84 protein-coding genes and 7 pseudogenes are annotated in these 105774 nt (G+C 53.6%); 48 read left to right on the top strand and 43 right to left on the bottom strand.

The genetic code is table 11. The annotated features are described in order from the left end of the window. Window positions 1-321: 321 nt before the first annotated feature. Window positions 322-690 carry a response regulator gene (locus AC2FLE_RS17590; protein ID WP_496698648.1) on the top strand — a complete coding sequence of 123 codons (369 nt, stop codon included), beginning with the start codon at window positions 322-324 and terminating at the stop codon, window positions 688-690. Window positions 691-703: 13 nt separating this feature from the next. Here the strand turns inward: AC2FLE_RS17590 and AC2FLE_RS17585 are convergent, their stop codons facing one another. From AC2FLE_RS17585 to AC2FLE_RS17570, 4 genes and pseudogenes are all read right to left on the bottom strand, one after another. Continuing rightward, complete coding sequence (locus tag AC2FLE_RS17585) at window positions 704-2314, bottom strand: adenylate/guanylate cyclase domain-containing protein (protein ID WP_496698647.1); 1611 nt, start codon at window positions 2312-2314, stop codon at window positions 704-706. Between the two features lie 3 nt (window positions 2315-2317). Continuing rightward, window positions 2318-4801, bottom strand: coding sequence for a response regulator (locus AC2FLE_RS17580; protein WP_496698645.1), 2484 nt, complete (start codon window positions 4799-4801; stop codon window positions 2318-2320). A 127-nt stretch (window positions 4802-4928) separates the two neighbouring features. Continuing rightward, window positions 4929-5048: pseudogene (locus tag AC2FLE_RS17575) on the bottom strand (IS6 family transposase); the annotation flags it as partial. Window positions 5049-5134: 86 nt separating this feature from the next. Next, window positions 5135-5251, bottom strand: a pseudogene (locus AC2FLE_RS17570) (IS5/IS1182 family transposase); the annotation flags it as partial. Between the two features lie 157 nt (window positions 5252-5408). Between AC2FLE_RS17570 and AC2FLE_RS17565 the strand changes: the two are divergent. The 3 genes from AC2FLE_RS17565 to AC2FLE_RS17555 all read left to right on the top strand — a co-directional run bounded on the left by AC2FLE_RS17565 (window position 5409) and on the right by AC2FLE_RS17555 (window position 10466). Beyond that, entirely contained in the window at window positions 5409-6320 is a 912-nt protein-coding gene (locus tag AC2FLE_RS17565) for an alpha/beta fold hydrolase (protein ID WP_496698643.1), read from the top strand. 575 nt (window positions 6321-6895) lie between these two features. Further along, window positions 6896-8092 carry a trypsin-like serine peptidase gene (locus AC2FLE_RS17560; protein WP_496698642.1) on the top strand — a complete coding sequence of 399 codons (1197 nt, stop codon included), beginning with the start codon at window positions 6896-6898 and terminating at the stop codon, window positions 8090-8092. A 745-nt stretch (window positions 8093-8837) separates the two neighbouring features. Beyond that, window positions 8838-10466 (top strand): pentapeptide repeat-containing protein, encoded by a 1629-nt coding sequence (locus AC2FLE_RS17555; RefSeq protein ID WP_496698641.1) that lies wholly within the window; start codon window positions 8838-8840, stop codon window positions 10464-10466. A 318-nt stretch (window positions 10467-10784) separates the two neighbouring features. Here AC2FLE_RS17555 and AC2FLE_RS17550 read toward each other — a convergent pair whose 3' ends face one another. From AC2FLE_RS17550 to AC2FLE_RS17530, 5 genes and pseudogenes are all read right to left on the bottom strand, one after another. After that, window positions 10785-11348, bottom strand: coding sequence for a hypothetical protein (locus tag AC2FLE_RS17550; RefSeq protein ID WP_496698639.1), 564 nt, complete (start codon window positions 11346-11348; stop codon window positions 10785-10787). Next, window positions 11335-11640 carry a hypothetical protein gene (locus tag AC2FLE_RS17545; protein ID WP_496698637.1) on the bottom strand — a complete coding sequence of 102 codons (306 nt, stop codon included), beginning with the start codon at window positions 11638-11640 and terminating at the stop codon, window positions 11335-11337. The genes AC2FLE_RS17550 and AC2FLE_RS17545 overlap by 14 nt, the downstream gene beginning before the upstream one ends. 170 nt (window positions 11641-11810) lie before the next feature. Beyond that, the gene (locus AC2FLE_RS17540) at window positions 11811-14873 is read right to left on the bottom strand and encodes a hypothetical protein (protein WP_496698636.1); all 3063 of its coding nucleotides are present in this window, start codon (window positions 14871-14873) and stop codon (window positions 11811-11813) included. Between the two features lie 324 nt (window positions 14874-15197). Then, the gene (locus AC2FLE_RS17535) at window positions 15198-20477 is read right to left on the bottom strand and encodes a hypothetical protein (RefSeq protein WP_496698634.1); all 5280 of its coding nucleotides are present in this window, start codon (window positions 20475-20477) and stop codon (window positions 15198-15200) included. 277 nt (window positions 20478-20754) lie between these two features. Further along, window positions 20755-21018 (bottom strand): annotated as a pseudogene (locus tag AC2FLE_RS17530) (tyrosine-type recombinase/integrase); the annotation flags it as partial. 397 nt (window positions 21019-21415) lie between these two features. On the opposite strand from AC2FLE_RS17530, the gene AC2FLE_RS17525 reads away from it, so the two are divergent. From AC2FLE_RS17525 to AC2FLE_RS17515, 3 genes are all read left to right on the top strand, one after another. Then, the gene (locus tag AC2FLE_RS17525; protein WP_496698632.1) at window positions 21416-23338 is read left to right on the top strand and encodes a DUF3604 domain-containing protein; all 1923 of its coding nucleotides are present in this window, start codon (window positions 21416-21418) and stop codon (window positions 23336-23338) included. 160 nt (window positions 23339-23498) lie between these two features. Then, window positions 23499-24329 (top strand): peptidyl-prolyl cis-trans isomerase, encoded by an 831-nt coding sequence (locus AC2FLE_RS17520; RefSeq protein WP_496698630.1) that lies wholly within the window; start codon window positions 23499-23501, stop codon window positions 24327-24329. Then, complete coding sequence (locus tag AC2FLE_RS17515; protein ID WP_496698628.1) at window positions 24326-25315, top strand: HupE/UreJ family protein; 990 nt, start codon at window positions 24326-24328, stop codon at window positions 25313-25315. The genes AC2FLE_RS17520 and AC2FLE_RS17515 overlap by 4 nt, the downstream gene beginning before the upstream one ends. A gap of 637 nt (window positions 25316-25952) precedes the next feature. On the opposite strand, the gene AC2FLE_RS17510 is transcribed toward AC2FLE_RS17515, so the two are convergent. From AC2FLE_RS17510 to AC2FLE_RS17460, 11 genes are all read right to left on the bottom strand, one after another. After that, window positions 25953-27353: a TRAP transporter large permease gene (locus tag AC2FLE_RS17510; RefSeq protein WP_496698626.1), complete on the bottom strand. Its 1401-nt coding sequence runs from the start codon at window positions 27351-27353 to the stop codon at window positions 25953-25955. Between the two features lie 11 nt (window positions 27354-27364). Continuing rightward, the gene (locus AC2FLE_RS17505) at window positions 27365-27997 is read right to left on the bottom strand and encodes a TRAP transporter small permease subunit (RefSeq protein ID WP_496698624.1); all 633 of its coding nucleotides are present in this window, start codon (window positions 27995-27997) and stop codon (window positions 27365-27367) included. 68 nt (window positions 27998-28065) lie between these two features. After that, on the bottom strand, window positions 28066-29076 hold the full coding sequence (dctP, locus tag AC2FLE_RS17500) for a TRAP transporter substrate-binding protein DctP (RefSeq protein ID WP_496698622.1): 1011 nt from the start codon (window positions 29074-29076) through the stop codon (window positions 28066-28068). 126 nt (window positions 29077-29202) lie between these two features. After that, window positions 29203-30543 carry a sigma-54-dependent transcriptional regulator gene (locus tag AC2FLE_RS17495; RefSeq protein ID WP_142637615.1) on the bottom strand — a complete coding sequence of 447 codons (1341 nt, stop codon included), beginning with the start codon at window positions 30541-30543 and terminating at the stop codon, window positions 29203-29205. Further along, entirely contained in the window at window positions 30540-32270 is a 1731-nt protein-coding gene (locus tag AC2FLE_RS17490; RefSeq protein ID WP_496698620.1) for a sensor histidine kinase, read from the bottom strand. The genes AC2FLE_RS17495 and AC2FLE_RS17490 overlap by 4 nt, the downstream gene beginning before the upstream one ends. Before the next feature lie 324 nt (window positions 32271-32594). Next, complete coding sequence (locus AC2FLE_RS17485; RefSeq protein ID WP_496698618.1) at window positions 32595-33215, bottom strand: cysteine hydrolase family protein; 621 nt, start codon at window positions 33213-33215, stop codon at window positions 32595-32597. Further along, on the bottom strand, window positions 33212-33625 hold the full coding sequence (locus AC2FLE_RS17480; RefSeq protein WP_496698617.1) for a MarR family winged helix-turn-helix transcriptional regulator: 414 nt from the start codon (window positions 33623-33625) through the stop codon (window positions 33212-33214). The genes AC2FLE_RS17485 and AC2FLE_RS17480 overlap by 4 nt, the downstream gene beginning before the upstream one ends. Before the next feature lie 798 nt (window positions 33626-34423). Next, entirely contained in the window at window positions 34424-35446 is a 1023-nt protein-coding gene (locus AC2FLE_RS17475) for an adenylate/guanylate cyclase domain-containing protein (RefSeq protein WP_496698615.1), read from the bottom strand. Window positions 35447-35449: 3 nt separating this feature from the next. Beyond that, window positions 35450-35809 carry a group I truncated hemoglobin gene (locus AC2FLE_RS17470; protein ID WP_496698614.1) on the bottom strand — a complete coding sequence of 120 codons (360 nt, stop codon included), beginning with the start codon at window positions 35807-35809 and terminating at the stop codon, window positions 35450-35452. Between the two features lie 99 nt (window positions 35810-35908). After that, on the bottom strand, window positions 35909-36739 hold the full coding sequence (locus AC2FLE_RS17465; RefSeq protein WP_496698612.1) for a class I SAM-dependent methyltransferase: 831 nt from the start codon (window positions 36737-36739) through the stop codon (window positions 35909-35911). Between the two features lie 75 nt (window positions 36740-36814). After that, the gene (locus tag AC2FLE_RS17460) at window positions 36815-37654 is read right to left on the bottom strand and encodes an alpha/beta fold hydrolase (RefSeq protein ID WP_496698610.1); all 840 of its coding nucleotides are present in this window, start codon (window positions 37652-37654) and stop codon (window positions 36815-36817) included. 253 nt (window positions 37655-37907) lie between these two features. Here AC2FLE_RS17460 and AC2FLE_RS17455 point away from each other — a divergent pair, with 253 nt between their 5' ends. From AC2FLE_RS17455 to AC2FLE_RS17445, 3 genes are all read left to right on the top strand, one after another. Continuing rightward, a complete protein-coding gene (locus AC2FLE_RS17455; protein ID WP_496698609.1) occupies window positions 37908-40145 on the top strand; it encodes an ATP-binding protein in 2238 nt (745 codons plus the stop codon). Continuing rightward, window positions 40138-40851, top strand: coding sequence for a response regulator (locus AC2FLE_RS17450; RefSeq protein ID WP_496698608.1), 714 nt, complete (start codon window positions 40138-40140; stop codon window positions 40849-40851). The genes AC2FLE_RS17455 and AC2FLE_RS17450 overlap by 8 nt, the downstream gene beginning before the upstream one ends. A gap of 484 nt (window positions 40852-41335) precedes the next feature. Then, on the top strand, window positions 41336-43282 hold the full coding sequence (locus AC2FLE_RS17445) for a hypothetical protein (RefSeq protein WP_496698607.1): 1947 nt from the start codon (window positions 41336-41338) through the stop codon (window positions 43280-43282). A 367-nt stretch (window positions 43283-43649) separates the two neighbouring features. On the opposite strand, the gene AC2FLE_RS17440 is transcribed toward AC2FLE_RS17445, so the two are convergent. Further along, a complete protein-coding gene (locus AC2FLE_RS17440; protein ID WP_496698606.1) occupies window positions 43650-46298 on the bottom strand; it encodes an AsmA family protein in 2649 nt (882 codons plus the stop codon). A gap of 423 nt (window positions 46299-46721) precedes the next feature. Here AC2FLE_RS17440 and AC2FLE_RS17435 point away from each other — a divergent pair, with 423 nt between their 5' ends. The 4 genes from AC2FLE_RS17435 (at window position 46722) to AC2FLE_RS17420 (ending at window position 50310) form a co-directional block, all read left to right on the top strand. Then, on the top strand, window positions 46722-46988 hold the full coding sequence (locus AC2FLE_RS17435; RefSeq protein WP_246097203.1) for a potassium channel family protein: 267 nt from the start codon (window positions 46722-46724) through the stop codon (window positions 46986-46988). A 103-nt stretch (window positions 46989-47091) separates the two neighbouring features. Continuing rightward, complete coding sequence (locus AC2FLE_RS17430; protein ID WP_496698605.1) at window positions 47092-48249, top strand: AI-2E family transporter; 1158 nt, start codon at window positions 47092-47094, stop codon at window positions 48247-48249. Then, window positions 48246-49310, top strand: coding sequence for an HlyD family secretion protein (locus tag AC2FLE_RS17425; RefSeq protein ID WP_496698604.1), 1065 nt, complete (start codon window positions 48246-48248; stop codon window positions 49308-49310). The genes AC2FLE_RS17430 and AC2FLE_RS17425 overlap by 4 nt, the downstream gene beginning before the upstream one ends. Further along, on the top strand, window positions 49300-50310 hold the full coding sequence (locus AC2FLE_RS17420) for a DUF2955 domain-containing protein (RefSeq protein WP_496698602.1): 1011 nt from the start codon (window positions 49300-49302) through the stop codon (window positions 50308-50310). The genes AC2FLE_RS17425 and AC2FLE_RS17420 overlap by 11 nt, the downstream gene beginning before the upstream one ends. Window positions 50311-50384: 74 nt before the next feature. Here AC2FLE_RS17420 and AC2FLE_RS17415 read toward each other — a convergent pair. Both AC2FLE_RS17415 and AC2FLE_RS17410 read right to left on the bottom strand, forming a co-directional pair. Beyond that, window positions 50385-51141: pseudogene (locus AC2FLE_RS17415) on the bottom strand (IS5 family transposase). 466 nt (window positions 51142-51607) lie between these two features. Next, window positions 51608-52189 carry a TetR-like C-terminal domain-containing protein gene (locus tag AC2FLE_RS17410; protein ID WP_496698601.1) on the bottom strand — a complete coding sequence of 194 codons (582 nt, stop codon included), beginning with the start codon at window positions 52187-52189 and terminating at the stop codon, window positions 51608-51610. 124 nt (window positions 52190-52313) lie between these two features. Here AC2FLE_RS17410 and AC2FLE_RS17405 point away from each other — a divergent pair, with 124 nt between their 5' ends. Beyond that, a complete protein-coding gene (locus AC2FLE_RS17405; RefSeq protein ID WP_496698600.1) occupies window positions 52314-52904 on the top strand; it encodes a YceI family protein in 591 nt (196 codons plus the stop codon). Between the two features lie 53 nt (window positions 52905-52957). Continuing rightward, window positions 52958-53509, top strand: coding sequence for a luciferase domain-containing protein (locus AC2FLE_RS17400; protein WP_496698598.1), 552 nt, complete (start codon window positions 52958-52960; stop codon window positions 53507-53509). 306 nt (window positions 53510-53815) lie between these two features. Here the strand turns inward: AC2FLE_RS17400 and AC2FLE_RS17395 are convergent, their stop codons facing one another. From AC2FLE_RS17395 to AC2FLE_RS17380, 4 genes are all read right to left on the bottom strand, one after another. Next, window positions 53816-54763 carry an ornithine cyclodeaminase family protein gene (locus AC2FLE_RS17395; protein WP_496698596.1) on the bottom strand — a complete coding sequence of 316 codons (948 nt, stop codon included), beginning with the start codon at window positions 54761-54763 and terminating at the stop codon, window positions 53816-53818. A 313-nt stretch (window positions 54764-55076) separates the two neighbouring features. Further along, window positions 55077-56348, bottom strand: a complete 1272-nt coding sequence (locus tag AC2FLE_RS17390; RefSeq protein ID WP_496698594.1) for a sensor histidine kinase — start codon at window positions 56346-56348, stop codon at window positions 55077-55079. A 56-nt stretch (window positions 56349-56404) separates the two neighbouring features. Next, entirely contained in the window at window positions 56405-57064 is a 660-nt protein-coding gene (locus tag AC2FLE_RS17385) for a response regulator transcription factor (protein ID WP_142636050.1), read from the bottom strand. Between the two features lie 38 nt (window positions 57065-57102). Beyond that, complete coding sequence (locus AC2FLE_RS17380) at window positions 57103-57642, bottom strand: PepSY domain-containing protein (RefSeq protein WP_496698592.1); 540 nt, start codon at window positions 57640-57642, stop codon at window positions 57103-57105. Window positions 57643-57847: 205 nt separating this feature from the next. Here AC2FLE_RS17380 and AC2FLE_RS17375 point away from each other — a divergent pair, with 205 nt between their 5' ends. From AC2FLE_RS17375 to AC2FLE_RS17335, 9 genes and pseudogenes are all read left to right on the top strand, one after another. Continuing rightward, entirely contained in the window at window positions 57848-58852 is a 1005-nt protein-coding gene (locus AC2FLE_RS17375; RefSeq protein ID WP_496698590.1) for a hypothetical protein, read from the top strand. Between the two features lie 981 nt (window positions 58853-59833). After that, a pseudogene (locus AC2FLE_RS17370) lies at window positions 59834-60072 on the top strand (transposase); the annotation flags it as partial. 996 nt (window positions 60073-61068) lie between these two features. Then, the gene (locus AC2FLE_RS17365; RefSeq protein WP_496691984.1) at window positions 61069-61515 is read left to right on the top strand and encodes a universal stress protein; all 447 of its coding nucleotides are present in this window, start codon (window positions 61069-61071) and stop codon (window positions 61513-61515) included. 255 nt (window positions 61516-61770) lie between these two features. Beyond that, window positions 61771-62556, top strand: coding sequence for a formate/nitrite transporter family protein (locus AC2FLE_RS17360; RefSeq protein WP_496698589.1), 786 nt, complete (start codon window positions 61771-61773; stop codon window positions 62554-62556). 245 nt (window positions 62557-62801) lie between these two features. Further along, window positions 62802-63179 (top strand): nuclear transport factor 2 family protein, encoded by a 378-nt coding sequence (locus AC2FLE_RS17355; RefSeq protein WP_142636034.1) that lies wholly within the window; start codon window positions 62802-62804, stop codon window positions 63177-63179. 346 nt (window positions 63180-63525) lie between these two features. After that, window positions 63526-64521, top strand: coding sequence for an HlyD family secretion protein (locus AC2FLE_RS17350; RefSeq protein WP_496698587.1), 996 nt, complete (start codon window positions 63526-63528; stop codon window positions 64519-64521). Next, on the top strand, window positions 64518-67214 hold the full coding sequence (gene rbbA, locus AC2FLE_RS17345) for a ribosome-associated ATPase/putative transporter RbbA (RefSeq protein WP_496698585.1): 2697 nt from the start codon (window positions 64518-64520) through the stop codon (window positions 67212-67214). Before AC2FLE_RS17350 ends, rbbA begins: the two co-directional genes overlap by 4 nt. After that, the gene (locus tag AC2FLE_RS17340; protein ID WP_496698584.1) at window positions 67215-68339 is read left to right on the top strand and encodes an ABC transporter permease; all 1125 of its coding nucleotides are present in this window, start codon (window positions 67215-67217) and stop codon (window positions 68337-68339) included. 424 nt (window positions 68340-68763) lie between these two features. After that, window positions 68764-70338: a trypsin-like peptidase domain-containing protein gene (locus tag AC2FLE_RS17335; protein WP_496698582.1), complete on the top strand. Its 1575-nt coding sequence runs from the start codon at window positions 68764-68766 to the stop codon at window positions 70336-70338. Window positions 70339-70347: 9 nt separating this feature from the next. On the opposite strand, the gene AC2FLE_RS17330 is transcribed toward AC2FLE_RS17335, so the two are convergent. After that, a complete protein-coding gene (locus AC2FLE_RS17330; RefSeq protein ID WP_496698581.1) occupies window positions 70348-71964 on the bottom strand; it encodes an MFS transporter in 1617 nt (538 codons plus the stop codon). Between the two features lie 48 nt (window positions 71965-72012). Beyond that, window positions 72013-73233 (bottom strand): APC family permease, encoded by a 1221-nt coding sequence (locus AC2FLE_RS17325; protein WP_496698579.1) that lies wholly within the window; start codon window positions 73231-73233, stop codon window positions 72013-72015. Window positions 73234-73398: 165 nt separating this feature from the next. Between AC2FLE_RS17325 and AC2FLE_RS17320 the strand changes: the two genes are divergently transcribed. From AC2FLE_RS17320 to AC2FLE_RS17300, 5 genes are all read left to right on the top strand, one after another. Beyond that, window positions 73399-73605: a hypothetical protein gene (locus AC2FLE_RS17320; RefSeq protein WP_282021709.1), complete on the top strand. Its 207-nt coding sequence runs from the start codon at window positions 73399-73401 to the stop codon at window positions 73603-73605. A gap of 31 nt (window positions 73606-73636) precedes the next feature. Next, window positions 73637-74044 (top strand): c-type cytochrome, encoded by a 408-nt coding sequence (locus tag AC2FLE_RS17315; protein WP_496698578.1) that lies wholly within the window; start codon window positions 73637-73639, stop codon window positions 74042-74044. Window positions 74045-74177: 133 nt separating this feature from the next. Then, on the top strand, window positions 74178-74627 hold the full coding sequence (locus AC2FLE_RS17310; RefSeq protein WP_271952496.1) for a phasin family protein: 450 nt from the start codon (window positions 74178-74180) through the stop codon (window positions 74625-74627). A gap of 60 nt (window positions 74628-74687) precedes the next feature. Next, window positions 74688-75095: a universal stress protein gene (locus tag AC2FLE_RS17305; RefSeq protein ID WP_085824819.1), complete on the top strand. Its 408-nt coding sequence runs from the start codon at window positions 74688-74690 to the stop codon at window positions 75093-75095. Window positions 75096-75124: 29 nt separating this feature from the next. Next, window positions 75125-75352, top strand: a complete 228-nt coding sequence (locus tag AC2FLE_RS17300) for a hypothetical protein (RefSeq protein WP_496698574.1) — start codon at window positions 75125-75127, stop codon at window positions 75350-75352. Between the two features lie 86 nt (window positions 75353-75438). On the opposite strand, the gene AC2FLE_RS17295 is transcribed toward AC2FLE_RS17300, so the two are convergent. Further along, window positions 75439-76461, bottom strand: coding sequence for a permease (locus AC2FLE_RS17295; RefSeq protein WP_496698573.1), 1023 nt, complete (start codon window positions 76459-76461; stop codon window positions 75439-75441). Between the two features lie 85 nt (window positions 76462-76546). Here AC2FLE_RS17295 and AC2FLE_RS17290 point away from each other — a divergent pair, with 85 nt between their 5' ends. Then, the gene (locus AC2FLE_RS17290) at window positions 76547-77404 is read left to right on the top strand and encodes a LysR substrate-binding domain-containing protein (RefSeq protein WP_496698572.1); all 858 of its coding nucleotides are present in this window, start codon (window positions 76547-76549) and stop codon (window positions 77402-77404) included. A 304-nt stretch (window positions 77405-77708) separates the two neighbouring features. After that, window positions 77709-78184 (top strand): annotated as a pseudogene (locus tag AC2FLE_RS17285) (tyrosine-type recombinase/integrase). A 102-nt stretch (window positions 78185-78286) separates the two neighbouring features. Here AC2FLE_RS17285 and AC2FLE_RS17280 read toward each other — a convergent pair. The 4 genes from AC2FLE_RS17280 to AC2FLE_RS17265 all read right to left on the bottom strand — a co-directional run bounded on the left by AC2FLE_RS17280 (window position 78287) and on the right by AC2FLE_RS17265 (window position 82484). Further along, window positions 78287-79897 (bottom strand): FAD-dependent monooxygenase, encoded by a 1611-nt coding sequence (locus AC2FLE_RS17280; RefSeq protein WP_496698570.1) that lies wholly within the window; start codon window positions 79895-79897, stop codon window positions 78287-78289. Window positions 79898-80063: 166 nt separating this feature from the next. After that, window positions 80064-80954 (bottom strand): hypothetical protein, encoded by an 891-nt coding sequence (locus AC2FLE_RS17275; protein WP_496698568.1) that lies wholly within the window; start codon window positions 80952-80954, stop codon window positions 80064-80066. A 116-nt stretch (window positions 80955-81070) separates the two neighbouring features. After that, on the bottom strand, window positions 81071-81988 hold the full coding sequence (locus tag AC2FLE_RS17270; protein WP_496698566.1) for an alpha/beta hydrolase: 918 nt from the start codon (window positions 81986-81988) through the stop codon (window positions 81071-81073). A 205-nt stretch (window positions 81989-82193) separates the two neighbouring features. After that, a complete protein-coding gene (locus AC2FLE_RS17265; RefSeq protein WP_496698565.1) occupies window positions 82194-82484 on the bottom strand; it encodes an EF-hand domain-containing protein in 291 nt (96 codons plus the stop codon). Window positions 82485-82570: 86 nt separating this feature from the next. Between AC2FLE_RS17265 and AC2FLE_RS17260 the strand changes: the two genes are divergently transcribed. Further along, window positions 82571-83506 (top strand): LysR family transcriptional regulator, encoded by a 936-nt coding sequence (locus AC2FLE_RS17260; RefSeq protein ID WP_496698563.1) that lies wholly within the window; start codon window positions 82571-82573, stop codon window positions 83504-83506. Window positions 83507-83833: 327 nt separating this feature from the next. Further along, complete coding sequence (locus AC2FLE_RS17255) at window positions 83834-84652, top strand: DUF2189 domain-containing protein (RefSeq protein WP_496698561.1); 819 nt, start codon at window positions 83834-83836, stop codon at window positions 84650-84652. A gap of 162 nt (window positions 84653-84814) precedes the next feature. On the opposite strand, the gene AC2FLE_RS17250 is transcribed toward AC2FLE_RS17255, so the two are convergent. Beyond that, window positions 84815-85732 (bottom strand): LysR substrate-binding domain-containing protein, encoded by a 918-nt coding sequence (locus AC2FLE_RS17250; protein WP_496698559.1) that lies wholly within the window; start codon window positions 85730-85732, stop codon window positions 84815-84817. A gap of 51 nt (window positions 85733-85783) precedes the next feature. Between AC2FLE_RS17250 and AC2FLE_RS17245 the strand changes: the two genes are divergently transcribed. Beyond that, on the top strand, window positions 85784-86698 hold the full coding sequence (locus AC2FLE_RS17245; RefSeq protein ID WP_496698557.1) for an NAD(P)-dependent oxidoreductase: 915 nt from the start codon (window positions 85784-85786) through the stop codon (window positions 86696-86698). A gap of 140 nt (window positions 86699-86838) precedes the next feature. Here the strand turns inward: AC2FLE_RS17245 and AC2FLE_RS17240 are convergent, their stop codons facing one another. Continuing rightward, entirely contained in the window at window positions 86839-87168 is a 330-nt protein-coding gene (locus AC2FLE_RS17240; protein ID WP_496698556.1) for an arsenate reductase family protein, read from the bottom strand. A gap of 310 nt (window positions 87169-87478) precedes the next feature. On the opposite strand from AC2FLE_RS17240, the gene AC2FLE_RS17235 reads away from it, so the two are divergent. Next, window positions 87479-87781 (top strand): SH3 domain-containing protein, encoded by a 303-nt coding sequence (locus tag AC2FLE_RS17235; RefSeq protein WP_142637291.1) that lies wholly within the window; start codon window positions 87479-87481, stop codon window positions 87779-87781. A gap of 380 nt (window positions 87782-88161) precedes the next feature. Beyond that, on the top strand, window positions 88162-88452 hold the full coding sequence (locus tag AC2FLE_RS17230) for a hypothetical protein (protein ID WP_496698554.1): 291 nt from the start codon (window positions 88162-88164) through the stop codon (window positions 88450-88452). 174 nt (window positions 88453-88626) lie between these two features. On the opposite strand, the pseudogene AC2FLE_RS17225 reads toward AC2FLE_RS17230, so the two are convergent. Continuing rightward, window positions 88627-88889 (bottom strand): annotated as a pseudogene (locus tag AC2FLE_RS17225) (IS110 family transposase); the annotation flags it as partial. A 407-nt stretch (window positions 88890-89296) separates the two neighbouring features. On the opposite strand from AC2FLE_RS17225, the gene napF reads away from it, so the two are divergent. The 10 genes from napF to AC2FLE_RS17175 all read left to right on the top strand — a co-directional run bounded on the left by napF (window position 89297) and on the right by AC2FLE_RS17175 (window position 98140). Continuing rightward, window positions 89297-89812 carry a ferredoxin-type protein NapF gene (gene napF, locus AC2FLE_RS17220; RefSeq protein WP_496698552.1) on the top strand — a complete coding sequence of 172 codons (516 nt, stop codon included), beginning with the start codon at window positions 89297-89299 and terminating at the stop codon, window positions 89810-89812. Next, window positions 89809-90102: a chaperone NapD gene (locus AC2FLE_RS17215; RefSeq protein WP_496698551.1), complete on the top strand. Its 294-nt coding sequence runs from the start codon at window positions 89809-89811 to the stop codon at window positions 90100-90102. Before napF ends, AC2FLE_RS17215 begins: the two co-directional genes overlap by 4 nt. After that, window positions 90099-92591: a nitrate reductase catalytic subunit NapA gene (napA, locus tag AC2FLE_RS17210; RefSeq protein ID WP_496698549.1), complete on the top strand. Its 2493-nt coding sequence runs from the start codon at window positions 90099-90101 to the stop codon at window positions 92589-92591. The genes AC2FLE_RS17215 and napA overlap by 4 nt, the downstream gene beginning before the upstream one ends. 27 nt (window positions 92592-92618) lie before the next feature. After that, on the top strand, window positions 92619-93437 hold the full coding sequence (gene napG, locus AC2FLE_RS17205) for a ferredoxin-type protein NapG (RefSeq protein ID WP_496691459.1): 819 nt from the start codon (window positions 92619-92621) through the stop codon (window positions 93435-93437). After that, the gene (gene napH, locus AC2FLE_RS17200) at window positions 93434-94351 is read left to right on the top strand and encodes a quinol dehydrogenase ferredoxin subunit NapH (RefSeq protein WP_496698547.1); all 918 of its coding nucleotides are present in this window, start codon (window positions 93434-93436) and stop codon (window positions 94349-94351) included. Before napG ends, napH begins: the two co-directional genes overlap by 4 nt. A gap of 12 nt (window positions 94352-94363) precedes the next feature. Then, on the top strand, window positions 94364-94801 hold the full coding sequence (locus AC2FLE_RS17195) for a nitrate reductase cytochrome c-type subunit (RefSeq protein WP_200818550.1): 438 nt from the start codon (window positions 94364-94366) through the stop codon (window positions 94799-94801). Between the two features lie 29 nt (window positions 94802-94830). Beyond that, complete coding sequence (locus AC2FLE_RS17190; protein WP_496698545.1) at window positions 94831-95532, top strand: NapC/NirT family cytochrome c; 702 nt, start codon at window positions 94831-94833, stop codon at window positions 95530-95532. A 13-nt stretch (window positions 95533-95545) separates the two neighbouring features. Further along, window positions 95546-95803 carry a hypothetical protein gene (locus AC2FLE_RS17185; protein ID WP_496698543.1) on the top strand — a complete coding sequence of 86 codons (258 nt, stop codon included), beginning with the start codon at window positions 95546-95548 and terminating at the stop codon, window positions 95801-95803. 1108 nt (window positions 95804-96911) lie between these two features. Then, entirely contained in the window at window positions 96912-97616 is a 705-nt protein-coding gene (locus AC2FLE_RS17180) for an ArsR/SmtB family transcription factor (protein WP_496698541.1), read from the top strand. A gap of 80 nt (window positions 97617-97696) precedes the next feature. Then, the gene (locus AC2FLE_RS17175; RefSeq protein ID WP_496698540.1) at window positions 97697-98140 is read left to right on the top strand and encodes a YqfO family protein; all 444 of its coding nucleotides are present in this window, start codon (window positions 97697-97699) and stop codon (window positions 98138-98140) included. 188 nt (window positions 98141-98328) lie between these two features. On the opposite strand, the gene AC2FLE_RS17170 is transcribed toward AC2FLE_RS17175, so the two are convergent. From AC2FLE_RS17170 to AC2FLE_RS17145, 6 genes are all read right to left on the bottom strand, one after another. Further along, a complete protein-coding gene (locus AC2FLE_RS17170) occupies window positions 98329-98616 on the bottom strand; it encodes a DNA polymerase beta superfamily protein (protein WP_496698539.1) in 288 nt (95 codons plus the stop codon). Between the two features lie 297 nt (window positions 98617-98913). After that, window positions 98914-100197: an amidohydrolase family protein gene (locus AC2FLE_RS17165; RefSeq protein WP_496698537.1), complete on the bottom strand. Its 1284-nt coding sequence runs from the start codon at window positions 100195-100197 to the stop codon at window positions 98914-98916. Further along, entirely contained in the window at window positions 100197-101141 is a 945-nt protein-coding gene (locus tag AC2FLE_RS17160; RefSeq protein ID WP_496698536.1) for an ABC transporter permease, read from the bottom strand. Before AC2FLE_RS17160 ends, AC2FLE_RS17165 begins: the two co-directional genes overlap by 1 nt. A gap of 2 nt (window positions 101142-101143) precedes the next feature. Further along, entirely contained in the window at window positions 101144-102193 is a 1050-nt protein-coding gene (locus AC2FLE_RS17155) for an ABC transporter permease (RefSeq protein WP_496698535.1), read from the bottom strand. Continuing rightward, window positions 102183-103724 (bottom strand): ABC transporter ATP-binding protein, encoded by a 1542-nt coding sequence (locus tag AC2FLE_RS17150; protein ID WP_496698534.1) that lies wholly within the window; start codon window positions 103722-103724, stop codon window positions 102183-102185. Before AC2FLE_RS17150 ends, AC2FLE_RS17155 begins: the two co-directional genes overlap by 11 nt. Window positions 103725-103730: 6 nt before the next feature. Beyond that, on the bottom strand, window positions 103731-104738 hold the full coding sequence (locus tag AC2FLE_RS17145; RefSeq protein ID WP_496698532.1) for a BMP family protein: 1008 nt from the start codon (window positions 104736-104738) through the stop codon (window positions 103731-103733). Between the two features lie 303 nt (window positions 104739-105041). On the opposite strand from AC2FLE_RS17145, the gene AC2FLE_RS17140 reads away from it, so the two are divergent. After that, window positions 105042-105674, top strand: coding sequence for a tyrosine-type recombinase/integrase (locus AC2FLE_RS17140; RefSeq protein ID WP_113789758.1), 633 nt, complete (start codon window positions 105042-105044; stop codon window positions 105672-105674). The last annotated feature ends 100 nt before the right edge of the window (window positions 105675-105774 follow it).

The raw sequence follows: 105774 nt of genomic DNA, 5'->3' as shown, positions 1-105774 counted from the left end.
CGATGAAATTCGCTGAGAGGCAAAGTTCCGATAGTCGAACGAGCCTGCCCTGACCTTGACCATTTGCACGAGCATTCGCAGCGACCGCGCAAGTCGGTATAATTGCTGAATGTCAGATCTGGTCCGACCCGGCTTTCAAAAAATGAACCTTCGGTGGCTATTGGCGATCAAAATACACTTTGTGTAATACTGAATTGATGAAAGACTGCAGCAGTCGAGATGGTTTGCACAATCTTGCGACTTAGCTGGCGTCTTGAACGTTGATCTGGAACCGCTCAATATTGTGTGCAGTCAAAACGCGCTAAGGCGCAAGGGGGGATTTTGACTAAAGTTCTGTTGGTGGAAGATAACGAAATGAACCGCGATATGCTTTCGCGCAGATTGGCACGTAAGGGGTTCCTCGTCGTTGCCGCTAAAGATGGGTTGGAGGGCGTATCCATGGCCGGCAGCGAATCTCCGGACATCATTTTGATGGATATGAGCTTGCCGGAAATTGATGGGTGGGAGGCTACGCGGCGTATCAAGGCAGAGCCCGAGACCGCCTCGATCCCAGTGGTTGCCCTGACCGCGCACGCAATGGCCAGCGACCGGGAAAAGGCGCTTGAGGCAGGTTGCGATGACTTCGATACCAAGCCTGTCGAACTCGACCGCTTGCTAGAGAAAATGGAAAAGCTTCTGCCTGCCTCTTGACGACGCCGGTCTACTATAGGTTGGACCTGCGTCCGAGGACATAGAAGGTTTTGGCCTGCCCTTTGCCCTTTATCCTTACGTCCATGGGATCAGATAGCTCAAAGCGATGCGCAACCCGCCTCGCGGTTTCCTCTGAGATCTGGATGCGGCCCGGCGAGCCTGTTGATTCAAGACGACTGGCGAAGTTCACTGTATCTCCCCAAACATCGTAGAGGAATCGATGCGACCCGATTATTCCGGCAACTACGGGTCCACTGTGAACGCCAATCCTGAGGTGCATGGGGTAATCCAAATCATGGTTCAGCGCTTCGATTTGAGATTGCATCCGACGTGCCATCTCAACGATCACCTCAGCATGGTCGCCCCGGTGATCAGGCACTCCGGCGGCGACCATATACGCGTCTCCGATTGTCTTGATCTTTTCGACACCAAGTTCCGATGCGGTTTTGTCGAAGCCTGAAAAAACCCGATTAAGGTATTGAACCACCTGCGCGGGTGGCAATTTTGCCGACATCTCCGTAAAGCCAACGATGTCCGAAAACAGGACAGTCGCATCGTCATGACGATCGGCAATCGTAGTCTCTCCGTCGTTTAAGCGCGTCACGATCTTTTGCGGCAGGATACTGTGCAACAGGTCTTTGTATTTCTGCTTCTCTGCCTCCATCTGCGATAGATACAGGCGCTCTCGCTCGCGCCACTGCCCTTTCTCAAGCGCGGCGCTGATCCGGGCTTGCAACAAGATTGGGTTGAATGGTTTAGGAAGGTAATCCTCTGCACCGACCTCAATGCAGCGGGCGACGCTTTCAATCTCATCGAGGGCGGAAATCATAATGACCGGGATGTCGCGCCAGTCATCGTTTTCTTTTAACTGTTTCAACACATCATAGCCGTTGATGTCCGGCATCATGAGATCAAGCAGAACCAGATCGAAGGCTTGTTGAGACAGCTTTTCCAGGGCTGGATACCCCCCGTCGGCGGTCCAGACCTGATGACCATCCCGTTCGAGCCGTCGGGCCAAGAGCGTCCGGTTGGCTTCCACATCATCCACGACCAAGATGGATCCGGCCAACGAAGCAGTCTTCGTAATCGGATCAACCAAGCGCATGCTTTGAGCGAGACTCGCGAACATCGCGGCCGTGCCGTGCGACGCCTCAGGAATTTTCAAGCCATCGCCGGATGAGTTGTCGGTCAAAGAGGCGAGGACATCAATTTGCCGCAAAAGAGCCTCCGTGTGCTCCAGCAACCCGCGCAGATCTGCCTCCAGATGTCCTGCGTTCAGGTCATCCAGATCTTCAAGCAGCATTTCGCTGTAGCCTTTGATCGCATTCATAGGCGTGCGCAAATCGTGACGAAGTCGTTTCACGCCTTCATCGCCATTGATCGTGAGTTTCGAGACCATACCCTGATGCAGAAGCTGGTCCACAAACACACTCAGCTCGGTCGCGGCTTGGGAAATCCGACCTAGATCAGTTGCGGCGTCCTTCAGGGCAAGGCGGTTGGCTTCAGATTCGAGAAACTCACATAGCCCGACGATCGCGCTAACCGGCGAGATCAGGTTCTGGCGCAAGTTTGCCAGCCACATGGCCCGATCTTGCTGAGCCTCGGGATCAAGAAAGTCGTTCACAACCTATGTGTCCCCGGATCGCGAAGTTGGCAGGATTTCGTTCAACCGGCTCAGAATGGTTTCGATTTCATCCCCATCCTTGCGGATCAAGGTCTGGACCGAGCCATTCAGGCGCGCGCGGTCTTCGCGGGACAGGGTTTTTGCAGTTACGATGATAACAGGAATGTCTTTCCAGTCCGGATTCTTCCTCACCCTTGCCAAAAATTCAAAACCATCCATCTCGGGCATCATGAGATCCAGCAAAATCACGTCCGACACAGCTTCAGAGAGACGTTGAAGCGCGTCCAATCCGTTGACCGCCTCGTCAATTTGCCAGGCTTCCCTTCCAAGAACACGGCAGATCATTTCACGCGTAGCGGCTTCGTCCTCGACAACCAGCACGCGTGGGGTCGACACGATGGGGCAATGCTCTTTGAGAGCACTCAGCAGCTCGACAGTGTCGATCGGCTTACCCAAGTATTCGCTTGCGCCCAGCGACAATCCGCGGGTGCGATCTTCAGCGAAGGTCAGCATGATGACAGGTATGTCGGCCAGTTCCGGGTCGTCTTTCAGTTTAGACAACACGGCCCAGCCATCAATCTCGGGCATGAACACATCCAACGTAATGGCGTCAGGCTTGGTCTTTCGTGCCAGCTCCAACGCTTCCTCGCCTTTAGTCGAGGCAAGAGTACGATATCCTTCCCTGCGCATCCGTCGTCCCAAGAGGTCATGCACTGTCGGATCGTCGTCAATAAGCAGAACCAGTGGAGCGTTTGGGTCGCTGTTTGGATCGTCCTCTGAGTGCCCTGTGTCCCGCAGAATGTCTGTTGAAGGATCACGGCAGACACTCGGAAGGCGAATGGTGAAAGTTGACCCTTTGCCGAGAGTACTGGCGCAATGAATGTCGCCACCCAGCTGCTCGCAGAAGACCTTGGTGATCGACAGTCCCAAACCCGTGCCTCCATAGTTGCGTGTAGTGGAGGAGTCCGCCTGAGTGAAAGCTTCAAATACCTTGTCGACTTGTTCGGGTGACATGCCGATGCCTTGGTCGGCTACTGAAAATTCCAGTTGATCTGTCTCCTTCGACCGAACAACCGACAAGTTGATCTTCGCGTTTTCGGTGAATTTGCAAGCGTTGGACAGAAGGTTGAGTAATGCCTGGCGCACCTTGGTCAAATCACAGACCATTTCCCCGACATCTTCGGAGCACAAGACTTCCAAGGTGTTGTCGTTCTTCTGGGCCAACGGGTGCACTGTCGCGCTGACATCTTTGATCATCTGGTAGACGTCGAAAGTTTCCAGATCGAACTCCATCTTGCCAGCTTCGATCTTGGACAGGTCCAATACGTCGTTGATCAGGGCAAGCAAATGTTTTCCGGCGGATTGTATCTTCTTCAAGTCGCTCAGGTTTGCGTCATCCTTCTGGTCGAAGGCTTCTTCCAGCATTAGTTCGCTGTATCCAATAATCGCATTCAGCGGTGTGCGCAGTTCGTGGCTCATATTAGCAAGGAAAGTGCTTTTGGTCTTGTTAGCGGTTTCTGCTATATCGCGGGCCACCCGCAACTCGCTCTCCACCCGTTTTTGCCGCGTAATATCCCGACCGTAGATATTCGCGTATCCTCCTTCCGGAACCGGCCACAGCAAAAGAGAATAGGTCTGACCACCAGCTTTATACTGGAAATCTGCCCGTTGATCTTCCTGTAAACCCTTGGCAACACGTTTGCGCCAACCCGTTCCCACTCGATCACCAACTTTTAGCTGCAGCGCTTCGATTAACGGAGCGCTTGCCTTGTTTGCATAAGTCAGTTCGCCCTGATCGGTGATACGCAACACCGGGTTCGGGTTCTCTTCCGGGATGCGCGCCAATTCACGTATCCGGTTTTCGGCCTTAAGCTGATCGTTCAGCGCCTTAGTATTGGCCAGCGTCAACTTGATGCCGTTGATCGCACTTTTTCTGGTTAATAGCGTTAACTGAGTAATGACCAGAATCGTGCCCAATATAGTAAGCGTATTAAAATACCATTCCAGGGGGCCCCATAGAAGCATGGACAGCCAAGTTAGAAAAAGAACTGGGCTTGAGAAGCCCCAAGATACCCTGAGTGAAAATGTTGTGGAGCCGCCAAATGCTCCGATAAATGCAAATAGATATAGAACCATCTGCTCATGCGGCGCCAAAACCGGCATCATAAAAAAGTTGAAGCTACCCCAGCCCGTTCCAAGGATCAGTGAGGTGATGAGAATAACCTTCAATCGCCTCTTCGAGATTGATTTGGGTCTTGGTTTGTTACGCAGGGCGTAATAGCTTTTCATCCCCATCACATTCATGATCAGCAACATGACTAGAGATGCGATAGCGGCCAGTGTCAGGTTCGAGGGACCGATCTGCAATATCATCACAGCAAATGCCATCAAGAAAGACAGTGCAAATACAGGCGTCGTCGATGCAACATCCAGTGCTTCGTGAATGCGTAATTCGCCTTCGTAGTCCTGTTCTTGTTCGTCCGGCACGCGCTTCTCCCCAAAAGCCGTTCAATTTCAGGTCACACAATCAGGTGCCACCTCAATCTGGCAAGGATTATCTACGTTGCACTGTTGATTGTGTTCATTGCACATGACCACGTCCCAAGGCTTCGGGTACACCTCGCTCCGCCATGATCTCTTCCAGTTCGCGGTAGGAAACACCGTATCGAACGTAGAAGAATACTGCGAATAGGATCACATCTTTCGGATACTGTGCGCCTTTCAAGGAAATCATGAGCTGGCTTTCGACTTGGTATGACCGACAGTCATTCATTCGTTAATTCCGAAAGCGTCAATGGCCAAAAGTTTGCAACGGAACCTGAAGATAATCCCGCTCAGAACCCGTTTGTCATCAACCCGAGGCTTGCCGTGCGACTTCGGGAAGAAAGGGGAAAGCTTGGCCATCTGCTCGTCGGTCAGCCAGAAAAGGTCGCTCATATCACCGCTCCGTTTTCCAAGCCGTGAATCACGCAGCGCATCGAAAATCAATGCATCCTGACCCTAACTCGTTCAGTGTTCGCCCGTGATTTGCGAAATCGGGTAATTGTGCCACTCTACATACTATAAGTTCGTAGACTTTTATTGGGGTGGTTTGATGTCCTTGTTTTTTTCGCGCCGGCGCTACAACAGCTCGACTCGCAAGTTCACGCGCGCGAGGTCCAAAGACACACGATACGTTGATTGGGCCGCGGCCAGTGGATTAAATGAAATCGTCAGCCAGGCCGAGTGGTTGAAGCGGGTGGTTGCCGCTGGAGGTGACAAAGGTGTTGTGATCTTTGTTCACGGCTTCAATACGTTGCAATCGGATATGCTGGCTCGTTTGGTCAAGATTGAGAACGGTTTGGCGCAAAACAATTTTCCGGGCGTCGTTGTCGGGTTCGACTGGCCAAGTGAAGGTCGACCGACAGCCTACAATCCTGACCTGGAGGATGCCGAAGCGGTTGCTCATTCCCTCGTAGAGGATGCCATTTTTCCCTTGCTCGGTTTGTCACCACCACCGAAAGTACATATCTTTGCGCACTCCATGGGTGCGCATCTGACATCATTTGGATTTGGGCAGTTCGGAGATGGGGTTGGGCCCGGCAGCAAATGGATGTTGGAACAAGTGTGCTTTGCATCCGCTGACTTAGCGGCAGAGGCCATGGACAAAGGAAATCAGACGGCGTTGGTGATGGAATATCGATCTCGACGATTGACCAACTATCACAACGGTGCCGATGATATTTTGAAGTGGTCACGTCGTATCAATGGCTTCAAAGACCGGTTGGGGCGCGCGGGCTTGCCACCCCAAATCTCGCAAGAACATTTCGATGTCGACTGTGAGCCACGTTACAAAACTTTCGCCAAGCCAATTGATGATGGAGACGTTTACTCGCACCGGTGGTGGTTTGATGATGAGAGTATGTTTTACAAAGACTTGGCCTTGACCCTAAAGGGGAGAGCCCCCCATCAGATGTCTACTAGAGAAGGAACTCCTGCCAAACCAAGGCAAGTGATGAAAGCTTAAATTACTTCCTGTCAGGCTTCGACTTCTCGGATTTGAGGTCAAAAAGCCCAAGTGGCGTGAAAGCAGTACGGAACCTTAGAAAGGTTGAACTTCCGCATAGAAGCCAGCCAATTGAGTTTGGCTCCATTGCGCATAGTGTCGGTTTGAGCAACCCCCGGTTTGCTCACTCAGCGAATATCCGCATTGCGGATTGCGGGCGCAGCAATTTCGCATCTTCTCGAACGACGGGAGTGGGCCGCGAGTTTCTGGAACGCATTACGGAAAGGATCAGATGCTGCACTACCTCCGAAGTCGACTACGAGCCCAAATTGTTCAATGCTGGACCATGCACGAATGTCCGCTCCTCGGGCTGCGGCCAAAAGCGTGACAAAATCAAACCGAGTTTTGCCCTGGGGTTTGTGGTACAAGGTTTCTCAATGCTTGCGGGTGGATCGACGCAAGAAACAAAAACGACCGTTTTTGAGCAAATGGTTTTAACCAGGGGTTTTTGATATTTTCACCTGAAAGTTGTCCAGAGCGCGCGCCTGCCGTAAGCTTATGCAATGCCCTTAGCCTCTCAGTGCAAGGAGAAAACATTGAATTCAGACGATATTGATATTCTGTCGAACCAAGAAATTCCTGAAAGCATACGCGCGAAAATTGCGGAACATATACTTGGTGCGGATGACCGTGAGGCCCAAAGAACGCTTGAAACTGAGCGGCTCGCATCAGAAAGAACAAAATTTCTTTGGAATACTCCAGTTGTCGCGGCAGTAGCGGGCATTCTAACCCTTACAGCAACTTTTGTTTTTGAACGCCTTACTGCCAAAGACGAAACCGTTAACACGATTACCTTGGAGGGAGTTCGAAACGAACTAGGAAAAAGTGAAGCCCGTTTGAAGCAAGAATTGGAGCTTGCTGCGAGCGAAAACCTTGCGAAGCTCGAAGCTGAAGCCAGAGAAAGAGAGTTTCAGTATGAAATCGTACGTTCCGAGCTTACAAATTCTGAAAAATCTAATGCTGAGCGAGCTGCTGTCTTACTTTTTCTTGTGCGAGCTGGAGTTCTAAGCACGCTCAACGAAGATGAACTTAGAGAGATGGCCGAACAGCAAATAAAACGGCCGGATGCAACCATTATCCCTCAACTCAGTCCTTCGCAGCAGTATCTAGGCGGTATCGTTGGCCCCGACGATTCTGGTCTCGTGTCGGGGTTTGACGTTGATCATCCCGTCCGTCAGTTAGCTCGATCTGTAGGTCGGTTGAAAATAATGGATGCAAATCAGCCAGTTAGAATTTGCACCGCATTTATTGTATCTCAGGATCAGATCGCAACGGCTCGGCATTGCGTTGATCAAGAATACCAACGTATACGTTTCGAGCTCTTCCCTGACGGTCTGGAAACTTCAATCTCGGAAGGAGAGTTCGAAGTCTACGATGTTTCAGATGAGGACCCAAAAATCTACCGAGATGATGGAACGGGTGGATACGCAACCTTGCGTCTTGAGCAACCAATTAGTGATGCGTTCCGACCCCTCAACACTGACCCGAGCACCGGCGCAGAAGGCGTTCAATTGGGTGTTATCTACATTCGTGGGGGCAATGAAAAAAGGGCTGTTTGGGGCGCAACAGATTGCAAGGCTCTCAAGTGGGAGAATGACCTCCTCTACCACCTTTGTGACACCGGTCCAGGGACCTCAGGTAGCCCAATAATTGATCTTGAAACGAACGCCGTGGTTGGAGTTCACACACGGCGTAGTGAGTTCGGAGGTGTTGCTTACCGAATTGTGGAGTAAAGCTATGTTCAGGCGAGCCAGCGACAAGTCCCTTTAGTTTATGTCATTGGCGTAAAAGACCATTTTTGATCCGGCCCATCATCCAAAGCCGATATATGCACAGCAGAAGCAAAAGCCGGCAAAGTCCCGCGTCTGGCTCATTGCTTAACGAAATTTCGCTGCGCACAGCACGAATGGCCGCTCCTTGCGCCGCATTGCAGTGTTCAAGATGATGCGCTCGCCGCAAAATCTATGCTGCGTGCGCAGGCAGCATGAATTTCGAACTCACGGGTTGGGCTCGCTGCTGACCTCGGTGCCGTTGCAGCAAAGCCCCCTGCCCCGCCAATTGCTGATCACGAGGACGGCCCATTCCGGACACTGAGCACCCAGGCAAGATTCTGCGGTCGCAGCCCGCTTTGCGGTCATTTGCTGCAAGTGCGAACTCCCGGCTCTGTCGAACTCACACATCGCAGGACAAAGCGGTTGCTTATGCTTTCAATATGAACGACCGGTCTTGTACACTTCGCAACACCTACGAGAAATGGCATAGGGGTGAGCAGCCCTTTACTACGACAGCAAACCGTTCAGACCTGAGAGTCCCCATGTCTTTAGCTTCAAAATCGTATAATGTCCTGCAGTCATTACTGGATCGGAGCAAAAGGTCACTTCGTACGGTCTTGTGCTCTGATTCGTGTAAAATTTGATGGCCGAATGCCTTGCTGGCTTAGGTTTAGATGGCCGTAAACACAACCGATAAGGGCTTGATATGGTGGCAAAAGAATCAGGGCTTCCTTCAGAACACTTATTGAAGATGGTCGAAGCATTATCAAAGTCAGCAAGAAACACGTGGCTGGCAATACTTACTGGTTGTGCAATTGGCGCTATAGCACTTGCTTCCACAAGCGATGCAGAAATTCTCACCAATGCCGAGACTCTGAAACTTCCGTTTGTAGGCAGCACAGTCGCGCCACAGAACTTCTTTCTTTTTCTATCAATACTGATTGTTTTAGTTAGTGTTTACTTCTTCTCAGTTTTGTCGAGGCTGTGGTGGTTCTATTCAGAAATAACCAAAGGACATTCCAAGGGCGGAGTTGGAGACGTTGTTACACCATGGTTTGGGTCCTTGACCCTCGCAACGCACTCCTCAGACCCATACACGTTTGTGGTCAAGATCGTATTTGCAATTTCGATCTTTGGGGTGCCACTCGCCACAGTCGTCGCGCTCGGTGGTAGCTATGTCGATCCAACCATTTTCACAACGCTGATACACTCCCTAATAATTTCTATTATGGTGGCGTCCTCTTTTCTTACCGCACTACATATTTCTGGAAAAACCTCGGGAAAGTTGAGAGGATTACTTACCGGATGCGCTTTTTTAATAGTATTGATTGGTGCAGTTGCAATATCATTTTTGAGCTATAGTCGAGCTGGCCATATCAATACTTTTATGAATCAGATTTTAGAACTCAATAGGTATGACTTTTCCGGAATTTCTGATCAAGTCCCTGATTACTCAATACATCGCGAGGAATACTCTCGAGAATACTGCGGCGAGCAGGCCCTTCCAAACGAATGCGATGTCCATATTTTCGAGCAAATAGGTAGCTTCGTCCCGGCATTCCGTAAAGAAAGAAGAACGTTATTTGCCAACCTTCATCCCAAAGAGTTTCCTCGAATTCTATTGCAAGGCGCGCGCCTTTCAGAATCGAATATGCTTGGTTCCTTTATGGCCTTTTCAAGACTCGAAGATTCGACCTTAGTTTCTGCTAGTCTTCAGGGCGCAAATTTCTTTGGATCCAAAATCTATTCGGTTGACTTTGCAGGCGCAGATATTCGAATGGCAGATTTTGCAACGTCTGAGATTGTAGATTCCGACTTTTCAGAACTCGAAAATGCAGAGGGCGTTATTTTTATGGGAGCAAAATTGAGAAACGTATCGTTTGAGGAATCTAGGCTGTGGGGCGCCGATTTTCGGTTTGCTTATGCCAAGAACGTGGATTTCACGCTTGCCAATTTGCGTGGTGCTATCCTTAGCTATAGTTTCATCGCTGGAAGCGAGGCCGAGAAAGTTCAATTTGGCGGTGCAACACTGTTCCACCTCAAAAACACCGGCGGGGCATTTCGAAACGTTGACTTCTCAGAAGCAGTCCTTGGAGATGACGCGGATTTTCGAGACACTTTTGGAGATGGTTCAGTTTTGATGCCCTTGCAATTTGCGAGGCCATGCCAATGGGCTGAGCCCGACGTGGTTCTTGATGACGCTGAATTCTTCGGACGCTGGAAGGGTTGGATCCGCGCCCGTCCCTTTCCCGGCCCAACATTTGAGGAATTGGCTCCAGAACAATACAAGGACGTGGTTGCCATCGACCCGCCCGAGGGTTGCATTTGGTCCTGAGGTACATCTCAGTTTCGGTGTTTAGACTTATGTCACGGCGTTGATTGGGAGAAACATCTCCGCCTTTGACTTGAAGCAAGAACCGCTTTCGCGTCAGTTAATGTCCGGCTTATGACGCCTTGTGATTGTTCGTTCGCTCTGCAGAATTTGTGACTTTGGGCTCGCTGCCGACTTCGGTGCCGTTGCAGCAAAGCCCCCTGCCCCAATAGTAGCTGATCACGAGGGCGGCCCATACCCGACACTTGCCTTGGCGACCAGTGCCGCATTGCAGCTTCCTCAAAGCTGACCTTGGTGACTACGAAACTACCTATATTTTAGTCAGTCCCAACCAAACTCTTGGACAATGCGAGTTCTATACGCAGTGGCAATCTGGATTGGTGCTCTACGAACATACTCTTCGGCCCTATTAACGGAATGTCCCGTGAGGCCGCTGAGGTGCGTGATGACTTCCTCGATAGACGGATGATCGTTGTTCTGATCCGTGACTGGTGATTTTGGGGGAAGACCAGTCCATACGATGCCCGCGAAATCATGTTTTTTCGCCCAAGCCTCAACAAGTTCCGCACCATGGTGACCAGATGCTCCCGAACTCGTCCAGAATGCAGCATTCCTGTTGCTCGGGAGGCCTTCGCGCTTGGCAAGTGCGTCGCGCGCTTCCTCCAACGAAGTAGATGACAGAGTGTTCCAAAGTGTCGGGCAGAGTGTTCCCTGTTTGCACACAACAGGTGTCATGCGGCCATCGTTCGATTTTCGGGCGAACTCAAGCTGCATCTCTGGCCCATCTTCGCGCCATTCATGCGAAATAGGCAAGTCGCCGGGCTCCCAAATCAACGATCCCCAGCCAATGCAAGCAAACCTACCCAAATCCTCATTTCCATTCATTCTCGTGCCATTCGCGGATGGCTCTGGTCAGGTTTGACAATGCAAACCCACGGCTGGTCCGGACGTCGAGCATCGCAAAATCCTCAGCGAACTTCACAACACCATCTCCATTCAAGATGAACTCGAACCGCCCACTCGAATATTCGTCTTTGTGGTCGTAATCCACGACCCGCCAGCTTCCGAGAACTTCACTGTCGCGAGTAATGACGTCGCCATGTGCCAGTTTGGGTTCGTATCCACCGTCCATCCACTTATCGTGGCCGACGAAGTTTATCGGGTAAATCAAATCCATACATAGCAGGTTAGATCAAACAAAATGCAGCGCAAGTAGCAGCAAGGTGCCAACCCTTGATGTCGCATCGGCCCAATGCTGCCGTTGGAAGATGGGCTAAATTTGTCAAAAGTTCGTTAGTCGTCGAGATAGATGTTCTTCGGATCGTTTCGCACCGGGTGGGCTGCAATCTAATACTTGCTCGAAGGAACGGACGCCTTGGGGAACTGATTGCGCAGTTGTTTGGCTGTCTCGCGGATCACGCCGGGCCGCTCGATGGCAGCGGCAACTAGAGCTGCTGCCGCTCGGCGAGATTTCCCACCGGTGCGTAAGGCGTTTGCCCACGCAACCCTTGCTTTCTCCGGATTCAGCGCATCGAGCCCTTCAGCCATGACTTCGGGAGCGTACTCTCGAAGCGTATCTATGTAGAGATTGACGTCTGCGTATGTGTTAGCTTGGTCGCGCTCAAATCCTTCAATCATCTTTGGGAGACTTTTGCGAGCAACGTCAATTGCGGCTTCGGTTCGCAGCTGCGCGATCTTGTGCAGCGCAAATGCTGCTAATACCCAATCGAAAGTCATTGATCGGCCGATAGCGATGTCGGCTCCTGCATCGTAGGCTGCAAGTGCGGCCTCAGGAAATAAAGCGGCTACACGCGTGTCGACCACATTCATTTTTGCCGCGTGCCTCAGAAGCAATTCATTTATTACACTATGTGTGGCTTTCCGTTGCGAGGCGATGCACAGAATGTTGAGTTCTTTGTGGTCCAAATCCCGCCAGCCCTCACCTATCGTTCGCTCTATCTTGGGCCACGCTAGCTCGGCAGTTATTTTTTCGAATCGTTTTGAGTGAATTCGGCGCATCACCGACAAAATCGCAGCTACCTCCCCGAGGTCACGCCGTTTTGTCGAGGAGAATTGCTCCGCAATTGTCAACGGGTTCGCATTGCCCATGATCATCCTAGCAATGCGCGCTTCGCGGCTATTCCGTTTTGCCTGTTTCGACGTCGGCCCTAACGGTATCCAAACCTTTAGCACATGCCAAAATATATCGTGAAATTCGGAGAAGGCAGTCGTCGGGGCTTGCTCAAAACGTGCTGAAAGTTGGGACATGCCGGTGTCAAGTAAATCGAGCGCGTATGCGTGATCAAAGTGGTCAAAAACAGAGACAACTTCGACAAAGACCCAAATACGATCGAGTGGCCATGTGCGCGAAAGTGTAAGGAAGTGCTTTTTGTCCAGCGCTTGAAAAAAAGCATCTCTCCATCGGTCGGATACTCCGAGGCACAAACGCCCTAAAAGTTGCGTAAAACTGTATGCGTCTTGAGGAGTCGCAGCCGAGATCGCAGAGGAAAACGCCTCTGGATCGCAAAGGGCAATCAGTTCACGTGCGAATGTCTCGTCCTTGTTCCATACGTTGTTGATGAGGCTTGCCAATCCGATTCCGGACGGGTCCCTTGGATTCGAAAGCCAAGAACCTAGTTGGGATCGGTGTGGCTCCAAAGTCGAACGCGGCCAATTCAGCTCATAGGCCTCAAGACCCGTTAATAGGTTCGCTGCAAACGAAATCTCTTCGGCGGACTTGGAAATCCACGCCCGATCTTTCAACGCCTCGATTGTTTCATTCTCCAGCAACGTGGCCCTGCGCCAGCGAAAGACATCCAGACGGCCCAATTCAGTGAGAAGGAAAGCCACGCCATTGAGCGAAAAATCCTTATTCGCAACCACAGCTCGGCAATTTTTGATGATTTGCTGCAGTCGCTCATTTGTCTGACCCGAGATAATCTCTTTCAGCACCTCGACGGCGAACCACTGGTGCGGGCAGCGAATATCCGATTTGGAGATGATTAATCGATTGGTGGTCAGCCAATCAATTGCCTCGTCTAATTCGGCGTCAGAGATGGCCCCGGAAGCGCACAATTGGCGTACGTCTTGATAAGACGCGCGAGCGTCGCGGCTGGCTAATTGTCGCGTTGCGACTAGTGCTAACACGATATCTGCTCGAGCGAAGCGAGCGCTCGCCGCGATTTCCCTCGCCCTGCGCCAACCGCCCCCGAGAATAAAGCAGAACTGCCACGGTAGCTCCGAAGCATCCTCAGCGGAGAGAATACGTCGATCAAGGTCTGCATCCGCGAACCGGTCGCCGATATGATCATCCGCGCGACGCACCGCTACCAAAGTCTCTTCCCGTCTTTCGAGCAAAGTACGGGCGATCGTCTTAACCGCCCGCTTGGAGTCTAAGAAAATCGAACCGATTGGGAGGGCGGATCCTTCAACTACGTTGTGTGTAGAGAGTACACGCAACTCCTTGGTCGCTCTCTCTTCGAGGCGGCGTAGTGTCGCCGCAGGCATGAGATGAGCATCATCTATCAGAATGAGTGTTCTTTTGTTATCGTCCTCAAAGAGTGCGGAGGTAATGGGCAATTGCGGATCGTCTAGTCGCCATATCCGCCAACCTTGTTTGGCTAATTCGTAGGCGGTCTGAAAGGCGGTCACCGATTTGCCTGCTCCTGGAGTTCCCACCAATCGCGCCCAATAGCCGATTTCTAAGCGCTTCCGCGCTTGATCAGCTTCAATAAGACGGGGGCAAGCGACCGCATCGGCCGGTCCCAGCCCCTGGCCGAGCAATGCTGGACCGAGGTCGCGACTGGAATCAAAGGTTATCTCGCTCCATCCGCCAAGATTGGGAGGGTTTGCAGCATCTGCTCTAAGGCGGGACATGAGCAAGTCGACGTCCTTGGCCTTGGGTAGTGCGTGTATTGCGTCAACAAGGCCTCTCAGATCAAATGCATGCTCTGGAAAAAATTCTTCAATGACCTTGGGTGAGTTGGCCATTAATTCCTGAAGGTCCTCCCAAGCGAGCACCTGAACGGTAAATTGGCCTGCCTTTTCGCGCTCATCTGAAATGCGGCGAGCTTCAGCCTGCAACCTGGCATCGCGGGATGCTGTAGTTGCTAGAATCCAATGAGCCAGTGAAGGCGTGAACCTCTCAGCCTTTGCAATCTCAATTTCAAGCTCTTTTGTTTCCACAGCATGGCCGTAGCCAATATCCTTACCCTTGCATTGCACCCCATGTCGTGCTCGCAATGAGCTAGTTGCGGACGAATAAATGTCAACGCCATGCTGAGCCTGCCCGCGGCGACCATGCATCTCCGCGAGCGGATCGGACCAAACACCCTTAAAGATATGAAGGCATAGCCTTTCGAACGTTTCCCAATATTTTGGTGGCACAATCTGTTTGGCCTGAAATTCCACACGAATACCCGATCTATAAACACCTTTTCGAATGTGATATTGCGCAAATTTCTGAGGCTTAGTCCATGCCTACACGATCGTTGTTGGCATAGGTACGATTGCTTATTCATTCAGAAAATATTAGGAACGTGCGCTTTGCGATACGAACGTGTCACGACAAGTTGGCGCGAGTTAATTGTGTTTGAACAATCCAGCCAGCAGCGGTGTTAAGACCATCTTCCGTGCGTCAGTCGGATCACAGCGCAGGATTTAGATATTGGAACTGGTAATCCCGGGCTCAGTCGGCGTCGAGCATTGACGCAAATTTGAGCGGTTGCCACCTTATTACTTCAATGCAGCGATTCTCGCCTGAAGACCCATTGCAGTTTGCACCTGCGCCGCTACGAGCTTCGAGACAACAGAAATGACGGCATCGCGCACTTCGGCCTGCCTGAGAAGCTCGTCGGCATTCTGTGTGAGAATGGTGTCGACGGCCTCAACAATGTCGTTGCCTGTTCTGGACCTGTAAAACTTGTCAAGATGCGCAAGGGCTTCATTGATCCAACAAATGCCCTCTAGCCTTATGAAGCTCCCCGCGTCGGTCGTCAGAAAGTGGCTGAAGGTTGTCAGGTCATCTTCGTCGCGAAGTGCACCACTCTGCGCCCAGCGCCGGTGATAGTCTGCTAAATCCGGCAACCGCGCCAAGACGTCAGCCGCTTGGCTCAACTGGCTGTGTGCATAAAAACCGAGCAGATTCATGAGCATTCGGCGCCCACGAAACCAACGCCGACCCGAAGACCAGTTTGCCGCGAATGCATAGTCGAGCATGTCTTTCCAGGCCGCTACGAAACGGTCGGGATTCGGACGTTTATACAGGAGAAGGAACCAGCTACTGGCGAAGTGCTCAATTGCGTGGTGGCCATTGGGACCAATACTGAGGATTGCCCGCCATAATGGCTCGGAATCGTCCGGCGTGGTGGCCATAACATAGTTTGGAGCCACATTTAGGATCGCGTACCCCAATCCGCTGGGTAGATCATACTCCTCGTCATTTTCACCATCGTCGGCGTCACCGTCGCGCTCACCCTCCATACGCCATGCTTCAAAAGCCCAGAGATTTGCTAGCAACGAGTGGTTTTCAACTACTTTGGAGACGGATTCGACGCTTTCGATGTCGAGTAGCCAGGCATAGCCAGCCTCTAACGTATGGCTACTGAGCCCAGCGACTCTCCGCCCCTTGCCGCTCAGACGCGCTACTTGGTCTGGGTATAGTCGTGCACGCCGACGCTCCAACAAACGCTCTGCCCGGCGCGCGACGTTGGCGGGATCGACATTCGCGAGCGTTGCTTCAATTCTGAAAGTTGGCTGCGACCGAAGACGTGCGAGCCAGCGCTGCCAAATGACTGCACGATCCTCCTCATCAAAGCGAGGCGAAAGACGATCCAGAGCAGCAGCGAGCAACATTATAAAGTTCAGCCGATACCAGGCGGGTCCGAGACTAAGCTTGTGTTGATAGGCTTCGGTCATCAGCGTACCAATTGCACCGCGGTCTCCGCTGGTAATCACGCGGACCAATTCCGCATCCCAGGTTTGGGGGTCTTCTGCCGTTAATGCGGCATCCAAGGCTCCCATTGCTGCGAAAGAAAGCGCTTCGTCGCTTGTGGTGCGATCCCGCTCTTCGTCACCGGTAGCCTGATTGATTATTTGCCGGATGAGCGCTTCCGCACGTTGTTTAGCCTCCCGGTTTTGTTCTATCCAAGCTCTGCCACGCGCAATCAACGTGGTTGCGGCCGCCGCAAACATGACCCGTCTATCCTGCCCCTCTACTTCTGGCTCATCATCCTCGCTCGCTAGAAGGCCAGCGAGATAGTCGCAGTCAGCCTCGTCAAGCGGCCCAGTTTGCGCCAAAACCTGTCGGCACTGATGTGGTAAGGTGATCGGTTTCAACGTAACGTTGGCCTCGGATTGATAGGCAATGACATCAGCCTGCAAATCGTCGGGATAGACGAGTCTCGAAACCAACTCGCCGGTCTCTTCGTCCGGAACCTGATGGCGATTGGCGGGATCGAACTCGCTGAGCAACATGCGCTGCTCCAAGTGTTCTTTCTCATCTTCAGGGACCGCCCAGGCAGCGGTTTTGTTAAGAAGGTTTCGGGTGAAGTCGGCGTCCTGCGCCGTGAGGTCGCCGATGACTGTCCGGAATTCCAGCCGCCGATGCGGGGCGAGTATCCAATCTCGCGCTGTGTTGAAGATCACTTCACCCTGGCGGGACCAAGAGTAGGTGTCGAAGTTCAATTCAACGTGTTTGACCCGTCCATGGTCCCACCAATAGAGTTCCTCAATCCCAGCGAGGGGACGGAGCGGTCCGAGAAACAGAGAGGGCTGATATTTACCGGCATTGACCAGCACGCCGAGGATTGCGGTAGACCCGCCCAGCTCCAGTAGCTGCTCGCACAAGGGACCGATGTCTTCGCCGGCGTCGATCTTGAGGACCAGCCAGCGCTCAAGAGCGTCAAGCGCACAATTTAGCTGCCCATTGGACGTCGAATTCTTTTGGGACCAGCCAAAGTGCGACCAAGTACCAGAGAATCTATGGGGGGTTGCGTCGGAAACCCGTACTAACAGACCTGGTATCGTTGCTCCGGGCGGCGCTGCTGAAACGAAGCGTTCAACCACAAAACCTAGCAGTTGTGTGAGGGCATCAAGAGCCGCATCAGGCTGGGTGTTCAGGAAGGTGAAGAATGGGCTCTTCCAAAAAGCCGTCGGATAACTTTCGTGGTCGAATTCGAGCCCGAGGTCTTCATCCAAGCTAGTGGTGCGGCCATACTCTCGGACTGGCTGATCCTCGATGATACATGAGAGGAGCACCTCCGATGCAGCGGCAGGATCGGTTCTCATGAGCGGAGCTAGAGCATTTGAATGAAGTACGGCATCGCGGAACGCGTCAATTAGGCGCGCTTTTGGCCCTAGGGGCCAGGGTGGCAGCTCTTCGCGGCCGGATATGAAGATCGAACTGGGGGAACTCCGTTGTGGTGGGCTATCCTTCAAGCGGGCGAGGCGGGCCGCGTGATCGGCAGCACGCAGTGCGTCGAGGTGTGCCTGCGTTGCCACCGCCATTGGTCGACGTTGCGCCATTTCAAGGGCAAATGTGGCCACCTCCTCAGGCAAGTCGGGCGCTCCAGCCAATGCGGTTCCATAGATCAACTTATCTGTATCGCCGCCGCCGTGAAAACGGCGCGCAGTACTCATGACCTGTTCGGTGCGGGCCGTCTCGAGCGCCACTTTTGCCATGATATCACGAAGCGGCATCGGCTGTTCGCCAAGCATGTGCGGCAAATTTAACCAGACTTTGCAGACACGCGCTACAACCGGTGCGCCGAGGTTCCCAATCCTCGTCGCGTGCCGACTTAGGAAGCGGCCCATCGAACCCCAGCGCTCCAAGAGCGGGAAGCGCATTTCTGCTTCGAGATAAATGCGCAGCCCATTGTCGATGTCTGCATCGCTCGAGATGCTAGGAATTGTGGCTACATGGAGGAAGCGATGAAACAACCGTTTCAGCAGCGCGCCGTCATCCGCAAAAAAAAGTTCGATCCTGTCATCGAGACGTTGATCAAGACGCGCATCGAGACAAAGTGCGTCGAGCAAAACGTCGCTCGCCTCGATATTGCTCGCAGCAGTCGTCTGCTCAAACGCACGGTCCCAACCTTCACGCGCCTGATCGGGGAGATCGAGAAGATACTGCCCGAGCAACCGAAGAGCGGGAATCCACATCGGCTGTGGCGCTAGTGCGGACCATTGCTCGACGTCAAAGGCAATTTCCTTTAGCCGCTGATAGCGTGCCCAATCTGATGCAAGATCATGTTGAAACTCGATTCGATTGAGTGTGTTAATAACTAGCGGCAATTCAATCGACCTCTGATCGAATGCTGCGAGATCACCGCTATCGAGATCGCTGATCGCAAAGCTTCGTTCGAATGCAGCGTCGCGGACAGCAAGTCTAACGAGCAAACGTTGAAGCTGGGTTGCCGCTGATCCGATTGTCCATCGTTTCCAAAGTCGATCCGCAATCTCGGCGCTCGAAGTGGGTACTATGCTATTTTCCTCGCTAAACGAGGTTTCGGCGGCGACTACCCAGCCAAGTGTCCTGAGGTTGGAAAACAAGGGTAGTACCGTAGAATCTTTGGCGATCCAGGCAAGTGAAGGAACACTGCAAAGGGCAGCCTGGACTGCGACGTCCGAAAGTGCTGGGACCCGCAATACTGGAAAACCAGAAAGCACTTCAGCTGCGCGAATTCGTGTCTCAAAGCCTAGCTGTGTAACTAAGATGATCTGCCACGAATTGTTGGTCGCAAGCGCTGATACTAGGCCGACAAGCTGCCGGGTTTTGGTAGAGTCGAGTCGTTCGAGCGAGTCGAGGATTAGCACTTTGTGCTCGCCCGGGCTGCGATCGAGTATGAATTCGAGGTCGTGGTTGAGGCCCAATGAGTTTCGTTCCACTGAGCTCAACGCAGCAGCAAGGGCATCTGAGCCTAGCCATAGCTGGGATTCGCCGCTGAATTCATGATCCAGCACATCAGCAATCAACGCTGATTTTCCCACGCCGGATTCTCCTACAACGATGCAGGCCTTGGCCGCATCAAGCATTTGAAGCATTTGAGAAGACTCTTGACTGCGCTCGACAAGATAACCGTTAGGGAGCGCTGTCTCTACATGGGCACGTTGATCAAGCGAAAGGTTCAGGAGAGCTCTCCATGACGTGGCGATGCTGGGATGCGCTTTGAGTTCAAATTGAGTAGTTAATTCTCGGAGGAGATCGCTCAAACGATTAACACCGTTGCCCAATCGTGCGGTCTCGGCACACTTTACCAAGGCGTCCCACAACCTGCTGGCCTCTTCGTGGGATTCGGAACTGAGTGCCGATCGACACCGTTGCTTGGCTTGCTCAAGGCTGAATGACGGGCTGAGCTGAAAGTCGAGTGGGTAAACTTCAAGCTTCGCAATCAGCGCGATCGTTTCAATATCTGTCGGTAGCTCACCATTCGATTTGCCTGGTTGCTGGACAGAATCGAACATTTTTCGGTGTTTCTGGCTGGCGTTAACTCTGCCCAATGCCAACGTCGGGTCAGGATCTTCACACCAAAGTTTGAGATCGGACCAGACTGCGTCAAACTTTGAATTACGCCCGCGCGTCACTAATCCTATGCTGTCGGTCCTCCTATTGAAAGGAGAGCCTGCGCGCCAAAGATCCCAGGCTGCCACAATGAACTCGGGCGGCCAGCCGGTCGCAGTAACTTGGACATTGCTCTTGCAGGAAATCGCAAGCCTGCGCGGCTCGCCTTCAGCATCGGCCCCAACGCAGACGAGATCATCGATCCGCCAGCCCGCAGCTCCTGCTTGCGCGAGGATTTCGACCCCGGGCACCGCAATTGTCGGGATTGGCATGTCTAGCAAAAACCGGCTCAGAAGATCAGCCGCGACAAGGTCTTCGAATGCGAACCCCGAGCCTGAAGTGGAGCGGGTTGTCGCCGAATTTGCCCGCCTTTTTGCTTTCGAACCCTTTGTCATAGCCAACATATAATACTTCTTTAGGTCATCGCAGAAGCAGATATGTTTCAGATCAAGCAAACCTTGCCGGTCGTTGACAGAAATGCCAGCGGAGGCCCGGTTTCTTGGCGGCCTGTCCTAACTAGTTCGAAGATCGAGTTGGTTGCATTGAATGTCCGCTCTGTCCAAGAGCGCTCTGTGATTTCGCACTTGCAGAGAAAGTCCGGTTTCCGCCCTTACTACCCAAATATACAAGCCGCAGCATCGGTCAATACGGGCTTGAATCGAACAACTGCTGCGGCGCGAATGTGAGTCCGGTCCGGATTGGCGAACGGCAAGTGCCGCCCGCTAACGTGGTTCAAATGTCGATCTGCTCGGCGATGCTCAGCGCATCTTCAAGTTCGACACCAAGGTATCTGACAGTGCTGTCTACCATTGTGTGTCCAAGCAGGAGTTGAACTGCTCTGAGATTTCCGGTTTTGCGGTATATCTCCGCTGCTTTGGTCCGGCGCAGCAAATGGGCGCCGTATCCACTGGGCTCCAGCCTGATCGCCGCCACCCAATCTCGCACAAGTCGACCATATTGGCGTGTTGAGATATGCGAGCGGTCGTGAAACCGGCTCTCGGAAGTCAGCCGAGAACACCATTTCTGCCGATGCATTCGGCTGCTACCAGTCCAAAATGATCCATGCCACGATAGCCAAGAATGTCATCTAAGCGCAGCTATGCCGACTTTGCTAAAGTGCATACATGGCTCACGATGGACATTCGCCAATTCAAACCGCAAGTTCTCCAAAGCTTCCGTTCTCAATGTTGAGCCCAACAATCGAGGCTATGACTTATCGAGTCATTTTCAGACCAACTTCGGCAGCCACACTCCTACTTGCATCATCGTGACAAAGCCGAGAGCTGAGTATTCCCACAAATGGAAAATTGATGTTATATAGAGAAATAGGAATATTAATTCTTGAGATGTAAGTCACCGGCACCACCGGGCGATCTTGAGTTGGGAGGTCAATATGCTTCGAGCTTTTGTTTATTCTATCTCACTGGGGCTGGCATCATCGACGGTCTTTGCCGACGCTGTTCCTAGCGAAGAAGCGGCGGAAGGCTTGTTCTCAAAGCAGCCGTATTCTCCATATGCGAACCGGACTTTCCCTGAGCGCCCGCTGTGGGGAGACTCGCATCTTCACACCGGGCTTTCGCTGGATGCAGGTGCTTTCGGGAACACTCTGTTACCTGATGAAGCTTGGCGCTTTGCAAAAGGTGAACAGGTCATTTCGTCTACGGGTCAACCAGTGAGACTGGCCCGGCCTCTGGACTGGATGGTTCTCACGGATCACACTGACCTAATGGGATTTGCCCCGGACCTTCAGGCTGGCAAGCCGGGCGTTCTTGCCGATCCAAAAGGTTTGGAATGGTACGAAGGTTACAAGGCAGGCGGCGAAGAGGCCGGCAAAGCGGCGTTCGACATCATCACCAACTTCTCGCAAATGACCCTGCCAGAAGTTCTTCTGGAATCTTACAGCCCGGGTGCAGACGCTTTTGCTTTTACTTGGGAGCAAATCGTTCTGGCTGCGGAAGAACATAACGACCCCGGCAATTTCACAGCCTTCATCGGATTCGAATGGACCTCTGTACCCAAGGGTTTCAATCTGCATCGAAACGTCATGCTGCGTGATGGGCCGATCAGGGCGCTTCAGATGGTGCCGCCGGTCACGCAACCACCCTTTGGTGATACCGACCCAAAGGCGCTATATGCATGGCTGGAAGACTATCAAGAAAAAACGGGTGGTCGGGCGGTAGCTTTCGCCCATAACGGCAACCTTTCGAACGGATGGATGTTCCCGACCGAAGACACCTATCACGGTGGCAAGGTAGACGAGGAATATGTGGCCGCCCGCGCGAAATGGGAACCCCACTATGAAGTCACGCAGATCAAGGGCGACGGTGAAGCGCACCCCCTCCTGAGTCCGGATGATGAATTCGCGGATTACGAAAACTGGGACGTCGGCAACCTCGACATAACCGAGCTGAAAACCGATGACATGCTGGCTGGAGAATACGCCCGAGAAGCTTTGAAGCGCGGTTTGTTGTTAGAAGAAAAGTTCGGCGTTAACCCATATAAGTTCGGCATGGGCGGCGCGACGGACAGCCATACGTCTCTGGCGACTGCCGAAGAAGACAACTTCTTTGGAAAATCCGTCAGTGTTGAACCTTCGGCCACGAGAATAAAGCATCCTTTCATCGCCAATGACCTTGGCGAAATTCCTGGCGACCTTCTTGTCGCATCGGGATACACGGCAGTCTGGGCGACCGATAATACTCGCGCTGCAATCTTCGATGCGTTCAAGCGACGCGAAACCTATGCAACCACCGGACCTCGGATCGGTCTGCGGTTCTTTGGCGGTTGGGGTTTCAGTGACGCGGATGTTGAAACACGCTTCCTTGCTGATGTGGGCTACACCAAAGGTGTTCCGATGGGCTCGGATCTGCGACCTCGCGAGGGTGAAGGTGCGCCCGCATTCCTGATCGCTGCACTACGCGACCCGGTTGGTGCCAATCTGGATCGCGTGCAGGTGGTAAAGGGTTGGCTGGATTCTGAAGGGGCCTTGCAGGAAAAGGTTTACGATGTGGCGTGGTCGGACAACCGTGTTGCTGACCAAAACGGCAAGATCCCTGCGGTTGGAAACACAGTAGATGTTGAAACCGCCAGTTGGACCAACACGATTGGAACTGCCGAACTTGTAACCGTTTGGTCTGATCCTGAATTCGATCCAAATGCACGCGCATTTTATTACGTACGTGCGATCGAAATTCCAACACCGCGTTGGATTCTTTACGATAAGCTGAGATTTGGCGCCGAATTGCCCGAAGACGCGGTGCTCACACATCAGGAACGCGCTTACTCTTCCCCGATTTGGTATACACCGGCAGAATAACACTGCTGATCACGGCGTTGGCAACCGAGGTAGAAGCCTTTACCTCGGCCCATCCACCAGACGATCGATTTGTGCGTCGCGTTGATTTTCTTGCAATGCTCAATCGACTGATGTCAGCATCGATACGTAAAACCGGAGCGCGTTTCATGCAGGAGCTTTCATGCGAATATTGAAAGAACCCCTGTTCCATTTCTTCCTGATTGGAGCAGCTATTTTCATTTGGTTCCAAATGGTTGCGCCGGAAAACGAGACTGTCGAAGATTTTGGGACAATAACAATCGACGAAAACGATATCGCGCTTTTGTCTGATCAGTTTGAAGCACGGTGGAAACGGCGCCCAAGCGATGCCGAGCTGCAAGCTTTGACTGATGCAACAATTCGCGAAGAGGTACTGGTCAGAGAAGCAAGAAAGCTTGGCCTTGATCGCGGAGACTCTGTGATCCGGTCTCGTCTCAGTCAAAAAATGGATTTCCTGACCGAAGCGATCGCCACGTCTGTTGTTCCGGAACACGAAGATTTAGAGGCCTTTTTGCAAAACAACTCGAAGCGCTATGCGACGCCCAGCAAGCTGGCCTTCATTCAGGTCTTTATTGGTGAGGAGCCAAACAAAGCTGAAGTCGAGGGGGTATTGGCCGCCCTGCGCGCGGGAGATGAGGTTTCCGACCTGGGCGGCTCGACACTGCTGCCCGCATCTATGCCCTTGACCGCGACCAGAGTGATAGACTCGGTCTTTGGATCTGGCTTTTCCAAGGGTCTTACAACATTGGATAAAGGTCAGTGGGCTGGCCCGATCCAGTCGGGTTACGGGGTCCATCTGGTTCAGGTGCAAGACATCGAACCTAGCCAAATACCCCCATTGTCAGAAATTCACGATGCCGTGCTGCGGGATTGGCGTCGCGTGATGAGCGAAGATCTGGCGCAGGCGCAATATGAGATTCTTGCTGCCAACTATGAGATCATAGTGCCGGCTCTCTCAGGTCAAACCAAATGAAAGCTGTATTTGGCCTACTGATTGCGTTGCTGATTGCGTGGGTCGCAGGAAATGCCTCGGCGCATGCGCTTGATCCGGGGTACTTGGAAATTCGCCAAATCACATCGGGCACCTGGAGCGTTCATTGGCGAAAACCCGATGTGAATGGTCAACCCATGGCGATCGATGTCATGGCGCCGGATGGTTGCACCCCGGCGCGCGGCCCTACCCCAATTTCCGATGGCAGAGCATGGGTTTCTTCCTGGGTTATCGAGTGCCGCGGGGATATTGCGGGCCAACCCTTCCAGATAGAAGGTCTGGAGGTTCAAAAGAACGACGTATTGGTCCGTGTGCAGCCCCTGCAGGCTGAGCCCACGACGCTTCGGTTCACACCAGAGACGGCCGTTCAGAACATACCTTCTGAACAGACCACATGGTCTGTTTTCACCGCGTATTTCCAGTTGGGTTTTGAACACATACTGGAAGGTTGGGATCATCTGCTGTTTGTCTTCGCGTTGTTTATTCTGGTCCGTGATCCGTGGAGACTGGTAGGAGCAGTCACAGCATTCACACTGGCGCATTCAATAACACTGGCACTGGCAACGCTAGGTTTTCTGAATGTCCCTGGTCCGCCGGTCGAGGCCATCATAGCGCTTTCTATTGTTTTTCTGGCGATGGAAATTGTTAAGGGTGGCGACGGGCGTTTCCGACTTTCAAAGCAGAAGCCCTGGATCGTTTGTTTCGGGTTTGGGCTTTTGCATGGCCTTGGTTTTGCAGGCGCTTTGGCCGATATCGGACTACCCTCAAACGATATTCCTGCGGCCTTGCTTGCCTTCAACCTGGGCGTCGAGGCCGGCCAGTTGAGTTTTGTCGGGGCCTTGGCACTTCTTGTCGCGATCTGGCGATTGATGGCACGTCCAGTTAGCCAAAGGGCGATTGTGATTACAGCCTATGGCATCGGTTCGGTATCGATGTACTGGCTCATAGAACGCATAAGTGGATTCTGAAGCGCTTTGCCTCGGTGTCGGTTCAGGTGCAACCGCGCAGAATGCGCCTGCGCACAAAAACCCACTTCGTCGCATGCCCAACGTTTGTTTGCCTGGGCAGCCATAGTTGCTTCCTGTCCAATCTGCGGATCGGACATGTCCGCGTTTGGTTGCGAGGGATCATTGAAACCAAACAAGTGAAGGGCAGATTTGTCCGCAACCTGTAAATCTGGGAAGTAAATCTCGCAGCGGCATGCTTGAATGGGCGGTTTTCACACCGCGCAGCGGCGCTGAGAATGATGCGGCTGTGACGACTTTCGTGCTGCGAGCGCACGCAGCGAGAAAACCAAATTCACGCTTTGGGCTCACAACAGACTCCGGTGCCACTGCAGAAAGGGCCCCCGCCCCACCAATAACTGATCATGCGGACGGCTCAAATCTGCCGTTCATGGGTACTATCCACGCACGCATGCGGCTCCGTCAAACCAGACATTGAAAAGCGGTCCAAATCAGTCGACACGCCTTTACAAGACTGAACAGATAGTGACGCCAGCTATCTATGCTTTTGGTTGCCGTTGCTTATTCATGAATGGCACGCATCTTGCATCTTTGTCTAAGCCGCACCGGCAAACCGCGCTCCAAAATCATCCCATGTAATTCAAACCTGTCCAGGAAGCCACAGAACGATAGCAGGGAACGCAACGAGCATTGCGATCGTCGCTGCATCCGCCAGAAAGAAAGGCGTTACACCTTTAAAAACATCCTGAACGCTTAGGTCATCACGCACGCCAGCCACTACAAAGCAATTCAGCCCGATAGGTGGGGTGATCAGGCAAAACTCGGCCATTTTGACTACCAGAATGCCAAACCAGATGGCACACATCGGGCCGGACATTCCAAAGGTACTATCGGCCGCACTTACCGCTTCACCACCGTTCAACGCCATGACGGCTGGGTAAACTACGGGCAACGTCAGCAGCAGCATACCTATCGCATCCATGAACATGCCCAGTACAGCATAAGCCAGCAGGATACAGATCAGAATGAGCATTGGTGACATCTCAAGCGAGGTGATCCAGTCGGAGAACGCGCTGGGTAGTTCGGCAAAACCCAGAAAACGAACATAGACCAGCACGCCCCAGATGATGGTAAAGATCATGACGCTCAGCTTGGCTGTCTCCAGCAACGCGTCTTTAAGTTCGGACCAGCGCATGCCCTGAAATAGCGCCATCAGAAAGACAACGAAGGCACCGATTGCGCCACCCTCGGTTGGCGTGCCCCAAGCATCGCCTCCGAATGGGTTGTAGACAAAGAAGATGATGGTAACGACGACAAACAAGATAGGCAGTGCGGGCGGAAGAGACATGAAACGCTCTTTCCATGTAAAGCCTGAGACTGCAGGACCAAAGTCTTTGATCACAACAGCCATGCCAATGATCAGCAAGCCATAGATCAAAGCTGAGAACATGCCCGGAATGAAACCGGCTAACAGCAGTTTGCCCACGTCCTGTTCCACGATAATCGCGTAAATAACCAAAATGGCCGAGGGAGGGATGAGCGACGCCAACGTGCCGCCTGCAGCGACGACACCTGCAGCAAAGCGCTTGTCGTAGCCGATCTTCAGCATCTCGGGGATGGCGATGCGGGCAAAAACGGCGGATGTGGCAACCGAGGCTCCGGAAACCGCAGCGAACCCGGCGGTGGCAAAGACGGTCGACACCGCCAGCCCGCCTGGAACCCAGGCGAGCCATCGCTTGGCGGCTTCGAACAGCGCTTTAGTCAGGCCCGCGTAATAGGCGAGGTAGCCAATAAGGATGAAGGTCGGGATAAGGCTCAGCGCTTGGCTCGAAATCTTAGAATGAGGTACCTGCCCGGCGGTTTTGACCGCCACAGTTACTGCTTTGCCGAACCGCGCTGGATCGTATCCAAATTTGGCCCAGAAGATCCAGATTAGACCAACCATGCCGGCAGTCGCGGCGGCAAAAGCCACACGCATTCCAAGCACCACAAGAACAAGCATTCCGCCCGAGACGATCAGGCCAATATCAATGGGTTCCATCAGAATTTACCTCAGTTGTCGTGGCCCGAGACATGCTCGGCTTCCATCGCAGCCTGGGTGGCGGCATCGGGAATCAACGGGACGGCGATAGGCGGCTGGTCAGGATGGCGAATCGCACGACCGTAGGCACAGAGCTGCAGAAAGAGCCTTAGGCAAAGCACGCTGAAGGCGACGGGTGCCAACAGTTTGGCGGGCCACAGCGGGATACTGATGTCAATGGAACTGTCGCGGCTCCACAGTGGGGCACCAAAGTCGAAACTGCGCGCGAAGTGCGCCCAGCTCCCCCAGATCAGCAAGACGATCAGCGCCAGAATGACGGCGGTTGTTACGAATTCGACGATATAGAGCGTCCGGCCTTTAAGTGCACCAACGAACATGTCCATTCGGATGTGGCCGCCATCGCGCTGCGCATAAGATATCCCCATGAAGGCAATCAACGGCATGGCCTGTTCAATCCAGTCGACATACCCGGGAAGCGGCGCATTGGCGATGTTCCGACCACCGACGGAGACAACGGCCATGACCATCAGAGAGAAAACCGCAAGACCGCTGATCAAAGCCAGAAAGCTCTCCAGTTTGTAGAGATGTTGATCGAGAATGCTGAGACGGCTGTCGTCGGACAGCACCAGGGATGACCCGGCCATCGTTGTGCTCCGCTATCAGGGGAATAGGCACCCGACGCCAGCTTGGCCGACGTCGGGTGGTGAGTGGATTAGCTACCGTTGGCGATCTTGCCGGTCACGAGGTCATAGAGCTCCTGCGCCGGAAGGCCGCGTTCGGTGTTTTCCGTAATCCAGGCTTCTGCTGCGGGTGCGGCGGCGGCCTCTTTGAATGCCGCGATTTCTTCATCGCTGAACGTGACCCGTTCGATGCCGCGTTGATCCAGCTCGGGGCCCCAAGCTTCCATCGTTTTGGTCTGGTATTGGGAAACGTAGTGATCCAGCGCTTCGTCTATCGACCCCAGCAGAGCTTTACGATGTTCATCGGACAGATCTTCCAGTGCCAGAGTATTCACGACGACCGGGCAGTTGACTGTTCCGGGGTTCAGGTTCGTCGTCCACCACGTACCGTTCTCAATAGTGCCAAAGGACATATGGGCGTGTGGTGCAAAGCTGACGGCTTTGACGATGCCGCTGTCCATTGCCTGACGTACTTCGGATGCGGACATCGAAGTCGGAACCGCGCCGACCGTCTCCATCGCTTTACCGATGCCGCCAGTCGCCCGTACGCTCAGACCTTCAAAATCGGTCAGAGATTTCGGCGCGTCACCTACCCCGACAAGGTTGTACTGCGGTAGCGGAGACGGCATCAGCAGAGTCGCGTCCCAGCGGGCCAGATCCTCGACAACGGCTGGATGTTGATAAACGGCCATCGACAGGTCAATTTCCTGTTCCAGCGATGTCACGCCCAGAAACGGCAGTTCCAAGACAGTGATCGAGGGGTTCTTGTCGCGGTGATAGCCAGCGCAGAACTGGGCCATTTCAAACGCACCAATCGAAATACCATCGAGGTTTTCTTTGTTCTTCGACAGGCCACCATAGCTGATGTTGAGTGTAAACTCACCGTTGGTCTTTTCGTTCACCAGTTCGGCCAGCTTTTCGACATGCTCTGTGAAAGCACGACGCTTGCCCCACAGGGATACGTTCCATTCGACGGCCAGTGCTTCGGATGCAACGGTCAGCGACAAGGCGGCAATGGCCGCCCGGTTAAGGTGTTTGCGCATAGTGGCTCCTCCCAGATCATGCAATTCGTTTGGGCGGAGTATTCAGAATGCGCGGCGTCCTGACTATGAAGGAAAATGCGCGCGTTTTCCCGGGCGCCCTGCGGATTTCCGCAGAGCTGTTTTCGCCTACAACAGAGCCTCTTTATCGAGACCAAGTTTGACGATCTTTTCGTTGAGCGTCCGGCGGCCAATCCCAAGCGCTTCGGCGGCGGCATCCATGCGGCCTTTATGCGCCTTGATGGCTTTGCCTATGAGCTCGCGTTCAAATGCGGCAACGGCATCGCGCAGGGTATCCGGCACTTCGTCGAAGTGCTGATCGCTTTGGATAGCCTGCGCCACCGAACCGCCTCCGCGTCGGGCCGCCAAAATGCGCCGTTCGCAGACATGGCGCAATTCACGCACATTGCCGGGCCAGTCATGTGCAAGCAGAGCCGCCAAATCGTCCTGATCAAGTTCTGGTACGTCTATCTCATAAACCTGCGCGTATTCGTTTAAGAAATGCGTTGCCAACAGAACCAGATCATCCCGTCTTTGTCTAAGCGGGGGTAACGACAGGACGACAGTATTCAATCGAAACAAAAGGTCCTGACGCAGGCGGCCTTCCTCGGCCGCCAGTACAACGTCTTCGTTGGTTGCTGACACGACCCTGAAGCTTACCGGCACCGGCGACACCGCCCCCACCGGCAGCACTTGTTGATCTTCGATGACCCTTAACAGCTTGGCTTGCGCCGCTGGTGGGCACGAGCAGATTTCATCCAGAAACAAGGTCCCACCCGATGCCGCCCCAAGCCTTCCGTCGGATTCACCCGCGACGCCGAACATTTCCGCTTCAAATGTATCGGCCGACAATGCGGCGCAATTCAGCGCCAGAAACGGTGCCTCCGGCGAGCGGCCCAAATCATGTAAAGCATGAGCAACCAGCTCTTTCCCGGTGCCCGTATCTCCCTGCAACAAAACCGCAACCGACGTATCAGCAAGATCAAGTACTTCTTGTCGCAAGTCTGTAATGGCGTCCGTTTGGCCCAGCAGGATGCGGTCAAGGCCTGACAGTTTGAACAGCCGGTCTTTGAGGCGGGCATTACTTCTTCGCATTCGGTATTGTTCGGCCGCGTGCCTCAGCACCGTAAGCAATCGCCGTGGTTCATATGGCTTTTCGATGAACCCATATGCCCCGTCCTGTATGGCCTGAACGGCCATCGGGATGTCACCATGCGCCGAAATCAGTACGACCGGAGGCGCCACATGCCTGTCCAGGCTGGCCAGCAATTCAAGTCCCGACATGCCGGGCATACGCACATCGGATAAAATGACATCGGGCGAGGCGTTAGCCAGATGCTCCGTCACCTGGGTCGCGCGTGGCAAGGCGTTGACAGACCAGTCGGCGGCTTCAAGCAACTCAACAAGAGACTGTCGCATTGATTTGTCATCATCAACGACCAGAACTTTGAAGGGTTGCTGCAGGTTCATTCGTCCGTTTCTTCAGTATTTGAGGCTATCGGGAAGGTGACACGGAAAATTGTTCCGCCGCCATTTCGATTTCGGGCCGTCATTGTGCCATCGTGATCTTTGACAATGCTAGTGGAAATGGCCAGTCCCAAGCCCATGCCTCTCCCGCTCTCTCTTGTGGTTACAAATGGCTCTTGCAACTCTGCCAGCGTTGCCTCGCCCAACCCGTGACCGTTGTCCTGAATTTCCAACACGACCTCATCACCAGAAGCCATGACAGCGATATGGATTTCAGGCGCATCCGCTTCATCCGTAGCATCTATGGCATTGCGCAAAAGATTTGTGATGACCTGTTCGATCCGCAGGGCACTGCCCCGGATAAACGCCGGACCAGTCGACGCATCAATTGAGATTTTCACCTTACCCTGTTCGATGTTTGGGGCAACCAGAGCCAACGCGGCATTAACCGAAGTGCGTAAGTCTACGTCGTCGAACGCCTCACTCTCCGACCGTGCAAAAAACCGTAACTGGCGTGTGATCCCTTCCATCCTGTCAACCAGGTTGCCGATTTTTTGTGGCAGCTTGGTTTCACCGGAAGATGAAATCTCTGCAGCCACCAGATGATTGCGCATCGCCGCGATGGGCTGGCCCAGCTCATGCGTCACCGACGCGGATAGTTGCCCCAGAGCGGCCAGTCGGCTTGCGCGCTCCAACTCGCCCTGGGTGCGTCTGAGGCTCCGCTCGGCTGTCTTGCGGTCGTCGATTTCGATGGCAAGCCTTTCATTTGCTTCGCGCAGCATTGCTTCTTCCTCTTCGGACCGCGCCAAGGCAGCGCTTACACGTCTCGCACGTTGTATCTGGAAGAAGATAAATGTGAGCCCCGCCAAGAGGACAAAAACTGCAGTTACAAGCCAACTGCGCGCTACAGCCTGATCGTCACTTGCAAAATAGTGAAGCGACCAGCCATGAGGCAAATCCGTTGCTGCAAGATGCAAGCGCTTCGTCCCCGCAATTCTGGCCTGATCTCCCGGCAACTCAACCCAATCCAACGCATCTAAGGCTTGCCCCGGAAACTGCCGGGCGTTTCGAATTCGCTCTCGCTGTGGTTCTGACAATGGCGTCAACGCGCGATATTGCCAATCCGAGTTCGAAGAAAGCAGAATGACACCGTCTTCATTGGCCAAAAGAACCTGTTCGCCCGAGTTTTTCCAACTATCCTGAAGATTAGAGAAATCGATCTTAATCGCTATGACACCAGTTGAATCACCCTGGTCGTCAAGCACTGCGTTGGCGATGAAGTATCCTGGCAGACCAGTCGTCGCCCCGATGGCATAGAAGCGGCCCTGTTTACCAGAAATGGCACTTTGGAAATATGGGCGGAAAGCGTAGTTCTGGCCAACAAAGCTCCCTGTGTCGCGGTAGTTCGATGCGGAAATCGTGATCCCGTCTTCGTCCATCAGGTAGATAGCATCCAGCTCCGCCCGCTCCGCAAAATCCTCAAGGCGTCGGTTTAAAGCTCCGGTGCCGTCTCCTTCGGCTGTTCCAATTACAAAGGAATCTTGTGACAGCACATATGTGAGGTGGGAAAATCGTTCGAGTTCGCTGTTTACCGAGCTTTGGTAGAGAGAGAGCCGGCCCTGAGCTTTCGAAAGCTCCTCCGAAACGAAGTACTGGTAAGAAACCAAATAAAGGCCAATGCTGGCGACAATGGCTACCAAAATACCTACAATATACGAAGCTGATCGCATTGAATGCCCATGAACTGCGACAGCATAGGATCACAGTAGGTATTAGCCGTCCATCCCAAGAGTTCTAATCCGATATTTGGATGTTCAGGCCAAACAAGAATGACCGAGTAGTTTGAGAACGCAAAGCAATGAACGAACCCGCCGAAACAACTATGTGCATTGCGCAAGCAGACTCGGCCCTTAGCAGACATCCATCGGCTTGTCTCGATGCTGCAGTCGCAGCCCGCATAGCTGCCGTTCGTTGCGCGTGCAAAATCCTGTAGAACGGAAACTCACAGTCTGCGGGACTTTGCTGCCGTTTGCGCTTGAAAGATCAATGTCCGCTCAGCAAATGGCCACACCTGCTGACGACATCTTCTTTTCAGCGCTTTCCGTCGGTGCGGCTGCGAGCGCCCCCTCTTTCACGACGGTGACGTCATAGCCTCGTTTTCTGGCCGCCAGCGCCGTCTTTTGCACACAGTAATTCAAGTCCAAACCAACAAGGCGCAGCCTGCCGACGTCGTAACTCTTTAAAAGAGCACCCAGTTCGCCCATTTCGAATGCGTCCTGCACGCGCTTAACAAGCACATGGTCGGGTAGAGATGTAAAAACCTCGGCAATTTCGGTCCCGTCGCTGCCCTCTATCGCCTGCCCTTTCATCAAGAGTTTTGCCACTGCCTTGGTTGAAGGGATCGACCATTCCTGACGCACGGCGATGACGGGATGGCCTTGCGCTTTCGCAGCTTCTACTTCCGAAAGAATGACACCTGCGGCGGCTTCTTTTGCGGCGTTCGAGTACGGACCGCACTCCCAGAATACCGACTGTAGATCAATCAGCAGTAGTGCTGATCCATTCCGGTCCGATATCGTTTCTCCAACACTGACCGCGCCAATGCGTCTTATACCGTTGGCGAGCCAGAGAATTAGGAGCAAGACCGCGGTGGCCAAGATAACACCGAAAGTCATTCGCTCTCTCCCGCTTGGGTTTTTAGTCTGTCCGTCACTGTGAGCACGACCTCAAGCGCCGTGGAAATGCTCTCACTGCGTAGGTTCGCACCAACCCTCTCCATAAGCTTCATTTCGTTCGAAATGATCTCTTCGATGAGGGTGCGACCGTGATCGGTCAACGCCAGGACAGGAGACCGCTTGTGGCGAGGATTTGGGCGTTGCTCGACCAGACCTGAGGCCAGCGTCTCATTGCACATGATCTGAACGTATTGCCGTTTGATTTCGAGTCTTGCCGCAATCTCTGGGACGGTCTGCTCTCCGTATTTGTCCAGCATCTCCAGAACGGCGCGCATCCGGACTGTTAGGTTGGTTCCGACCAAGCCCGCTTCTACGCAGGCTTCTGCGGCCTGCATCAAAGTGCGTGACATCCAAATCAGTTGGTGAAGTTGTCCTGCTTTCATATCGACATTATACATGTCATTTTGACAAGTGCAATGTCATCTCTAAAAAAGCTGACATTAGTACATCGTGCAGCATCCGGTAGGTCTGGGCTCAGCGCTGCCGTCGGAGAAAACGCAGTATCTAGCTGGCGGACATGCTAGCCAAATATGAAGACGGCCCAGAGCTGCCGACCGTCGAGAGCGCTGATGCCGCATTGCAGCTTCCCAGAAGCAGACATTGACGAGTGGTGGCTCGACCGGTGAACGAGATGCTGCGTTGCGCCCGCCGAACCTGCCGTTCGCCGCATTCGCGAAATTAGGGTCTGTAGAACTTACAATCTGCGGACAAAGCCGCCACCTGAAGTCGTTGATTTTAGGTCTGTTTTGAGATCAACGTGCCTGCTCACGGTCGAATTGCATGCGAAATTGTCTGACTCCGTCCATCTGTTAACACGACCAAAATACAAATGGCTTAAGCATATCCAACAAATTGCGGCCCAAATAGCGAAATGTGATTACTAAATTTGAGCCTCGGATAGTCGTGGCAGAAGGCAACTTTGTCTTCGTCGCCTGAGATGCCACCATCGGCGAGAAGTCTTGGGCTTTCTTCGACCTATGGCTGGTTGAGGACGAAATGGTCGTCGAGCATTGGGATGTCGTTTCACCCACCCCGGCGGAAATGGCGAACGGGAAAGGTAAGTTCTGATTTTTGGGGAGTATCGGTGGACCGGAATGGGCTGGCTCGCCAAGAAACTCGCCCGGCTCAGTACTTTGCGACAAAGCCGATTAATTTTTATCGGAAAGGCGCCAAACTGGTTGTTCACCAAAGCCTCGGATCGTCTTCGCGCCCAAATCTTCCATGTCGAACTCATCGTTGAGGATCTGCGCAACGTTGCCTTGCACCGTAATTTGCATGGGTTCGGAAAACTCCTGAAGTCTGGAAGCCAGATTAACCGCCGGTCCGAAAATGTCGTAGACGTACTTTTGAATGCCTACGACAGACCCCACAACGGAACCCGAAGCCAACCCGATCCTGCACCGCCACTGATGGGGGTGGCTCAGGTTTCGGCGGTTCAGATATCGCACGAACCTTATTGCAGTATTGGCAATCGCCTTGGCGTGATCAGGGGTTGGGTCCGGCAAACCGGCGACGGTTATGTAGGCATCACCGATCGTCTTGATACGTTCGCAACCAAACTGTTCACCGATGCGATCAAACGCGCTGTAGATATCGTTCAGTTCGGTTACAGTGACGCTTGGATCTTGCGCGGCGACCATCTCCGTGAACCCGACAAAATCGAGCATCAGCACCGACACCGGATCATAAAGCTGAGGTGTCACGACGCCAAATGTTTTGTATTCTTCATAAACAGATCGCGGCATCAGGTTCAGCAGTAGTTTTTCCACCTGTTCCTTTTCCCGCTTCAACTCGCGCGTGTTGCGTTCGACCATCATCGAGTATGAATCGATCATCGACTCCAACTCTTTGATGCGGGTGATATTCTGACAAACGAGAACAAGCACATCCTCATCCGCGACCGTAAAATCGAGCGCGATGACCAACGTTCTGCGCTTTTTCTTGAAACTGATCTCCGACGTGTATCGCCGTGTCTCAAACAGGCTTTTTTGAACCGTAGTCAGATCCAGATCGGGAAAAAGCTGCTGCAGATGATCCGAATGATTATCGCCAATGAACCACTCGTCAAATGTGTCATTGCGGAAACCGAACTTCAGCGTTTCACGATCCAAAAGTGCAACGCCCACGCCAATCGCGCGCAGCAGTTGTTCATTGATGGCTTCTATAGTCATGGCTTACCTAACAATCAGGGAACGGCGTTTGCCGAATTCCGTGACAACCGCGTCAATGTCTTCTGCGGCCACGTTGTGTTTTTCCAGAGCACCTTGCAACACAGCTTCGAGCTCATCGAAATGGGCGTTTGTGATGTCCAGATGAGAATGCATGCGACGCAACTGTTCATCCGTGTACGAAGCCGGGCCGCCAAGAAGTGACGCAATAAATTTGGTCTGGTGGTCGACCATCCGGCTCATGTCGACATTGTCGAAGAAGGGTCCGACCTCATCGTTATCCAGAAGAATGTCATAGAAAGAGATCACGATTTTGCTGATCCTCGAAAAACCACCGTATTTCTCATAAAGTGTAGGTGCAGCCATACTAAAACCTTTCCAAAACTGACTAATCGGACATGCCTGTCGCAAATCGTCACTGCTCTTTCGCATAAAGCCAAAGAGCAGTGAGTGCGGGTAATGTGACTAGTGCCGCTGTGCGATAATCTCGGCATATTCCGATGAAATGCACAGCGTTTCATTGGTCGAGATGTCGAATTTCTCGATCAGCGCCATGATATCGTTGCGCAGCGCGGCTTGCCCTTCGGTATCCAGAGCGTCAAAGGCCTTTTGCATGGGGCCGTAGAACGTCCGGAAGTACTCCAGAAAGTGTTCCGCTGATCTGTAACGGAACATGAAGTTCTTGCGTCTGAACGACGTAATATCACAATTGGCGCCGAAGGTGTCCTCGACCCAGTCCTGGCTTCCCCACAAAGCGGGTGATTGTACGCCAGCGGGTGGCGGCACATGCTTGCCAATTGTTTTGAACAACTGGCCGATAAAGCTCTCGAGTGTCCAGTTCGCCATACCGATCTTGCCGCCCTGTTTCACGACGCGCTGCAGCTCCGCGGCGGATTGCTGTTGATTTGGCGTGAACATTACCCCGAACGTCGACACGACGGCATCAAATGACTGATCATTAAAGGGCAGGTTTTCCGCATCAGCGACCTTGTAGGTGACAAATAGATCTTCCGCCTTGGCGCGCTGGCTGCTGGCCTCCAGCAGGGCTTCGACATAATCCGTCGAGGTGACATTGCAAAAGCGCCGCGCAAAGGCCAGTGTGGCGTTACCATTCCCGGCTGCAACATCAAGCACTTTGGCATCCGGCATCATATCCATGGCCTCGGCAAGTTCTTCGCCGGTGATCTGGAGCGTCACCCCAACTTTGCTGTAATCACCTGACCCCCATGCAACGTTTTGCTTGGCTTTGATTGCAGTGAAATCCGTTGTGGAGTTGATTGCAGTTTGAATACTCATTTCTTGTTCCTCCTGGCGATTACTGGCTTGACACCAGCGGTTGAAATCCGAGCTGCGACACAGAGCGCAGACGGCTTATGCAGCTTCCCGTTCCGGCCAGCTGATGTTTACGACGGGCCGTTCTGCACTGGCCACGTGCTCAAGAATTCTCGAATTGGTCCACTCGGGCTGAAAAACCGGCGCCATGTGGCCAAGCTCTGGTAGCAATGCGATCCGTGCGTTCGGCAAAGCCTTAGCAATAGCGACCGACACATGCTGGGTGATCTCTGGTGACTCCAAGCCAGTCATGACCAACGTGGGAACTTCGAGACTGGACAGATCCTTCAGCGTCCAGTTTTCGGCAAACCCGTTAGCAAAATCGGTCATGATTGAAACGATCTGCTGAGCAAAGCGGTTTTGAGCGGGAACGGGCAGCGCATCCCAGAACCCCTTTTCGTTCCAGAAGTCCAGAAAATGACGCATCCCAGCTTCGGCGTCGCCATCGGCAGCCGCAGCCGTCACTACGCCAGATAGCAATTGGATCTGACTGAACAGTTGCCGGCTGACCGTGTCCCCATGCTTGAGAAAATGAAAGGTCGCAGGTTCGTAGACAGTCAGGCTTTTCACAAGATCGGGACGCATCAGCGCGATCTTGATGGCGACACCTCCCCCATTGGAATGACCAACCAGATGCACGGCTCGCCCCATGGCCTCAATTTCCCGGATCACGGGGATTGCCGAAACCGCCGCTCCTTTCTGTGCGAAGTCTCCGACCAGAGGGGCGTTGCCATAGCCGGGCAGATCGAAGGCATGAACTTCAAAGCGGCCTTCCAGATCCGCTGCCAACTGGCACCATTGTCCTCCATTCGATGCTGAAGAATGTAAGGCAACAACAGGTGTGTTTATCGTTTCAGTATGTTTAAATGAAATGGTCATCGTACTCACCCAATTACATTAGCGATGGGAATTAACTGACCTTCCAATGTTTCAATGTGATTTCTGAAAGCAGCGCAAAATGTTTCATTTGTAGCTATGTGACCCAAGTCACTCAACGCGCTATCCACCTAGAACAAAGACAGATTTTAGGCAGACACTAGAACGGAGTCACACACTCTGAAACAATTGAAACACAAGGCTCTGATTTTGAAATGGCACTGAAACAATGGTATCTTAGAAATTTGGGATGACGATGGGTAAGGCAAACGATCTGGCAGAAGTCGAGAAGGCAAGAGATCTTCTTCGTGACGCCATTGAAGCGCTCAAGGAAGGGTTTGCCCTTTACGATGACGATCGTCGACTTGTTATGTTCAATCAAAGATATGCCGAGATGAACAAAGGGGTCGCGGACCTGCTGGAGCCCGGTCTAGACTGGGAAATACTGATGCGGGAAACCGCGCGCCGGGGGATCTATGCCGGCGCCATAGGCAACGAACGGCAATGGGTTTCAGATCGGCTGGCCAACGGTATCGAGTTTATTCAAGACTATGAGTTGACCGAAACTGACGGGCGAACTTATCTGGTTTCCGTGCATCCGACGGAACTCGGTGGTTTTGTTGTCACGCGCGAAGACATTACCGCCCGAAAGCAGGCCGAAGTCGAAGAACGCGACGGTGATATTCTGATCCGTAAGGTTCTGGATGCCAGCTCGGCGATTGTTACAATGGCGCGGATTGGTGACGGTCAGATTTTGTACCGCACACCCGCCGCTCTTCAGATGTTTGGCCCGGCGCGGTCAGCAAGAGAACATTATCTCAGGCCAGAAGAGCGCGCGGATTTTATCACTTTGCTTTTGGCTGATGGGCAGGTGAAGGACTACAAACTTGATCTGGTTAACGCGGAAGGGAAAACCTTTCCCGCCTCGATTTCTTCTCAGTTGATTGACTACAAAGGCGAAGAAGTCATCGTTACCAGCATTATCGATCTGACTGTTCAAAAAGAGGCGGACGCCCTCATCCGTCAGGTCATGGAGGCCTATCCTGCCGCCATCAACATGACACATGCCGAAACCGGTGAAGTGCTTTTTGCAACGCCGGAAATCAGAGCGTTGTTTGGGGACTCCAAAAACTCAAGATCGTATTATGCAGATCCCAACGAGCGCCAACGCTATCTGCAGGATCTGCGACAGGCGGGCTGGCTGAAAGACTGCCGCATGGAATTTGTCGACGTCAATGGGCGGGCGTTCTGGGCTGCGGATTCATCCCGCCTTATCGAGTTTAATGGCGAAGAAGTCATCGTTTCAAACACGCGCGACCTGACCGACGAGCTGGCGATCGAAGCAGAACTTGAAAAACAACGAGAGCTGGTCTTTCAGAACGAGAAGATGTCCGCCCTTGGCGAGCTGCTTGCCGGGGTTGCGCATGAGCTGAACAACCCGCTCTCTGTTGTTGTGGGCCATTCGCTCATGCTGAGAGAAGAAATTTCGGATCCCGATTTGACTCACAGAATCGAAAAGATCGGCAACGCCGCCGAACGCTGTGCAAAGATCGTAAAAACCTTCCTTGCAATGGCGCGTCAACAACCCAGCAAGATCGAACATGTCGACGTAGCCGGAATGATCGAGACCGCAGCGGATGTCGCGGGTTACGGCAGCACGTCGGATGAAATTCGAATTCTGCGAAGCATACCTGCGGATTTGCCACCTATTGCCGGAGATGCTGATCAGCTGACGCAGGTCATCCTCAACCTGATAATCAACGCAGAACAAGCGATGACGTCGGCCGGCATCGGTGACGAAATCATATTGTCTGCCGAAATCAATCCGGGCAAAGGGATTGTGGAAATTACAGTTCGGGACAACGGACCCGGAATTCCCAAAGCCATTCGTCAACGCATTTTTGAGCCATTTTTCACCACAAAAGAAGTAGGCGACGGAACCGGAATTGGATTGGCATTCTGCCACCGGATCGTCCTGTCTCATGGTGGTCAGATCGGGTTGGAAAAAACTAACGAATCTGGAACTTGTTTTCGGATCACCCTGCCTGTCGCGGTGTCTGACGCCAGCAATATTGACGAGCCGCCTGAAATCTCACCGAACGTTGTCAGACACCGGGCCCTAATCGTAGATGATGAAGTCGAAGTAGGTGAACTGAACGCCGGAATTCTTAGAAAAGAAGGACTTTATGTTGATTTTGTCACGTCGGGTGAAGAGGCGCTCAGCCGTCTGCAATCTGCCAAATACGATATCTTTCTAAGTGATTTGAACATGCCGGGCATTGACGGTCGCAAGATCTATGAAGCTCTGCTGATACATTTCCCTCATATGCTAAGCAGAACAGCATATATTACCGGCGACACAATGGGGGAAAGCTCATTGGGATTGCTGCGCGAATCCGGTCTTCCATACCTGGAAAAACCTGTCTCTCCGTCAGAGCTCAGAATGCTTGTCGGAACACTACTCGCCGACCAGAAGGACCGCTCCGATGGATAATCAAGACGCTCACATACTGGTTTGCGATGACGAAATCGATGTGCGCGAGATGCTTCAGGAATACCTGAGCAAACGTGGCTACAGGGTTTCCGCCGCGTCTGGGGGGGAAGAACTTCGGGCGATAGTTTCAGCGGAGGTCGTAGATGTCATGATTATGGACATCAACATGCCCAAGGAAGACGGTCTATCAATACTGCGATCCCTTCGCCCAGAAAACACAACACCAGTGATCATGCTCACTGCGGCGGGTGATGTTGTAGATCGCATCATCGGTTTGGAAATGGGTGCCGACGACTATCTGGGCAAACCCGTCGATCTTCGAGAGCTTGAGGCCAGGATCAAGGCGATCCTGCGTCGCGGGGCCATCACTGAACCGGCGTCAGTCACGAACGACAGTCATGGAGCACGTTTTGGTGACTACACGTTGAACAACGAAGCGGCAAAACTTCTGGCCCCTGATGGATCCGAAGTTCAGTTGACCGCAATGGAATACAGGTTGCTAAAGGTTTTCGCGGATAACAAAGGACGCGTCTTAAACCGAGATCAGCTATTGGAACAGGCTCACGATCGATCCTGGGATCCTTTCGACCGCAGCATCGACATCAGAATTTCCAGATTGCGCCGCAAGCTCGAATCCAACCCCGAAAAGCCGGAGATAATCAGAACCGTACGCGGAATCGGATATCTGTATGATCCAAAGCAATAACACCCATGAGTAACTTGTGCTCGCTGTAGACCTCGGAGCAAACACAGCATCTCTATGGCAATACCGCCTACCTCGGCAAACGGCCCATTCCGAACATTGAACACCCAAGCAAGATTCTGCGGTCGCAGCCTGCTTTGCGGTCATTCGCTGCAAGCGCATAATTTAACTGCTAACGAATTCACACATCGCGGGACATTCCTACCGTTCGAGAGATTTCGTTGGAGGTCTGCTTTATTCTGCCTAATAGTGTCAACTCCATCGCCAAAGTAAGATGTTAATGGCTTCGGACCCTACGACGTGTCAGCACACAGCTTTGTTTGGATCAACAGCGCAACCTTCTATACACTGCTGGCGGATTGCCCAAGTAAACATGGTTTACATCACGATTTCTCGTGCTGCCGTTTTTTTGCTATACTTGACTTTGTATACGCAAGCGCCGCGAATTTTGAGCGCCCTGCGGAATATTGAAGCCAAGGGTATTTAGATGACTGATGTTATTTCATCCATAAGCGGAAATCTTCATATTGTCAGACGTTTGGTTGCGGGCTTTGTGGTGATCACCTTTGCCGCATTCGCACATGTCGAAGTGATAGAAACCGCCACCCAGGAGGTCTACAAAGAACTGATGAAATCTAACGCCGTTCTTTTCGCGACGGTGTTCCTGCTCACGGCTTATTTAGTTGGCTCATTGGCCGAATTTGCAGGCAATAGTCTCCTTCTGCATTTTTCCAGTGTTCTGGCTGAAACCTTTGGCTACCCGCTAAAGCGCTTTTTTTGGCTTCCGATTCCGTATCGCTTTGTTGCGGTTCTCTTTTGGTGGATCATCGGTGGATATTTTGTCGCCACTTATCTTCTCATCCGTCGGATCTTTGGCGTACCCAGCTACAAGATTCGTCTCGAGGAGCATTTGGATCAGCGAGGCAAAGACCTGTTTGCAGGTCTCAGCCCTGCGGTGAAATTTGGACTTCTGCACCCTACCAGCATACATTACGAACATGCAGCCGAAGAAATTCTGCAACGAGCTGGCGAAAGACGTGCTTCAGTAACCAGCTTTTTGGACCGACAGGCGGACGCATCGACTGCGATAGCCGCGGTTTTGATGGGGTCGCTGGTCTATTTGGCGCTGGTGGTCCCAAACTTACAAACCGTGTTTCAATATCCAGAACGCTCCGAGGTAATCTACTTGGTACCGGAGGAGCTCGAAGTAATCCCGCAAGATCCTTTCGTAGACGGCGAGGGCCACCTTCCCCCTTCAGGAGAAGACCGGACCAGTGACACTCCGGTTGTTGAGCCTTCGGTCGCCAACGACCCCATCGAAATTCCAGTTATCGTCGAAGAACACGCCGACTTTGATAGCTATCGCACGGTCGCAGTGATCATCTCGATCCTTCCATTTCTGATGGCGTTGTCATTCTTCTTCCTCCAGTTCCGGCGTGACGCGGTGATCACGATGATACAATCGGCAGCGTCCGAATGCCGCGAAACCGGCACCCTTGATGATGGCCCTGTGACGGTGATGTACAGGACTGCGCGCCAAAGCAAAGCCAGCCGGTATGTGTTTGGTGTTCTTTGGATGGCAGTGCTGGTGTGCATCCCTTTGGCGGCAATTCGATGGGTTGTCGCAGAAGACCCGTTTTTCCTGTTCGGCGGCGGCCAAGACACTGTGGTGCAAGAGGTCGGCCGGTTCGTTTTGCACCGCCTTTATTGGAGCGCACTTCTCGCCATTTTGGTATTCAACGCGCTCAACGTATTCAGTTGGCGCACGACACGGTCAAGAACAGCGAATCTCGTGGCCTCCACCCTTTTGGGGATCGGCTACTTTATCGTGTGGGCAGCGTTCAGCCTGATCGTCATGGGCGTCGAATATGTAACCGAAACAGAACTTCGGGCTTGGCAATACGATGTGGTGGTCTCGGTTCGGCACGCCGCCGGGTTTGTTCTGGGCGGGTCACTGACCTACGCCTATCTCAACGACAAACTCTCTTTTGCCAAATGGACGCGTCAGGAAATCATCTTTGCGCTTCGCCTCTTCGTCGTCGCAGCACTTGCCGAATTAGCACTACAGCTAATCGCAACACTAACTTACGGCATCAGTATGTTAAACTATAGCATCATAGATTTCGGAGGGATCATCTATGATGTCGCGTTTTTCTTTGGCGTCGCATTCGCAATTATGTTTGTGGGCCGACCAGCAGCGGCAAGATCATGGCGATCCTTTCGCTGGCTTTGGAACCAGTCGCTTTGGTTCGCCGCCGCCTCCCTTGTTTTTACGTCAGTCTATATCGACATGCCATTGATCTTGTTTAGGGGTTTTGACATTTCTATAGAAGGCTTTGATTTGGATTTTGGAACCTTCTTTATCTACGCCCTGGGCGGTCTTCTTGTGTCTAGAATCCTACAATTCCGCACATCCGCTAAGACTGCGATCTAACTGAGATTTGCAACTCCCATATAGCGAAAGGCGCATGCGGCCCGAATGCCTACAGTAACTGGTGCGTGCCGTAGGTGCCGAGATTGCTCTAGTCGCGTGCAAGTTTCATGCGGCGTGGGAACAGCCTTCTTACAAATGGCGGCATCTATCTCTCTAGGCTTGGAGCCGACATCCGATCCTTTCACTCTGGCAGTTGACGAACAACTTGGCGACAAATGTCGGTAAAGTGTTGTAAGCGGCCCAATGCGCTCGCAGCTGCCAATTCACTCAGCGACGGCGGCTCTGGGCTCAAAGCGGAATTCCCTTTTCGGGAGCATTATCATCTTTCTTTAATTCTAGATTGTTCCTGAACCAACTGCCTCCACCACTACTGCAGTTGCAAAATATCCGGTACGCAGAGTTTTCTTTTGGCAGGCATTTTGTCTGCACCATCTGATCGTTTCAGTCGCTTCGGGCCGTCCTTGACCTTGATTTTCGGCTTAGCTAGCGGGCCTTTTAGAGTCACTGGCCAGGGGCTTTTCGAAAGAGGTTCGCCAATCTTACGGGGCTGTAGATCTAAATCCAAGACCTTGCCAGCCACATCGACGCCGCCAAAGACCACAACTTGGACATGATCCGTTTCCAAGGTGGTTTGTTTCGTCGAAATACTTCCATTGGAGATACTAATCGGCGCGCGCAAGCACACGATCGGAGCAACCTTTTGTTTTTCTTTGGTAAACACCCAAGGTAGCACACCCAGCCCCGCCAAATCCAAAAGCTGGGTCTCGATCGAGCCATCACGTAATGAAACTGTGGCGTTGCCGTTCATGCTGTTGGCAAAGTGCTTGGGTGAATCGGTTCCTCCTGACACCGAAAAATCTGCATAGATCGTACCGCTTGCACCTTTTTTGAAGTTCAGACCGTGAAGAATATCATCCAGCTGCCAGCCGCCTGCCTTGCCGGTCAACGTGAGCAGGTGCGCGTCGTTCGATAGATCCATTTGCCCGCTGACGTCGAAATGAGCGCCACCGTATTCAAATTTCAAAGGCCCGGCCTTAAGCTCATTTTTGTTAAGCGTCAGTTCGCTCTGCAAACTGCTGATGCTTTTGGCGCCCTCTATGTGCCGAAGGTCAATGTCGACATCCATATCCATACCGGACAAGAGAACTGAACGCCCAATTGGTTTGAGCGTCACATCTCTCAAAGGGCCAGTGTCATCTGCTTCTTGATTGACGTCTTCCTCGTCGGGCTCCGTACCGCCTAGCTTCCGCAACTGTGCGGCGGTCTGAATGATAGCTCGAATATGATCTATCTTTATCAGGTCACTCTCTATGGAACCCTTCAGCACAGGATCACTTGTTGCATCATCAAGATCGGCGACAATTTCCAGGACAGATTCAGCGACCTCGACATTGGCACTCGCGTTCCAATCGGTGCCTTCGCTAGCGAGGTCAATCTCAAGGCGAGCCTGTCCGGATTCCACGCGTTCAAGCGATAGTGCCTCCAAAAGGTCCGCTCCTGACGGGACTTCGACATCAATTGCTAAATCCAGGTCCTCGAATTTGAGTACATTCTTCACAGTGCCATGTACCTCGAGGTTCCAGACTTCCGTTTCGCTTGTCCTGCCATCCAAATTCGTCAGCGATAGCTGATTGATATCGCCATTCAAATGAAAGTCGCCGGAAAACCTGCCGAGTTGGTCGTCCGTTCCTAACAGTTCTGGTGAGATCAAACTGCTTGCCGGAATGTCCATTAGACCTTCTGCTGATATTCCTTGTAACTGCAGCGCGTCATCGACCGAACCGTCCAAAATGATAAACGGATCAGCCGGGTTCCCAATTCTCAAGTTGATGCTTCCGACCCTTAAGGTGCCTTCTGGTGTTCTGGAAAGTTCGGAGAACTTGATCGGAGGCGGACCCTCGCCAGACGTGTCCAATGTGAATCCGTTGGTCTTAATGACCATTTGCCGCTGCGGAATCTGCCCGGGGACGCTGTCGATAACCATGTCGACCGCGATAAGTTTAAGATCATACCGCGATGCGGCTGTGCCCGGTTCAGCATCTTCAGGGTACAACCGAATGCGGGTTGTCAGCGATACGTCTTCCGGGTTCCCCAATTCTCCGATTTGTCCTGTCAGCGAGAGGCTTTGCCCGCCATCCAACTCCGTCAAAACACTTAGATCATCAATCCGGGCAACGCCGTCGACCGATTTGAATGTTGCACCAATACTCCCTGAACCTTCCAGGACACGGTCAAGCTTCAGGATATCGAGAAGCTGGCCAAGTTCTACAACCTCTAGGGTCGTCTTCACTTGCAGCCCGTCTTCTATGGGGGTTTCCTCTGCGGTAATCGAAATCTGTTCGAAGTTCACCGCTACCTGAAACGGGTCTTCCGCAGGGAATGTCGCGTTCAGATCAAACCTCTCTCCATTTAGCGAACCGGCCCCAACTGCGGTCGCAACGTCGGTTTCCGTATCGCGTTTTAGAAGCAGCTCAGAAAGCTGCAGATCCAGCTCAAGCCCATTTAGATCGTTTTGGTAAAAAACGGCGAATTCGGTCAGGTCAATTTTATGGTCCGTTAGAACTCCAGCCAAAGGCATTTTCGGAGACTTAGCAGCTTGCCCGGCTTCTACATCTGATTGGGAAAGGGACTGCCAGTTTCCGACGCCGTCTTTGCCTGTGATCAGGTTCAGGTGAACGCCCGAGAGAGAAAGGTTGCTCAGCGATAGATTACTGTTCCAGAGGTCGCGCGTGGAAATTTCGAACTCTATTTCGTCGATTGCTGCCAGATTCTCGTTCGCTCTCCGCGAACCAGGCAGTACCAGCCCCGCCGCTGACACCTGCAAGTGCCGGCCAAGGCCTAGACGCACTTCATCCTCTATGATGACGTCCTGACCAAGTTTCTTGGAGATCAGGTTTTCAACGAAGGTGGTCCTTACAGAAGAAAACAACGTAGAAGACAGGAAAAGCCAAGCTGCTAACACAGCCACAAACGCGACAGCGCAACAAACAAATACACCTTTTGCAACGTACCGCACGCTTTTCTCCTAATGTTCCGATTCATACCTTGGGCAACCTAAACCATTTATTTGTTAGGTTAATGGATTATATGGTCGGCAAATTTCCCGACCTCTGAATGATCTTGACCGTACAGCTGATAACTCTCGCTGATTTGGACGGACAGCTAAATCACGGGTAGATGACAAAATAACTTTTGTACCGCTGACCCAGCTTCCAATCAGCCGGCTTGAAGCGAGTCTGACCGACCAGAACTGGACACGTTGCAGGGGTTGCGACTTCAGCGGCTCGACGCATCCCCCAAGCTATTGGCAGCCAGATTTCTTCGATTTCCTACATTTATCCAATTACTGTTATATGTGAATTTTTCAAACGACGAGGACAGGATGAACTCACTAACCAGAATAACACGTGGGATAGGCGTCGCTTTCAAGGACAGTAGAGTGAAAGGTATTCTTGCCTTCACGGTTGGAATGATCTTATGGGCCTCGGTCTTTTACCACTTTGTCGAAGGTTGGAGTTGGCTCGACTCAATCTACTTTTCTGTAGTGACAATTTCGACCGTAGGGTTTGGTGACTTCTCACCTGAAACCGCGGCAGGGAAGATCTTCACAATGATTTACATCATCGTGGGCCTCGGTGTCTTCGTTACCGCGGCGACCACAGTGGCAGATACAATCTTGTCCCAAGACGACAAAAAAGCGGACTAATAGATTGCACTCAAATGAGCCAAACCGAGTTCCTGCACAGGCATTGGCCCGTCTCTGCATCTCAAGCCGCGGCCTGGATTCATTTGCGCCTTCAAGCTGATAGATGATCACTAAAACTCAAAAAAATATACATATTATGTTTTTTGAGTATAACATTCAAAAAAATATATGGAGGGATGGAATGGAAAAGACACAGGACGCAAAGATTGTCGATCTAGCGATACGATTGCTCTTTCTCGGACTTTTCCTCTACAGCGCTCTGGTCATGGTGGCCCCGCTTGCAAGCGTGGTTATCTGGGCAACTATCCTCTGTGTGGCGCTTTACCCGGCATTTGATTGGCTGCAGTCCAAGCTGGGAGGTCGGAAAAAGCTTGCCACGACGATCTTGGTTTTGCTGGGCCTTGTTCTGACCCTCGGGCCAGTCGCAACTGCGGTGTCTGGTGCTGCAGAACTAGGGGCTGAATTCGCGGAACAAGCTGACAAGGGTGAGCTGAAAGTCCCCCCTGCGCCCGAGGGCCTCAAGGAATTACCATTGGTTGGAGACAAAATTTCCGATGTCTGGGGGATGTTTGAGCGCAATCTTGACGGCGCGCTTACGAAATATGGCGCGCAAATCCTTGAGATCACCAAGTCGCTGTTTGGAAAGGTGTTGGGCATCGGCATCGGGCTTCTTGGCTTAGCTCTGTCCGTATTGATTATGGGGGCGTTGTTCAGCCCCGGGCCAAATATGGTCCAGGGTCTTCAGCGCTTTGCCAACCGTGTTTTCGCTCCGCGCGGTGGAGAATTCGTAACACTGGCAGGCGCAACAATTCGGAACGTTACAAAAGGCGTGATTGGCGTAGCTGCCATTCAAGCGGTCTGCGTTTGGATACTGTTGGCTTTGTTTGGGATTTCTTCGGCCGCCACGTTGGCATTCATCTGCCTGATACTCTCGATTATCCAAATCGGGCCCGGATTGGTTCTTATACCGGTAATTATCTACGCATGGAGTTCCATGTCCGGCGGAACCGCTTTGATCTTCACCATACTGGCTGTTCCCGTCACTATAATGGACAGTTTCCTAAGACCCGTGTTCATCTCAAAAGGCCTCGAGACTCCTATGTTGGTCATCCTCATCGGTGTTCTCGGAGGTATGATGGCGTACGGTTTGATCGGCGTCTTTATGGGACCGGTTCTCTTCGCTGTCTTCTATGAGCTGTTCAAGGTTTGGATTGATACCTCGCCCGAAGCTGAGGGCGCTGCAGAAAGTGCGGCGAAATGAGGAAGACGATATGGACAACCCTGGCTGTCATTCTGATTTTTCTTGTCTGGTACCTGATCGCTGATCGGAAAACGCCATTTACCGGGAACGCAAGAGTAAAAGCCGTGGCGACCCAGATCGTCCCGCAGGTGACTGGCACCGTGACTGAAGTATTGGTCGAAAATGGTCAGATTGTATCGGCCGGAGATGTCCTTGTCCGGATCGACTCGCGACCCTATGAGATTCAGCGCGACAAAGCGGAAGCTGACCTTGAAGCAGCCACTCAAGAAGTGGGCGCATCTTCGGCAGAGGTAAGAGCCGCACAGGCCAAACTAGCAAGGGCGCAGAGCGATCTGGATACGATGCGCATTCAAACAGAACGCGTATTTGCGCTCGAAAAGAAAGGGTTGATTGCCGTCTCAAAGGCCGATGATGCGCGAGGGCAACTGGGGGAGTCCGAGGCAAACTATGAGAACGCAAAAGCAGATCTGGAAAAAGCAAAACAGAGACTTGGTGACGACGGGATTGAAAACCCGAAAATCCAGCGCGCGTTGGCGGCCTTGGCTGATGCGGAACTGAACCTTGAATGGACTGAACTGCGTGCTCCGGCGACAGGTGTCATCTCTAATTTGCTGATAGCCCCCGGAACATATGCGCGATCCGGCCAGGATCTGTTGACGTTTCTGGACGCAACTGACGTCTGGATTGAGGCGTATTTTTCCGAGAACAACCTAGGAAGAGCCTCGATAGGGTCTCCGGTTGATGTCGTGTTGGACATGCATCCAGGTCAGGTTATTCCCGGCGTCATTGAGAGCTTTAGTGCGGCTGTTTCCCTAAGTGGCGGTGATGTGCCCGGGCAATTGGCGAGCCCTCCAAGCACTAAAGGTTTTTTGCGCGAGCCTGAGAGATTCCCAGTCAGGATCGTTTTACCTGGCTATGAAGCTGGAAGCGCCGAAGATGACCTTCGCTTTCAACTGAATGGGCAAGCCGATGTGATCATGTACCTAAGCGACAACTCGTTGCTGAACCTCGTAGGTCGCACCTACATCCGCGTGGTTTCAATTCTGTCCTATGCGTACTGAGGACCAACGCTCTGTCACCCGGCTTGCGCTGGGTGTTACCGGCGTCTTTTCATTGGGCCTATTTCTTGGGTGGCCGCTTGCCGTCGTTGGGGCGGTGTTCGCCGCCCTTTTTCTGCAAGCACCTGCCGCATTGCCTTTGACAGCATTTGCGAAGCTCTTTGTCTTCTCTATTGGGTTGATGTTCATTTCGTTTCTGGTGTCGTCAATCTTCTCACCATATCCGCTTGTATTTCTGATGCTGGTGGCGATTGGAATAATCCTGTCTTTCATGTGGTCAGTTTCCGGCGCCGGAGTATTACCCGGTGTCATAGCTCTCATGGGAGCATTGATGATCCCGAACCTGGTTCTGCAATCACAGGACCTGGCTTTGGTGCTCGTGTATTGGATACCGTTGAACCTGCTGTTCGCAGGCTTCGTATCGACACTGATGTTCGCGCTGATCCCCGCCGAACCTCAAACAGCGGCCCAGAAGAAGGCCGCATCGTCGCTGAACTTCGACCCACATCGCCGTATAGTCAGGATGTCGCTTGTAACAGTGCCGTTTGCCTTGGCGTTTTTTGTTTCCGGCGCATCTGCACTACTTGTTTTGTTTTTTGTCGCCCTGCTGAGCCAGCAACTTGCGGCAATGCCCGCTGCAGGCAAAACAGTTGCAAAAGCAATGCTGACGGCAAACCTTCTTGGGGCGGCAGTATCCATCATTTGCTATGAGATAAACGTAATAGCTCCGGTTATTCTAACGCCCATTCTGCTGTGTTTTTTCTTTTGCCTGACACTCGGAGCACTCGGTAAATCTCAAGCCCCACTCGCCGCCGCTGCCGGCTCTGCTATTACAACGGCTCTGATTGTATACGGCGGGTCGGTTGCACCGTTTTCAGACGAGGCTGACGTCAAGAGCATCACTCGAGTTTTACAAGTTGCCAGCGCCGCCTTCTTTGTAATCATCGCATATGTCGTGGTAGATGAATTCTGGCCGGAAAAAGAGCGCCAGGCGGCTCAATGACGTTTGTTGCAACAAGGCTTGGCGCTGAAACCGACAGAGTTCTCAACTTGACCAATTCTACTTAGGGTCAAGATTCATAACCAGTACATAACGGTTGCCTCGAGTGCGAAGGCTAAGAGGAAGACCTTGGGACAACGGTCGTAGCGTGTCGCCACGCGCCTCCAATCCTTGAGCCTGCCGAACATGATCTCGATCCGGTTGCGGCGTTTGTATTTGCGCTTATCGTATTTGACCGGTGTCTTGCGTTGCTTACGGCCTGGGATGCAGGCGCGTATCCTTTTGTCTTTTAACGCTTCACGGAACCAGTCGGCGTCATAGCCGCGATCCCCGAGCAGCCAATCCACGTTTAGTATGCTGCTGAGCAGAGCCCGAGCACCGATGTAATCGCTGACCTGCCCGGCGGTAACGAACAGGTTGAGCGGGCGACCTTGGCTATCACAGATAGCTTGCAGCTTGGTATTCATGCCGCCTTTGATTCTGCCAATCAGGCGGCCACGCCCCCCTTTTTGACGCCCAAGCTGGACGCCGTGCGATGGGCTTTTAGATATGTGGCGTCGATCATGACCATCTTCCTTTCACCGTGCTCGGCGGCCAGACCAGCCATCATCCGTGCGAAGATGCCCTTCTCGCTCCAACGCTTCCACCGGCTGTAGAGCGTCTTGTGAGGTCCGTATTCCCTGGGGGCACCTCGCCAACGCACCCATTCCGATTGATGAAGATAATCCCGCTCAGCACCCTTCTATCATCGACCCGTTGCCTGCCGTGCGACTTCGGGAAGAAAGGGGAAAGCTTGGCCATCTGCTCGTCTGTCAGCCAATAAAGGTCGCTCATGTCATCGCTCCATATTTGGAGCTGTGAATCACGCAGCGCAGCGAAAATCAATGCATCCTGAGCCTAACATAGATCCAAGCGAAAGCTTCCTTCGCACCAAAAGTCAACTCATGGCAAGCGTTGTTGAATGGCCGCTAACCGAGACTGTGAATGCTTTTTATGCGAGAGTAGCGAACGGCGCGTAGGTTCGCATCAACGAAACTGCAAATTCCTGTCTTGAAGGTTCGCTTTGGGCTGCTTGCGGCCTATCGTGCTTGCTGCAGACAATGGCAACACTGAACCCAAGGTGTTCATGTTGCAATAGGAAAGAGCAGCAGCGACAAATCAGAGTACAGACATCAACGTTGTGAGTAGCAGTTCGTTTTGACCATGCGACGTGCTGATGTCACGCAGCGAACGTGGCCCCACCGCGATCTTGGAAATCGTTAGGCTTCTTGGTCGCTTTGTCTGCAAATTCAGGCGATGTTCAATGTCCCGTATTGGTTTTCGCTATATTGCAAAGCAGATCAACATGTTGATCCAACCAATCCTCGTCCAGTGCCTCGTGACGTATGAGTTTGCGGAAATAAGGTGCAGCGACTGCTAGTTCTATGAGTTGGTCAACCGGGATGTCGGCGGTGATCTCACCGCGGCCTATTGCGGCTGCAAATACTGCTTCAACACTTGCGAACCTGTCTTTCATAAATTCAGTGATCACCAACCTCGCTTCTGCATCGTTGGACGCAGCAGCGACCACCTGAGGCGCGATTTGGCCCCATGGCGTGTCATTCAAGGCTCCCATCAGTACACCGAGTAGCCAGCGCAGGTCAGATCGTAGCGGGCCATCGGTTTTGGGCGGTATGTTCTGCGGTGTTGCGATGCGCCTGAACGCTGCATCACGCAGACTACGCGCATCTGGCCAGTGTCTGTAAAGTGTGCTGCGCGAAATGCCCGTTGCCTTCGATACTGAGCCATGAGTTACATGCAGCACGCCCTCATCCATTAGTATCTCTTGCGCAGCATCAAGCGCGGTCAGTCGTGTGGCGATCAGCCTAGGATCTTCTTTCAATCACCCCTCCTATAGAACATTTTGTTGCATAGTAGAACATTTTGTCCTAAAAGTATGGCAAGCTAAAAACTAAATCCCAAAATTCAATTTCGCAAACACGTCTTGTCAAAATGGGAGCGTATCAATGTTTAAAGTGGCAGCAACCCCGCTGGCGGTAATCTTATCGATGGGCGCGACAACCGCATTGTCCGAGAGTGGCACTTACGAGCTGGATCCTGGACACAGCCAGGTATTGTTTAGCTACGCCCACATCGGGTTCTCAGAAACATTTGGAATGTTCTCAGGTTTTAGCGGTGAGATAGAGTTCAACGAAGATGATCCGTCGGCCTCATCTGTCACAGTGTCTATGCCTGTAAAATCCATGATCACGGGCTGGGATGCCCGTTTGCAACACTTCATGTCCGATGACTTTTTTAGCGCGAGTGACGGTGACGTGGTCACATTCGCCTCAACCAGCATTGAAGTGACCGGGGACAACACCGCGAATATTTCTGGCGACCTGACCATGAATGGCGTCACCAAACCTGTTGTTCTGGAAACAACGCTTAACAAGTCAGCGCCATACCCGTTTGGCCCAAAAGAGGGCACGCCAACCTTGGGGCTGGCTGCCACGGCGACTATCGTGCGGTCTGAATTCGGACTTGGGGCATTTGCGCCAGCAGTGAGCGACGAAATAGAGCTCTTGATCAATATCGAAGCGTTAAAGGCTGAATGATGTGTGCAAGGGCGCCGATACTGCGCTCAACACTCAATCTTTTTGATTGGCAGATGGTCAACACGATGAATGTGCACCTGAGAACATTGGCGGTTGCTGTGACGGTAGTGGTATTGATGTGCTCAATGGCGTCCGCGCAAGAGCGCTCCTTGCCGGATCGCACCTCGCCCCGTCCCGAAACGACAAGCGGCGTACCGCATACTCAGATCGGTGTCGAAATTGATGCCGATTTGGCCCGGCTATTGCTGGAGCGAGTTGCGCAATTCCCAGGGGTCACACTTGGCCCCACACGCATATCACTACCTGGCGCGATTGGCTTTCAGCTTGATCCCGACATGTTGTTGTCTCGACCGAGCTCTATCGTCGGTGGGTTTGAGTTTGCGCATTTGCATCCTGACGGCAGTTTGCACGCTTCGCTCGACTCAGCATTGGCGCGAAAAGCTATTGAGGCTGGCTGGGCCGTAGCTCACCCTTGGGCCGATCAACGCCCCGGATGGAGCGGCTTTGTCATGATATACACACCGACCACACCAGAAGAGCTGGATGTCGTCATCGATCTGGTCGAAAGTTCGTACACCTTCATCACCGGCAACACCTTGGGTTAAACCTGTTTTGCCCGAAAGTGTGCGGTGGCGCCTGCTTCCTTAAAGAGTGCTGTTTCAGCCGCCTTGCTTTTCACGGTCAATTTCTTTCTTACATTCTTGCCGTGGCGAAGCGCTCGGAGCGCGCGTTCAAACCTTCAGCACCAATAGTAACTCCCGTCCCGCGCAGTTGAATTTGCAAAGCTCAGTAGCAAATGCCCGCTTTGGGCTGCGACCAACTAATTGAACTGATCGCAGAGAATGGCATATCTGCGCCCAAAGCGACCATTCCGGTATCTAATTACAAAGTGGTTGTTCATGTCTTTGGCCTCACTCCACGGGTTTTTCGGTGAACCGGCGAACTGCGAGGACCGAAGCAGCATAATCCCCCAATGAAATCCCTCTGAAAGCAAAAGCCGCCGGTTTATTGCGTGCTCGGACATCGACTTTGCCAGCGACCAATTCCGTCAAGTCGGCAGCAATTTGCTCGTATGGCAACATCGGCTTGTCGCTTTCCAGCTCCTGCAAACGGTCGTCGACAATTACCGTTTTAAAAGCAGTCATATGCGCCGGCACCCACGGGATGCACGCATCAGTTATGGTGGCGAAGGCAGTCGGCTTCAGCCATCGGGCATCCAAGAAGGGTTCAATGGAGTAGTCCAACGTTATCGATGTCACTATCAGATCGGCATCACTCAAAGCGTCCTTGGCATTGGCGCATGTTTCAGCTTCGAGACCCATGCCCCTAGCATAACGACAAAGCTTGTCGGCATTCTCTTTACCACGCCCGAACACGCAGATTCGTTTCAAGGGAAACTGTTCTGAAAACGCAGCTAGATGGGAGTGAGCCTGCACGCCCGCGCCCACAAAAGCCACTGTCTCGGCATGAGGGTCAGCAAGCCGACGCGCTGCCACCACTGACAGAGCCGCAGTTCTGATTGCCGTAATCCAATTCGCTCCCAAGACCGCGCGAAGCAGTCCGGTTTGCGCATCCATAACCATGATGGCACCGTTTATCGCGGGAAGACCCCTCGCCGGATTTTCCGGACACACTGTAACCTGCTTGGTCACGATGAATCCATCATCTCCCATAGCCAAAGTAGACATTGCGTAGCGCCCATCGCCGGGCAAGATGACTGTCTTGGGAGAAGTGTGAAGCCTTCCGTCTGCCTTGGCTATTAAAGCAGCCTCGATGGCATCGGCAACTTCCGAAGGTTGGATGCCTAAACCCCCGAGGTCGTCGTCAGACAGGTAAATTAAGGCGTTCTCAGAAGTCACAGAGTCCCTCACTTAAGCAATTTGGCTTTTTGACTGAATACATTGTCTTCGGCAGTTCTTCCTATCGGTTTACCTTCACAGAAGTATTTTGGCTGTAACTTTTGATCGCCCGATCCAACGCGAAAAAAATGCGCCATCATTTTCTGCAAAAGTGAACCTAGCCGAACGCCTGATTTGTCCATTAGGCCGACTTTGTGCGGTCTGAACCAACCCGATGACCTACTGAGATCGTCAGACGACAGGTTCGGGCCCATTGGTAGTTAAAGTTGCGAATTGTTCAAACGACACTTTGCAGATCAGATTCCGGGCGACTTCAGGTCGGGACCACAATCCGACACACCAACCCACCCAGCGATTCAGAACGGTCCAGATCTAGTCTGGCATCGTAGGCTTTCAGTAAGTCGACCGCGATCGCCAGCCCAAGCCCGCTACCAACGACCGAGGTGTCCAATCGTCCGCCAGATCGCAAGGCTTCGCGGTGGGCGTCTTCTGGAATTCCGGGACCGTCATCCTCGATACTGATTTCGATACATTTCTGCTTACGTTTCGCGGTCAGCCGTACCGCGCTTCGACACCATTTGACCGCATTGTCCAGAAGGTTGCCCAAAATCTCTTCGATGTCCTGCGTATCCATGCGCACCCAAAGACCCGGATCGCCATCGATCTGCAGCGATTTGCCTTCGCGGTCCGCCATGGCCGAGAACAGCCGCGCCAGGCGCTCGATGGAGTTAGACAGATCGGTCCGCGAATGGGTCAGGTCAGCAGCGTTCAAAGCCCGCAGCCTGGCCAGAGATCGACCAAGTTGAGCATCGATCCTGTCCAGCGCCTCTTGTGCGGTATCTGTCACCGCTCCGGCGTCGGACAATGTCACAAGTTCATTGCGCAATATGGCTGTAGGAGTTTTCAATGCGTGTGCCAGATCTGCGGCCTGGCGGCGCGAACCCGAGACGATCTCGCGGTTCCGACGCAGCAGCAGGTTCAGGTCTTCGACCAATGGCGAAACCTCTTCGGGGTAATCTGTTGGCCTAAGGTCTTCGTCCTGATCCCAGCGATGGGCCACATCCGTACGCAGCTTTCGCAATGGTCCCAGAACAACTGAAATCAGAAACAACGAGCCGGCTAAACCGATCAGGCCAACTAGGCCAAACACCGGCAGCAGGCTTTTCTGCGCCGCGCGCCGCTCGGCCACGAGCTGAGCCTGACTTTCGGCGACGCTGACGCCCCATACCGTGCCATCTTCATAAGTGATCTTCTGAAAAGCGCTGCGCAGCACTTCATTCTCCGGACCGCTTGTGTCCCAGAGTGTGGGGATGTCAGGAATACCGGGGGGTTCCGCGATGACCTCATCAAACAGCGAGCGAGAGGTGAAGACCACACCGTCGGCGCTTCTGACCTGCCAGTATCGTCCGGAATATGGGGTGCCATAAGCCGGGTCAAATATCAGATCTCGTAGTGCCTCCGGGTTTTCGGTTGTGACATTCAGCCCGACAACCAGCTGTGTGTGACGATCCAGCAGCGCAGAGTCGAACCGGTTGGACACCCGTGCATCAATGTATGAGAAAACCGCCAGTGTGCCTACGCCCACAGACACTGCCCCAGATGCAATTCCCCCCAGCAATGCCCGTTGTCGCAGCGATAACATCAGGCCGAATCGATCATATATCCACGACCCCGAACCGTTGTGATCAGGTCAGTGCCAAGCTTCTTGCGCAGACGGGTAACAAATACGGCGATAGTGTTCGAATCCCGGTCTCCATCGTATTCATAGATATGCTCTGAAAGTTCTGATCGTGAAATCATCCGACCAGAATTATGCGCCAGATAAGTCAGCACCGCGATTTCTTGAGCAGTCAGGTCTACCGGCACGCCATCGGCTGTCACCCGGCCGTTACGGGTATCCAGAATGACGTTTCCCATTTCAATCACGGGATTCAGCTGTCCACTTTGCCGTCGCAGGATGGCGCGAACACGCGCGGCCAGTTCGGGCATGTGGAACGGTTTGGTCATATAGTCATCTGCGCCCGCATCCAGGCCGTCGACCCTTTCGCTCCAGCCATCGCGGGCAGTCAGGATCAGCACCGGTGTTTTGACACCCTCGTTGCGCCATTCGCGCAGAATCGAAATGCCATCGCGCTCCGGAAGGCCGAGGTCAAGGATGATCATGTCATATGGTTCGGTCGCACCCAGATGCAGGGCGTCGAGCCCACTATTGGCGACATCCACAACGCGGCCTTCTGCGTTCAGGAGTTTTTTGATCTGTTCGCAGAGGTGCGGTTCGTCTTCTGCCAGCAATACTCTCATACTTAGGGACTATAGGCGAGCAAATGGAAGTATAACCATTACTTTTTGCCCCCGCCGTTACCTCCGCCATTACCACCGGAGTTACCGCCGCCGTTGCCACCGGAATTACCGCCACCGTTACCACCGGAATTACCGCCACCGTTACCACCGGAATTACCACCACCATTGCCACCGGAGTTACCGCCTCTGTTGCCTTTGTTTGCAGATTTTCCCTGCGAAGCGCCCTTGCCGGATTTACCCGGCGCAGCGCGGGCAGCTTCAGAAATCTGGCGGCCAACAACGGATCGGTTGGAGACAACAACACCCGTCTGAGCGTTGACGATGACACTGACGATTATACCATCCGGTTTCTTGACGAGAATACGGTAATATAGCCTGTCAGCCTGAAAGGCGCGCGCGTCAACTGGCGTTCCACCAAAAGCCTTTTCAACGCCTTTGATTACTTTTTTCAAACGAATGGCACTGCCTGAGGTTGTCGCCTTGCGCAACTCGGATTGCGTCAACTCACGTGCAGCGGCCTGTCCCTCTCCGGGGTGGAGAAAGGCAAGTAGACAGGCAATGGCAATAAGCTTTTTCATCCTTGTCACTCATTACTGCGAAAACGCCGGCTCAATCTACCGATTTCTATGTGAACCTACGGTGAACAGCCAGTTACGCGTGGGTTCAACGATGATGGGTTTAGATCAGGGGTGTCGGATTCTGTTTTCGGCACCCAGTTTTTGCGTCTGCTCGCCGCTGATTACCGTGACAGACGAGAATCGCACCTGATAAACGAGGACCATTATGAACACCAAATCGATCAGCCTGCTAAAAGCCTCTGCTATTGCCATCGCCCTGTTGGGCTCGACCGCGATTGTCGGAGCTGTCGCGTTTCCTGATGCTGCTTATGCCAAAGGGGGCAACGGCGGCGGTAACGGAAACGGCGGCGGTAACGGCAATGGCAATGGCGGTGGAAACGGCAATGGTGGTGGAAACGGTAATGGCGGATCTGGTGCGTCCATTAGCGATAGTGATAAAGCGGCCGGAAAATCTAACCGGAAATCTTCCAACGCTGGTAAGTCAAAGTCATCGGGAAAAAACAAGTTTTCCTTGAAAGACCTGTTTGGGGGTAAAAAGACCAAAGCCAAAACTACAGCCGTAAAGACCGTACGCAAAAGTCAACCAGTGGATCAGGTGACCAAAGCAATTCGCCCCGCCCCGAAACCGAAAGGGTACAAGATGGCGGATCTGCTGGGCGTGCACCCATCTGAACTAGGCGCACTGAACGCCGCCAACGCTAATGAGAATGCTCTCAAGAACGCCTCTCCTAATTCCCGTGTGGGCCGCATCGCCGCATTTCGTGACGCAGTTCTGGCCGGAGATGAATTGCGCGAGGAGCTTGCGGAAACACAGGCATTGCTGGATGGCATGACCCCGCCGGACCGCCCGGTCTCTGAGATCGAAGAGGACCTTGATGCGGCTCTGTCAGATGTTCAGGACAAACAGGATCGCGTGAACGAGCTTGAGGACGCTCTTGCCGATGCCGGGGGCACAGATCCTGATATTGAAGCAGAGCTTAAGGACGCCAATGACGAACTTCAGGGAGCCCTCGATACGGCCGAAGACCTAGGCGCCGAACGGCAGGCTGCGGTCGACTACAACGAAACGGTGGCAGAAGTCGATGCGCTGACTGAGGCTGTAGAAAATCAACCGCAGACCGAGCGTGAAGCGTTGGAGGCTGCCGCCAACAAGCCTGTGACGGATGAGGTCGAGGCTGCCGTAAAAACTCTGCTTGGTCTTGAAAGCTGATTGCTGATTGTCCAATCAATCACCAGGTCAAATAGACCCGAGCCAGCAGGCATAACAACATCACAAATAAAAAAACCCGCTCCGATCCGGAGCGGGTTTCACTACATCCCAGACAACACCACGTGACTTGGGATATACGCAGACGTTCTGTTGAGAGATCAGACGCCTCGTTTCGCCTCTTTTAGCCGCTCATTGTTGAATAGTTCAGACAGTGCATTTTCGATAGGAGGGAAGCGACCGTTGCTCGAATTTGTGATGCTTGACAATTCACCGCCTGAGACGGTGCGCGAGGATTGCATTGCTGTAGGAATGCTAGGCGCACCCTCATTGGCAGTATTGATCATGCTGTTCCCCTTCAGTGCATCCGGGCACGCATTGATCGGCCCTGAGTAAGGAAGTATGAACGATAACGGTTGAACACTCTGAGAATACATTGTTCACGTTCGGTTAATGTTGTTGCGTATGAGTGGACAAACTGGGGGGCATTGACCGCCATATAAGAAAATGCTGCCATTTTGGTTTTATTTCCCGATGGCAGCTTTGTCCGTATAGCCACTGTCCAAAGCTCCACAACACTGCATCTTGGACTAAGGGTCTGCTTCAAGTGCATTGCCGCCGTTTGTAGGTCTTGTTGATGCAAGCGCGGCGATGGTCTGCCGTGTGGCCTTCCTGCCAAGTAGCCTGTGGTACGTCGATTGGAGGACATCGGTCTGGATGCACGTTGTCAACAAGATTGGGCGGCAGCTTTATTGGGATTCACGCGGCAATTCACTGGGAATACGCAGAGCAGGCAGAAAAAGCCCTGAAAAGGGCGTTGGATCGTGAAGAACACCACAAACGGAAGCAAAATCGCGAGTATCAATCTCATCTTAAATTACCTTCTGATAGTTAGACCGCTATGTTCTCACGAACATGGGCGTTGTTGCATATCTCTCGCAGCGAGGGATTCACAACGCGAATCCATAAGGTTAAACGGTGTGGATGAGTAAGCCATCTTCCGCCCGTTAACGCGTCACGAATTGGTCCGACTACAATGCTGCGCTTAAGGAGCGCGGCTCACTTCTTGTCTGGCTGGACAAGGACATGACCTGGCTCGCGGCGCACGAAGGTCGGCCTTGTCACAGCCGGTCTTTTCGAATGCGGCGATCCAATTCTGCCTGTCGACCAAGGTGCTATTCAAGCTGCCACTGAGACAGACAGCGGGGGTGACCGCTGGCGTTGATCAGCTTCGTTTCGTAGCTAGTTTCTCTGACCACATCGTTGATAAATGCGCAATCTTAGCCGTTTGGCCTTCTAGGGTACCGTAGGCAATCAGCACAGTCATTCCGATCCTCCTGCAAATCGGTTCGAAAAACGCACCAACTATGTCGAAACAGCTCGTTTCGGCCCTTGATCCCAATCAAAAGTGCCTGTCTTGCCAAGTTATTTGGGCGCGGGTGAGGCACCCATTGGCTGGCTTATGCGGTTTTGGAAAGCGCGAAAGCTACAGTTAACCAGAATGCACTGCGTATGGTCATTGCACCGACCGTTCGCCATTCAAACGGCGTTCCACTAAGTGCCACTAGTATCAGAACAACGAACACCAATAGTGTAGATAAGCCAAGCAACCAGGCAATTCGTTGTGCCCAGATTGTGGATTTATAGAGCGCGAAAGCGCCTAACAAATAGATAAATCCAGCCAGAAAATTGAACCAAAGCACGAATGGAACTGCATCTCCGACTGCAGCTCTGGCAGCAGCACCCCCAAACAGGGCTGTTCCTCCCGAGAAAATGGTAAGGAGACCAAAGAGTATTGCGGCTATCGTAACTGGGCGAACCCAAGGCGGAGAGGAAGGCATCGTTGTTTTCCTCAGAAATAAGATTGAATCTCGTGTCGTGGGCAATCTACCAACCTTGCCAAATGAACTGAAACGCACGCCCCTAATAGCAATTCTTCTCGCCATTTCCCTTGATCTTTATCATTGGGCTTAACTTGATACCCTTTGAAAAAATGTAGCGTCTGCGCGAGGTTTTTCGCAATAATTATGCGCTGTTACCCCTTTGAGATGACCCGTTTGCAACTCCTAACATTTTTCAAAATTGGTTCAGTTACCGTATATCTTCTGGAAATAGACGGACGACTACGCTCGAACCTGCAGTGAAATGTGTTGATTTGAGTCAAAGTTAACTACTGCAAGCTCGCCCATACTAACCCCTCACTAAGGAGGGAGTGCAACATGTTCAAAAAGATCGTAGTTGGCTTGGATGGATCTGAGGCGTCAGAAGCAGCTCTGCGCGTTGCCTGTGATATTTCAAGCAAATATGGCTCCCAAATTCACCTTGTTCATACACCTCAACCCCAAACCGTGGCGTTCGCAATGGGCGCATTGGCTGGCTATCACGCCGTCACGACAATGCCTTCAGACGAAGAGGTGCAGCAGGCAGCAAACAAGATTATTTCCTCTGGTAGAGAGATCGCCGAAGAGTACAATCAGACGGTTTCGCAAACGTATACCCAACGCGGTGATCCCGTCGACCAGATCATCGCATGTGCCGAGCAATGCAAAGCTGACCTGATTGTGACGGGCCGCCGTGGATTGGGAAGCATTAGTAGCCTAATTCAAGGGAGCACCTCTCTAGGCATCAGTCGGAATGCCACTTGTGCTGTTTTAACCGTTGCCTGAATTTCAAACTTGGCCCCAATCGGCGCTAAACGATGAGGATCGAAAAGTTCTGCGTTGAGATCTCGCGAAAGCGGAAGCTGAAGTAGACCTCATGGGTACCTATGGCCATGACCGCGCGCCAAACTGTGTTAGGTGGAACTATCCGAACTCAGAGGGAACAGGTAGGCTTCCGGTTTTATTTGCGCGTTAGTTCAAGGTCAGAAGACAGGCTTAAACTACCTGCTACGTAAACTCGTGCCAACTCTGGAGCGCCACATGAACCCCCCGGCCCTGTTCGATGCTCATAAACCCGCTGAAATTGCATCGTTAGTTGAGACTGCCGGGGTCGCAAAGGCAAAGCTGCCACTAGCACCCATGTTCGTTCTTGCGATGCTGGCTGGAGCATTCATAGGGTTTGGCGCAGCGGCCTATACGATGGCGGTCACGGGGGCAGACAGCGCTTCAGGGCCGACCCGCGTTCTGGGAGGAGCAGTGTTTTCCCTGGGCCTTATCCTGGTGATCGCAGGTGGTGCGGAACTGTTCACCGGCAATGTCCTGATGGTGATAGCAGCGGTCGATCGCAAGATACCGCTGCGGCTGCTGTTCCGAAGCTGGGGCATCGTCTACGTTGGTAACTTCGTGGGTGCCGTTGGGCTTGCATTGGCCTTCGCCCTGACCGGCTTGCTCGAGGGGCCGATGGGTAGCACTGCCATAAGGGTAGCCGATGCCAAAGCGGGGTTGGAACCGATGGAGGCTTTCGCCCGCGGCGCATTGTGCAACGGGCTGGTCTGCCTTGCCGTATGGCTGTCCTTCGCCGCCCGCAGCGTCGCTGGAAAAATTCTAGCGGTCTTGTGGCCCGTCTCTGCATTTGTGCTGCTGGGGCTCGAGCATTCGATTGCGAACATGTATTTCTTCCCGCAGGGCTGGGCTGCGGGAGCAACTGTGCCGGTTTTCGCAGCGGCGGCCAATCTGCTATGGGTTACTCTGGGTAACATTGTCGGCGGGGCGGGAGGAGTTGCCTTGGCCTATTGGTTTGCTTATCTTGGCGGAACAAACCGGTAAGATCCGCTTCTTCGATTTCAGCACCCGCCGGAGAGAAATGATCGGAAACAGTTGGTTCTGAAGGCGTTGTCTAATAGCGCACTGGCTGAAGACGGCGCCGGGAATTGGGCCGCTCATTTCCACTGTGCAAGTCGTCCTCTCGATCCTGATCTGAATCCTTCGCGAATATCTAATTTTGTTGATCCCTGTCAAGATTGGCAAAGGTAAGATGTGATACAGTTGAGGCTGAAATTTGGGGGGCTATTATGGAAGAATTAGTCGAGATTGGACGAACATTCGTTCAGGCAATGCGTGATCGCAGAGGTCTTGCAAACGTTGGTGAAATGTATGCAGAAAACGCTCAATCTATTGAGGCGGTTGTGCCTCCGGTTCGACAGTTTCGCATCACCAAGGGCCGGGATGCTATCAAAGGAAAAAGAGAGGATTGGCTGGCAGCTCATGAAATCGTCGAATTCGACGTGGATGGCCCCTATGTTCATCCCCCAAACCGCTTCGGTGTTCGATATAAGGTTAACGTAACGCAGAAGGCTACAGGGCAACACATGACCTTGAGCGAGATCGCAGTTTATTCGGTAGCAGATGGGAAAATTGTACTTGAAGAGTTCTTCATGTTGCCGAAGTAGGAACGACAGCCAGCAACGCTGACGCAGTGTTGGTTTTATCTGCACGTTGGAAGCGTGACTCGTAAGAGCTTTGACACGACAGATGGACAACTGGGCATTTATTTCGACTATGGGATGCTTGCCCTTGCGCATCATTGCGACCAATTCGGCGCAGCCGTCATAGAGAGTCACACCCCGAAAGCCTCATTGGGCCATGGATGTGGGCCAACAACCAGACCTGTGCCGCAATTTCGTACCCGAAAAGCACTTGGACAATCATCAGATAGAACCTGTTTGATCCAACTCAAGGCATCACGTCGAGAGCGAGCTAAATTAGAATAGAAAATTAACTAATGTGCGCGGGGCCATGAGAAAGAACGTACGCGCAATTCTGATCGCCATAACGCTCCTACTTGCAGGTGCAGCTGTTTACTTTGTCGTCGCAGAAGACAGTGATGAATTGCCGGCTGGGTTTGTACAGGGCAATGGGCGGATCGAGGCTGAACAAGTAGAAATCGCTCCAACCTTTGCCGGGCGCGTTGCTCGGGTCATGGCAGCTGAGGGCAGCCTGGTTGCTTCGGGTGAACTGCTGGTTGAAATGGATACAGATGAATTATCTGCAGCCCTTGACCGTGCCAGTGCCGAGGTTGCGCTGGCGCGCCAAACCAAGGCCGAAGCTGAAGCCGTGGTCATCCAGCGAGAAAGCCAGCAGCGTCGCGCTTCGCAGGAGCTTGACCGGGCCAAGGCGTTGCTGGCCGGTCAGAATATCTCGATGACTGTCTTTGAGGATCGTGAAACCGCGTTTCAGGTTGCGGATGCCGTGCTGGGCGCGGCCAAGGCCCGGGTTGCAACGGCGGATAGCCAGATTGCCGCCGCAGAGGCCGAGGTGCGCCGGATTGCGGCACAAATAGAGGATGGTTCTCTCATCGCTCCCATGCCGGGGCGTATTCTGTATCGACTGGCCGAGCCCGGCGAGGTCGTTGGAGCGGGCGAACCGATCTTGACGTTACTCAGTTTGGAAAACGTCTATATGGAGGTCTTCCTGCCTGCACGCGAAGCGGGACTATTGCCCATCGGTGCCGAGGCGCGCATCGTGCTTGATGCGTTGCCGGAATTTGCCATCCCAGCAACCGTAACCTTCGTCTCTCCCGAAGCTCAATTCACTCCCAAGCAGGTAGAAACTTTGAGCGAACGGGAGCAGCTGGTTTTTCGCGTTCGGGTTCGCATTCCCAGGGATTTGGTTACGGCGCGGATAGAGCATGTGAAGACCGGCCTTCGCGGCATTGCAGTGATCCGACTTACTTCCGATGGCGCGTGGCCAGACGATCTGGATAGACGAATTCCACCCGAGCTGTTCGAATGAGCGCCGAGGGGGGCTCATCGGGTTTCTGCATCAACGGTGTCACACACACGTACCGACAGCATGTTGCGTTGGATAACCTTTCGCTGGTTCTGCCAACTGGCCAGCTTATCGGATTGATCGGGCCGGACGGGGTTGGCAAGTCAACGCTGCTGGGATTGATTACCGGCGCAAAGCAACTTCAGACCGGGGAAATTGATGTTCTCGGGGGATCGATAGGTGACCACGCGCACCGTCACCGCGTGTGCCCGGCGATCGCATTTATGCCGCAGGGATTGGGCCGCAACTTATACGCGGAACTGTCTGTGCGTGAGAATCTCGAGTTCTTTTCACGTCTTTTCGGACAGGGGCAACAGGAACGTGAAATCAGGATCGCGGCCTTGCTGTCAGCGACCGGACTTGCGCCCTTTTCGGACCGGCTTATGGGCAAACTTTCGGGCGGAATGAAGCAGAAACTTGGACTGTGTTGTGCGCTGATCCACGACCCTAAGTTTCTGGTACTGGACGAACCGACGACCGGAATTGATCCCCTGTCGCGGCGCCAATTCTGGGCGCTGATAGACGCGGTCCGAGAAGAAACGCCCGGTCTCTCCATACTGGTTTCAACAGCCTATATGGAGGAAGCCGAACAATTCGATTTTATCGTAGCGATGGATGCCGGTCGGGTGATATTTCACGGCCCCCCTGCCAAGCTGAAGGGTAAAGCCCGGGATCTTGAAACATCTTACAGGCAGCTACAGGCGCGAGGAGAACTCCGGTTTGTGCCGAACAAGGTACCCATGCATCATCAAGGTGCAGACCCGGTGATCACGGCGCGTGGGTTGACCCGGCGCTTTGGCGATTTTACTGCCGTCGACAACGTCGAATTCTCGATCCACCGAGGCGAAATCTTTGGCTTCCTCGGATCAAACGGCTGCGGCAAGTCAACCACCATGAAAATGCTGACAGGTCTTCTGCCAGCAAGTGAGGGAGAGGCGCTGCTGTTCGGCAGACCGGTGGATGCGCGCGATCTTAGGATGCGCCGCGAGATCGGGTATATGAGCCAGGCATTCTCGCTTTATGGCGAGCTGACCGTTCAACAAAACCTCCAGTTGCACGCTCGCATCTTTGCGATCAAGGATCGTGTAGAACGCATTGATGAATTGGCCGAACGTTTCGGCCTGAAGGCACATATGGGCACGCTGGCGTCGGCGCTTCCGCTGGGTATCAAGCAGCGTCTTTCCCTTGCCGTCGCCGTGATCCACCAGCCTCGGGTGTTGATCCTGGATGAGCCAACCTCGGGCGTGGACCCCGAGGCGCGCGACTCGTTTTGGGCGCTGTTAATCGAGCTGTCGCGAGACGATGATGTAACGATTTTCGTCTCGACACATTTCATGACCGAAGCGGAGCGCTGTGATCGCGTTTCTTTCATGCATGCAGGCCGGGTATTAGCTGAAGGTACACCAGATGAGTTGATCGCAACGGCGCAGTCGGACAGTCTGGAAGGTGCGTTCATCGCTGTCCTGGAGGCCGTCGAGCCGCCCGCGCCGGTAGCAGCACCCAATGTTTCGGTTGATGCTGTCAACCCGGGCGCTGCCGGAAGTATCGGGCGCATACTGGCCTATGCACGGCGCGAAACAACCGAGGTTCTGCGCGATCGCGTCCGTTTGGCTTTTGCTTTCCTTGGCTCGGTGATCCTGATGTTGGTCTTTTGCTATGGGATCACTCTGGACATAGAAGACCTGGATTTCGCGGTACTCGACCTGTCTCAATCGCCTGAGAGTCGTACCTATATCGCCGAGATTTCTGGTTCGCGCTATTTCAACCCCACGGCGCCACTGGCCAGTTTTGAAGACGGCCGCGAGCGGTTGGCCAAAGGAGACATCTCGCTGGTTGTCGAACTTCCACCCGATTTTGGTCGCAAGCTGCGCGCCGGCGAGCCAACTGAAGTCTTGGCAATTGTGGACGGTGCGATACCGTTCAAGGGTGAGACAATAGAGGGCTATGTGGCCGGGCTTCACAGTACGTTTCTGGAAGTACTGGCCCGCCAAAGTGGTGAGCAGTCGGTCGAAATCGCCCGCATCGAACCGCGCTTCCGATACAATCAAAGCTTTGAAAGTATCGCTGCAATGGCCCCTGCTATGCCTGCGATCCTGTTGATAATGCTGCCAGCCGTTTTGATGGCTGTTAGTGTCGCGCGGGAGAAAGAGTTGGGCACGATCACCAATTTCTACGCAACGCCAACGACGCGGCTCGAATTTCTGGTTGGCAAACAGATCCCCTACATCGCGATAGCGTTCGTCAATTTCCTACTTTTGGCAGCGATGACGATCTTCATTTTTGGCGTGCCCCTAAAAGGAAATCCGGTGCCTCTTGCAATTGGTGCTTTCCTATATGTTTGGGCAACCACATCTTATGGACTGCTTATTGCGACCATAACGTCGAGCCAGGTGGCCGCAACTTTTGCCACCGCTATCGCGTCGGTGGTGCCGACCATTCAATTCTCCGGGCTGCTACAACCGATCTCGACGTTGGAAGGCGGCGCCCAGACAATTGGATCGCTTTGGCCTTCTTCCTATTTCCTGCATCTAAACGTCGGCGCGTTCACCAAAGGTCTTAGCTGGGATGCACTTGCCCCCGACCTTCTGGCCCTAGCCTGTTTCGGGCCTGCGCTAACCTTGATCGCTGCACTGTTACTCCGAGCGCAGGAGAAGTGAATGCAACGATTGTCCCGCATATTCTGGCTTGGTTTGAAAGAAATGATGAGCCTCCGGCGCGACTGGGTGATGATGGCGCTGCTTGTCTGGTCATTCACGCTGGCGCCCGTAATGGAGGCTACGGGCGTTTCAAACTCGGTCAACAATGCATCCATTGCATTTGCCGACGAGGATGGCTCGCCGCTTTCGCGCTCGCTTGCCTCAGCGTTTTTTCCGCCTGAATTCCAACCCGTTATCCAGATCGCACCGGGTACCGGGGCCGAAAAGATGGATGCAGGGCATTTCCTGTTTGTAGTCGCAGTACCCCCAGGGTTCGAGAAAGATGTTCGAGCCGGGCGCGCGCCTGAAATTCAGGTTTTGATCGATGCGACAGCGATGGAGCAGGCCGGAATTGGAGCGAACTACATCATCAATATCTTGAGCGCCGAGATCCGGCGCTTTGCCATCGGAGCAGAATTGTTAGACCCGCCGCCCATCGATATCATTGTGCGCAGCGCATTTAATCCAAATCGCGACACTGTTCGTTTCGCAGGTATCGTCGCGCTGATCGGCCAGATCATGTGGCTGACCACAATCCTTACCGGTGCTGCCATGATCCGTGAGCGCGAGCATGGAACAATCGAACACCTGCTGGCGATGCCGCTTACTCCATTTGACATTGCGGTCGCCAAGATCTGGGCAAACGCGGCGGTGGTTCTGGTAGCGACCGCTCTCTCGCTGACCTTTGTTATGCAAGACTTCCTGGGGATCAGCATCGCGGGATCGAAGGTGTTGTTTTTAATTGGCACAGCTCTCTTTCTCTTCACGGCGACGGCGCTTGGGGTGTTTCTTGCGACGATTGCGCGCTCAATGGCTCAATTCGCACTTTTGGTTATGCTGACGGTGCTTCCAATGTTGATGCTGTCAGGAGGAGAGACGCCAATCGAAGGGCAGCCCGGCTGGCTTCAGATCGGAACATCTATCCTCCCATCCCGCCACTACATGTCAGCCAGTCAGTCCATCATTTTCAAAGGTGCCGGGATCGAGACGGTCTGGGCAGAGTTCGTATGGATGGCGTGCTTGGGCGCGATCCTTCTGGCAACAAGTCTGCTGCTTTTTAGACGCTCGGTTGCGCAAGAGACCTAATTAAGTTTTTGCACCTGAGCCAAACTAGGCGGCTGACAGAGCACCCGCTTGCGTAAGATCAATGGCCGCGCCCGTAATTTGGCATAATACTGCCTCGCCGGTATAGCACTAAAGGAGGAGGTTCAGATGCTTGAAGGCAAACAGACCCAGCAAAACATCCAAATCAAGGACCATCAATTGACACTACGTGGCCAGAAGAAGATCACGCACGTTCACCATGATCGGGTCAACATATATAGAAGGCCGGTCGGTCATTGGACCTCTCCTGATAGCATCACCTATTTGCAATTAACTCGACGGTAACAATTAACCGCCGGAGAACCGCTCCCGGGCATACTCTGAATGTGTGCTTTATTGCCAAACGTGGAAGTTTCGAGGTTGCCCATGATAGAGTGGGTATAGCGCTATTAAACAGAGATGGGCCATGCGGACACCGGACCAAGGCGACACAGGAGTTGATACAGGTAATGTCCGTGCATTCCTGGAGAGCTTGACCGGCCCGTCCCGCGGGACCGTAGCCTGGCTTGCCGACAACGCGGTGTCGGCCTCGGTCAGTCCGGACCGTACCTTGAGGCTGAGACCGAAAGAAGATGTGCCAGCTTATGACGAAGACATTGCGACTCTTCAGTGGTCAGATGACGGTTACACGTTAAACGCGTTGTCTGATCGGAATATCTGGGTCAATGGTCACAAGGTCGCTTCGGTTGACCTCAGGCACGGCGACATGATCGAATTCGGCGAAAAAGGCCCGATGTCCCGCTACAGGGTGTGCGACCACTCATTCCCTGCACATCGCACGGTCGAGGATATCCTAAGCGACGCGTACGCATATGCGAGAACAAGCCGTCGACCCTTTCCAAGAAAAATTTCCGGTGCACTGCGCGACAGTGGGCGTCGGCTAGCATCACAAACCACAATTCTCTTCAGGATCACCGTTATTGGCGCAATCCTTCTGATCGCCGTATTTGGGTATTTACTGTTTCAGAACGACAGGAAGCTGGCGGACAGCCTGGAACGAGAATCCCATAAGATCGAAGCGGTTGCCGTTATGCTGGCACAGACCCGGGAAGACTCGTTGACGCCAGAGGATTTGGGTGCACTCAAAGATGCTTTCGAAAGTCAGGTGCTGTCCACTGAGCAGCGTCTTGGCACGCTGGAGGAACGCGCAGGCGCATCAACGCGGATTATCACAGCCTCTACGCGTTCCGTCGCGTTCGTCCAGGGCGCCTATGGATTGCGGCAGATCAAAAGCGGGAAATTGCTGAGGCATGTGGTTGGCCCCGATGGAGAGAATCTGCAAACGCCATTTGGACAACCGTGGCTCGAACCAGATGCGATGGGCGAGCCTGCTGAGTTTCAGTTTACTGGAACCGGGTTTCTTCTACAGGACCCGCCTCTGTTGGTGACCAACCGTCATGTCGCCTTGCCCTGGACCACTGGCGACCGTGCACAAGCCCTTCAGGCCGCAGCGCTGGAGGCCGAGATGCTGAGTTTGCTGGTCTATTTGCCTGATCAAACTGTGCCAATTAAGGCTGTCTTGCATAAAGCAAGCGAAACCGCAGATCTGGCGCTTCTCTCTATCGACGCCACACGCGTTCGGGGTCTTGGACTGTTACTTGCAGATGAGCCACCGCGAGCGGGAGAGGAAGTTTTCCTGCTTGGATATCCAACCGGCCTGAAGGCTCTTATCGCGCAGGCCGGTCCGGGCTTTCTGAAAACGCTAGAGAATAAAGGCGCCGTGGGTTTCTGGACAATTGCGACCCATCTTTCGGAACAAAATAAAATCCGGCCCCTGGCCAGCCGGGGAATCGTAGCCCAGACCAGTCCCGGCGCCATTGTTTATGATGCAGAGACCACAACTGGAGGAAGCGGGGGACCTGCGTTGAACCGAAACGGTAAGGTGGTTGCGATCAACGCCGCGATCTTACCCGAGTTTGGTGGTTCGAATATTGGCGTTCCGGTGTCGCACCTCAAGAAACTTCTCAATGAAAGCGACTGATCCGCGTATTCATTCGCCTGTCCGATATGGTGAATTTTGCACAAGAAAAACCATAATCAGTGGGACTATGACAGAGATCAGGCCCACGGTAATCAGCAAATTCCCCAAGTGGCTATAGTCAGCGATGGATGCAACTGTACCCATTCTGGGTTCGGTCACGACACGAGTCACGACAAATACCTGGTTTAGGTATTTTGTGCCCAAGCTGCTTGCCGACAATGCCATGTTGGTGAAAGACGCCATGACAGCAAAAAAGGTCGCCTTGAGATGTGTCGGGGCGTTACGTGCGATCCAGGCCAGCATAGGGACCATCGCGATCTGACCCAGCGGTGACTCTACGGCTGTGTCGAGTATGGCGATGAACCTTGCATCCACAACCCCGCCTGTGTGCGCGGCCGTCCATTCATGCACTCCGTAGTATAAAGCAAGGTTAGGCAGGGCCAGCACTCCGGCGGCAATGGTGAGCAGTACCACCACCTGCGCGATGGAACGACTGGCCATAAACGGCCTGAGGATGATCAGGCCAAGCAGTGCTAGTAGTGAGGTCAGGAGCGCCAGAATTGCCAGAAACTGTTCGTCGAACCCAAGCTCGTCGATTTCGAACCAGGTCAATCCCGGACCAGGCAACGGGACCGCGCGAAAAACGAAAATGATTGTCGCCGTCCCGATCAGAACCTTGGCCTGTTTCGACTCCAGTTCCCTTAGCAGCCGTGACATGAGATAGAGAATGACGGTGAGCGAAACCGCAAAAACAGTTTCTTGCGCAAAGGCGAAATTTGCGGTTCCCAACACAACGCTGAGTACAACAAACGCGAGACCTCCCAGCAGTATTGGCCACCTTACTTCGGTGGCTTGATCCGGTTTGTGTGGAAGGTGCCCAAGACTAACGAGGCGACGCTGTATCAGAGCATGAAGAACCACTCCGCTGATCGACAGAAAGGGGACAACCAGAGCGACGAGATAGACCTGACCATAAAGAACCAAACGATCGCTTTTATCCAGATCCTCCGCGCCCGAAAAAATCCAGATGTTAACCGCTGCGACTCCCGCAAACCCGGATATGATCGCAATCCTGCCCAGGGTCTGCATGGTAGTGTGGCGGGCACGAACTTCTTCATGCGTAAACGCGTACCCGTCTTGGTTGGTTTGTGGTACCGCTTCGACCGTCATGGCATCTGCCACGACGTCCTGAATGGCATAACCAGAAGGTGCCAGGATCAAGGCAACGACATACCAATGCTCAGGCAGCATGGCCCCGGCCATCTGGGCAGGCGCGGTCACAAGTCCATACATGATAAGCAACGAGGCCGTGATAAGAGACGCGCCAACCAATATCAGCAGCGATTTCCAACGCCAGAACAGATCCACCAGATGCCCAAGCGGCATTTTCAAAATCCAGGGCAGCCCGGCCCAAAATGCCAACCCCGCCACGAAAGCAGCAGATAGATTCAGATAGTCCTTGAGGAAAAACGCGCCAACGACGGATGTCAGTCCCGAAACTCCGGCCGCGAAGTACACCATCAACGGTGGCATGTAGGACCATTGTAATTGCGCGACCAGATCAACGAATGTCCGGTGCCACCAGTCAGAGAGCCGCCTTCCAAGTGTAGGTCGATCAGTGTTCATACGTCATTCGGATCCCGTTCTGGCGACCTAACGCCGTCGGATTTCCTCTCAAAGAAACCCGGCGCCGAAAAGCAGGGTGCTGGTCAGCACACCAAGGATTGGCACGACAAGAGGTACGTGGAAATGTTGTCGGGTTGAATCCGGTTTCAACTTCAAAAAGATCAGCGAGAAATTGACTAGAACAAACACACCCAAGACGATCTGAGATGTGCGTTCTGCTAGGGTGCCGATCGGCAGCGTTTGGGTCAGTAGAAGGATTAGCGCCACAACCAGCAGGGTTGCGACGACTGGTGTCTGGGTTACCTGCGGGACACTCGCCAGTATTTTCGGCAGATGACCCCGATCGGCAAGGCCGTAGATTACCCGCGACGCCATTATCATCTGGATCAGGACGCCATTGACTGTTGCAACGACTGCGACTGCGGCAAACCCCTGTTTGATTACTTCGGGTGCATTTGAAAAAACCAAAGCAAGCGGGGCAGTCGAAGTCGACAAGGTATCGATAGGAACAACAAGCAGGACCGTAATTGAGGTCGCCAGATACAGACCCGTCGCCAGAACGAGCGTCAGCAGAATTGCCTTAGGAATTGTGCGAACTGGGTCTTTTACTTCTTCGGCGACGTTTGCCATGTCCTCGAATCCAACAAAGGCAAAGAAAGCCAGAAGCGACGCCGCGAAAATGCCCCGCCAAGCGTTGATCTCAAAACCTGGAATCGTCTCGCTGAACGCATAGCCTTGCGGATCCTGCACGGACATGCCCCAGCCAATCACAAACAGAAGCCCCGAAATCTCGATGATCGTGATCACTGCCGCCACAAATACTGATTGCCCAATGCCCCAGAGTGCAATCAGTCCCATAAACGACACGATGCCGATCGTAAGCAACGTGGTGCCAAGGTTGGTCAGGGTGTGAAGATAGGAGGCCGCTCCAATCGCAACGGCCGAAGCCGATATCACTCCCGAAGCAGCGACGGCGAGACCCACCAACACAGCAATCCAGTTTCTTTGAAACCCCGCTTCGACGTATGCCGCTTCTCCCGCGCTTACGGGATAACGTGTCGCGAGTTCGGCGTACGACAAAGCCGTCAGCGAAACGACGAGCGCTGCAATGAGAAACGAAACAGCGGCGTAAGGACCAGCGACCTCAGCGGTAGCACCGACAAGCACATAGATTCCCGCACCGACGGTGACACCGAGCCCGTAAAGCGTAAGCAACGGGGCAGTAAGCGCGCGTCGGAGTTTAGGTGTCGGTGGATCGGCCGTATGCATTGGCTTCACTCCTCAATGAACAAACGCCTGTGTACCGAGCTACAGCGCGGTTAAGTACACCAGTCACTAACGAGGGGCTCGCCACCATTCATTCCGAGCCCCTGCGGTGGAATTTCCACGCTTTTGCAATTCCGCTTATCACCATGTTTGATTTGGATGCAGGCGATGAACGGCAATCCCGCTGAAACATTCATGCTTTACTATGTAATGTACCTTTTTGAATTGATCTATGTCATTGGTCGCCAAGAACCGACCAGCCAAGCGGAACCGACTGCAGTGTACTTACTTTCGTCGCAGTTTTTCCCAGCTGGTACTCAAAGGCTGAATATGAGCGAGATCAATGAAGCGTTCGCTCAATACCGCGTAGTCTAAACGCGAAATGCTGACGTTCGAGGAGGAACAGATGCCAGTTTATCGCGGACTTCTTTTGTCAATATTTGCTGCAAGTGCTGCACTGGCGCAGGATATTGACCTTCAAAACGGGCACAATCTCTACAGAACCTATTGCTGGCAATGCCATGGTTTCGAGGCCACTGGAGATGGTCCAATGGCGGAGATGCTGGCAATAAGGACGCCTGATCTGACCAGGCTTGCGGCCCAAAACGACGGTGTTTTTCCGATTGAGGCGGTGGCGCGTCAAATTGATGGTCGCGCACCATTGCTCGCGCATGGCGGAGAAATGCCCATTTTTGGACCAGCTTTGGATTCGGACCAAAAAGTTGCGCTGACTATGCCTGACGGCCAGCCGATGTTCGCAGGTGTGCCGTTGGCAAATGTGATTTATTATCTTGAGTCCATACAAATCGAGTAGGTTGGTACAAATGCTGCCATTAGATTGTAGAGCACCACCGCCCACGTTTGTTGACGCCGGTTGATCTACATTAAGGTTATTTTCTACCGGATTTAGTAACATTCAGCATTGGGAAGATGAGGAGGAATCTCCGATGCCTGAAGAGAAGCCAAAATCAAGTTACTCCAACCCACTTGTTGATGTTTTCAAGCAGATGCAACCGACTACTACGGCCAATCCGTTTTTAGGCGCTCAGCTTGAGCAATTCTGGGACACGCAGGAGAAATCACTGAAAGAGGCAGAGGCCTTTGCTCAACATTGGTTTGAGAGGCGTCACGAGGCTGTTCGAACCGCGCTAGAAGCTGCGCGCTCGGCGTCTGCTGCAGACCCGACTGATCCGGCGAAAGCACTGCAATCGATAGCAGAGTGGCAAAAGCATTCAGCCGAACGCCTCGTGGCTGACGCTCAGGAATGGTTCGAAACAGTTGCCCGATGTGCAGCATTTGCAGCGGAAACCGAAGCCGAAGCTGTGGAAAAAACAATAGATGATGTTGCAAGCACAGCAAAGAAAGCGGGTAAGTCTTCGAAATCCGAACCGGTTTAGAGTGCCGTATCACCGCGGAGGCCGGAATGATCGTAGCTGGAGCAATCGAAGGTCACTAACATGTATAAGAACATTCTGATTCCAGTCGCGCTGGACAAAGATCACGATACACAGGCCTCTTTTGAAGCTGCTCGTTTGCTAGCGAATGCCGATGCGGAATTCACAGTGCTCCATGTGCAGGAGCCGATCCCTGCATATGTGGCATCCCAGATACCCGAGGAAGTTCTGGCAAACACGCGAAAAGAGCTTCAGGAGGGCTTACATCGGAACGCTGCAGAGCTACCGGGTGCGAAACCGCGGCTTATCTCGGGGAGCGCTGGCCGAGCGATCGTTGATTTCGCAAATGAAAATGACATCGATTGCATAGTGCTGGCCTCACACAAGCCGGGGATCGAGAACATTTTTATTGGGTCGACTGCGAACCGGGTCGTTCACCACGCCAATTGTTCTGTCCACGTGGTCCGCTGAGTCGTTTTGTGGCAGGTGCTCCAAGTCGAATGCTGGATACCCAGCATGGGACACAAAGACGATGGAGTGAAATTGGTGCTGCGAGCACGCGCAGCATGAAAATCGTATTCACGCTGTGGGCTCTTTCAAGACCTTGGGTGCAGCGCAGCATTTCGGTTCAAGAACCACTCGCCATCGATTTGAACGGCCCATACCAGCCATTCATCAGGACAGACCACGCCGCAATGCAGCTTCACCAGACCGGACTTTCGCTGTGAGCGCAAAATCGGGGGCGAGTCGAACTTACAGCCCGCCGGACGAAGCTGCCGGTTGCTGAACGTCTGCTTCCCGTTAACGCTGAATCTCAGACGATCCACCCAAAGACATACCCCGCCCCAAGCGACCCCAGAACTGCAAGCAGCAGATAGAGCATGAACGGTTGCAATTTGAGCACCGGTGCGATGGCCATAGCACCCCAGATGCTGACAACACCGCCCGAGACAAGGAAAGCCATCGCCGCGCCTTCGGACATGCCGTTGTCGATCAACCCGCGTGTCAGCGGGAGCGCAGCGTAACCGTCGATATAGGCCGGGGCACCGACGAAGACTGCGGCGGGTATTGCCCACCATTTGTCTTCGCCAACATATGTTGCTAGTGCGCCCGGCGTCAGTGCGGTGTTCAGGGCATACTCGGCGGCAAATGCCGGGATCAGGCAGATCAGGATCAGCCGCGTGGTCGCCCAGAACTGTCTGCTGAAAGAATGCCTTCGTGCCTCAGACCGCCATACCCATGGATCAAAGGGTTGATCCCTGCCGCATCGTGCGGCACTCAGTTGGCGCGCCAGACCATTGTCTCGAAGCGCGCTCATTGCCCAAGGTGTCTTGGCGAATAGCCCTGTGATCACGCCCCCGAATACGCCTAATCCGAAAGCTGCGAGTGTTTTGCCGATCGCAAAGCTCAAACCCAGTGTCGCGGCTGTTGTCGCGAGCATCGCCGGATCAGTTATTGGGGAGGACAGCCAGAATGCCATGATCGGAGCGAGTGGCACGCCCGCTGCCAGCAATCCGGCCATTAAGGGCAGCACCGTCACACCGCAGACCGGCGTGATGGCTCCGATGAGCGATGCAGCCAAAACCGCTCTCAGCGTCCTGCCCTCGAACGCGCCAGCGATGTGGGTATCCGCGCCGCTGGCGATGATCCAAGCTGCTAGTATGATGCCCGGAATGACAATGGGGGCAACGACAATTAGACCCCATAGGACGAACCTTGCTGCGTTTGCGGCGTGTTCCGGCCAAGCAAAACCTACACCTGCCAACAGAAGTAGAAACAGGCCCCACACTAAGGGTTTCCGGTTGGATGGTCGGTTGGCAGCTGTCTGATCGGACATGGGATACTCCTCTGACCTTGAAAAATAGTGCGGCGCGAGGCATCTGTGAAACGCATAGTTTCAATTTCCGATATTGGAAAAACAAATGGAAAACCTGGATAGCGATCTTTTGCGAACCTTCGTCGCCGTGGCCGATGCCGGCAGTGTCACAGACGGTGCCGCCCGCATCCACCGGTCGCAGTCTGCAACGAGCCTTCAAATCAAGCGCCTCGAAGCGATCCTGGGTCAGCCGGTCTTCGACAGGCATGGTCGTGGGGTGGTCCTGAGCGACACGGGACGAAAGCTATTTCCAGTCGCGCAGGAGGTGACGGCACGTCTCGACGCGGCACTACGGGAGATTTCCCAGAACACTGTAAGCGGGAAACTACGTTTGGGCATACCCGACGATCACGGACGAACGAAACTCGCGGCGATCATTGCGACCTTCACCCGCCATCATCCGAAAGTCGAACTGGATATCACATGCGCTCTGAGCACCAGTTTTCCCGAGGCCCTCGACAAAGGTTCGCTGGACCTTGCGGTCTATGAGGTCGAAAACCCGTCCAGCCATGAGGAAGTTCTTTATGAAGACCCAACTTGTTGGGTGTCGTCGGCGCGCCGCAATTTTCAGATCGATGAAAGCCTTCCGGTTGCCTTGTTCGATCATGCATGCTGGTGGCGCGACGCGGCAGTCAATTCATTGCAGGCCCGCGGAGAGCCATATCGCGTTGTATATTCCAGCCAGAGCGTCTCTGGCGTGATTGCAGCGGTTGAAGCTGGGATTGCAGTAGGTCTACTTGGTCGCTCGTCGTTTCACGCAGGTCTATCTGTGGTGAACGACGCATTGGGCTTCGGGAACACACCTGCCTCCAAGCTGGTGATGGCATCCAGCAAGCCGAAAGAGCAAGGGCCTCAGGACGCCATGAAGGAGGCGATCAGAGCCGCATTTATGGCCAAGCCATAAAAAGCTGACTTTCGCTGCGCTCTGTCGAATGGGCAGGTCGGACTAGGTTCCTGACATCGGAGGCGGCGCGGCATCCTGTGGTACGACGCCTGTGTCAACGTCGGGTCGTCGTTTTGGGAGGGCATGGCGGATCGGAGGATTAGTCATGGAAATACCAAACTTACCTGCCATTCGCGCACTTCGGCTAGCCTGGAACAAGGGCCGCATTGTCGGTCAGAAGCGGCCACTGAAACCTAAGCATGTCTGAGCAATCTGGGTGCGGCTTGAATTGGCAGAGAACCATCGTGATCTTGCTCTGTTCAATATGGCAATCGACAGCAAGCTTTGCGGCTGCGACCTTGTGAAGATGAAAGTTGTGGATGTGATGGCGTCAGGCCAGATCAAGGAACGCGCCTCAGTGCTACAGAACAAGACGCAGAAGTCAGTTCGGTTTGAGATATCGGAAGGCACCCGCACATCCGTCGAGAAATGGATCGAAGACGAACTGATGGTCGGATCAGAGTATCTTTGGCCAGGCCGTTTTCATGAGCGGCTTCACATATCGACACGTCAGTATGCGCGGATTGTTCGGGACTGGGTCACGTCGATCGGATTGGAAGCCAGTGCATATGGCACGCATTCGATATGGCGCACGAAAGTCACTCAGATCTACAAGAAGACTGGCAACTTTCGCGCCGTTCAGCTTCTGTTGGGGCACACAAAGATGGACAGTACAGTCAGTGTTATCTTGGCGTTGAACTTGAGGATGCCTTGGCCATTGCTGAAGCCATTGAAATCTAACATTCTGGGCCGCCTACACGGTCGGCCCAGAGCTGCCCTTCATCTCATAGCCAAACGCTGCGGCGCGGCTTCCTGAAAGCGGACGTTAACCTGTTCAAGCCCTCATGAGAGAGCTGGTGATTGTAGCAAGCCAGGAAATGCAGCGTCCAATGGATTTTTTAGCAGCGTGATATCGTCCACATCATCGTTTCGACTGCCAATACGACCATCCGGTCTGATCCACAAAGCCGAGCGCACAGCAATACCCAACCGATTGTGACAATTCAGCTCTGGATCGATCAGTAGCGAATTCTCATCAAAATCAAGTACTCTGCGCGCGGCTGCCCCTTCGGTGCTATGAGCGACTACGACCAGATCAAGCGCCTTTTTGCTCACTTTGACAAGGTCAATTGCTGCTTTCACAAGTTGCTCGGCCTCCAATCCACCATCACTGATCAGAAGAAGAACTGTGTTGTACGGTGACGACAACGCACCTGTGAGAAAAACTGCAGCGCCGTTTGCTTTATATAGGCGTATGTCGCCCGGCACATGAGTTCCGGGGCCGGGCCCAATCGACGGCTGCTCTCCAACAGAAATGCTGCTGGCTGCATAGTTCCCCATCACTGGTTCGTACCCATTTCCACCGTTTTTCAGATAGGCCCAAAAATTCACTGAAAACCGTCGAATTGCCTTGCTTCTTTCAACTGGATCGCTGGTCGACCAAAGGTCGTCGTTTTTTTGACCAACATCAATCATAGCGCGCCCTGCGGGGCGGCGTTCACTTTCATAGGTGTCTAAAAGAGCATCATCGGCGTGCCCAGAAACAACTGAGGCTAATTTCCAACCCAAATTCATCGCGTCCTGTATTCCGGTATTCATTCCCGCAGCACTTCCTGCTGACATGGCATGACATGCATCCCCGCAGATTAGCACCCTTCCAACTCGGTAATCAGAAGCTAATCGAGCCGAACATTGAAAGCTGACATCTGAAATCGGTGGGCCGAGGCGCACGCTTGGTGCGACATCGCGCAGAATATCATTCAACGAAGTCCAACTGTCGTCACAGTGGTTCAACGAAAGAGAATATATTCTGAACGCCGATCTTGTCTGATAAATTGCGACCACAAGATGATCCAGATACAACATCCCGTGGTTTGCTTTGTATGGCCAACCTTCGATTTGCGCATCCAACACATGCCAGTGAAGGTCACTATCGTGGCCTTCAAACCCAATCTCAGCAGCTTGCCGTATTGTACTGTGCACACCATCACAACCAATCAGCCAAGAGGTTTCGACCCTCTCTTCCCCACCGGCTCGGTTTTTCAAGACAGAAATGACTCCTTTCGCACTCTGTTCATAACGTACAAGCTCCAACCCGCGCTCGATAAGCACGCCCAGGCTCTCCAGCCGCGCGATCAGAATAGGGATCAGATCATCTTCGCCGAGATTGAGGTGCCATGGCCAGCGCTCATCAGATGATATAGCAAGCGCTGCAGTTCTGCCTTCAAAGGATTGCTCCATAGACTGAACCGGAACACCTTGCTCGAATATCTGATCAAGGACACCCAACTGCTCTGCTGCATAAAACGTTGACGGCTTTACTACAAATGCGCGCGGCGTAGTTGGTGCGGATGTATCGCGGTCGATTATGCGCAGATCAATGCCGCGGCGCGCCAGTTCAATCGCTAGCACCAACCCGCTGGGCCCGGCACCAGAAACAAGTACGTCAGTCAATTGATCACTCCTTTTGGGTTTTTTTTGCGCAATCTTGAGGAGCTCCGCAAATACATTGTCATTTAATCAATTGTTACCATTCATGTTGTACCGATTAGGAATGACGCCCGCTTGGGGCTGCGAACAGTCTATTGGGAGTCGCCACCTTTTCTCGTTCAAACCGCGTTTAGCTACCTGCCAAAAAGTGTTTTGCAGGTATTTTGGTGTAAGCCCCATCATAGAAAAAGTTCAACCAAACGGAATGACCATCGGAGTAAATATCAGAAACGCCGCGGGTATCTGATCCTGCGTCGAGCGAATGTACACCGCCTTCCGTATCCAACTGCATCAGCTTGAACGCCTGGTGATCCTGATGCCCGCGGTAACCGCCGACAACCACTGTTCCATCTACAACCTCAATGGATTCAAGATTTCCAAATCCACCCGCCAGATTTTCTGACAGACCGGCCTCATCCAATTCTGAGATACGATAAACAGCGCTATCCCAAGCGTCATCAGCACCCCATGACACCGCATAGATCTGGCCGTCAGTAATCTCGAATCTGGCAAGACCATTGATCTGAACATCTTTCAGAGTCGGTCGAATTTCTCCGGTGTTTGCCGACACAGTAACAAAACCCCCACGCCCAAAATCGCTGACAAGCAAAGTGGCATCGTTCAGCACCTCAACATCGTAGAAGAAAACACCTTCTTCGTTGTAACTCTTCCGCCAGTTGACCTCGCCTTCATGGGAAAGCGAGATGACTTGATTGCCATCCACAAGGACAATTTGTTCGCCAAGTTCAACCAACCCGGTCGGGTTGCGGAGGCCTTCGCCGTCGGAAAGAGTGATGCTTTCATGTGCGCCACTCAGTCCGAGTTTGTACAATCCACCATTGGTGGCTTGGGACCCAAATTCCTCACCAGGTCCGCCAGGGCCAATAGAAATCGCATAAACGTCTGCCCCCAAAGGCAGGATTGCTTCGGTGAAGGGTGGCAGGCCACTGACCAGTACCTCTTCCGCGGAAACAGGTTGAATAATCGTCAAAGTTAACAAGGCGCTCAAGCATTTTGTCATTGTCAAAACTCTCTTTGAAACGGCCTGCCGTCGAGGCCATGCTACATTGCTCCACAACGGATGATCACGAACCGGAATTTGTGGATGGCTCGTGATCACCGCGTATCGGAGCAGCGTTAAAGGCTGATCTGCTCACCCCGGAAATACGGGCCAAGAGCCGCAACGACACGGTCGATGGTCAGCGGGTCCTCATAGAATTGAAGCTGATTGGCACCATCGATCCAGTGAAGTGCTTTATGAGCCGAAGGGATCTGTTGATAGATTCGCTTCGGAATATCCGGGCCGCTGGCGGCTTTGTCACCGTGGACCATGAGAACCGGCAATGTGAGGCGCGATGCCGCGTCGCTGATCTGCCAGCCCCAAATTCCCGCTTCGCTCATTGCCGTAATCCGGTTTTCCCAACCACCGCGATGGAGAAACCACGGCGCTTCGTTGTCCCATGGCAGATACCACTCTGCGACCGCCGTGGCTGTCAACAGGGCTTCGGGGGAACCGACTATTGGAATATAGTCCACCGTACCGGTTTCGGAAAACTTCGCGGACGCCGCTGCTGACCGGTTCATGCGTGCCTCGACTGACGCAGCATCGCCGAGATACATGATTGCCGTATCGGGGGTCAGGTAGTGACCGGCAACAATTCCAAGCGATGCGATCCGCTCGTCCTGAGCCGCAGCTTCAATCGCCCAATTCACGCCCTGACAAATTCCAAGGAGATGGAGTTGGCTTTGGTCAATCCCATCCTGTTCAGTAAGGAAATCGACAGCAGCGCGAAGATCTTCGATCTTGGCCTCACCGGATTCAAACCGGCGCGGCTCACCTGAACTGGCACCGTGATTGCGCGGATCAAAGATCAAAACCGCAAGGCCCTGTTGTGCCAGCCTTGTGGCGTATTGTACTGGTGATTGCTCTTTTACAAACGCCACGGGGCCCATGATCGCCACTGCAGGATGCGAACCCTCTCCTGCAGGCAGGAAGATTTTGCCTGCAAGCGTTTCTGGGCCACTGGGGAATGACACATCGCGTACGTCGTACATGCCAGAAGCCCTGGGTTGTGCTGCGGCGTGCTTAGGTATGGTTGCTGGTATCGCTGCCGCGGCACCCCAGAGTGCCATCTGCCCGGCAAGAGTTCTGCGGGTTATGTGCATATATACTTCTCCCTCAATCTCAAGGCTTTACGTGCATTGTGAGGTTGGAATTTATCGTTTGTTGAATCAACCTCGGCGCTGAAGACTTGGTACTTTAAGACTTCTTGGCGCCCTTGATCTTCGTTTTTCCAGCGCCGCCATTCTGGTTTTCGCTCGCGTCTACGACGCCGTCACCGTTCGTGTCTGCACCATCGAAAATAACTCTGTGACGATCAATAAATACTTGGGTCCGCTCAATTCCCGCAGGGTGATACTCAAGCATTTCTTCAAACGTCACGACTCCGTCTTGGTTCAGGTCGTGCGTTTCGGTCGATACATCGGCATGCGCCATGGCGGCTGTAAAAACTACGCTCCCGGCTGTGAAAGCCAATTGGACAAGTCTCATGGGGGTTCCTCATCGTGTACAGTTTCGATGGGATCTAAATGCGCTTAGCTTGACATAATCAAAATGACGCAACTAGCATGCTGGTCATGCAAAAACCGAATGATGAATTGGCGTCGATGGATTTTCGCGTTTTGCGATTTCTGCGGATCCTGTTGCAGACTGGCAGCGTGACCCGAACTGCTGAACTGCTTGAGATCAGTCAACCCGCAGCAAGTCGCATTCTTGCCCGCATTCGGGATCTGACTGGCGATCCATTATTAATCCGAACTCAGGCAGGGTATCAGCTGACGGATCACGCCCTGTCGCTTCAGGAACCGGTGCTTGAGGCGATCCACGCGACCGAAGCGGTTTTTCTGCCGCCCAAGTTCGACTCCGCCCATTCAAATCGGCGATTTCGCATCGCTGGTACCGACTATGCTGCAGCCTGCATCATTGGGCCACTTGTCGATCGGCTGGCGAGGGTCGCGCCACATGTTAGAGTGGATGTGTCACCATTGGTACCAAACAGTTTTTCGGCAATTCAGGACGGCGAAATTGATTTTGTCTTTTACGCTGGACTCAAAGTGAAGGGTGATCTGATTGTCAAAAAACTCTTTACAGACAGCTACGTCCTTCTCATGCGTGAGGGTCATCCGTTGTATGAGCATGCGGCGCAGAAGGGTTATCTGGAACCACCGGATATCGCACCGTACCGACAAATCGAATTCAGCTACCCGACGGTTGAGCGATTGCGTGCGGATACCGTCATGCGCGCGACCAACAATGGTGACCCGGCAATGTTGTCTGTACCTTTCTTCACCTCCATGCCTTTCCACGTCGCAAACAATGATGCCGTTGCAGCCGTTCCGTCGCGCTTGGGTACGCAACTCTCCTCATTCTCCAGCATCGTGTCGGTTCCCTTCAGGTCAGGGGCGGAATTTCCTTACTACCTGCTCTGGCATGAACGGGGACAATTCAATCCGACCATTCGCTGGTTTGTGGATGAGGTCGTAAAGACCGTTACGCTACAGGACTCGGCTTAGGAAGAAATGCGGAGACAGTCGAGGATCCAACAAGGGCGCATTGTTCATGCCGCCTCGCAGCTGCTTTTCCAAGCGAAGACGGCCCTTTCCTGCCGTTGGCCCAAGGGTCAAGATGCTGCGGTCGCAACCCGCAATGCCGACATGAGATGCACCTGTGAAATGTGGGGCTGGTCGAACTCTCAATTTGCGAGACGTAGCTGCCATACTCCCGCCTTGCCCTTATGCCTCACCTGATGCACTTTGTATGCGAAAGAGGAATGTCTGTTTCACAGTTAGCTCTGTTGGCAAAAAGACCAGCGACGTGCCATGTTTAGGGAGAAGTGCGTCATGACATCCAAGTCCGAAGGCTCCACACCACCGGACAATCTGACACCGCAACAGCAGGCCATGCCGAAGGTCAATCAGATGACGGCGGGTGATGTTACCGCGTCACTGAAGGCCGGGTTTTCCGATTTTCTGGCTCGCCCCGTCATGAGTGGCTTCTTCGGCCTGTTCTATGCTGTTTTCGGAATCTCGCTTGTTTGGAGCTTCGTCTGGCTCGGCAAGATTTGGATGATCATACCCGCCATTGTAGGCTTTCCGCTGGTCGCGCCTTTTGCCGCGGCCGGGCTTTATGAAATGTCCCGCCGATTGCAGAAGAGAGAGAGTTTTGGCTGGTCAGAAATTCTCACCGCCATGGCAAATCAACGCAAGCGCGAAATGGGCTGGATGGCCTTTGTCACCCTGTTCATTTTCTGGGTGTGGGTTTACCAGGTTCGGCTTTGGCTGGCGATCATCCTGCAGAATACCTCTTTCTCGGACTTTGACGGGTTTTTGAACACCGTATTCTTCACACCGCAAGGCTGGACCTTCCTTGCAATTGGAACCTGTGTAGGCGCAATTCTGTGGACTGTACTGTTCTCCGTGACCGTCGTTGCCATGCCCATGTTGCTCGACCGGGAAACAAACTTTGTTTCCGCCATGTTAACTTCCATTCGTGTCGTCACGGAAAACCCGGTGGTCATGCTCACCTGGGCGGCGATCATCTCAGTCACTATGCTGTTGTCATTGGTTCCGGCGTTTCTGGGCCTGATCTTCACCCTGCCAATTCTCGGTCACACCACATGGCATCTCTACAATCGGGCCGTGTCGCCTGCAGAGGAGTAGTCTATTCAACCATCGGAGATCGGCCCACACCGGACCTTCGCCCCTGCCATTAACGCAGCGGTGCGGCATCCACAGAGCGGACCTTCAGTCGTAGCGCAGCATTGTCGGGTCGTTACCTTGTAAGCCAGACCCTATTTGACTCTAACCGGTGCTCTTTATCGTCTACAACAGGTGAGTGGGCGGCCATCGGAACAGGCTTTTCTCATATTCGGTAATTGATTTTGAAAGCCACTGTATGAACAGTTTTGCCACTGGCCGAACCGGACCAGACAGCGTGACAAGGTAATAGCCGATCCGTGGTATTGGATCATCAAACAGCGCCACGAGTTGTCCTGACTTCAACTCGTCAGAGACAAAGGCCGGTACTGTCGCCCCGATACCGTCACCTCGGCGGATGCCATCCAACAGCATGTTGCCCGGCATGCGGATCACTTTCCGTTCCGCTTCGGGCGGGATGCCAGCCTTTTCCAGCCACAGATCAAACTCGACCGACGCCTGTTCCTGAAGAAGTGTGAAATCAAGCAATTCTACAGGGTTTCTGAGCACCCTGTTTCCGATCAGTTCGCGGGACGCGACGACCGTCAGACAACCAGGTAGCAGCATCTGCGAGACAAGCCCTGGCCAGCGACCTGTTCCGTAACGGACGGCCATATCAATTCCGCCCGGCTTGAGATCGACAGCCTGGATCGTTGAATCGATCCTCAATTCGATATTGGGGAATTCGTCAATGAACGTCGACAGCCGCGGCATGAGGAACGCGCTTGAAAACATCGGAGTCGCGCTGACCACCAACGGTCGAACCGACTCCGCACTTGTCACCCTCTCGGTCACAGAGGCCATTTCAGCGAAGGCTTCAAGCAAACCAGCCGACAGGAATTCGCCTTGCGATGTCAGAGAAATACCGTGCCGGGTACGAGTGATAAGCCGGGTGCCGAGTTGTTGTTCTAGCCCGCGGATTTGCTGGCTGACTGCGGAATGGGTCACGTTCAGTGCCTCTGCCGCCCGGGTCAGATTTTGAAACTCGGCGGCGGCGGCGAAAGCTCTGAGAGATGTCAACGAGGGAAGCGTGCGCCAATCCATAAGTTAGACCATCTAACAATATAGAAAAATTTACAACTATGTCATCTCCCCATGCCGGCGCATGCTGGTGCTGGAACTCATTGGCGGACACAGGAGGCTAAGATCATGAAACTTGCTGTATTGGGACTGGGCAACATGGGGTCAGCGCTGGCGCATTGCCTGCTCAAGTCAGGTCACGATGTCAGCGTTTGGAACCGCACGCCGGAAAAGGCAGAGGTTTTCGCTGAGGTTGGCGCCACCATCTGCTCCTCACCGAATGATGCCATCGCGGCGTCTGATTTTGTCATCATTTGTATCAAGAGCCACACGGAAACAGTTGAACTAGTCAACGGGCTGAGTGTTTCGCTAGAGGGTAAGACTATCTGCGACATGAGCACCGGCGATACCTTGGATGCCGATAGACTGGTCGCCATCCTGGAGAAACAGGGGGCTGGCTACATGCTTGGCATGATCAATGCCTACCCTTCTGGCATTGGCGGTGACGAAACCACAATCCTGACGGTCGGCAGTGCCGGAACCTGGGACCGTTATGGCAGCGTCATCGGAAACTTGGGTGGAAAGTCCGCCCATATTGGAGAGAAGCCAGCGGCGCTTGCCGCGCTCTTCGCCGGCCTCTTCACGGTTCGGCAGGGGTTTATGTTCGGAATGATATACGGTGCACTTGTTTGTCAGAAAGCGGGCATCCCGATGCAAGTTTATGCCGACCAACTTCCTGCCACGATCAAATTGGTCAAGGACTACCATGATCTCTTTGCCAGAACCGTTCCGACCGAGGATTACGACAATGCAGAAGCCTCTCTGAAGGTTTACGCGATGGCGCAAGAGGATGCGTTGAAGACCTATCTCTCACTTAATGCTCCCGCTGATTTCATCCGGTTGATGCATGACCGAACCAAGACGGCTTGGGACGATGGCCATGGCGACAGACAGCTGACCTCACTGGTCCAGCATATGACCGATGCCTGATGCAAAAAGGCTCTCCGCCCATTGCAGACGTTCTGCAGCTACCACGATCTACCGAACGGCACTCCGAAAGCGGGCATTCGGCCCTGTGCAGCATTTCAGCGGGTTTCGTTCAGCTAATTATGCATTTTTTGTTTAAAAACTCAGCTCTGTAGCAAAGCGACTTGAATCGTCTCATCCCAGCCAAGATACAACACATCCCGATCGCGTATTACCGGGCGCGCCATCACCTTGGGTTGGGCTGAAATCTGTGCCTCTACTTCCGAATTTTTTAGCCAGTCATTAAGCGCTCGGTATTCGTTCGATTTTCGGTCCACCAGCAAGTCCCCGAATTCTGCAATCAGCTCAGCCAGCTCCGCTTCGGTCAGAGGTTCCGCCCTGACATCGCGGAAAGTAACTTCCTTGCCTTCTGCCTCCAACGCCTTTCGGGCCTTCCGGCAAATCGCGCAGGTGTTCAATCCATAGATCATCATGTCGCGGTCTCTTTTGCGGCCATCTCGCAACCTCACGCATCAACCCCTCCAACGCAACCATTTGATCTGGCATAGCTGCCCACATGTATCCCACGCTACGAACATTGTTCGTCGTTCCTTGAGGTTTCTGGATCAACCCATTCCAGTAAATTGCCTGACAATCGAGATACTGCGTTGCGGCCCTTCGAACCGGGCGTGGCAGTCATAGCCACCAGACTTTGGCCAATTTGCGCATTCCTGTCTTAGGGTTATTCCTCTTGGTGAGCTGAATCGCTACGATGGTAGATGAGGCAACAAGCAGGATAACGCGATGCGCAGTGCAATCTTCTTACCCGTAGCGGCGATGTTCCTGGGGGCCACAATATACGCTGCACCAGCAACGGCCGCCTCACTCGGACGATACGAGGTTTTTGGCGTCGAAGACGGTGACATGCTGAAAATGCGTGGTGGACCCGGAACAGGCTACAATGTGATTGTTGGTCTGCCAAATGGAACCGCCTTACGAGTTCACAGTTGCGAGCAAACCGGTGGCACCCGTTGGTGCCGCGTTTCTTTGGTGCGTGCGCGTGGGCTCAAAGGGTATGTCTCCTGGGCATATTTGCGAAAAATTTGATACAATGGCGATAAGCATTGCCATGTTAACAGCGACCATGAAATGTCGATGGAAATTGCCCTTTCTGTTCAATTGGCATCGTTCAACATGGGCTTAGAACTGACCTATGGGCCGCAGAGGGGTTGGCCCGTTACACTCCTTGGAAATTAGCGATAATTGCAGACGTTGGTGCGGCAATTCGACGACGCCTTGCATCAAGCGACCTACAGCAATTTACGGATAGCGCGGCATTACTTCTGATGGAGCCAATTGCGGCCACACGAAGAATGCTTCCCGCAACAGCCCCAAGGTATTAAAGTAAGGATGAAAAATCTGTTGCTGCCTGAATGTGCATGAGGCAGGCCAACTGCCCTCACCTCCTAAGCTTTAGGACAGACTTGATGTCAACCGAGACCGCATCCAGCCCTTCATCCTCGACTGCCGACAGTGCAAAGAGCGCAAGCCCCAAGAAGCTTGGGCATTTTGCTATAACGCTGCTGGTGGTCAGCGCCATGTTTGGCGGAGGGGTATTCAATATCCCGCAGAATATGGCTCAATCTGCGGCACTTGGGGCAATCTTGGTTGCGTGGATGATCTCGGGCCTGGGCATCTTCTTTCTCGCCCGCAGTTTTCGGGTCCTGGCCGATATTCGTCCCGAAATGACTAGTCAAATGGCTTGCCGCACAAGTTGATTAGCGGCCATTTGTGCGACTTGCAGCATCCGGTATTTTGGGCTCAAACTGGACGTCGGATGCGATGCAGCATCCAGTGATATGCTGCACCGGTCAACGTCGGGTTGTCGAAGTGGGAGGGAATGGAGGTTCGGAGGATCAGTCATGGAAACACCAAACTTACCCGCCATTCGCGCGCTTCGCCCAGCCTGAAACAAGGGCCGGATGGATCAGCCTGACTTCGTGACCCAAACGACCGATCTCGCGCCCCAACAATAATGCGCACTGGCGCAGGCCTCCATTGCAAACACGCTACGCGGCAATTTGGCAAAGTACTCGAGGACCCGGCCCCTGCGCAGTCTCTTCTGAAGAACCGGGTGACCTGTTCTAGCCGCTCCGTGCACCTGGAACACATTCTTCGCCAAATTCAGGCCAATCTCTTCCAGTGACGCCTCCATTCAGGTTGTTTGCAAACCCACAATGGCACACCGAGGCCAGCGGGGGCGTCTACACCTTCAGAACCGTTCAAGGGTCGTGTTGTGGCCAAGTCGTTGGTCCTGGGTGTGGGGTCAATGAAGTTGCGCGACGACATGATCTACGGCCCAATCACATGTCGACGCGGCAACGGTAGGCAATGGACGGCTATACGTCATCAGATGTTTTGAGACAGATGGCGGTTTGACTTTGTTGTGTCATCGCACATCTGGTTTCAAGCAGCACGGATGGTGGCATTCCAGACGTCAAATAGCTCAAAACGTTTAAGAACGATGCGCTCAAATTATGATCTGGATCAAAATGTACCAGCCTCAGAACGATTATGCAGTAAACTCAGAAAAGGAATCAGAGATAGCCAGGTCAAAGCGATATGAGTCAACTGACCAGCCGACGCGCGTTATTGGGCGTCACCGCATTCCGGGAGGACAGTAATCTTGTTCGACCTCCGGGTTCGGTTGTGCCTGGTTTTGCAGATCAATGCAGTAAATGTGGCGACTGTGTCGAGGCTTGCCCCGAAAGTGTGATTGCCATTGGTCAGGATGGGTATCCGGTGTTTCAACCCACCGAGGGTCCCTGCACTTTTTGTGGGAGTTGCGCCCAATCCTGTCCCACGGATGCCCTGGACATAGAACGCCCGCAAGATTGGCCGTGGCGCGCGTCGGTCGAAGCTGCGTCCTGCCTGTCTACCAATGGTGTCAGCTGCCGAGTGTGTCAGGATAATTGCGAACAGAACGCCATCAGCTTCAGGCTGCAACTGGGTGGCCGCGCGGATCCATCAATAGACCTCGACGCCTGCACTGGCTGTGGGTCGTGTATGGCGTCTTGCCCGGTCGATGCCGTCACATTGAAACGCAAAACCATATCTCAAACGGAAGTCAGCCAATGAATATCTGCGGATGCCTTTTACATATCGCACCAGCGCAGGCACTGGCGGCGTCCGAGGCAATGAAAGGCACGGTCGGTGTCGAAATTCACGCCGAGGCCGAAGACGGCCGTTTCGTAGTTGTTGTCGAAGACACGCCGACACGCCTTGCGTCCGAGATCATCATGGACCTGCACCAGATCCCCGGGGTGATTTCTCTGACGCTGACGTACCACCATTTCGAGGACACTGCGGACGGCCATCCGCATCCCGATGCCCCAAGCCAAACCACCAGCCGGAGGCCCACGCTATGACCATATCAGAAACTCGTCGGACATTCCTCAAGGCCTCAGCGGCCGCAGCGACGGCCTCTGCCGCAGGTATTCCTCTGGCCACTGGTCAGGCCGCCGCGCAGGTGGGCACCCCTGACATTCGCTGGGACAAGGCCGCCTGCCGGTTCTGTGGCACCGGCTGTTCTGTGCTGGTAGGTACCAAGGACGGGCGTGTTGTCGCCACTCAGGGTGACCCTGACGCGCCGGTCAATCGCGGGCTGAACTGCATCAAGGGCTATTTCCTGTCAAAGATCATGTATGGCAAGGATCGCCTGACCACCCCATTGCTGCGCAAGACCAACGGCGAATATGACAAGAACGGTGAGTTTGAGCCGGTCAGTTGGGACGAAGCCTTTGACGTCATGGCTGCCAAATGGAAAGAGGCGCTGGCCAAGAAGGGCCCGACCAGTGTCGGCATGTTCGGGTCAGGCCAGTGGACGGTTTGGGAAGGCTATGCTGCATCGAAATTGATGAAAGCCGGGTTCCGGTCCAACAATATCGACCCCAACGCGCGGCACTGTATGGCGTCCGCGGTCGTGGGCTTTATGCGTACCTTCGGAATTGACGAGCCGATGGGCTGCTATGACGATCTGGAACACGCGGATACTTTCGTGCTGTGGGGATCGAACATGGCCGAAATGCACCCGATCCTGTGGTCGCGCCTGACCGACACGCGCCTGACCAAGCCGGGATGCGAAGTGCATGTTCTATCGACATTCGAACATCGCTCGTTCGAACTGGCCGATAATGGCCTAGTGTTTAACCCGCAGACCGATCTGGCGATCCTGAATTACATCGCCAATTACATCATTCAGAACGGCGCGGTGAACGAAGAGTTTGTCAACAAACACGTCAACATCACCAAGACCGCCATCGATATCGGTTATGGTCTGCGCGATACAAACACGCTGCAGCAAGAGGCAGAGAACCCAAACTCGGGCAAGCTCGAGACGATCAGCTTTGAAGAATACGCCGAGGCGGTCGCGCCTTATACGTTGGAATACACAGCCGAACTGTCTGGCGTGCCCGCCGATAAACTTGAGAAGCTGGCGCAACAATATGCAGACCCGAACCGCAAAGTGATGAGCTTGTGGACCATGGGCTTCAACCAGCACACCCGCGGATCGTGGGTGAATTCGCTGATGTATAATGTACACCTGCTGGTTGGTAAGATCTCAGAACCCGGCAACTCGCCTTTCTCGCTGACCGGTCAGCCCTCGGCCTGTGGAACCGCGCGTGAGGTGGGCACGTTCGCACACCGGCTGCCTGCTGACATGGTGGTGGCAAATGACGAACACCGTCAGATTTGCGAAACCGCCTGGAATATCCCGGCAGGTACTATTCCACCTAAGCCCGGGTTCCATGCTGTCTTGCAGCACCGGAAGCTGAAGGATGGTGAACTGAATGCCTATTGGGTGCAGTGCAACAACAACATGCAGGCGGCACCCAATATCAACGAGGAAGGTTACCCGGGTTATCGCAACCCCGAAAACTTCATCGCAGTCTCTGACCCTTATCCAACAGTCACGGCTGTCTCTGCCGATTTGATCCTGCCCACCGCCATGTGGGTCGAAAAGGAAGGCGCCTATGGCAATGCGGAACGCCGTACGCAGTTCTGGCGTCAGCAGGTGAAAGCGCCCGGCGAAGCAAAATCGGACCTGTGGCAATTGATGGAGTTTTCGAAGCGCTTCACCGTTGAAGAGGTCTGGGATGAAGAGCTGCTGGCCAAGATGCCCGAACACCGCGGCAAGACGATGTATGATGTGCTTTACGCCAACGGATCGGTGGACAAGTACCCCCTAGCCGAAACTGCGGAAGGCTTTGACAACGACGAATCCGAGCATTTTGGGTTCTACGTTCAAAAAGGCCTGTTTGAGGAATATGCCGAATTTGGCCGTGGCCACGCACATGACCTTGCACCGTTCGAAACCTATCATCAGGCGCGTGGATTGCGCTGGCCAGTCGTGGACGGGCAAGAAACCCTTTACCGCTTCCGCGAAGGGTACGATCCGTATGTGCCCGAAGGCGCGGATGTTAAATTCTACGGTCACAAGGACGGCAAGGCAAAAATCATCTTTGCCCCCTACGAACCCGCCGCAGAAGAGCCGGACGAAGAATATGATCTGTGGCTGTCGACCGGTCGCGTGCTGGAACATTGGCATTCAGGCTCGATGACGCGCAGGGTGCCGGAACTGCACCGGGCGTTCCCGTCGGCAGTTGTCTATATGCATCCACAAGACGCCAAGGATCGCGGCTTGCGCCGCGGGCAGGAAATCGTGTTGTCGACCCGCCGTGGCGAGGTCACCAGTCGGGTTGAGACACGCGGGCGTAACAAGGTGCCGCGCGGCTTGGTCTTTATGCCGTGGTTTGATGAACACCAGTTGACCAACAAGCTGACGCTGGATGCAACCTGTCCGCTGTCGAAGGAAACCGACTACAAGAAATGCGCCTGTAAGGTCGAGCGCGCGTAATCGGCACGGATCGCAAAGGTTATCCCCATGCCCCTCGCCGAGAAACCTCTTTCGCCGAAACGTCGCCGCTTCCTTCAGGATACGGCGCGGGCGGCAGGCGGCTGTGTGGTCGGCGGGTCACTGCTGGCCTGGCTGACCCGCGACGCCCGTGCATTGTCGGCCGAAGCTTTGCGGCCCCCCGGCGCGCTGCCAGAACGGGAGTTCTTGTCGGCCTGCATTCGCTGCGGGCTGTGTGTGCGAGACTGCCCCTATGATACCTTGAAACTGGCCGAGCTTGGGTCGGATGCCGGGGCGACGGGCACGCCATATTTTACCGCTCGCGATGTGCCTTGTGAAATGTGCGACGATATCCCTTGTGTTGCCGCCTGCCCGACCGGTGCGCTAGATCCCAAGTTGGATAACATTGACGATGCCAAAATGGGCGTCGCGGTTTTGGTCGATCAGGAAAACTGCCTGAACTTCCTGGGATTGCGGTGTGACGTTTGTTACCGTGTCTGCCCCGTGATAGACGAAGCGATCACGCTGGAAACAGCGCATAACGCCCGCTCGGGCCACCATGCGATGTTTATCCCAACCTTACATGCCGACCGCTGCACCGGCTGTGGCATGTGCGAAAAAAGCTGTGTTCTGCCAGAAGCCGCAATCAAGGTATTGCCGGCACGTCTAGCGCGGGGCAGCAGCGCGGATCATTACCGCAAAGGTTGGGAAGAAAAAGATGCCAAGGGCGCGCCGGTTGTTGAAGGCATAATCGACCTGCCCGACCGCCTGCCCGGCCCGGGGGTCGACAACCTGATCGCACCGGGTGGTTTTGAGCCCGGCTATGATCTTCCAGGGGTGGGACAATGACCACCCGCACACATATGCCCATAGGCCAAGAAGCCGTGGCGGTCAAAGGCTGGGTCGGCGCGCATAAATTCCTGATACTGCGCCGTATCAGTCAGCTGTTCTTTCTGGTCCTGTTCCTGTTGGGACCCTGGTTCGGCATCTGGGTCGTAAAAGGTACCTTGGCAGGATCGCAGACCCTGGGTGTACTGCCGCTGACGGACCCATTCATACTATTGCAAAGCATCATCGCCGGGCATTGGCCGGCGATGACCGCTTTTATTGGCGGCTTGATCGTCGTGGTGGCCTATGCGCTGGTCGGGGGCCGCGTCTATTGTTCGTGGGTCTGTCCGATCAACCCGGTGACCGACGCCGCCAACTGGTTGCACAGGCGGTTGGATTTGCCGAAAGGTTGGCAACCTAAACGGCGCACGCGGTTGTGGATATTGGCAACCGCGCTGATCGTCTCGGGCCTCACCGGCGTGATCGCATGGGAGATTATCAACCCAATTACCATGCTGCATCGCGGACTGATCTTTGGGGCCGGTTTTGTCTGGGCCATGGTCGTTGCGATCTTTGTCTTTGATGTGCTTGTCGCCCGTCACGGCTGGTGCGGCCACATATGCCCGGTCGGTGCGTTTTATGGCCTGATCGGCACCAAAAGCCTGTTACGGGTCAGCGCGGTTAACCGCTCGGCCTGTGACGATTGCATGGATTGCTATGCCGTCTGCCCCGAAAACCACATCATTTCGCCCGCGTTGAAGGGCAAGCCGGGTGCCACGCCGCTGATCCTATCAACCGACTGCTCAAACTGCGGTCGCTGTATCGATGTCTGTGCAGTTGATGTCTTCAAATTTACTCACCGGTTCGACGACCAAGTCGCCGCACCTTCCGACCCAGTTCCCGCGCCTGAACCGCGCGTAGCCAGACCTATTTAAGGGAGTGCCGAGATGAACAAGCCAATCCTGACAGGTGTCGTCGCCCTGATCCCCGTTATATTCCTGAGTGGGTTCGTCCTTGCGCAATCTGCGCCGGTGCAAACCCTGCGTGGCGCCGAGGTGGATGAACCCATTCCGTTGGACCAGATTCACAAGAACGTGGAAGGACGGATGCAGCGCAACTATCGCCAGCAACCACCGCTTGTCCCCCACTCGATCGAGCAATACCAGATTGACGTGCGCACCAATCAATGCCTGTCCTGCCATGACTGGACCAAAGCCGGGGAACGCAATGCGCCGACCCTGTCGATGACCCATTATCTGGATCGTGACGGCAATGAGTTGGATCACATCGCCGGGACCCGTTATTTCTGCAACCAGTGCCACGTGCCTCAGGCAGATGCGCCTGCGTTGGTCGACAACGTGTTTGAACCCTCGTCCGGCAACTAATCCAACGCATGTCTGAAAGGAGCACCAAGATGGCAGACTCCCCCGAAAACCGCGGTTGGATCCACCGCCTCTGGAACGCGATCTGGACCCCGGCTGTTATGTTCAGCTCGGGCTTTCTGATCCTCGCCGGGTTTCTGGCCGGTATTCTGTTCTGGGGTGGGTTCCACTGGACATTGGAACTGACCAATACCGAGGAATTCTGTACCTCGTGCCACACGATGGAAACCAATCTGGGCGAATACCGCGAGACGATCCACTATAACAACCATTCCGGTGTCCGCGCGATCTGTTCTGACTGCCACGTGCCACATGAATGGAACCACAAGATCAAGGCCAAGATCATGGCTGTTAAAGATGTCTATCACGAGCTTGCCGGAACCATCAGCACGCCTGAGAAATACGAAGCGCATCGGCTAAGTATGGCTTCGGCGGTCTGGAAAAAGATGAAGGCCTCTGACAGCCGCGAGTGCCGCAACTGCCATAACTTTGACTATATGGATTTCACCATCCAAGAAGCACGCGCTGCATCGGAACATCAGCGGGCAATTGACAACAACATGACCTGCATCGACTGCCACCAAGGCATCGCACACAGCCTGCCGCAGGGTTATCAGGAAGAATACCAAAAAATCACCGATGCGCTGGCTAATAAATCTGCAGGTAACTTGCAACAACAGGTTGCTGACGGCAGCACAGAAATCCGGTCATACCTGACCACACAGTCGGACTGAAAAGGGGTAAGTCATGCTGGAACTTCTGGGAACAATCGGAGGCAACATCATCGGCCTTCCAGGCATTCTGGGCATTGCGCTTGGCATGATGACGCGCCGCCTCTGGCTGGGGGCCATGATGGGCGGTTTGATCGGCATTGTTGGGACGCTGCTGTTTGCCCATTGGGACTTTGCCAATGTTGCAACGACCGAACTTTTGATTGCCATTGTTGTGGGTCTGTGTGCCGGGACAATGGGTTCTGCGATCCGTATCAAAGGGGCAACGGTCTAACAGAAAGACCGGAGCGTGCTGGACAATGGCGGCTTAGGATTGGTCCTTTACCCGATGCTCTGGGTTAGATAGCGACTAGGTGCAGAAGGGCTCTGATGGAATGGACATCCCCTGATCTCTCATCTGATAGGATTTGGAGATGGAAGCCGTCAGAACTATCGAGCAATCCGTGCCGAGGGACCATTGCTCACGTTGGTGTAGATTGTCAGTTGCAGCCCACGCGCCACTGGAGTATTCGACCACGCCTTGCAATGGACCGGCATTACGACATCTAGCTGCAATAAAATAGATATCATATCAAACCCTTAAAGATAGTGTTTCGGCCAAATTGATTCAGGCAAGTAGGCCTCAATGAGTCCACCGCAGATTGATTCCATATCTTATTGCGCACAATGGTGCCCCTAAGCGCATAATCCTAGGAACCATGATTTGGTCTGGCAAGATCCGGGCTCTGCTTGTCCTACTCCCACCATTTTGTACTGCGCAAAAAACAACGCGAGCTCTTGCCTGTGGGATGCCGTAGCCGCACTCGAACGTCCGGCCTGAAGATCAAACGCAAGGTCGAGTTTACCGTCGACGCCTAGCGTCAACGCTCACCCGGCACAGTGTATACTGTCTGGACGTCTAAGGTCCGAAAGATGGGAGCCCGGCAAAAGTTTCCACAGGCATTGCCTATAGGTCTGCGCTGAAGCGCCTGTTTGCAGTCCGTATCCCCAATTATTTCACCACACGTTTTCCGGATTGGTAAAGTACAAGGCCCAGACATTGTTGTTGCTTTGGGCATTCAGTTTCCGAAACCTAGCCTTGAGGTAAGCGTTAAGAAGGTCAACGTTGTTCGCATTGCGGTTGTCGACGCCCCACGTCAGGAGCGGCAGATTTTGCAATCTTCGGCTGAATCGCTGCGCTGTAACAAACTGCGAACGTCCTGAACCGGTGTTATGTGAAGCGATCTCTGGTTGAGTAGTGGCGATTCAGTGGGACTAACGCCAGTGGCTTTCTAGCGGGACAAACACAGACACATGATCAGCGTCCGCTCTAAAGCTCATTTCGTTCGCCATCGAACGGTTATTACTGGCTGCATTCATGTTCTGTCTTTAATCTGTCTTGCATGGCAATCGAACCGAGACTGGATATAATCGGGGCCGCGCTCGCCGATCCCAGCCGATCCCGCATCCTGTGCGAATTGATGGACGGGCGCGCATTCACCAACAAAGAGCTGGCTTGTGCGGCCAAGGTAAGCCCGCAGACCGCGAGTGCCCATTTGAAGCAACTCGAAGTTGCCGGTCTGACCGCTTCTTTGCGAAGCGGCCGGCATGTTTATCACTGGGTGGCAAGTGCTGACGTTGCCCGGGTGCTGGAAGGATTGGCTACCCTGTCACCGACCGACCACCTGTCTCGGCCGGGCCGGATCGCGACAGACACACAACGCGCACGCAGTTGCTACAATCATATTGCTGGTAAGCTCGGCGTCCTGATGACGAAGCGCCTTGTTGCCCTTAATGTGCTGAATCTCAGAGATGACGCTTTGACATCCGGACCTCGCTATCAGGATTTCCTCGATGATATCGGGATCGAGCCGCCACCTGTTTCATCGGGGAAACCTCCGGCAAAACTCTGCCTTGACTGGACAGAGCGTCGGCACCACATTTCCGGCCCGCTGGCCACAGCGATCATGCAGAAGTCACTGACAGCGAATTGGTTGGAGCGCAGGACCGGTAGTCGCGCTCTTACCATTTCCGACGACGGGTTCGATGCGCTCGAACGCTGGTTTGGCCTGAGCAGAAAGGCTCTGGACGGCTCGGACGACAATTGACAGTTCGGCCGATAACGAACCGTCCTTTTCCACAGCTTCGCCAATACGAGCTATTTCGGCAGAAGCTGCTGGAGATAAACATGACATTGCCCAAACTCGAAAATGACAGGTTCGTTCCTGAAAACGGTCTGCGGATCGTCGTCCAGGTGCCAGATACACATGCGCAAAAGATCATTGACGCGGTACTGGTCGATGACGTTCTGAAATATGGCGACTACGATTGCGTCACCTATCAGACCGCGCCGGGAATGCAACAATTCAGATCCCTGGGGAGTGGGCGCAACACGGCAACCAAAAAGGTTGTCGAGGTACCCTGTGTGGAACTGTCATTCTTTCTGGGCAGCAACGAAGCCAAAACCGAGCAGGTTCTAAGAAACATCTATTCATCACACCCCTACGAAGAGCCGGTGATCTTCATAGAGCCGTGCATCCGGACGCTTCATATCCGGGGAATGGACGAGGACAATCCTAACAGGTTCTGGAACAACGAGACCGAAGATTGGGTGCCAAAAGAGCACTGGTAAGTGAAGTTGAACCCAGCAATCTCCGAACCCCAAGGAATAAGTAGCAAGGGCTCCTTTGGAACCTTCGCCGCACGCTGTACTAGGGTCCGGTTTTGGTTTCTTGGAAACAAAACAATAACGGAAAGCTCCTGCACATCGCAGTTCGGGTGTTATATGCACCTGTCCCTCTTTGAACGCCCGATCTGCTGTCACATGCCTTCGATAATGGCATTTCTGGCCGTGGCATTTTCCCTAACGATGTACCGCAGCAAGTTACTACCCTCGGCGATGAGGTCGAGGCGGTCTTCGTTCTTTTTCACCACGGCTGCCCACGCCATTTGATCGTGTATGAAATCGTCAAGGATCGCTATGCGTTGTCCACGGCCGATTTCCTTGGTTTTGCTTTTTAACACCAAAAGTCTGTCAATATGCCCGATGAGGTCGGGTGCCAGGTCCTGATCTTTAATGAGATCATGCAGGTTCATCGGCGGCGACATATCGGGTACCGTAGGTTTTTCGTATGCGTCTCAGGGGGCATTCTAGCAGACCTAGAAAACTCTTGGTTCGGCCCATTCCGGACCTTCACTCACTTTCTGCAGTGCTGCGGTGCGGCCCGTCATAGCTGCCGTTGGTGCGACGCGCAGCATTTCAGTTATTAGGACGACTGTACTGCGGACGGAGCTTGAATTCGCTGCAAGTGCGTCAATGGCCGCTTTTAGGGATTCCATATCTAGCGACAATCATTCCGCATCCAACGATTTTGCCACTCAATACCGGTGTCGGTGCGTCCGGAATTACGCAATGTCTGAGCCGTGCCTTCTTCTCGATGATTTTGGGCGTCCTGACAGAGATAGCGTTGCGTCGGCCCGAGGCGACTGGCTAATAACTTGGCCATTGGCGATAACACAAAGTCGGGCAGAACGCAGGCGAAGGGCTTCGATTGGGTTGCTGGCATCAAGTACAACCAAGGATGCCTTAGCTCCGACGTGCAGCCCGTAGTCTGTCAAACCCATCGTTTTGGCGTTGTTTACAGTGACCATATCAAAACAGGCCCGCATGTCTTCAGGGCTGGTCATTTGCGCGACGTGTAGCCCCATGAAGGCCACATCGAGCATATCGGCAGTGCCCAGCGAATACCAAGGGTCCAGCACGCAATCTTGCCCCCATCCGACATTGATCCCCATGGCCAACATTTCCTTAACGCGCGTCAAACCGCGTCGCTTCGGAAACGTGTCATGCCGTCCCTGTAGAACAATATTGATTAGCGGATTTGGGATCACGTTGATTTCGGCTTCGGCAATTAGCGGCAGCAATTTCGAGACATAGTAGTTGTCCATCGAATGCATCGACGTCAAATGCGATCCCGCGACCCTGCCATTGAGGCCCAATCGCTGCGTTTCGTATGCGAGTGTTTCGATGTGGCGTGAATGTGGGTCGTCGGATTCGTCGCAGTGCATATCAACCTGCAAACCACGCGCAGCTGCGATTTCGCAAAGCTCATTTACCGTTGCCGCACCGTCAGCCATGGTGCGCTCGAAATGCGGGATTCCCCCGACAACGTCAACACCCATGTCCAAGGCGCGGATGGTGTTATCGCGTGCAGTGGGGTCGCGGTAAAAACCGTCTTGTGGGAAAGCCACGAGTTGTAGATCAATATAGTCTTTGACCTGCTCACGCACCTCGAGCAGGGCCTCGACCCCCAAGAGCCGGTCGTCGCAGGTATCAACATGGCTTCGAATTGCCAAAAGTCCCATGCTCGCGGCCCAATCGCAATAGGTGAGCGCACGGGCGATGATCTCATCTTGGGTCATGACTTGCTTGAGTTCGCCCCAAAGCCCGATACCTTCCAGAAGTGTGCCGGAGCTGTTGATCCGAGGCAGACCGTAGGACAAAGTTGCATCCATGTGAAAATGCGGGTCGACAAATGGCGGGCTGACCAAGTCGCCAGTTACATCCACAACTTGACCTGCTTCTGCCGCTTCAAGTGAACCGATTGCAGTAATCCTATCGCCCAAAATCCCGATGTCTGAGACTTGTCCATCTGGCAGCGTGCCGCCTTTGACGATCAGATCAAACATCAGCGTTCTCCTTTATTGAACGGAACCATGAGCGCGGCGGGCACTTCGGCGCGCCGTGACATCAGGATAAGCGCGAGTATGGACAGGATGTAAGGCATCATCAGGAAAATCTGGTAAGGGATCTGGGTGCCCAGACTTGTTTGCTGTACTCGGATCTGCAGCGCATCAAAAGCCGCGAAAAGAACTGCGCCAAGCAGGGCCTTGCCCGGCCGCCACGATCCAAAGACAACCAGCGCGATACAGATCCAGCCACGGCCATTTACCATTTCAAAAAAGAAACTATCGAATGCCGACATGGTCAAGAAAGAGCCGCCGACTGCCATTAAACCGCTGCCAACGACAACTGCCCCCATGCGGATTGATGTGACGGATAGACCCTGGGCCGCAACGGCCGCGGGATTTTCACCGGCAGCGCGTACAGCGAGGCCAAGGGGCGTTCGATAGAGGACCACACCGACGACCCCAACAAGAATGAAGGCAAGATAAGTAAGCGGGGTTTGCGAAAACAACGCAGGGCCAAGCAGCGGAATGTCTGACAAGACCGGGATCTCAAAAGGTTTGAACGCTTCGATTTTTGGCGGGCTTGTGACCTCTGGCAACGCCAGCCGGTATGCAAAATAAGTCGAAGACGTCGCCAGCAGCGTGACGCCAAGGCCGACCACATGCTGAGACAAGCCAAACGGCACCGTGAGTGTACTATGCAGCAGGCCGAATAACATTCCCACCAGCATCGCGACACACACACCGGTCCAAAGCCCGGTGCCCGAGTAGACGGCCATCCAGCCGGCAAATGCACCGGCGACCATGATGCCTTCTATACCAAGGTTCAGCACGCCCGCGCGTTCGCAAATCAACTCCCCCATCGTTGCAAAGATCAAAGGGCTCGCGATGCGAATTGCTGCGGCCCAAAAGCTGGCTGTAAAGAGGATCTCGATAATTTCCATAGCTAGTCCCTCACCACGCGGAACCGCGTCAGCATGATTGCCAGCACCATAAGAAGAAGGGCTGTCGCAAGCATGATATCGGCCAGATACGTCGGGACGTCAGCGGCGCGGCTCATGCTGTCAGCGCCCACAAAGATGCCCGCGACAAACAACGCCGCTACGACCACACCAAGTGGGTTCAGTAAAGCCAACATCGCGACGATGATCCCCGTGTAACCAAACCCCGGTGACAGATCGAGCGTTAGACTTCCCTTTAGTCCGGCCACCTCGGAAAACCCTGCCAATGCTGCAAGACCGCCAGAGAGGAGTGCCGTTTTCACGATCACGACGTTGACTGGAATACCAGCAAAGGCAGCCGCATCCTTGTTCAATCCAACGGCACGCATTTCATATCCCAAAGTGCTGCGGGTCTGGATAACCCAAATGCAAACGGCTGATAAGATCGCCAACCCGAACCCCCAATGCAGGCGCAGCCCATCAACAATTCTCGGCAATTTCGCTTCGGGTATGATGCGGGCCGATTTCGGCCACCCCATGCCCATCGGATCCTTGAGCACCCCTTCAAGGAGCATTGAGATAAACAGAAGGAAAATGAAATTGAACAGCAGTGTCGTGACAACCTCATCCACGCCGAACCGCGTTTTGAGAAGCGCGGGCACCACAAGAACCATAGCTCCCGCTATGATGGATGCGATGGCAATAATGGGTAGGATCGCAAAGCTTGGCCAGGGCAACAGTCCGGTCCCGAGTAGGACTGTCACAAGTGCACCGGCATAAAGTTGTGCTTCCGCACCGATGTTCCAAAACTTGGCGCGAAACGCGACAGCAACAGCAAGACCGGTGAAAATCAACGGCGTTGCTCGATTAAGTGTTTCAAGGATCGCGAATTGCGAGCCAAACGCGCCCTTCAGGATCAACCCAATAACAGAAAAAGGGTTCGCGCCCGCAACCATTGCCAAAAGCGAAGCAATCACAACGGTTGACGTAAGCGCAATTGCTGGTGGGACGAGTTTGCGGGCCAGCGTCGGGTTCTTGATCGGTTCAAGACGCATGGGCGATGTCCGCTTCAAATCCTTGGCCGGCCATCCAAAGCCCAAGTTGGGCAGGTGTCATTTCACCTCGCTTAAATTCTGGAGAAAGTCGCCCGTCTGCAATGACATGAATTACGTCGGATAGCGCCATAACTTCATCCAAATCTTCAGAGATCAATAGCACCGCAGCACCGCTTTCACGTGCCGCCAGCAACTGGCTGTGCACATAGTTGACCGCCCCGATATCAAGACCGCGAACAGGTTGATTTGCCAGTATGATCTGCGGATCGGCCTCTAGCACACGGCCAAGGATCAACTTCTGCATATTTCCGCCAGACAGCAGACGGATCGGCGTATCCGATCCGGGGCATCGCACATCGTACTTCTCAACAATACCGTCCGCAAAGGCCCTAGATTTCCGCCAATTCAGCCAACCACCCTTGCTAAAGGAACTAGATTTGTAACGTTCCAAAATGGCGTTTTCCACAAGGTCAAAATCAGCAATCGTGCCAGTCTTGTGCCTGTCTTCTGGGATACGCGCGATGCCACTTTGCACCGCGATACGGGGTGTCCATCTGTGAACGGTTCTACTACCCAGGTTGATCTGTCCATCGCTTGGGTTTAGCAAACCACCAACGACATCGGCCATTGCAGCCTGTCCGTTGCCAGACACACCCGCCAAGCCGACAATCTGACCCGCTTTTAAAGCCAATGAAACTGCTTTCAAACCCGGGGCGCTTCCAACATTAGGAGTTGTGACTTTGTGGAGCGCGAGCAGCGGCATACCGGGTTTCGAGGGAAGCACTTCCGGTGGTGTTGCTTCAGTCCCCATCATCATCGCGGCCAAGGCGTTCTTGTCGGTGCCACCTGTTTTTACTCCGCCCGCCATCTTCCCGTGCCTCAGCACAACAACACGATCTGCAATCGCCATGACTTCGTGGAGTTTGTGTGAAATGAAGATGATCGATAGCCCTTCAGCGACGGCACGCCTAAGGGTCGCGAACAGATCATCAGTCTCTTGTGGGGTTAACACGGCTGTCGGTTCATCGAGAACAAGAATACGGACGTCACGGTAGAGTGCCTTGAGAATTTCAACTCTCTGACGCTCGCCTACTGAGAGTGTGCCAACACGTGCGTCCGGTTCGACGGCCAAGTGAAACTTCTTTGATAACGCCACAATCCGCGCCTTCGCGGCTGACCGTCCCAAACTTGGGCGCAGAAGTGAATGGACCCCTAAGGTGATATTCTCTTGAACGGTCAGGTTGTCTGCAAGCGTGAAGTGTTGATGCACCATGCCGACACCTGCGTCCAAAGCCGCACGCGAATTGCCCGGCGGTATGGTCTCTCCGAATACACGGACGGTTCCACTATCGGCCGTGTACTGGCCAAACAGGATATTCATCAGGGTTGTCTTGCCCGCCCCGTTCTCGCCCAACAGGGCGACAACCTCCCCGACGTTCACGGAAAGGCTGACCGCATCATTCGCGATCAGCTCTCCGAATCGTTTGGTAATGGCGTTAAGGGAAAGAGCCTCAACTGCGTCCTTGGACATGATCGATTAAGACGACGATGGTTCGCTGTCGTTGATCACGACCGAGAACGCGCCGGACCTGATTTCGGCCTCTCGCTGCGCAACCAACGCAAGTGCCGCCTCCGGAACTTTTCCTTCAAACGTGCCCAATGGGGCCAGACTGCACCCACCTTCGATCATAAAGGAATAGACACCATAGTCAGCGGCCGCAAAGCTCCCCGCTTGAACTTCAGCAATTGCTTTGTTCAGTGTTGGTTCAAAATGCCAAATCGCTGATGCCACAACGGTCTCGGGGTAGTCAGCTTGCGTATCAATGACGTTTCCGATGGCAAGAATACCTTGTTCCTGCGCAGCATCTGATACCCCGAAACGTTCGGCATAAAGAATATCTGCACCGTTTTCGATCATCGCAAATGCTGTTTCCTTGGCTTTTGGCGGATCAAACCAGCTACCGATAAAGCTGACCTGAAACTGGATGTCCGGGTTCATTTCGCGCGCGCCGGCCATGAATGCATGCATCAGGCGGTTCACTTCGGGGATCGGGAAGCCGCCAACCATGCCGATATTTCCAGACTCTGTCATTGCTCCGGCAATGATGCCAGACAAGTACGATGCGTCTTGGATATAGTTGTCAAAGACCGAGAAATTCGGCAGCGCGGCGTCTTCTTTAAAACTTGAGCCCATCAAGAATGCCACGTCCGGATATTCCGCTGCGACTTCGCGGGCTTCTTGTTCCGCGCCAAAGACTTCACCGATGATCAGCGTGTTACCCGCCTCGGCATATTCACGCATCACGCGTGTATAATCTGTGTTGCTGACATTTTCAGAGAACGAATACTCTATGTCGCCACGATCTTGCGCTGCAAGTGCCGCTTGATGAATACGGCTGACCCACTGCTGTTCGACGGGTACCGTATAGATACCTGCCGTCTTGATTGGTTCTGCCGCCGTGGCACGTCCGGCCCCAAGCATCAGCGATGTTGCCGCGGTCGTCGCCATAAATCTGCGGCGGCTAAGACTTGTTGTTTTAATCATCGTATCGTTCCTCCCCAGGGTTTCGTAAGAGTAATTACTTTTTTAACCGTTTGGTCAAGAAAAATACCGGAGATCTCATGCAGGCCCGTAGAACTCGCATTGCTCAAGTCCAGGTTTCCACAAAACCATCAATTCAATGGGCTGGTCGCAGCCTTTCCACAAAAGCAGCCATTCGTTCAAGCGCAGCATCATGCACTTTGGGCTCCGAACCGACCTCGAATGCAATGCGGCATCCTGTGATATGATTGGCCGTCAACGTCGGGTTGTCGTTCTGGGAGGGCATGGCGGATCGGAGGATCAGTCATGGAAACACCAAATTTACCTGCCATTCGCGCACTTCGCCCTGCTTGGAACAAGGGCCGGATCGTCGGACAGAAGCGCCCACTGAAACCGAAACATGTCTGGGCGATAAGAGTTCGCCTTGAACTCGCCGAAAACCACAGAGACCTCGCTCTTTTCAATATGGCAATTGATAGCAAGCTTCGGGGCTGTGACCTCGTTCGCATGCAAGTTGTGGATGTGATGGCGTCCGGTCAGATCAAGGAACGCGCATCTGTTCTGCAAAGCAAGACTCAGAAGCCAGTTCGATTTGAAATCTCGGAAGGCACTCGAGCATCAGTTGCGAAATGGATGGAGGACCCTCTTATGGTTGGTTCTGAATTTCTGTGGCCAGGCCGCTTCCACGAGCGGTTACACATTTCAACGCGCCAATATGCACGGATCGTTCGCGATTGGGTTACATCTATAGGTCTTGAGGCAACAGCCTATGGTACGCATTCAATGCGACGCACCAAGGTCACACAGATCTACAAAAAGACTGGCAACCTGCGGGCCGTCCAGCTCCTGTTGGGACATACCAAGATGGACAGTACTGTTCGATATTTGGGTGTTGAGCTGGAAGACGCTTTGGCCATCGCAGAAGCCATAGAGATATAGAATGGAGGGGCCGTCTTCGCGGGCGGCCCGTAGGAGACATCGGCCGACCCGCTGGACGCCGCGATGCAGCTTCCCCGAAGCGGACATCGGCTACCGAATG

It is taken from the genome of Ruegeria sp. CDSA077 (assembly GCF_059612265.1).
The sequence above is the reverse complement of the archived record's forward strand: the minus strand, read 5'-3'. Positions and strand labels throughout refer to the sequence as shown.

Coding starts and splice junctions, on each gene's coding strand:
- AC2FLE_RS17565 (WP_496698643.1), top strand. CDS start 5,409: ATGTCCTTGTTTTTTTCGCGCCGGCGCTACAACAGCTCGACTCGCAAG.
- AC2FLE_RS17555 (WP_496698641.1), top strand. CDS start 8,838: ATGGTGGCAAAAGAATCAGGGCTTCCTTCAGAACACTTATTGAAGATG.
- AC2FLE_RS17550 (WP_496698639.1), bottom strand. CDS start 11,348: ATGAATGGAAATGAGGATTTGGGTAGGTTTGCTTGCATTGGCTGGGGA.
- AC2FLE_RS17545 (WP_496698637.1), bottom strand. CDS start 11,640: ATGGATTTGATTTACCCGATAAACTTCGTCGGCCACGATAAGTGGATG.
- AC2FLE_RS17525 (WP_496698632.1), top strand. CDS start 21,416: ATGCTTCGAGCTTTTGTTTATTCTATCTCACTGGGGCTGGCATCATCG.
- AC2FLE_RS17520 (WP_496698630.1), top strand. CDS start 23,499: ATGCGAATATTGAAAGAACCCCTGTTCCATTTCTTCCTGATTGGAGCA.
- AC2FLE_RS17515 (WP_496698628.1), top strand. CDS start 24,326: ATGAAAGCTGTATTTGGCCTACTGATTGCGTTGCTGATTGCGTGGGTC.
- AC2FLE_RS17510 (WP_496698626.1), bottom strand. CDS start 27,353: ATGGAACCCATTGATATTGGCCTGATCGTCTCGGGCGGAATGCTTGTT.
- AC2FLE_RS17505 (WP_496698624.1), bottom strand. CDS start 27,997: ATGGCCGGGTCATCCCTGGTGCTGTCCGACGACAGCCGTCTCAGCATT.
- dctP (WP_496698622.1), bottom strand. CDS start 29,076: ATGCGCAAACACCTTAACCGGGCGGCCATTGCCGCCTTGTCGCTGACC.
- AC2FLE_RS17495 (WP_142637615.1), bottom strand. CDS start 30,543: ATGAACCTGCAGCAACCCTTCAAAGTTCTGGTCGTTGATGATGACAAA.
- AC2FLE_RS17490 (WP_496698620.1), bottom strand. CDS start 32,270: ATGCGATCAGCTTCGTATATTGTAGGTATTTTGGTAGCCATTGTCGCC.
- AC2FLE_RS17485 (WP_496698618.1), bottom strand. CDS start 33,215: ATGACTTTCGGTGTTATCTTGGCCACCGCGGTCTTGCTCCTAATTCTC.
- AC2FLE_RS17480 (WP_496698617.1), bottom strand. CDS start 33,625: ATGTCACGCACTTTGATGCAGGCCGCAGAAGCCTGCGTAGAAGCGGGC.
- AC2FLE_RS17475 (WP_496698615.1), bottom strand. CDS start 35,446: ATGACTATAGAAGCCATCAATGAACAACTGCTGCGCGCGATTGGCGTG.
- AC2FLE_RS17470 (WP_496698614.1), bottom strand. CDS start 35,809: ATGGCTGCACCTACACTTTATGAGAAATACGGTGGTTTTTCGAGGATC.
- AC2FLE_RS17465 (WP_496698612.1), bottom strand. CDS start 36,739: ATGAGTATTCAAACTGCAATCAACTCCACAACGGATTTCACTGCAATC.
- AC2FLE_RS17460 (WP_496698610.1), bottom strand. CDS start 37,654: ATGACCATTTCATTTAAACATACTGAAACGATAAACACACCTGTTGTT.
- AC2FLE_RS17455 (WP_496698609.1), top strand. CDS start 37,908: ATGGGTAAGGCAAACGATCTGGCAGAAGTCGAGAAGGCAAGAGATCTT.
- AC2FLE_RS17450 (WP_496698608.1), top strand. CDS start 40,138: ATGGATAATCAAGACGCTCACATACTGGTTTGCGATGACGAAATCGAT.
- AC2FLE_RS17445 (WP_496698607.1), top strand. CDS start 41,336: ATGACTGATGTTATTTCATCCATAAGCGGAAATCTTCATATTGTCAGA.
- AC2FLE_RS17430 (WP_496698605.1), top strand. CDS start 47,092: ATGATCACTAAAACTCAAAAAAATATACATATTATGTTTTTTGAGTAT.
- AC2FLE_RS17425 (WP_496698604.1), top strand. CDS start 48,246: ATGAGGAAGACGATATGGACAACCCTGGCTGTCATTCTGATTTTTCTT.
- AC2FLE_RS17420 (WP_496698602.1), top strand. CDS start 49,300: ATGCGTACTGAGGACCAACGCTCTGTCACCCGGCTTGCGCTGGGTGTT.
- AC2FLE_RS17405 (WP_496698600.1), top strand. CDS start 52,314: ATGTTTAAAGTGGCAGCAACCCCGCTGGCGGTAATCTTATCGATGGGC.
- AC2FLE_RS17400 (WP_496698598.1), top strand. CDS start 52,958: ATGGTCAACACGATGAATGTGCACCTGAGAACATTGGCGGTTGCTGTG.
- AC2FLE_RS17385 (WP_142636050.1), bottom strand. CDS start 57,064: ATGAGAGTATTGCTGGCAGAAGACGAACCGCACCTCTGCGAACAGATC.
- AC2FLE_RS17380 (WP_496698592.1), bottom strand. CDS start 57,642: ATGAAAAAGCTTATTGCCATTGCCTGTCTACTTGCCTTTCTCCACCCC.
- AC2FLE_RS17375 (WP_496698590.1), top strand. CDS start 57,848: ATGAACACCAAATCGATCAGCCTGCTAAAAGCCTCTGCTATTGCCATC.
- AC2FLE_RS17365 (WP_496691984.1), top strand. CDS start 61,069: ATGTTCAAAAAGATCGTAGTTGGCTTGGATGGATCTGAGGCGTCAGAA.
- AC2FLE_RS17360 (WP_496698589.1), top strand. CDS start 61,771: ATGAACCCCCCGGCCCTGTTCGATGCTCATAAACCCGCTGAAATTGCA.
- AC2FLE_RS17355 (WP_142636034.1), top strand. CDS start 62,802: ATGGAAGAATTAGTCGAGATTGGACGAACATTCGTTCAGGCAATGCGT.
- AC2FLE_RS17350 (WP_496698587.1), top strand. CDS start 63,526: ATGAGAAAGAACGTACGCGCAATTCTGATCGCCATAACGCTCCTACTT.
- rbbA (WP_496698585.1), top strand. CDS start 64,518: ATGAGCGCCGAGGGGGGCTCATCGGGTTTCTGCATCAACGGTGTCACA.
- AC2FLE_RS17340 (WP_496698584.1), top strand. CDS start 67,215: ATGCAACGATTGTCCCGCATATTCTGGCTTGGTTTGAAAGAAATGATG.
- AC2FLE_RS17335 (WP_496698582.1), top strand. CDS start 68,764: ATGCGGACACCGGACCAAGGCGACACAGGAGTTGATACAGGTAATGTC.
- AC2FLE_RS17330 (WP_496698581.1), bottom strand. CDS start 71,964: ATGAACACTGATCGACCTACACTTGGAAGGCGGCTCTCTGACTGGTGG.
- AC2FLE_RS17325 (WP_496698579.1), bottom strand. CDS start 73,233: ATGCATACGGCCGATCCACCGACACCTAAACTCCGACGCGCGCTTACT.
- AC2FLE_RS17320 (WP_282021709.1), top strand. CDS start 73,399: ATGAACGGCAATCCCGCTGAAACATTCATGCTTTACTATGTAATGTAC.
- AC2FLE_RS17315 (WP_496698578.1), top strand. CDS start 73,637: ATGCCAGTTTATCGCGGACTTCTTTTGTCAATATTTGCTGCAAGTGCT.
- AC2FLE_RS17310 (WP_271952496.1), top strand. CDS start 74,178: ATGCCTGAAGAGAAGCCAAAATCAAGTTACTCCAACCCACTTGTTGAT.
- AC2FLE_RS17305 (WP_085824819.1), top strand. CDS start 74,688: ATGTATAAGAACATTCTGATTCCAGTCGCGCTGGACAAAGATCACGAT.
- AC2FLE_RS17300 (WP_496698574.1), top strand. CDS start 75,125: ATGCTGGATACCCAGCATGGGACACAAAGACGATGGAGTGAAATTGGT.
- AC2FLE_RS17295 (WP_496698573.1), bottom strand. CDS start 76,461: ATGTCCGATCAGACAGCTGCCAACCGACCATCCAACCGGAAACCCTTA.
- AC2FLE_RS17290 (WP_496698572.1), top strand. CDS start 76,547: ATGGAAAACCTGGATAGCGATCTTTTGCGAACCTTCGTCGCCGTGGCC.
- AC2FLE_RS17275 (WP_496698568.1), bottom strand. CDS start 80,954: ATGACAAAATGCTTGAGCGCCTTGTTAACTTTGACGATTATTCAACCT.
- AC2FLE_RS17270 (WP_496698566.1), bottom strand. CDS start 81,988: ATGTACGACGTACGCGATGTGTCATTCCCCAGTGGCCCAGAAACGCTT.
- AC2FLE_RS17265 (WP_496698565.1), bottom strand. CDS start 82,484: ATGAGACTTGTCCAATTGGCTTTCACAGCCGGGAGCGTAGTTTTTACA.
- AC2FLE_RS17260 (WP_496698563.1), top strand. CDS start 82,571: ATGCAAAAACCGAATGATGAATTGGCGTCGATGGATTTTCGCGTTTTG.
- AC2FLE_RS17255 (WP_496698561.1), top strand. CDS start 83,834: ATGACATCCAAGTCCGAAGGCTCCACACCACCGGACAATCTGACACCG.
- AC2FLE_RS17250 (WP_496698559.1), bottom strand. CDS start 85,732: ATGGATTGGCGCACGCTTCCCTCGTTGACATCTCTCAGAGCTTTCGCC.
- AC2FLE_RS17245 (WP_496698557.1), top strand. CDS start 85,784: ATGCCGGCGCATGCTGGTGCTGGAACTCATTGGCGGACACAGGAGGCT.
- AC2FLE_RS17240 (WP_496698556.1), bottom strand. CDS start 87,168: ATGATGATCTATGGATTGAACACCTGCGCGATTTGCCGGAAGGCCCGA.
- AC2FLE_RS17235 (WP_142637291.1), top strand. CDS start 87,479: ATGCGCAGTGCAATCTTCTTACCCGTAGCGGCGATGTTCCTGGGGGCC.
- AC2FLE_RS17230 (WP_496698554.1), top strand. CDS start 88,162: ATGTCAACCGAGACCGCATCCAGCCCTTCATCCTCGACTGCCGACAGT.
- napF (WP_496698552.1), top strand. CDS start 89,297: ATGAGTCAACTGACCAGCCGACGCGCGTTATTGGGCGTCACCGCATTC.
- AC2FLE_RS17215 (WP_496698551.1), top strand. CDS start 89,809: ATGAATATCTGCGGATGCCTTTTACATATCGCACCAGCGCAGGCACTG.
- napA (WP_496698549.1), top strand. CDS start 90,099: ATGACCATATCAGAAACTCGTCGGACATTCCTCAAGGCCTCAGCGGCC.
- napG (WP_496691459.1), top strand. CDS start 92,619: ATGCCCCTCGCCGAGAAACCTCTTTCGCCGAAACGTCGCCGCTTCCTT.
- napH (WP_496698547.1), top strand. CDS start 93,434: ATGACCACCCGCACACATATGCCCATAGGCCAAGAAGCCGTGGCGGTC.
- AC2FLE_RS17195 (WP_200818550.1), top strand. CDS start 94,364: ATGAACAAGCCAATCCTGACAGGTGTCGTCGCCCTGATCCCCGTTATA.
- AC2FLE_RS17190 (WP_496698545.1), top strand. CDS start 94,831: ATGGCAGACTCCCCCGAAAACCGCGGTTGGATCCACCGCCTCTGGAAC.
- AC2FLE_RS17185 (WP_496698543.1), top strand. CDS start 95,546: ATGCTGGAACTTCTGGGAACAATCGGAGGCAACATCATCGGCCTTCCA.
- AC2FLE_RS17180 (WP_496698541.1), top strand. CDS start 96,912: ATGGCAATCGAACCGAGACTGGATATAATCGGGGCCGCGCTCGCCGAT.
- AC2FLE_RS17175 (WP_496698540.1), top strand. CDS start 97,697: ATGACATTGCCCAAACTCGAAAATGACAGGTTCGTTCCTGAAAACGGT.
- AC2FLE_RS17170 (WP_496698539.1), bottom strand. CDS start 98,616: ATGTCGCCGCCGATGAACCTGCATGATCTCATTAAAGATCAGGACCTG.
- AC2FLE_RS17165 (WP_496698537.1), bottom strand. CDS start 100,197: ATGTTTGATCTGATCGTCAAAGGCGGCACGCTGCCAGATGGACAAGTC.
- AC2FLE_RS17160 (WP_496698536.1), bottom strand. CDS start 101,141: ATGGAAATTATCGAGATCCTCTTTACAGCCAGCTTTTGGGCCGCAGCA.
- AC2FLE_RS17155 (WP_496698535.1), bottom strand. CDS start 102,193: ATGCGTCTTGAACCGATCAAGAACCCGACGCTGGCCCGCAAACTCGTC.
- AC2FLE_RS17150 (WP_496698534.1), bottom strand. CDS start 103,724: ATGTCCAAGGACGCAGTTGAGGCTCTTTCCCTTAACGCCATTACCAAA.
- AC2FLE_RS17145 (WP_496698532.1), bottom strand. CDS start 104,738: ATGATTAAAACAACAAGTCTTAGCCGCCGCAGATTTATGGCGACGACC.
- AC2FLE_RS17140 (WP_113789758.1), top strand. CDS start 105,042: ATGGAAACACCAAATTTACCTGCCATTCGCGCACTTCGCCCTGCTTGG.